The sequence below is a fragment of the Bradyrhizobium niftali genome, assembly GCF_004571025.1.
GTDB classification, from domain to species: Bacteria; Pseudomonadota; Alphaproteobacteria; order Rhizobiales; family Xanthobacteraceae; genus Bradyrhizobium; species Bradyrhizobium niftali.
The window spans coordinates 1-97,484 of sequence record NZ_SPQT01000035.1 but is presented as its reverse complement, the minus strand read 5'-3'; the positions used below and the strand labels follow the sequence as shown (position 1 = coordinate 97,484).

General features: G+C 64.7%; 75 protein-coding genes. 45 read left to right on the top strand and 30 right to left on the bottom strand.

What is annotated here, in order from left to right:
- The 3 genes from E4K65_RS40045 to E4K65_RS40035 all read right to left on the bottom strand — a co-directional run.
- Positions 1–2,680: NAD-glutamate dehydrogenase domain-containing protein (locus tag E4K65_RS40045; protein ID WP_167771537.1), on the bottom strand; the 2,680-nt coding region annotated here is incomplete at its 3' end.
- 280 nt (positions 2,681–2,960) lie between these two features.
- A complete protein-coding gene (locus E4K65_RS40040) occupies positions 2,961–5,255 on the bottom strand; it encodes an MHYT domain-containing protein (RefSeq protein ID WP_135178784.1) in 2,295 nt (764 codons plus the stop codon).
- Positions 5,256–5,446: 191 nt separating this feature from the next.
- Entirely contained in the window at positions 5,447–6,010 is a 564-nt protein-coding gene (locus E4K65_RS40035) for a TetR/AcrR family transcriptional regulator (RefSeq protein ID WP_135178783.1), read from the bottom strand.
- A 116-nt stretch (positions 6,011–6,126) separates the two neighbouring features.
- Here E4K65_RS40035 and E4K65_RS40030 point away from each other — a divergent pair, with 116 nt between their 5' ends.
- The 4 genes from E4K65_RS40030 (at position 6,127) to E4K65_RS47890 (ending at position 8,350) form a co-directional block, all read left to right on the top strand.
- Positions 6,127–6,783, top strand: coding sequence for a glutathione S-transferase (locus E4K65_RS40030; RefSeq protein ID WP_135178782.1), 657 nt, complete (start codon positions 6,127–6,129; stop codon positions 6,781–6,783).
- 279 nt (positions 6,784–7,062) lie between these two features.
- Positions 7,063–7,728: a class I SAM-dependent methyltransferase gene (locus E4K65_RS40025; protein ID WP_167771536.1), complete on the top strand. Its 666-nt coding sequence runs from the start codon at positions 7,063–7,065 to the stop codon at positions 7,726–7,728.
- Positions 7,729–7,845: 117 nt separating this feature from the next.
- Entirely contained in the window at positions 7,846–8,061 is a 216-nt protein-coding gene (locus tag E4K65_RS40020; RefSeq protein ID WP_135178780.1) for a hypothetical protein, read from the top strand.
- Between the two features lie 130 nt (positions 8,062–8,191).
- Complete coding sequence (locus E4K65_RS47890; protein WP_167771535.1) at positions 8,192–8,350, top strand: hypothetical protein; 159 nt, start codon at positions 8,192–8,194, stop codon at positions 8,348–8,350.
- Positions 8,351–8,452: 102 nt separating this feature from the next.
- Here the strand turns inward: E4K65_RS47890 and E4K65_RS40015 are convergent, their stop codons facing one another.
- The 6 genes from E4K65_RS40015 to E4K65_RS39990 form a co-directional block, all read right to left on the bottom strand.
- A complete protein-coding gene (locus E4K65_RS40015; RefSeq protein WP_135178779.1) occupies positions 8,453–9,481 on the bottom strand; it encodes an alpha/beta hydrolase in 1,029 nt (342 codons plus the stop codon).
- 164 nt (positions 9,482–9,645) lie between these two features.
- The gene (locus E4K65_RS40010) at positions 9,646–10,668 is read right to left on the bottom strand and encodes an LLM class flavin-dependent oxidoreductase (RefSeq protein WP_135178778.1); all 1,023 of its coding nucleotides are present in this window, start codon (positions 10,666–10,668) and stop codon (positions 9,646–9,648) included.
- Positions 10,669–10,854: 186 nt separating this feature from the next.
- On the bottom strand, positions 10,855–11,316 hold the full coding sequence (locus tag E4K65_RS40005; RefSeq protein ID WP_135178777.1) for a hypothetical protein: 462 nt from the start codon (positions 11,314–11,316) through the stop codon (positions 10,855–10,857).
- A gap of 329 nt (positions 11,317–11,645) precedes the next feature.
- Complete coding sequence (locus E4K65_RS40000) at positions 11,646–11,993, bottom strand: hypothetical protein (protein ID WP_135178776.1); 348 nt, start codon at positions 11,991–11,993, stop codon at positions 11,646–11,648.
- A 26-nt stretch (positions 11,994–12,019) separates the two neighbouring features.
- The gene (locus tag E4K65_RS39995; RefSeq protein ID WP_430649051.1) at positions 12,020–14,473 is read right to left on the bottom strand and encodes an arylsulfatase; all 2,454 of its coding nucleotides are present in this window, start codon (positions 14,471–14,473) and stop codon (positions 12,020–12,022) included.
- A gap of 309 nt (positions 14,474–14,782) precedes the next feature.
- Positions 14,783–15,712 carry a LysR family transcriptional regulator gene (locus E4K65_RS39990; RefSeq protein WP_135178775.1) on the bottom strand — a complete coding sequence of 310 codons (930 nt, stop codon included), beginning with the start codon at positions 15,710–15,712 and terminating at the stop codon, positions 14,783–14,785.
- Positions 15,713–15,831: 119 nt separating this feature from the next.
- On the opposite strand from E4K65_RS39990, the gene styA reads away from it, so the two are divergent.
- Both styA and styB read left to right on the top strand, forming a co-directional pair.
- On the top strand, positions 15,832–17,082 hold the full coding sequence (styA, locus tag E4K65_RS39985) for a styrene monooxygenase subunit StyA (protein ID WP_135178774.1): 1,251 nt from the start codon (positions 15,832–15,834) through the stop codon (positions 17,080–17,082).
- Positions 17,083–17,106: 24 nt separating this feature from the next.
- Complete coding sequence (gene styB / locus E4K65_RS39980) at positions 17,107–17,592, top strand: styrene monooxygenase NADH-dependent flavin reductase subunit StyB (RefSeq protein ID WP_135178773.1); 486 nt, start codon at positions 17,107–17,109, stop codon at positions 17,590–17,592.
- A 64-nt stretch (positions 17,593–17,656) separates the two neighbouring features.
- Here the strand turns inward: styB and E4K65_RS39975 are convergent, their stop codons facing one another.
- Both E4K65_RS39975 and E4K65_RS39970 read right to left on the bottom strand, forming a co-directional pair.
- A complete protein-coding gene (locus tag E4K65_RS39975; RefSeq protein ID WP_235885932.1) occupies positions 17,657–18,703 on the bottom strand; it encodes an AraC family transcriptional regulator in 1,047 nt (348 codons plus the stop codon).
- 146 nt (positions 18,704–18,849) lie between these two features.
- Entirely contained in the window at positions 18,850–19,923 is a 1,074-nt protein-coding gene (locus E4K65_RS39970) for an AraC family transcriptional regulator (RefSeq protein ID WP_235885931.1), read from the bottom strand.
- A gap of 416 nt (positions 19,924–20,339) precedes the next feature.
- Between E4K65_RS39970 and E4K65_RS39965 the strand changes: the two genes are divergently transcribed.
- Both E4K65_RS39965 and E4K65_RS39960 read left to right on the top strand, forming a co-directional pair.
- On the top strand, positions 20,340–23,906 hold the full coding sequence (locus tag E4K65_RS39965) for an autotransporter domain-containing protein (RefSeq protein ID WP_167771533.1): 3,567 nt from the start codon (positions 20,340–20,342) through the stop codon (positions 23,904–23,906).
- 43 nt (positions 23,907–23,949) lie between these two features.
- The gene (locus E4K65_RS39960; RefSeq protein WP_135178771.1) at positions 23,950–24,765 is read left to right on the top strand and encodes an outer membrane protein; all 816 of its coding nucleotides are present in this window, start codon (positions 23,950–23,952) and stop codon (positions 24,763–24,765) included.
- Between the two features lie 149 nt (positions 24,766–24,914).
- On the opposite strand, the gene E4K65_RS39955 is transcribed toward E4K65_RS39960, so the two are convergent.
- The 3 genes from E4K65_RS39955 to E4K65_RS39940 all read right to left on the bottom strand — a co-directional run bounded on the left by E4K65_RS39955 (position 24,915) and on the right by E4K65_RS39940 (position 29,517).
- On the bottom strand, positions 24,915–26,936 hold the full coding sequence (locus tag E4K65_RS39955; protein WP_135178770.1) for a YgiQ family radical SAM protein: 2,022 nt from the start codon (positions 26,934–26,936) through the stop codon (positions 24,915–24,917).
- A 480-nt stretch (positions 26,937–27,416) separates the two neighbouring features.
- Positions 27,417–28,097: a GntR family transcriptional regulator gene (locus E4K65_RS39945; RefSeq protein WP_135178769.1), complete on the bottom strand. Its 681-nt coding sequence runs from the start codon at positions 28,095–28,097 to the stop codon at positions 27,417–27,419.
- Positions 28,098–28,104: 7 nt separating this feature from the next.
- Entirely contained in the window at positions 28,105–29,517 is a 1,413-nt protein-coding gene (locus E4K65_RS39940; protein ID WP_135178768.1) for an FAD-binding oxidoreductase, read from the bottom strand.
- Positions 29,518–29,692: 175 nt separating this feature from the next.
- On the opposite strand from E4K65_RS39940, the gene E4K65_RS39935 reads away from it, so the two are divergent.
- The 3 genes from E4K65_RS39935 to E4K65_RS39925 all read left to right on the top strand — a co-directional run bounded on the left by E4K65_RS39935 (position 29,693) and on the right by E4K65_RS39925 (position 34,378).
- Complete coding sequence (locus tag E4K65_RS39935) at positions 29,693–30,577, top strand: dihydrodipicolinate synthase family protein (protein ID WP_167771532.1); 885 nt, start codon at positions 29,693–29,695, stop codon at positions 30,575–30,577.
- Between the two features lie 285 nt (positions 30,578–30,862).
- Positions 30,863–33,121 (top strand): TonB-dependent siderophore receptor, encoded by a 2,259-nt coding sequence (locus tag E4K65_RS39930; RefSeq protein WP_235885930.1) that lies wholly within the window; start codon positions 30,863–30,865, stop codon positions 33,119–33,121.
- 63 nt (positions 33,122–33,184) lie between these two features.
- Positions 33,185–34,378, top strand: a complete 1,194-nt coding sequence (locus E4K65_RS39925) for a PepSY-associated TM helix domain-containing protein (RefSeq protein ID WP_135178765.1) — start codon at positions 33,185–33,187, stop codon at positions 34,376–34,378.
- A 52-nt stretch (positions 34,379–34,430) separates the two neighbouring features.
- Here the strand turns inward: E4K65_RS39925 and E4K65_RS39920 are convergent, their stop codons facing one another.
- Positions 34,431–35,048 (bottom strand): hypothetical protein, encoded by a 618-nt coding sequence (locus E4K65_RS39920; RefSeq protein WP_135178764.1) that lies wholly within the window; start codon positions 35,046–35,048, stop codon positions 34,431–34,433.
- Positions 35,049–35,285: 237 nt separating this feature from the next.
- Here E4K65_RS39920 and E4K65_RS39915 point away from each other — a divergent pair, with 237 nt between their 5' ends.
- From E4K65_RS39915 to E4K65_RS39895, 5 genes are all read left to right on the top strand, one after another.
- Positions 35,286–36,518, top strand: coding sequence for a rhodanese-like domain-containing protein (locus E4K65_RS39915; protein WP_135178763.1), 1,233 nt, complete (start codon positions 35,286–35,288; stop codon positions 36,516–36,518).
- Positions 36,519–36,828: 310 nt separating this feature from the next.
- Complete coding sequence (serA, locus tag E4K65_RS39910; RefSeq protein ID WP_135178762.1) at positions 36,829–38,073, top strand: phosphoglycerate dehydrogenase; 1,245 nt, start codon at positions 36,829–36,831, stop codon at positions 38,071–38,073.
- 109 nt (positions 38,074–38,182) lie between these two features.
- Complete coding sequence (locus E4K65_RS39905; protein WP_135178761.1) at positions 38,183–39,202, top strand: patatin-like phospholipase family protein; 1,020 nt, start codon at positions 38,183–38,185, stop codon at positions 39,200–39,202.
- A 3-nt stretch (positions 39,203–39,205) separates the two neighbouring features.
- Positions 39,206–40,660, top strand: a complete 1,455-nt coding sequence (locus E4K65_RS39900; protein ID WP_135178760.1) for a GntP family permease — start codon at positions 39,206–39,208, stop codon at positions 40,658–40,660.
- Between the two features lie 99 nt (positions 40,661–40,759).
- Positions 40,760–42,421 carry a tannase/feruloyl esterase family alpha/beta hydrolase gene (locus tag E4K65_RS39895; protein WP_167771531.1) on the top strand — a complete coding sequence of 554 codons (1,662 nt, stop codon included), beginning with the start codon at positions 40,760–40,762 and terminating at the stop codon, positions 42,419–42,421.
- A 45-nt stretch (positions 42,422–42,466) separates the two neighbouring features.
- Here the strand turns inward: E4K65_RS39895 and E4K65_RS39890 are convergent, their stop codons facing one another.
- Both E4K65_RS39890 and E4K65_RS39885 read right to left on the bottom strand, forming a co-directional pair.
- On the bottom strand, positions 42,467–44,080 hold the full coding sequence (locus E4K65_RS39890) for a DHA2 family efflux MFS transporter permease subunit (protein ID WP_167771530.1): 1,614 nt from the start codon (positions 44,078–44,080) through the stop codon (positions 42,467–42,469).
- A complete protein-coding gene (locus tag E4K65_RS39885; RefSeq protein WP_167771529.1) occupies positions 44,028–45,275 on the bottom strand; it encodes an HlyD family secretion protein in 1,248 nt (415 codons plus the stop codon). The genes E4K65_RS39890 and E4K65_RS39885 overlap by 53 nt, the downstream gene beginning before the upstream one ends.
- A gap of 91 nt (positions 45,276–45,366) precedes the next feature.
- On the opposite strand from E4K65_RS39885, the gene E4K65_RS39880 reads away from it, so the two are divergent.
- The 7 genes from E4K65_RS39880 (at position 45,367) to E4K65_RS39850 (ending at position 53,067) form a co-directional block, all read left to right on the top strand.
- Positions 45,367–46,035 (top strand): TetR/AcrR family transcriptional regulator, encoded by a 669-nt coding sequence (locus E4K65_RS39880; protein ID WP_135178757.1) that lies wholly within the window; start codon positions 45,367–45,369, stop codon positions 46,033–46,035.
- Positions 46,036–46,086: 51 nt separating this feature from the next.
- A complete protein-coding gene (locus E4K65_RS39875; protein ID WP_135178756.1) occupies positions 46,087–46,548 on the top strand; it encodes a MarR family winged helix-turn-helix transcriptional regulator in 462 nt (153 codons plus the stop codon).
- Between the two features lie 12 nt (positions 46,549–46,560).
- Positions 46,561–47,331, top strand: a complete 771-nt coding sequence (locus E4K65_RS39870; RefSeq protein ID WP_135178755.1) for an enoyl-CoA hydratase — start codon at positions 46,561–46,563, stop codon at positions 47,329–47,331.
- Between the two features lie 119 nt (positions 47,332–47,450).
- Positions 47,451–49,532 carry a methyl-accepting chemotaxis protein gene (locus tag E4K65_RS39865; protein ID WP_135178754.1) on the top strand — a complete coding sequence of 694 codons (2,082 nt, stop codon included), beginning with the start codon at positions 47,451–47,453 and terminating at the stop codon, positions 49,530–49,532.
- A gap of 124 nt (positions 49,533–49,656) precedes the next feature.
- Entirely contained in the window at positions 49,657–50,598 is a 942-nt protein-coding gene (locus tag E4K65_RS39860; RefSeq protein WP_025576528.1) for a dihydrodipicolinate synthase family protein, read from the top strand.
- 391 nt (positions 50,599–50,989) lie between these two features.
- The gene (locus tag E4K65_RS39855) at positions 50,990–52,390 is read left to right on the top strand and encodes a selenium-binding protein SBP56-related protein (protein ID WP_135178753.1); all 1,401 of its coding nucleotides are present in this window, start codon (positions 50,990–50,992) and stop codon (positions 52,388–52,390) included.
- A gap of 83 nt (positions 52,391–52,473) precedes the next feature.
- Positions 52,474–53,067, top strand: coding sequence for a hypothetical protein (locus tag E4K65_RS39850; RefSeq protein ID WP_135178789.1), 594 nt, complete (start codon positions 52,474–52,476; stop codon positions 53,065–53,067).
- 3 nt (positions 53,068–53,070) lie between these two features.
- Here E4K65_RS39850 and E4K65_RS39845 read toward each other — a convergent pair whose 3' ends face one another.
- The 3 genes from E4K65_RS39845 to E4K65_RS39835 are packed head-to-tail and all read right to left on the bottom strand — an operon-like array spanning position 53,071 to position 55,631.
- Entirely contained in the window at positions 53,071–53,763 is a 693-nt protein-coding gene (locus tag E4K65_RS39845; protein ID WP_135178752.1) for a DUF1045 domain-containing protein, read from the bottom strand.
- Positions 53,764–53,781: 18 nt separating this feature from the next.
- The gene (locus E4K65_RS39840) at positions 53,782–54,975 is read right to left on the bottom strand and encodes an alpha-D-ribose 1-methylphosphonate 5-triphosphate diphosphatase (protein WP_135178751.1); all 1,194 of its coding nucleotides are present in this window, start codon (positions 54,973–54,975) and stop codon (positions 53,782–53,784) included.
- Complete coding sequence (locus tag E4K65_RS39835; RefSeq protein ID WP_167771528.1) at positions 54,972–55,631, bottom strand: LbetaH domain-containing protein; 660 nt, start codon at positions 55,629–55,631, stop codon at positions 54,972–54,974. The genes E4K65_RS39840 and E4K65_RS39835 overlap by 4 nt, the downstream gene beginning before the upstream one ends.
- 173 nt (positions 55,632–55,804) lie before the next feature.
- Between E4K65_RS39835 and phnC the strand changes: the two genes are divergently transcribed.
- The 4 genes from phnC (at position 55,805) to phnE (E4K65_RS39815) (ending at position 59,418) form a co-directional block, all read left to right on the top strand.
- A complete protein-coding gene (gene phnC / locus E4K65_RS39830) occupies positions 55,805–56,614 on the top strand; it encodes a phosphonate ABC transporter ATP-binding protein (RefSeq protein ID WP_135178749.1) in 810 nt (269 codons plus the stop codon).
- Between the two features lie 63 nt (positions 56,615–56,677).
- Complete coding sequence (gene phnD, locus E4K65_RS39825) at positions 56,678–57,613, top strand: phosphonate ABC transporter substrate-binding protein (RefSeq protein WP_025575172.1); 936 nt, start codon at positions 56,678–56,680, stop codon at positions 57,611–57,613.
- A gap of 75 nt (positions 57,614–57,688) precedes the next feature.
- Positions 57,689–58,573: a phosphonate ABC transporter, permease protein PhnE gene (gene phnE, locus E4K65_RS39820; RefSeq protein WP_025575170.1), complete on the top strand. Its 885-nt coding sequence runs from the start codon at positions 57,689–57,691 to the stop codon at positions 58,571–58,573.
- On the top strand, positions 58,570–59,418 hold the full coding sequence (gene phnE, locus E4K65_RS39815) for a phosphonate ABC transporter, permease protein PhnE (protein WP_025575168.1): 849 nt from the start codon (positions 58,570–58,572) through the stop codon (positions 59,416–59,418). Before phnE (E4K65_RS39820) ends, phnE (E4K65_RS39815) begins: the two co-directional genes overlap by 4 nt.
- 58 nt (positions 59,419–59,476) lie before the next feature.
- Here the strand turns inward: phnE (E4K65_RS39815) and E4K65_RS39810 are convergent, their stop codons facing one another.
- A complete protein-coding gene (locus E4K65_RS39810) occupies positions 59,477–61,036 on the bottom strand; it encodes a winged helix-turn-helix domain-containing tetratricopeptide repeat protein (RefSeq protein WP_135178748.1) in 1,560 nt (519 codons plus the stop codon).
- Positions 61,037–61,385: 349 nt separating this feature from the next.
- Between E4K65_RS39810 and pcaB the strand changes: the two genes are divergently transcribed.
- Together pcaB and E4K65_RS39800 are read left to right on the top strand one after the other, a co-directional pair.
- Positions 61,386–62,747 (top strand): 3-carboxy-cis,cis-muconate cycloisomerase, encoded by a 1,362-nt coding sequence (gene pcaB, locus E4K65_RS39805; RefSeq protein WP_135178747.1) that lies wholly within the window; start codon positions 61,386–61,388, stop codon positions 62,745–62,747.
- Between the two features lie 113 nt (positions 62,748–62,860).
- Positions 62,861–64,117: an aminopeptidase gene (locus E4K65_RS39800; RefSeq protein ID WP_135178746.1), complete on the top strand. Its 1,257-nt coding sequence runs from the start codon at positions 62,861–62,863 to the stop codon at positions 64,115–64,117.
- Positions 64,118–64,273: 156 nt separating this feature from the next.
- Here the strand turns inward: E4K65_RS39800 and E4K65_RS39795 are convergent, their stop codons facing one another.
- Positions 64,274–64,828 (bottom strand): hypothetical protein, encoded by a 555-nt coding sequence (locus tag E4K65_RS39795; protein WP_135178745.1) that lies wholly within the window; start codon positions 64,826–64,828, stop codon positions 64,274–64,276.
- A 237-nt stretch (positions 64,829–65,065) separates the two neighbouring features.
- On the opposite strand from E4K65_RS39795, the gene E4K65_RS39790 reads away from it, so the two are divergent.
- On the top strand, positions 65,066–65,521 hold the full coding sequence (locus E4K65_RS39790) for a cupin domain-containing protein (protein ID WP_025575160.1): 456 nt from the start codon (positions 65,066–65,068) through the stop codon (positions 65,519–65,521).
- Between the two features lie 106 nt (positions 65,522–65,627).
- Here E4K65_RS39790 and E4K65_RS39785 read toward each other — a convergent pair whose 3' ends face one another.
- The 5 genes from E4K65_RS39785 to E4K65_RS39765 all read right to left on the bottom strand — a co-directional run bounded on the left by E4K65_RS39785 (position 65,628) and on the right by E4K65_RS39765 (position 70,559).
- Positions 65,628–66,680 carry an amidohydrolase family protein gene (locus tag E4K65_RS39785; RefSeq protein ID WP_135178744.1) on the bottom strand — a complete coding sequence of 351 codons (1,053 nt, stop codon included), beginning with the start codon at positions 66,678–66,680 and terminating at the stop codon, positions 65,628–65,630.
- A gap of 112 nt (positions 66,681–66,792) precedes the next feature.
- Entirely contained in the window at positions 66,793–67,314 is a 522-nt protein-coding gene (locus E4K65_RS39780) for a hypothetical protein (protein ID WP_167771527.1), read from the bottom strand.
- A gap of 65 nt (positions 67,315–67,379) precedes the next feature.
- The gene (locus tag E4K65_RS39775) at positions 67,380–68,195 is read right to left on the bottom strand and encodes an MBL fold metallo-hydrolase (RefSeq protein WP_135178743.1); all 816 of its coding nucleotides are present in this window, start codon (positions 68,193–68,195) and stop codon (positions 67,380–67,382) included.
- A gap of 91 nt (positions 68,196–68,286) precedes the next feature.
- The gene (locus E4K65_RS39770; RefSeq protein ID WP_135178742.1) at positions 68,287–69,813 is read right to left on the bottom strand and encodes a permease; all 1,527 of its coding nucleotides are present in this window, start codon (positions 69,811–69,813) and stop codon (positions 68,287–68,289) included.
- Positions 69,810–70,559: an ABC transporter ATP-binding protein gene (locus tag E4K65_RS39765; RefSeq protein ID WP_167771538.1), complete on the bottom strand. Its 750-nt coding sequence runs from the start codon at positions 70,557–70,559 to the stop codon at positions 69,810–69,812. Before E4K65_RS39765 ends, E4K65_RS39770 begins: the two co-directional genes overlap by 4 nt.
- Positions 70,560–70,820: 261 nt before the next feature.
- Here E4K65_RS39765 and E4K65_RS39760 point away from each other — a divergent pair, with 261 nt between their 5' ends.
- The 6 genes from E4K65_RS39760 to E4K65_RS39735 all read left to right on the top strand — a co-directional run bounded on the left by E4K65_RS39760 (position 70,821) and on the right by E4K65_RS39735 (position 77,692).
- Positions 70,821–71,696: a branched-chain amino acid ABC transporter permease gene (locus E4K65_RS39760; protein ID WP_025575149.1), complete on the top strand. Its 876-nt coding sequence runs from the start codon at positions 70,821–70,823 to the stop codon at positions 71,694–71,696.
- 5 nt (positions 71,697–71,701) lie between these two features.
- Entirely contained in the window at positions 71,702–72,853 is a 1,152-nt protein-coding gene (locus tag E4K65_RS39755) for a branched-chain amino acid ABC transporter permease (protein WP_135178740.1), read from the top strand.
- A complete protein-coding gene (locus E4K65_RS39750; RefSeq protein ID WP_135178739.1) occupies positions 72,850–73,608 on the top strand; it encodes an ABC transporter ATP-binding protein in 759 nt (252 codons plus the stop codon). Before E4K65_RS39755 ends, E4K65_RS39750 begins: the two co-directional genes overlap by 4 nt.
- A 4-nt stretch (positions 73,609–73,612) precedes the next feature.
- Positions 73,613–74,401, top strand: coding sequence for an ABC transporter ATP-binding protein (locus E4K65_RS39745; protein WP_135178787.1), 789 nt, complete (start codon positions 73,613–73,615; stop codon positions 74,399–74,401).
- 158 nt (positions 74,402–74,559) lie between these two features.
- Positions 74,560–76,398: an AMP-dependent synthetase/ligase gene (locus E4K65_RS39740; protein WP_135178738.1), complete on the top strand. Its 1,839-nt coding sequence runs from the start codon at positions 74,560–74,562 to the stop codon at positions 76,396–76,398.
- 94 nt (positions 76,399–76,492) lie between these two features.
- The gene (locus E4K65_RS39735) at positions 76,493–77,692 is read left to right on the top strand and encodes an ABC transporter substrate-binding protein (protein WP_025575142.1); all 1,200 of its coding nucleotides are present in this window, start codon (positions 76,493–76,495) and stop codon (positions 77,690–77,692) included.
- A 170-nt stretch (positions 77,693–77,862) separates the two neighbouring features.
- Here E4K65_RS39735 and E4K65_RS39730 read toward each other — a convergent pair whose 3' ends face one another.
- Both E4K65_RS39730 and E4K65_RS39725 read right to left on the bottom strand, forming a co-directional pair.
- Entirely contained in the window at positions 77,863–78,987 is a 1,125-nt protein-coding gene (locus E4K65_RS39730) for a lysozyme inhibitor LprI family protein (RefSeq protein WP_135178737.1), read from the bottom strand.
- A gap of 94 nt (positions 78,988–79,081) precedes the next feature.
- Complete coding sequence (locus E4K65_RS39725) at positions 79,082–79,813, bottom strand: transglutaminase-like cysteine peptidase (RefSeq protein WP_135178736.1); 732 nt, start codon at positions 79,811–79,813, stop codon at positions 79,082–79,084.
- Between the two features lie 654 nt (positions 79,814–80,467).
- Here E4K65_RS39725 and E4K65_RS39720 point away from each other — a divergent pair.
- Both E4K65_RS39720 and E4K65_RS39715 read left to right on the top strand, forming a co-directional pair.
- A complete protein-coding gene (locus E4K65_RS39720) occupies positions 80,468–85,387 on the top strand; it encodes a VCBS domain-containing protein (RefSeq protein WP_235885929.1) in 4,920 nt (1,639 codons plus the stop codon).
- A 144-nt stretch (positions 85,388–85,531) separates the two neighbouring features.
- Positions 85,532–87,763, top strand: a complete 2,232-nt coding sequence (locus E4K65_RS39715) for a CHASE2 domain-containing protein (RefSeq protein WP_135178735.1) — start codon at positions 85,532–85,534, stop codon at positions 87,761–87,763.
- 256 nt (positions 87,764–88,019) lie between these two features.
- On the opposite strand, the gene E4K65_RS39710 is transcribed toward E4K65_RS39715, so the two are convergent.
- Positions 88,020–89,615, bottom strand: coding sequence for an ABC transporter substrate-binding protein (locus E4K65_RS39710; protein ID WP_167771525.1), 1,596 nt, complete (start codon positions 89,613–89,615; stop codon positions 88,020–88,022).
- A gap of 200 nt (positions 89,616–89,815) precedes the next feature.
- Here E4K65_RS39710 and E4K65_RS39705 point away from each other — a divergent pair, with 200 nt between their 5' ends.
- From E4K65_RS39705 to E4K65_RS39675, 7 genes are all read left to right on the top strand, one after another.
- Positions 89,816–91,474 (top strand): ABC transporter substrate-binding protein, encoded by a 1,659-nt coding sequence (locus E4K65_RS39705; protein ID WP_135178733.1) that lies wholly within the window; start codon positions 89,816–89,818, stop codon positions 91,472–91,474.
- 232 nt (positions 91,475–91,706) lie between these two features.
- A complete protein-coding gene (locus E4K65_RS39700) occupies positions 91,707–92,660 on the top strand; it encodes an ABC transporter permease (protein ID WP_014498430.1) in 954 nt (317 codons plus the stop codon).
- 162 nt (positions 92,661–92,822) lie between these two features.
- Positions 92,823–93,725 (top strand): ABC transporter permease, encoded by a 903-nt coding sequence (locus E4K65_RS39695; RefSeq protein ID WP_135178732.1) that lies wholly within the window; start codon positions 92,823–92,825, stop codon positions 93,723–93,725.
- A 3-nt stretch (positions 93,726–93,728) separates the two neighbouring features.
- Positions 93,729–94,790 carry an ABC transporter ATP-binding protein gene (locus tag E4K65_RS39690; protein WP_167771524.1) on the top strand — a complete coding sequence of 354 codons (1,062 nt, stop codon included), beginning with the start codon at positions 93,729–93,731 and terminating at the stop codon, positions 94,788–94,790.
- Positions 94,787–94,984, top strand: a complete 198-nt coding sequence (locus E4K65_RS39685) for a hypothetical protein (protein WP_135178731.1) — start codon at positions 94,787–94,789, stop codon at positions 94,982–94,984. The genes E4K65_RS39690 and E4K65_RS39685 overlap by 4 nt, the downstream gene beginning before the upstream one ends.
- Entirely contained in the window at positions 94,981–96,396 is a 1,416-nt protein-coding gene (locus E4K65_RS39680) for an amidase (protein ID WP_135178730.1), read from the top strand. The genes E4K65_RS39685 and E4K65_RS39680 overlap by 4 nt, the downstream gene beginning before the upstream one ends.
- Entirely contained in the window at positions 96,393–97,367 is a 975-nt protein-coding gene (locus E4K65_RS39675; RefSeq protein ID WP_135178729.1) for an ABC transporter ATP-binding protein, read from the top strand. Before E4K65_RS39680 ends, E4K65_RS39675 begins: the two co-directional genes overlap by 4 nt.
- Positions 97,368–97,484: the final 117 nt, after the last annotated feature.

The window sequence follows — 97,484 nt, the reverse complement described above, 5'->3', positions numbered from 1 at the left end:
CGTCGCCGTCGAGATTGTCGGTGAGTTCGAGCAGCGAGCGAACGAAGATGCGATAGGCTTCGGTACCTTCCGCGAGCCACGCCTCGCGATCGGAGGGCGGCGGCAGGCGCTTGGGCACGAAGCCGCCCTTGGCGCCGACCGGCACGATCACGGCGTTCTTGACCTGCTGCGCTTTCACTAGGCCGAGGATCTCGGTGCGGAAATCCTGCGGCCGATCGGACCAGCGCAAGCCACCGCGCGCAACCTTGCCGAAGCGCAGGTGAATGCCTTCGACGCGGGGTGAATAGACGAAAATCTCATAGAGTGGTCGGGGAGGGGGCAGGTCATCGATCTTGCGCGCGTCGAACTTGAAGGAGATCACCGGACGCGGATGTCCGTCCTCGCCGACCTGCCACAAATTGGTGCGGATGGTCGACTGCACCAGATTGGTGAAACGGCGCAGGATGCGGTCTTCGTCGAGCGAGGCGACGGATTTGAGCTGCTCCTCGATCTCGGCAAGCAGAGTTGTCTCGCGCGCCGAACGCTCGCGATCGGTAAGGACGAGGCGCGGATCGCGGGGGGCCTGGAACAGCGCGACGAGGTTGGCTGTGATCGCGGCGTTCTTGCGCAAGGTCTCCCACATATAGTCCTGGGTGAACGGCGCGCGGATCTGGTGCAAATAGCGGGATAGCGCCCGGATGGTCGAGACTTCCCGCCAGCCCAGGGCCGTGCGCAGGATCAGGGCGTTGTATCCGTCGGATTCGGCGCGATCGGTGACCACCGCCATGATTGAGACTTCCAGCCGATGGCTGAATTCCCGGCTGATCTCGATCGGCTGGCCGTCGCTGGTCTCGATCGTCATGTCGTGCAGCCATACCGGCTCGGGCCTGTTGCCGGGCACGATCTGATAGGTGCGTTCGTCGACCACGCGCAGGCCGTGATTTTCGATCACCGGCACGCGATAGGACAGCGATAGCGGCGCGGCGTCCGAAAACACCTTGAGGCCGAAGCGCCTGGGATCGTCCTCCTCGAAGCGGTGAACCGAAATCGTCACCGGGCGGGCCGGCGTGAGCTTCTCGATGGTGGCGATATCGGCGATCGCCTGTTCCGCCGTGGACACCTCGGTATAGCCGCCGGTAAAGGCCTGGGCATAGCGATTGGCGAGCATGCGCGCCCGCATGCCATCGGTCGACGCAGCCAGCGCGGCCTTCAGCTTGTCGGCCCAGGTCGCGGCAATGGCGCTGATCCCTGCTTCCAGCGTGGCGCGCTCGACGGCGGGAGTCTTACCTTCATAGCGGCCGATGATGTAGTGGACGCGCGCCAATGCTCCTTCGGGGAAGGACACGTAGGAGGCCGACAGCGTCCCCTTGTAGATCTGCGCCAGGAAGGCGCCGACGCGCGTGCGCACGTCGGTGTCGTATTTGTCGCGCGGAATGAAGACGAGGATGGAGACGAAGCGATCGAACTTGTCGACCCGGGCCAGCGCCCGGACGCGGGGGCGCTCATAGAGGATCAAGATCTCCATGACGAAATTGAAGAGAGTGTCGACGTCGACCTGGAAGAGCTCGTCGCGCGGATAATCCTCGAGCATATGCATCAACGCCTTGCCCGAATGGCTGTTCGGGTCGAAGCCGGCGCGCTGGAGCACCCGTGTCACCTTGTGGCGGATATAGGGGATCTGTCGTGCCGAGCGCGTATACGCGCCCGAGGTGAACAGGCCGACGACGCGCAATTCGCCCTCGAGCCGGCCGTCGGGCGCGTAGAGCTTGATGCCGACATAGTCCATCCGGATGCGGCGATGAACGCGGCTGCTCACATTGGCCTTGATGACGATCAGCAGGGTCGGCTCGCGCATGAACTCGCGAATTTCCGGCGTCATCACCACCATTTCGTTGCCGCGGCGCAGGACCTTCGCATCGGGATCGCGGAGGATGCCGAGGCCCTCGGCGGTCGTGATGTCATCCGACACGTCGCTCTCGGGCGAGAAGCGATATTCGCGCACGCCGAGAAAGGTGAAATTGTCTGCGCACAGCCATTGCAGGAACTGGTTGGCCTCGGCGACCTCGTCGATCGGCAGCGGCGGCGGATTGGACGAGAAAGTCTTGATCGCGTCCTCGACCCGGTCGCGCATGGCGCGCCAGTCGACGACGCAGGCGCGCACGTCGCCGAGCGTCCTGGTGAGGCCGTCAATCAGCCTGTCGCGGTCAGCGTCGGCGTCCAGGCGGGTCATGTGGAGGTGAATCAGGCTCTCGCGCGCGCCCTTTGATCCCTCGGGGAGGGCTTCACCGTAGAAGTGCAGCAGCTTGCCCTGGTCATCGCGCTCCACTGCGATGATGGGGTGAGCGACGAGGGTGACTTCGATGCCCTGCTCGGCGATTTCCGCCATGGTGGAATCGAACAGGAAGGGCATGTTGTCGTTGAGGATTTCGAGCACGGAGATCTCGCGCCCATCCGGCATCATCGGATTGACGATGCGGATATCGGCACGACCGGCCGTGCGCCGCTGCACGTGCTCCCAGGCCTGCTCCGCCAGGAGGGCGAGCGAGGAGGCATCGTAGTTGGCGAGATCCTCGCTATTGGTGTAGCCGAACAGAAGCTCGGCAAAGGTCCGGGGGGCCTTGCCCGGCTGCACGCTTTCCGCCGCGTCGTGGATCAGAGTTGCCCGGGCCTTGTCGTCGCGCCATGCCACAGCGTCCTCCATATCCCGGCCGACGAACCGCAAATGCGGTCAGGCGTTGTTTTTGGAGTGCGTCTCTGCGCGCGCCATCGTCTCGACCGTATTTCAATCGCGTCGGTCTTGCGGCCTTCACGATACTAGCACCCCGAAGCTGCCATGGCGCGCAGAGTTATGAGGCGTGCTTAAGGCCGAAGTCGGCGGCGAGGGTCGCTGCGCCGTGAGCACTTGCAACATCACAAGGAGTTTCAACAGTGTAGGAGTTCGTGGTTTTGTTCCGGATGGCGCGCCATTCATCATCAGGCCTTCATGCGCTCTTCGGCCGGAACGCGACGACGGATCCGGCCGGCTCGTCCTCGCCCATCGCCGCCTCGATCGCCTTCGCAAGTGCGGCCTGGTCGAACGGTTTTGCCAGGCGCGGCAGGCTGGACCGCGCGTCGCTCGGGAGGTCCGCGTATCCCGTGCTGAGGAGGATGACCGTCTCCGGGCGCTCCGCAGCGATGGCGCCGGCAAGCTGCAGGCCGGTCATGCCGGGCATGGCATAGTCGGTCACGACCAGGTCGACGGTGCGCGTGCGGCGGAGCAAAGCCAGTGCCTCGTCGCCCGAGCGCGCCTCGACCACGATGTGCCCGAGATCCTCCAGCATCGCTGCCGTGTTCTCGAGCACCAGGAGGTCGTCGTCGACGACGAGCACGGAAAGCTGCCGGCTGGCCCGGGCTACGGGTGCCGGAGCCGCCGTACGCGGGTCCGGCTCCACGGTCGCCTCGGCGATCGGCAGCCAGATGTCGGCCGTCGTGCCCTCGCCGGGACGGCTCTTCAGGACGAGCCTGCCGCCGGACTGCTCGGCCAGTCCGTGGACCATCGACAGGCCGAGCCCGGTGCCTTTGCCGACGCCCTTGGTCGTGAAGAACGGCTCCTGGGCGTGCTTGAGAATCTCGTCGCTCATGCCGCAGCCCGTGTCGCTGACCGAGAGCACGACATAACCGCTGCTCGAAGGGCCGCCTTCGCCCTGCTCCTCGTGCGCGGCGATGGTGATCAGGCCGCCGTCCGGCATCGCATCACGCGCGTTGACCGCGAGGTTGAGGATCGCCAATTCGAGCTGGTTGGCGTCGACCTTCACCTTCGGCAGATGCATCGGGAACCGGGTCTCGACAGCAATTCCGGCTTCGAATTTCAGCAATGACGCCATGCCGTGCACCAGCTCGCCGACATCGACGACCGCCGGCTTGAGGTGCTGTTTGCGCGCGAAAGCGAGCATGCGCTGGGTCAGGGAGGCGCCGCGCGCCGCGCCTTGCATCGCGTTCTCCACCAGGCGCTGGATCTTCGGATCGCCCGTCGGCAGGCGCTTCTTCAAGAGCTCGAGGCTGCCGAGAACGGCCGCCAGCAGGTTGTTGAAGTCGTGGGCCACGCCGCCGGTGAGCTGGCCGATGGTCTCCATCTTCTGCGACATCATCAGTGCTTCGCGCGCGCGATCGAGCGCTTCCTGCGCCCGTCTCCGTTCGCTGACGTCGCGTACGATCTTGGCAAAGCCGGCGATTGCGCCGCTTTCGTTCCGGATCGCGACGATCGTTGCCTCCGCCCAGAAGCGGCTGCCGTCCTTGCGCACCCGCCAGCCTTCGATGGCGGACTTGCCCTCCCGCTCGGCTTCAACGAGCGCGCGCGCGGGCGCCTCGGCCGCGCAATCTTCCTCGGTGTGAAAAATGGCGTAGCTCGTCCCGACGATGTCGTCGCCATAGCCCATCAGCCGGCGCGCGCCGAGGTTCCAGTTGCCCACGCGCCCGTCCGGATCGAGCATGAAGATCGCGTGGTCGACGATACCTTCGACCAGCAGCCGAAAGCGTTCCTCGCTGCGCCTCAGTGCGTCGGCCTCGCGTTGGGCGCGCTCCGCCGATGCCCTGTCATAGACGGCAGCCGCGATTCCGATGCTCAGGATCATGATGGTGATGCCGGCGAGCAGGAACGCGAGCGGCGCCTGACCGACGCCGAGATGTCCTGCCTGCCGGGCCATGGTGCTCGTCGGCACGAACATGGCGCCTTGCATCGCGGCGTAGTGCATGCCGGAGATCGCAAGGCCCATCACCAGGCCCGCGAACAGCCGCTGGACCGCGTTGGTGTTGCGAAAGGCGAGCCAGAGCGCCACGATCGAGGCGCTGATCGCGATCAGGATCGAGGCCACGACCCAGCGGGGATCATATTGGATGAGGGCCGCCATCCGCATCGCGGCCATGCCGGTATAGTGCATGCCGGAGATGCCAAGTCCCATCGCGAAGCCGGATGCGAGCAGCGCCTGCGGGCGTCGTCCGACAACGGTAAAGGCGGCAGCGGCGACGACGATCGGAATGACCAGCGAGAGCAGAGTCAGGAATGAATCGTAGGAGATCTCGATCCCAGGCAGGCTGAAGGCCAGCATGCCGACGAAATGCATCGACCAGATGCCGCCGCCCATGGCGATCGCAGCGGCTGCCAGCCAGGATCGGCGGGCCCTTCCCGAAGCAGCTCGCATTCGGGTCGCCAAGTCCAGCGCCGTATAGGAGGCGAGGGCCGCGATCAGAATCGATAACGCGACCAGGACGGGATCGTGAGAAGCTGCATGATGATGCATTTCGGCCAACGCTAGCCGAGCTTGCGTTCGGGCTTACGCATGAGGTCCTCCCCCGACACCGAAATCGTCCGCGGCACCACGATGGGCGCCGCAGGCGTCCACGAAGTTCGAATCGGCCGCCATGGTGCACGCAATCGTGCATTGCCGCCACTCTCATGGCGTGATCGGGGGCGGCCCGCGGGAACCATCCGTTATGCCGGCAGCAGACCGGCCGCGCGGTAGCTGTCGATCAAGGCGTCGTAGAGCGAGAGATCCGACCGGCTCCGCGCCAGGAGCTGGGCGCCGGCGATAGCGGCGAAGATCGCGCGTGCGCGCCGATCGCTCTCCTCGGAACCGGCCAGCGCCGCAGCGGACAGAACCTTGCTCAGCCAGGCGACATTCACATCCGCAAACGCCTGCACCTCCCGCTTCACCGCGTCCGGCAGGTCGTCATGCTCGGCAGCCATGAAGCTGCACAGGCACATGCGGTTGCCGTTCTCGAGCGCCTTGCGAAAGACGTCGGGATAGCGGTGCAGGCAGCGCAGGGGATCCTGGGTTTCGGCCAGCATGGCTTCGAGCGCCGCCGCGGTGTCCTCCCAGTAGCGTCTGGCGACTGCCGCGCCGAGATCGGCCTTGCTCGGGAAATGATAGTGGATGCTGGCGGCCTTGATGCCGACTTCAGCGGCGAGGTCGCGGAAGTTCAGGCCGCCATAGCCGTGCGCCTGTGCGGTGCGTTTGGCGGCCGCCAGGATGGCTTCCCGCGCGCTGGAACTCATGTCGGCGCCTCACCGCTTCGTTATCTACCAAGTGACAGATAGGCTTTGACCGCCAGGTTTTGAAGGCTATAGTTGCCTACCAAGTGGCAGGTAGATAAAAGCGAAGAGGTTCAACGATGAAGATTCATGATTGGGCCACCGGCCCTTATCCGGCCCGCGTCCGCATCGCCATCGCCGAGAAGAACCTGCGGCCGCGCGTCACATTCGTGTCGGTCAACCTGCGCAAGGGCGAGCACAAGAAACCCGAATTCCTCGCCAAGAACTACTCGGGCACGCTGCCGGTGCTCGAGCTCGAGGACGGCACCTTCATCGGCGAATGCACCGCCATCACCGAATATCTCGACGCGCTCGACGGCGCGCCCGTGCTCACCGGCAGGACGCCGCGCGAGAAGGGCGTGATCCACATGATGAACAAGCGCGCCGAGCTGGAGCTGCTCGACGCGATCAGCGTGTACTTTCATCACGCGACGCCGGGGCTTGGGCCCGAGGTCGAGATCTATCAGAACGCCGAGTGGGGCTTGCGTCAGCGCGACAAGGCCGTCAGAGGCATGCACTACTTCGACGGCATTCTGAAACAGCAGCCATTCGTCGCCGGCGAAGCCTTCTCGATGGCCGACATCGCGGTCATCGGCGGCTTGATCTTTGCGGACCTCCTGAAGCTGCCGGTGCCCGCGGAGTGCGAGGCTCTTCGCGCCTGGTACGCCCGGATGCAGGAGCGCCCGAGCGTCAAGAACCGGGTGACGATGTCAGAGCCGGCCGACGCGTCCGCCTGACATCGGGCAGCGCCACCGCGAAGTCGCGTCGAAGCAGGTGGGTTCGAACTCGTTCCATCGATGACGCTCTCCATCGGTGCGGCGGAGCAAACCTTCGATGCTCGACCGGCTGACGCCGGTCGTGCGCGTCGGCACGTTGTCGTTGACGTCGCCGCACGATCATTAATTTGAAACAATGACGATCGTCAGCACAAATGCTAGGTCGAGTCGCAGGTCACGACGCTGGGCTCCCCAGGCCGGTCAAGACAATCTCAGCGCGTGTTGAAATCCGAGGGCTCAATGGGACGACTACTGAATATTGTGACGCCACTGCATAGCGCGACCAAGCGCGACTACATGGGGCGCATGAACGACGACAAGATCGGCTGCTCGCTGAAGGCGCGGGAATACGAGTTCGATTACTGGGATGGCGATCGTCGCTTCGGCTATGGCGGCTACCGCTTCATCGAAGGGCGCTGGGCGCCGGTCGCCAGGGCGCTGATCGAGACCTATGGCCTGAAGGATGGCTCCAGCGTGCTCGACGTCGGCTGCGGCAAGGGCTTCCTGCTGTACGAGATGCAAAAGATCCTGCCGGGCTTGAAGGTGGCCGGCTTCGATATCTCCAAACACGGTCTTGCGAGTTCGCACGAGCAGGTGCGGCCGTATTTGTTCAATCATCGCGCCCAGGACGCCTATCCCTATGGCGACGACAGTTTCGACCTCGTCATCTCGCTCGGCACCCTGCACAATCTCAGGCTCTACGAGCTCGATGCCGCGCTCAAGGAGATCGAGCGGGTCGGCAAGAACAAATTCGTCATGGTCGAGGGCTACCGGAACGTTGCCGAGCTGCACAATCTCGAATGCTGGGCGCTGACGGCGGAGTCCATCCTGCACACCTCCGAATGGATCTGGCTCTACGGAAAGCTCGGCTACACCGGCGATTACGAATTCATCTATTTCGAGTGACCGGGCGCGGCGGGCGAATGCGGCATTGAAGTCCCGGAACGTTACGACGACGTTTACCAATCATCGAAAGCAAATCGTAGCGGTGTCTTGGTATAGGCGAGCGACCGGGTGGGAACCATGCCGCTGCTCGACATACTGACCATCTACGTGCTGATGCTGGCAGTCATGGTGCTGCTCGGCGCGCTCAAGGCGCTCTACACGGCGAAGGCGCTTGGCCGCAATCGGGTCGAGGTCGCCGTGAACGAACGCGTTCCGCTCGCGCCCGACGCGCCCGACCGTCTGGCCCCGGCCTTTGAACACGCGCGAGGCGCAACGAAACGGGCGGCAGCCTGATTTCGGTTGAAGATCGATTGCGGCGGCGCAGCCGGCCAGATCACCTGTAATCTGCTTCACACGCAAATGCGGCCAATGGCGCTAGATCAACTTAGGCCTCGCCTACGAGCGGCCTGGTTCGGAGCTGGCGATGATGGCTGCACTGGCAAGGGCGATATCCCGTGCGACGAGAATCAACGTCGCTGTCGAAACTCTGAAAATCATCATGATCTTCTCGGGTGCGGGCCTGCTGCTCTCCCTCGTGGCCGCGATGATCTACGGAAAGGCCCTGAAGGCCGCCTTGTTCTGACATCGTGGAGGTTGGCCGCCTCACCGCCACCCAAGCGCAGGCGCGGCATCGCTGCGCCCCGCGTCCATCGAGAAGTCTACAATGCGCCGCAAGTGCACGTTCTTACGCGGCCGTACTGTCGATCGAACGGCGGATCTCCCGCTGCACTTCCGCGCTCGATAGAAACAGATCGTGATTGATGATGCTCCAGCCTTCCTGGGAAGCATCGACCACGCGCACGCCGAGCCGCTGGATGACAGCCTTCTCGGCGGCGCCGACCCTGGTCATTCCACCCGCGATTTGTCCCGACAGCGCCAGAGCGCGATCGTTCGTCGCGGCGATCACGGTGATCTTGCCGGCAAGCGGACCGATGCGGTGGATCGCCGACGTGAACACGTCCATGTCGATGTCGGGTGCGGCAAACACGACCGTCCCGATCCTGCTCGTGACAGTGTCGCCGTATCGCGCATAGAGCTGACGCAGGCTCTCGAGCGTCAGCATGGTCCCCATGCTGTGCGCAACGATGTGCACGCGGCCGCCGCCTGACGTCGACACCAGGGAAGAGAGCACGCGTTCGAAATCGTCGCGGGACCACATCGCACTGTCCCGGTCATAGGCATAGTCGAACAATCCTGCCTTGGAGGGCCAGGAGAACACCATGGTCCGGCCGCGGAACTTGATCCCATCGGAGAGATGGGCGGCGTCGAGCGCGGCCGTCTCGAATGTCTGCTTGAAGCCGTGCACATAGATCAGCACGTCTCCTCCCGTGCCGCCCTGCGCAAGGAGATCGCCAATTTCGGTTTGCACCGGTTCGACCTGATCAAGGCGCCAATCGCCCAGTCCGACCGAGGCGAGGGAAAGTCGGCTCTCGTCCGGCGCCACCAGCCTTGCTCGCGCGACCGTCATTGCGGTCGCGCGCTCAGGCCCGAACCAGGGTTTCGTGCGGCCGCCCTTCACGGGCTTTCGTGTGGTGGCGACGAGCAGTGTGGGATCAGCGGAAAGGGACGACGCGTCGTAGCGCGCGCCGGTCGCGCCCAAGCCTGCGCATCCGCCCAGCGCGAGAGCACTGCCTGCCGAGACAAGCCCGCGCAGGAGCGCGCGGCGCGAAGGAGAATGATGAGAGTCGCGTTGTGAAAGATGTCGGACGATCACGCGGAACCTTTGGGAACTATGCCCACCATAGCGCCGCCCCGCCTACTCCCTGAATGACAATGGGGGCGAGAAGACGGCGGAGCAGCGTCCTGGCAGGTCGCGTGTCATGGCGTCCGTTCGTCGGTCTGCGAGCGATGCGACGAAGTTCCAACGCCTGGCATCTCTCAGCGCCACCCAAGCGCTGGAGCGACGTGCGTCAAGATCGCCTCGATCGCATGCGCGCAGTAGGCCACACCGAGCTGATTAGGAATGGTCAGCAGCAACGTATCGGCCTCGGCGATCGCCTCGTCTTGCCGCAGCTGCTCGATCAGCACATCAGGTTCGGCAGCATAGGAGCGGCCGAAGATCGCCCGTGTCTGCGGGTCGATGAAGCCGATCTGGTCTTCGCCGCCGCGCTCGCCGCCGAAATAGGCGCGGTCGCGATCGTTCATCAGCGCGAAGATGCTGCGGCTGACGGACACGCGCGGTTCGCGAGTGTGGCCGGCTTCTTTCCATGCGGCGCGATAGGCGCGGATCTGGGCGGCTTGTTGCACGTGAAAAGCTTCGCCGGTCTCGTCGTTCTTCAGCGTCGAGCTCTGCAGGTTCATGCCGAGCTTCGCGGCCCACACCGCGGTGGCGTTGGAGCCGGCGCCCCACCAGATCCGCTCACGCAAGCCCTGCGCATGCGGCTCGAGGCGCAGCAGCCCCGGCGGGTTCGGAAACATCGGCTGCGGATTGGGCTCCGCGAAGCCTTCGCCGCGCAGGAGATCGAGAAAGACTTCCGCGTGGCGGCGGCCCATGTCGGCGTCGCTCTGGCCCTCGGCCGGCCGATAACCGAAATAGCGCCAGCCGTCGATCACCTGCTCGGGCGAGCCGCGGCTGATGCCGAGCTGGAGCCGGCCGCCGGCGATGAGATCGGCGGAGCCGGCGTCCTCCACCATGTAGAGTGGGTTCTCATAGCGCATGTCGATCACGGCGGTGCCGATCTCGATCTTGCTGGTCCTAGCGCCGACCGCGGCCAGCAGGGGAAAGGGCGAAGCCAACTGGCGCGCGAAGTGATGCACGCGGAAATAGGCGCCGTCCGCGCCGAGCTGTTCGGCCGCGACGGCCAGCTCGATCGATTGCAGCAGCGTGTCCGCCGCCGAGCGGGTCTGCGATTGCGGCGAGGGCGTCCAGTGTCCGAAGGACAGAAATCCGATCTTTTTCATGCGGGCAACATATGGATGATTGGAAGGGTTTGCGAGACGTCGATCGGAGGAAAGATGGCAATACGGGGTGTGCACCCGTAAGCCCTCTTTGGGGGAAAGCAGATTAGGCGCGGTTTGGACTGCTGCCCGATAGCGGGCCACGAACTCAGATCGCTCAACTTCAATCGGCCACGCCGAGAAGCGTCCTCAGATGTCGCAACCGGTCAAATTCAATGCCTTGCGCAAGCCACCAAACGCCTTGAGCCGACAGGGCTCCGCATTGCTTGCGGCCTTTGAGCGCTGGAAGTTGGCAGTTCGCTTGACAACGGGTGCCTTCGGCCTGGGACGTTCAGCGGTCGCGATCTTTTTCGGATTGTGCCGATGACGGACGATCGGCTCCGGCTCGGACGAGCCAATATGGGCGTCTTCTGGCGGAGCAACGCGGTCTTCCACCGAAGCAGTCTGTGTCGGCATCGCGCTGCTCACGGCGGCCACGTCAAGGCGGTCAGCCTTCGCCAGGGCGTCGTGTGAAGCAGAAGTGCCCGCGTCTTGCTCGGCAAGCGGCTGCACGATCGCGGCCGCGCGACGCGGTGGCGCTCTCAGCTCCATTGCCGACAGCATTCCTACACTCAACAGGATGAGCAGGCCCAACAACGCCATTCTCAGCATAATGCGCCTCTGACCCAGATTCGTGCCGCTGAAAATTCTCCGCGCCAATGAGGCAACTTGTCGACGGCTGCCGACTTGCGACGAATCATTTGCCGACAGGGTTAACGTCGGTGATGCTCCCGCACGTGCCGATAATGCCGACGCTTAAGTCAATCATCGGCCGGGCAAGGAGATTGTTCCGTGTCACCTAGCGTCCCGCGCTGTAGCGGTTAGGCTGTGTACCTATAAACCCGCCGGCGTCATGTGACTGGTGACCACGTCCGCTTTGCTCCTATAGCGACCAAGTTCGTGCGGCAGGGCAGTATGTCGCGAAGGGCGAAACGCGGACATTAGTCACGTCGGATTCGCGTGAATTCGCGAGTGAGAAGCACAGTCAGGATAAAGTGAAGAACAACCACCGGCCACAGCAGGACACCGGTCAAACCGCCTGCGAAACCGAGGTAGGCAAGAAACAGCGTGACCAGTGCGTTGTAGGTCAGCATTCCGACGAGCGGAGGACCTGGCCAGCACGCGATTCCTAAACCGACCAGGGCGATGCCTGCAACGCGAGCAACTGGTATTGCGACGCCCGTAAGCTGTTCACGCAGCAACAATTGCACAACCAGCGACGGAACGATCAGCAACGCCAATCCAGTAGCGGCTTCGGCGATAGCGGCGAAAGTCAGCGCATTCTTCATCGTTCCGCCATACCGTTGCGAGGCTGTTAAGGCTTGGCTTTAGCCTCCTGCTCCGGCGTAAAGGGTTCGAGTTTAAAGGTCAGCTTGTCGATCTTGCCGGTGAACTTGAACGGCGGGTCATAGCGGTACTCGACCATCGCGACACCAGAGCGGGTATCCAGACCGACATCGAAGGTTTCGTCCTCCGGGAAGGTGACGGGAATGGTGTTCTCCATGGATTTCTTGGCGACTTCCTTTCCGTCCACGGAGAGCACGCCGGTCCCGCCCTTGCCCAAACCTGGACCGTCGCATTTGAAGTCGAAGACGATGGTGTGCTTGCCGGCGCCCAATTCCGGCCCTTCCCACATAGTGCGCTTGAGATCGAGCAGGTTATAGAGAAACACCACCTTGCCACGGCCGATGCCCAAGTCGCCCTTGCTCAGGAACAGGCCGTAACCGCCGAAGCGTCCACCCTCGGTGACGATCATGCCTTCCGCACGACCCTCCTCGGGGATCGTGACCTCGGCAGTGATGGTATAGGACTTGCCCAGAATGCTCGGGGCCGCGCTTGCGGGCACACCACTTAGTTCGCCCGAATAGGTGAAGACCGTTCGTCCCGCCGTGAGGTTCGGGCGCGGTGCATTCCACCTCGATAGCGTGGAATTATCGAGCGGCAGCACGTTGTACTTCTTTGCCTCGCAGTAGAACAGGTCCTGGAGCTGCTTGAGCTTGTCCGGCATCTTGGCGGCCAGATCATTGAACTGGGTCGGATCCTCCTGGACGTTGTAGAGCTCCCAAGTGTAGCCGGTGATCACATCCGGAGGCGCGGCGCTGCTCAGCTCCCACGGAAGCGTCGCCGGCGTCGTGGCCGCCACCCACCCGTCGCTATAGATGGCGCGATTGCCGAGCATCTCGAAATATTGGGTAGTGTGCTTGGTCGTTGCGCTAGCGTTCGCCTTGTCCCATGTGTACGCCATGCTGACCCCTTCGATGGGGATCTGCTTGATGCCGTTGACCGTATCGGGTTGTGGAATGCCGGTTGCCTCGAAGATGGTCGGCACGATGTCGATGACATGATGGAATTGGCGGCGGATGCCACCCACATCGTTGATATGGCCGGGCCACGACATGGCGACGCCTTGGGCCGTGCCACCGAAGTGCGATGCGACCTGCTTCGTCCACTTGAACGGAGTGTCCATCGCCCACGACCAGCCGGCCGCGAAATGTGGGAATGTCCGATCTGATCCCCAGAACGGATACCAGAGAAACTGGTCTTTCACCGGCACAGGAACACCATTGAATGTGGTGAACTCGTTTGGTGTGCCGTTGACCATGCCTTCAGCGCTCGCGCCATTGTCGCCGCCGATATAGATGATCAGGGTGTTGTCGAGCTGGCCGAGGTCTTCGACAGCCTGGATGACGCGACCGATCTCATTGTCAGCGTAAGCGAGGTAGGCCCCGTAGACGTCTGCTTGCTTGATGAAGAGCTTCTTTTCGTCCCAACTGAGCGAATCCCACTCCGGCAAGCCCTTCCGCCAGGGCGTCAGCTTGGCGTTTTCGGGCATGATGCCCAATCGCTTCTGGTTGGCGAAGATAGTCTCACGCACTTTGTTCCAGCCGTCGTCGAACAGGTGCATGTCGCTGATCTTCTTGATCCATTCCGGCGTCGGATGATGCGGCGCATGGGTGGCGCCTGGTACGTAATAGACAAAGAACGGTTGGTCGGGCGCAAGCTCCTTGAGCTGCTTCATGTACTGGATGGCATCGTCCGCCATCGCCGTTTCCATATTCCACTTGGGATTACCCTCGAATGGATAGATGGCCGTCGTGTTGCGGAACAGGTTCGGTTGCCATTGGCTGGCGTCGCCGCCGACAAAACCGTAGAAATAATCGAAGCCCATGCCGTTCGGCCACTGATTGAACGGCCCGGCTTGGCTCGACTGGTACGAGGGCGTGTTGTGGTCCTTGCCGAACCACGAAGTTGCGTACCCGTTCGCTTTTAGGGTGGTGCCGATCGTACCTTTCTCGATCGGGATGATCGAGTCGTAGCCCGGGAAACCCGTCGAAACTTCGCCGACCACCCCGTAGCCGACCGAGTGATGGTTGCGTCCCGTGATAAGTGCCGCCCGCGTCGGCGAGCAGAGCGCGGTCGAGTGAAAATTCGTGTAGCGCAGGCCGGCGTTTGCGATGCGATCCATGGCAGGCGTGGGTATGACGCCGCCAAAGGTGCTTGGTGCACCGAAGCCCTGGTCATCCGTCATGATGAGCAGCACGTTGGGCGCGCCCTTTGGTGGCACGACGCGCGGGGCCCACCAGGACGTCGACTCCGAGGCTTTCTCCTTGATCACCCCGCCAAATTTCGGATCGGGCGGCGGAAGTTGTTTCCCGTCGAGCGTGGTGGTGGCGCTGGGCGCGCCTGGGACACCAGTGATCTGTTGGGCCAATGCCGAGGTACAACTAAGGGCGAGAAGACCAACGCTCGCAAACAGGCTGTGACTGATTTTCACGACGAAACCCCCGGTCGGAGTTCTTTGCAGAAAATCGGGTCGCGCATTTCGATAGAAACAAGAACAATGGTCGCATGAGCAGACCGCACTTTGATCCAGATCAACTCCGTTGCTTGGACAGAGGTGGGACCTTTAACGGCCTTCTGGGCCGAATTCTTGTACTCGCGCTATGCAAATTAGGTCGTTGATCGAACCGCTTATGCTGTGTCGCCCAAAACGGGCACGACCCTTGTCGCCGATGTCCGTTGCGGGTCAAAGGCTGCCCTTGTTAGCTGGCATGACGTTGGGCGGGCAGGGGCGGCCTCAACCGCCTGCGCCGGCGGTGCGGGTATGCGACGGGGCTGGCGCAAAATGCTCGGCGCGTTCGACCAGGAGATCCAGGAAGCTTCGCGCGCGGAGCGACATCCACTGCGTCTCCGGATAGACCGCATGCAGGGGCAGTGCGGCAATCGTGTAGTCCGGCAGCACATGCTCGAGCTCGCCGCTGCGAAGACCCTCCGCTGCATTCCACTCGGGCAGGATGGCGATGCCGAGATGATGCATCGTCGCCTCCTGCATCGCATCGGCATCGTCGACGTGAATGGGTCCGTTGATGGATGCGACGTGACGGCCATGCTCGGAGTCGAAGGCCCATTGCTGCGCCGGCGACATCCGCGAATAGACGATGCACTGATGCGAGCCGAGATCGTCCGGCGTCCGCGGCAGCGGGCGGCCGTGCAGATAGGTCGGTGTCGCCACCAGGTAGCGCTGCACGGTGCCGAGCCGGCGGGCGACGAGCGTGCTCGCCTCCAGATTTCCAATCCTCAGCGCAAGCTCGATACCTTCTTCCACCAGATTGACGAACCGCTCGCTGAAGCGAATGTCGACCCGAACTTCCGGATAATTCCGCACATATTCGGCGATCACAGGCATCATGTAGCGCCGCCCGAACGACGACGGCAGGCCGATCCGGAGCGTGCCGGTCGGGCGGGGCGCCGCCTGTTCGACACTCGACCGCGCCATGTCGAAGCTGTCGAGGATCTGCCGCGCGAGATCGTAGATCCGGTGCGCCTCGGCCGTCGGCTTCAGCGTGCGCGTCGTACGCGAAAACAGCTGCGTGCCGAATTCGCTCTCCAGCATCGCGATGCGCTTGCTGATCGCGGGCTGGCCGATGCCGAGTTCCTTGGCCGCAGCCGAGAAGCTGCCACCCTCGAGGGTGCGCACGAAAGCGCGCAGGCAATCGATCCGGTCCATAATTCATTCCGATCTGGAATAAATTATATCCCATTTATTCCGTAGTGGGCAAGGCGGCGGGCCGCTAGGCTTCCTCAAAACAAGCAATCGCAGGGCAAGGAAACAGGGGAGGGGACGACATGGCACGCAACATTGGAATTGTCGGCGCCGGAATCGCCGGCCTGCATCTCGCGCTTTACCTGCAGAAGCATGGCGTGGACGCCACCGTGATCACCGACCGGCCGCCGGAGGATTATCGCAACATCCGGCTGCTCAACACCGTCGCGCACCACCACGTGACGATCGCGCGCGAGGACTATCTCGGCGTCAATCACTGGGCCGATCCGAAGGACCATTATTACTACCACGATCATGTCTTCAATTTTCCGCAGCCGCTGAGCTTTCGCGGTGATTTCTCGAAGCCGAGCCGCGCCGTCGACTACCGGATATATCTCCCCGAGCTGATGCAGGACTTCATGAAGCGCGGCGGCAGGATCGAATACCGCCGCATCGAGGAGCGCGACATCCGTCCGCTGGTCGCGCGCTTCGATCTCCTGGTCGTCTCGACCGGCAAGGGGCCGTTGGGCCAGCTCTTTGCTTACAGGCCGGAGCACACGCCCTATTCGCAGCCGCAACGCCGGCTGTGCGTCGGGCTCTACACCGGTGTGCGGCAGCCCGATCCCATGAACGTCACGCTCTCGGTGTCACCAGGACATGGCGAGATGATCGTGATCCCGACCATCACCTTCGGCGGCATCGCCAACGCGCTGCTGATGGAGAACGTGCCCGGCGGCGACATGGAGGAGCTGGCGACGCTCAGCTACGACGACAACCCGAAGCACTTCTTGAAGGTGCTCCTGGGCAAGCTGGAGAAGCATCACCCGACCACCTACGATCGCATCGACACCGCGCGCTTCGATCTCGCGCAGCCGCAGGACCTGCTGCAAGGCGGCGTGGTCCCGACGGTGCGCAACACGGTGGTCGAATTCGACGACGGCAAATGCGCGATCGCGCTCGGCGACGTTCATGCGATCGTCGATCCCATGATGGGGCAGGGCGCCAATGTCGCCTCCTATGCGGCGTTCGTGCTCGGCGAGGAGATCGTCAACGCCGATGCGCTCGACGCGCGCCTGTGCGAGAAGATCGACCTGAAGCGGCAGGACCGCGTGCTGGCGGCCTCGCGCTGGACCAACGTGATGCTGCAGCCGCCGACGGAAGCGCTGGGCATGCTGATCGGCGCGATGAGCCAGAATCCGGCGCTGGCGAACGAGTTCACCGAGAACTTCAATTATCCCGACAGGCAGTGGGACCGCATCGCCACGCCGCAGCGCATCCAGTCCTGGATCGAACGCATGTCGGCACCATCAGAGCCCGTCAGGGCGATTGCGTGAGGATCGATGCGGGCGAGGAGTGAGATGCCGCGCGTCAATCCCGCATCATTCCGCGAAGCCGCGTCGCGCTTCGCGACCGGCGTCGCGGTGCTGACCGCGCTGGACGAGCACGGCCGCGTCTGCGGCATGACCGCGAACAGCTTTGTCACCGTCAGCCTGTCGCCGCCGACCGTGCTGGTCTCGGTCATGCCCGGCCGGATGCACCGCGCGATCACGGCGACCGGACGCTACTGCGTCAACGTCCTCCCCGAGCACGGCCGGGACCTGTCGCGGCATTTCGCGAGCCAGCCGAACACCGGCGCGGTGCCGGATTACGACATCATCGACGGCCTGCCGCGCTTGTCCGGATGCATGGCCTATTTCGCCTGCGAGGTCACACGCCACGTCGACGTCAGCGACCACACGCTGATCATCGCCGAAGTCTCGAGTTGCGATTACAGCGACACCACGCCGCTGGTGTTCTTTTCCAGCAGGTATCATCTCGGACCGGGCGTGCCGGTGGATCGGTGACGCTCGTGCTTTGTCTCATGGGCCGCATCAGGCGTAGGCAACCCAGCCGCGCGCGTCGTCGCCCTCAAGCAGAGCGCATGTCGGACGGCGTGACGCCGAACCGCCGTCGAAACACGCGGTTGAAATAGGACACGTCGGGAAAACCCGCCGAATGGGCGAGGTCGGAGACCTTGCGCCATCGGTTGAGTGGATCGAGCAGCAGCTTGCGCACGAGCAGCAGGCGTTGTTCGAGCAGGAATTCGGTGAACGTGGTTCCCGTCTGTTCGAACATTCGCTGGGCGTGGCGCGGACTTAGGCCGGCCTTCTGGGCGACCGAATAGATGGTCAGATCATTTCGGCTCAGATTGGCGATGACGTCGGCGCGCAGGAGGTCGAGCCGTGCGGCGGAATGCCCTCTGCTGTTTGCCAATTCCGTGCGGTCGGCGTCCGTCCCCAGCAACAGGGCGATGAGATCGACCATGTGCTGCGCCATCAGGTGCTGGCCGACCACGTCCGTGTGTGGGCCAACATTGGCGGCAAGTGCGTGGTAGCGTAGAATCGCTTCTCTTATGGGAGCTTGACCGCCAAGAACCATCCCCAGCCGGTCCTCGGCCTTGGGGCAGATCGTCAGGAGCAGGGATCGCGGAATGCGTATGGCCTTGGCCTCGCAATTGTTGCTCATGCGCGTGCCGCAGAGCACGCTCATGTCGCCGAGACCCATTTGCGATTCCGACAGCTCGATCGAATGTTCCTCATGCCGCAGGAGTATGCGGCCGGACGTGGCGATGACGAGGGACAGGCCGTCGTAACCGTCCTTCAGGGTTTCGCGCGTGCGCGAGATTTCAGCCGATGATCCGCTGGCGACAGCCATCATGACGCCGCCCAGCAGGCTGACCTGCAATTTGCAGTCGATGGTGTCGCCGGCGCCCGGCTGGATGTCGACCCGGAAAGTACGCCGGCACAACTCTTCGCGCCATCGTTCGTAGTCGCGCCCGTGCGCCGGGCCCGTGTAACGGTTGACAAAGAAATTCGGCGCGTCCGCTTGTTGCATCAAGACTCCGTTCGATTGCGACAGCTCACCATACCCGGAGATTTCCTGGGCGAAAGGCCGGGCCTGCAGATATCGCGCCAACCTAGACGATTGGCGTGGGAGCCCAATCGTGGCGAAACCGGTATTCCCTGTGTTTCGATGCTCCGCGATGCTCCCAAGGCGCTGCAGGTGAAGCGAATGGCGCCCCGTTCCAAGACAGCGAATTCTGTGAGACATGAGTCTCGCCCTCAGGCGGCGCGCATGTCGGACGGTGTGACGCCGAACCGCCGTCGAAACACGCGGTTGAAATAGGACACGTCGGGGAAACCCGCCGAATGGGCGAGGTCGGAGACCTTGCGCCATCGGTTGAGTGGATCGAGCAGCAGCTTGCGCACCAGCAGCAGGCGCTGCTCGAGCAGGAATTCGGTGAATGTGGTTCCGGTCTGTTCGAAAATCCGTTGGGCGTTGCGTGGGCTGACGCCGGCCTTCTGGGCGACCGAATAGATCGTCAGATCACCGCGGCTCAGATTGGCGATGACGTCGGCGCGCATGAGGTCGAGCCGTGCGGCAGAATGCCCTCTGTAGCTCGCCAGTTCCGTGCGGTCGGCGTCCGTGCCCAGCAACAGGGCGATGAGATCGACCATGTGTTGCGCCATCAGGTGCTGGCCGACCACGTCCGTGTGCGGACCGAGATTGGCAGCGAGAGCGTGGTAGCGTGCGACCGCTTCTCTGACGGGAGGTTGTCCGCGAAGAGCCAGCGCCAGCTGGTCCTCGGCTTTCGGGCAGATCGTCAGCAGCAGGGTTCGCGGAATGCGAATGGTCTTGATCTTGCTATGGTTGCTCATGCGCGTGCCACAGAGCACGCTCATGTCGCCGAGACACATTTGCGATTCCGACAGTTCGATCGAATGTTCCTCGTGAGATATGAGCACGCGGCCGGACGTGGCGATGACGAGGCACATGCCGTCGTAGCCATCCTTCAGTGTGTCCCGGGTGCGCGAGAATTCAGCCGACGTTCCGCTAAAGGTACCTAACAGGACGCCCCCCAACAGACTGGCCTGCAATTCGCAGTCGATGCTGTCACCGGCGCCGGGCTGGACGTCGACCCGGAGCGTGCACCGGTACAGTTCCTCGCGCCATCTCTCGTAATCGCGTCCACGCGGCGGGCCCGTGTAACGGTTGACGAAGAAATTCGGCGCGCCCGCCCGTTCCATCATGACTCCCTTCGCTTGCGACAGCGCACCATACCCAGGGATTGCCGAAGCGAAAGGCCAGCGCCAGCGGATATCGCGCCAATCTAAACGATTGGCGCTGGAGTCCAATCGTGGCGAAGCCGATGTCTCTACGCTTCGACCGCGTCGCTATCGGGCGGCGAGCCACGCGGGCAGATTCGGTCAGCGGTTGAGCTGGAAGCCCATTTTGACGGCGTTTCCGCCCGTGGCCGTTGTGCATCAAGGCGCCGCGGACACGTTCGCAGAGCGCTGCGAGTGAAGCGATTGGCGCTGCGTTCCAAGACAGAAAACGCCGCATACCTCACTGATGTCAGACGCAGTTTCAGTGCGATTCAGTCCCGCAATGTAGCCGGGACTGATCGCCTGACCGGTGTTCGCATCGGGATCGATAATGGTTTCGCACGAGGTCATGCATGCCGAAGGGTTCACGTCTTTCATTCAATCCCGAGGCAGGTACGGACCGGGCTGTTGTTCGCGGAGGCTTTGCTCCCCGCGCGACCACGCTGATGGCGTTGCTGATTGGTTCGACCGCGCTGACGGGTATGGCGCTGGCGCCGGCCCGTGCGGCCTCGCCGGTGTGGCTCGGCACAGTCTCGGGCGATTGGTTCACTGCCGGCAATTGGAATACATCCGCAGTGCCGAACGCGGCAGACACGGTCACGATCGACACGACCTCGCCCAATAGTACCGTCATCAACGGCGCAACGGCCGCCGCGCAGCAGACATTCGTGGGTACCGCAAGCCAAGGCAACCTTACCATCGGCAGCGGCGGCATCCTGAACGACGCCTACGGCTACATCGGCTATCTTCAAGGCAGCAACGGCAGCGTGTCCGTCAGCGGCGCCGGCTCAGCCTGGAACAATACGGCCAATCTCAGCATCGGCCGTCTTGGCGCCGGCGGCCTCGGGATCTCGGGCGGCGGTGCGGTGACCGACGTCAACGTGTCGATCGGCGGTGGCGCCAGTGCCTCTGGCATCGTCACAGTGACTGGCGCGGGATCAACCTGGACCAATTCCGGCGATGTGTATGTGGGTGACCTCGGGTCCGGCACCCTGGCGATTTCGAATGGTGCCAGCGTCACCACGGTTGGAAACAGCCTCGTCGGCAATCTCAACACGGGTGCAGCGACGGTCACGGGGATCGGATCGAGCTGGGCTGCCGGCGCAAGCCTCGTGGTCGGATTGGGCTCCACCGGCACCCTGCAGGTGTTGCAGGGCGGCTCAGTGAGCGCGACGACCATCGAGATGGGCTCCGCAATCGGCGCGCAAGGCACCGCCACCATCGACGGCGTGGGCTCAGCGCTGGCTACGGGAACGTTGACTGTCGGGGTCGACGGTACCGGCCAACTGACCGTTTCCAATGGCGGCTCCGTCAGCAGCACGAGCGCTTTCCTCGGATACTACGGCGGTTCGAGCGGCTCGGTCCTTGTGAACGGCGCTGGATCGACCTGGGCCACCGGCACGCTGAGCTTGGGTGAGGGCGGCACCGGCGTCCTGACGATTTCGAATGGCGGCATCGTGACGAGCACCGGGGCCATCAATGTCGGCGCCAGTGCCGGCGCGACAGGCACTATTCTGGTCGATGGAGCAGGCTCGGGCCTGGGCCTGAACTCGAACGCGACCTTCGCCATCGGTGCGGCCGGAACCGGTACGCTCAACATCACCAATGGCGGTGCCGTCGCCGTCGGCAACGCGGCTGTGGGTTTCGGGCCCGGCTCGACCGGTTCAGTTCTCGTTGACGGCGCCGGGTCGAACTGGATCACAGCCAACACGCTCGCGCTCGGGTTCGCCGGCACGGGAACGCTGGTGATCTCCAACGGCGGTGCGGTCTCGACCGGCACTGGTGGGATTGGCGTGAGTTCGGGCGGGAGCGGATCCGCCGTGATCGACGGCGCCGGGTCGTCATGGGGAGTCAGTGCCCTCTATGTCGGCCTCAATACCACCGGCTCGGTCGCGGTCACGCATGGTGGCAGCTTGATCAACCTCCAAGCGATGATCGGAGCGAGCGGCGGCTCAACCGGCAGCGTCACCATCGACGGCGCGGGATCGTCCTGGACCAATCAGCTGTTTCTTTCGATCGGTGACCAAGGCACTGGCAAGTTGACGATCGCCAATGGCGGCGCGGTTTCCGCCAATGGCATGTTCTTGATCGCCAATCACGCCGGCTCGAACGGCGCGCTCAACATCGGCGCGGCGCCGGGCTCCGCGGCGGCGGCGCCTGGCACATTGACAACAGCCGCGGTCCAGTTCGGCGCCGGCACCGGTGCGATCAATTTCAATCATACGTCGGCGAGCTATCTGTTCTCGGCGAACATTGTTGACAGTGGGCCCGGCAACAGCGGCACCGTCAACCAATTGTCGGGCACCACGATCCTCACCGGGAACAACACCTATACCGGGCCGACCACCGTCGATGGCGGCACGCTGTCGGTGAACGGCTCGATCGCGAACTCCACCACCACCGTAAATGCCGGCGGTACGCTGGGCGGCATCGGCATGGTCGGCGACACCACGATCAGCGGTGGCGTGCTGGCGCCGGGCAACACAAACTCGATCGGCACGCTCACCATCGCAGGCAATCTGGTGCTGACCACGGCCGCGACCTACATGGTCCAGGTTTCCGGCACATCCACCAGCAAGACCGTGGTCGTGGGCGCGGCGAACCTCGCCGGCACCGTCGCGGTGAATCTGACCGGCCGCGTCTCGGCAACCACGACCTACACCATCCTCACGTCGGCGAACACGACCGGGACGTTCGATTCGGTCTCGATGAGCAATTCTGCCTACGCTCGCAACGCGCGGGTCACCTACTCGGGCAACAACGTGCTGCTGACGCTCGACCCGGGATTGCTGTCGCCGTCGCTGCCCGGCTTCGCCAACATCAACCAGAAGAATGTCGCCGCAGGGATCGACAACGCGCTGCTCGCGGGCGGCTCGATGACGACCGGCTTCAACACGCTGTTCAACGCGACGGGCCAGAACCTTCTCAACGGGTTGACGCAGGCCTCCGGCGAAGTCGCCACCGGCGCCCAGCAAGGCACCTTCAACGCCATGGGCCAGTTCCTCAACACGCTGCTCGATCCGTTCTTCGGCAACCGCAACGATCCGGCCGCGCCCGCGGGCGGCGCATCGCGATATGCCGACGATGGCGCCGCCGCACGCGCGAACGCGGGTCGCGACGCCTACGCGGCGATCGGCCGGCAGGCGCATGGTGCCGGCGACTCGTTCACGCAGCGCTGGAGCGTGTGGGCCGCCGGCTATGGCGGCTCGCAGACCACCGACGGCAATGCGGTGGTCGGCTCGAACACCGCGACCAGCCGCATCGCCGGCGTGGCCGCGGGCGCCGATTACCAGATATCGCCGAACACGCTGGTCGGCTTTGCGCTCGGCGGCGGCGGCACCAGTTTTGGTGTCGCCAATGGGCTCGGCAGCGGAAGCTCCGACCTGTTCCAGGCCGGCGTGTACGCGCGCCACACCACGGGCAATGCCTACGTTGCCGGTGCGCTCGCCTATGGCTGGCAGGACGTGACGACGGATCGCACGGTGACCATCGCGGGTGCCGACCATCTGCGTGCCCGGTTCAAGGCCAACGCGCTGTCGGGACGCCTCGAAGGCGGTTATCGCTATGCCACGCCCTGGATGGGGATCACGCCGTATGCGGCGGCGCAATTCACCAGTTTGTACCTGCCGGGCTATGGCGAGCAGGCGATCTCCGGCGCCAACACCTTCGCGCTGAATTATGCCGGCAGGGACGTCACCGCTGCGCGCGGCGAGCTCGGCCTGCGCACCGATCGATCCTATGCGCTGGAGACCGCGATCCTCACGCTGCGCGGCCGTGCGGCCTGGGCGCACGACGTCAATCCGGATCGCGGGATCTCCGCCACCTTCCAGACCCTGCCGGGCGCGAGCTTCGTGGTGAACGGCGCGGCATCCGCGCACGATGCCGCGCTGCTTACGGGCGCAGCGGAGCTGAAATGGCTGAACGGCGTCTCGCTGTCCGGCACTTTCGAGGGTGAGTTCTCCAACGTCACCCGCAGCTACGCCGGCAAAGGCATCGCCAGATATCAGTGGTGAAGTGCACCAACAGCTTTCAGGCGTTCGTGTTGAGGAGTTTTTGGTGAATCGGATCATGATTGGAATGGCGGCGGCGGTGTCGCTGCTTGCAACGGGCGCGATGGCTGCCGACCTGGCGCCGAGGCCCACCGTCAAGGCGCCGCCGATGGTCGATCCCGGCTACAATTGGACGGGGTTTTATGCGGGGTTGAACGGCGGCTATAGTTGGGGCCGCTCCAACGCCACGGTCCTGCCGACCACCCCGCTTGCTGTAAGCATCGGACAGAACGTTGATGGGGGGCTTGGCGGCGGTCAGATCGGCTACAACTGGCAGGTCGATCCGAAATGGGTCCTGGGTGTCGAGGCCGATATTCAAGGCACCGGCGAGCGCGGCCGTTCGATTGACACGCTGGCGGCGGTCAGGATCGGTTCGGTTGGCCTTACCGGCACTGCCAACAGCAGCACTGATTTTCCGTGGTTTGCAACCTTCCGCGGTCGCGCCGGACTTTTGGCCGATCCCAGCCTGCTGCTCTATGCGACCGGTGGTCTTGCGGTCGGAGAGGTCAAGTTCGGAACTCAGGCGACGCTGACCGGGCAACTTTTCGACGGTAACAACGCTCCCGCCGGAGCGCCGGTTACGGTTGTCGGTGCGACCGTCTCAGAGAGCCAGATTCGCTGGGGCTGGACCGCAGGGGCCGGCATCGAAAAGAAATTCAACCGCAACTGGTCAGCAAAACTCGAATACCTCTATCTCGATCTGGGGTCGGCCACCTCCTTCGGCGGGACTGCCAACGAGACTACGGTCAAGTTCCACGATCATGTCCTGCGTGCCGGCTTCAATTACCAGTTCACGCCCGGACCAGTGGTCGCCAAGTACTGAGCGCCGGAAGCCAAAAGGCGGCGGATTCACAACCCGCCTAAGCCATTGATCCCGCTAGCGCCGGCTACTGTGCATGGGGTTGTTTTCGAGATTTTTGTTTTGGGGGCACGCAAGCGTCAGGCCGAAACCTGATCGCATTCCGACTGCCGCTACTTCATCACCCGCAGACCCTTGGTCGTGAACCGCTGCGTCTTGCCGCCGGGGCGCACCGGGCGCCGCGTGCCGGCGGCCTTGCCGGTGCCGGGTGGCTGGTGCGCAGGCACGAGCTGGTCGGGACGCGAGCCGATCAGGTCGGCGCGGCCCATCGCCTTCAGCGCTTCGCGCAGCACCGGCCAGTTGTCGGGGTCGTGATAGCGCAGGAACGCCTTGTGCAGGCGGCGCTGGCGCAGGCCCTTGATCGCCTCGACCTTGTCGCTGCCGCCGTGGCGCACGCCGCGCAGCGGATTGACGCCGGTGTGGTACATCGCCGTTGCAGTCGCCATCGGCGAGGGCAGGAAGGTCTGCACCTGGTCGGCGCGGTAGCGGTTCTTCTTGAGCCAGAGCGCGAGGTTCATCATGTCCTCGTCGGTCGTGCCCGGATGCGCCGCGATGAAGTATGGGATCAGGTAATATTTCTTGCCGGCCTGCTCGGCGGCGGCATCGAACATCCGCTTGAACTGGTTGTAGGCGCCGATGCCCGGCTTCATCATCTTGTCGAGCGGGCCGCGCTCGGTATGTTCAGGCGCGATCTTCAGGTAACCGCCGACGTGATGGGTGACGAGCTCCTTGATGTATTCCGGGCTCTCCACCGCGAGGTCGTAGCGCACGCCGGAGGCGACCATCACCTTCTTGATGCCCTTGGTCTCGCGCACCTTGCGATAGAGCCGGATCAGATCGTCATGCGAGGTGTTGAGGTTCGGGCAAATCTCCGGGAAGACGCAGGACGGCCGCCGGCACGCGGCCTCGACCTTGGGGTCCTTGCACGCCATCCGGTACATGTTGGCGGTCGGGCCGCCGATGTCGGAGATCACGCCGGTGAAGCCCGGCGTCTTGTCGCGGATCTTCTCGATCTCGCGCAGGATCGAGCCTTCCGAGCGGTTCTGGATGATGCGGCCCTCATGCTCGGTGATCGAGCAGAAGGTGCAGCCGCCGAAGCAGCCGCGCATGATCGTCACCGAGAACTTGATCATGTCCCACGCCGGGATCTTGGCATCGCCGTAGGACGGATGCGGGGCGCGCGCATAGGGCAGGTCGTAGACCGCGTCCATCTCGTCGCTGGTCAGCGGGATCGGCGGCGGGTTGAGCCAGAGATCGCGATCACCGTGACGCTGCACCAGCGGCCGCGCATTGCCGGGATTGCTCTCCCGGTGCAGCACGCGTGACGCGCGCGCATAGGCCTCGCGGTCCTGCTCGACCTGCTCGAGCGCCGGCAGACGGATGACGGTGGCGCCCTTCTGGCGTGTTGCGCCCTCATCGGCGGAATCGAGATCGTCGGCGTGCAGTTCGCTGTAATCTTCGGGCACGCGACGGAACAGCGCGACGCCCCTGATATCGCTAAGCTCGCGCGGCGCTTCGCCAGCGGCAAGACGGTTGGCCACCTCGACGACGGCGCGCTCGGCATTGCCGTAGAGCAGCAGGTCTGCCTTGGCGTCGGCCAGCACCGAGCGGCGCACCTTGTCGGACCAGTAGTCGTAATGCGCGATCCGGCGCAGCGAGGCCTCGATGCCGCCGAGTACGACCGGCACGTCCTTGAACGCCTCGCGGCAGCGCTGGGCGTAGACGATGGTGCAGCGGTCCGGCCGCTTGCCGCCTTCGCCGCCCGCCGTATAGGCGTCGTCATGGCGCAGGCGGCGGTCCGCGGTGTAACGGTTCACCATGGAGTCCATGTTGCCGCCGGTGACGCCGAAAAAAACCTTTGGCTTGCCTAACGCCTTGAACGGCTCGGCCGAGTGCCAGTCCGGCTGCGCGATGATGCCGACCCGAAAACCCTGCGCCTCCAGCAGCCGGCCGATGATCGCCATGCCGAAGCTGGGATGGTCGACATAGGCGTCCCCGGTCACCAGCACGATGTCGCAGGCATCCCAGCCGAGCGCGTCCATCTCGGTGCGGCTCATCGGCAGGAACGGCGCCGGCTTGCGCGGGCGGGCCCGGGCCATCAGGGGCTTTTCGGCAGTGATGATCTGGATGTCCATGGGGCCTACGCATAGGACTCCGGAGGCGCGAATACAACCGATCGATGGGCCGTCTTCGCCGATTCCGGTTCCCGCGTGGCGCGCAATTCGGCAGCGCCAATCGCGCGCGGGGCTACAGACTGTGGCACGGTCCACATACGGGCCGACGGCTCAGCGTTGTGGTTCATTTGCGGGAACCAACCGCCCTTCGCGAGCATTCTGACCCAGGCACCGGCGCGAGCTCTGCTCGCGCGCGCCTCGGACCATCCCGGCGCCAGTGCCCGCAACCGGATTTTGCCTTGCTGCTCGCTTCGGGGTGATGGGGGACTTGTGAGTACGGTCATAGAGAACTTGCTGGCGCGGAAGCAGAAGCTCGTAGAGGAACTCGAGATGGCGCAAACCGTGGAGGACCGCGACAGGATCGAGCATCAGCTCGAGCAGATCAACACCGCGCTGGATTTCCTGGACAGGCCGGGTCCGGAGGATGGGCGATAGAATCGCTCAATCCACTTTCAGCGCCTCGACTTTCAAGGCCTTGGCGTAGACCACGCCCGAATTGGTGATGTGCGTGGTCATCAGCGCTTCGAACGCCGCAAACTCGCCGCGCGCGAACAGATCCAGCAGCTTGCGGTGCTCGTCGAAGGACGAGCGGGTCCGCACGTCGATCGGCGAGGTCAGGTTGGTGCGGAGCGCCGCGACGCGGCCGGAGACGAGCTGGTAGGATTCGACGAGGTAGCGGTTGCCGCAATGGGCGAACAGCGCCTCGTGTAAAGCGGCATCGGCGCGGCCATAGGCGATGTTGTCGCGTGCCGCAATCGCCGGCTCCATCGCCGCGATCGCGGCGCTCATCGTCGCGACGGCGCCGTCGCGATCGTGACGGAAGGCGAGTTCGGCGGCCTTGGGCTCGAGCGCGATCCTGAAGGTGCAGAGCGCAGCGATGTCCTCGTCGCTCGGGGTGAAGACAAAACTGCCGACCTGCGGGCGGATCACCACGAGCCCCTGCGCCTGCAACTGGCCCATTGCCTCGCGCACCGGCGTCCGGCTGACGCCGAAGGAATTCGCCACCATCTCCTCGGAGATCGCGGCGCCGAGCGCGAACTCGCCGTCGATGATCGCCTGCCGCAGCCGCTGCATCACCCGCTGCGACAGCGATTTGGGCGTATCGAGCTTGAGTGATCGCATTGCTCTCTCAGATCACCTTGCCGGGATTGAGCAGATGATCGGGATCGAGCGCGGCCTTTAGCGTCCGCATCAGCGCGATCTCGGCCTCGCTCCTGGCATGGCCCAGCCACTGCTTCTTCAGCGTGCCGATGCCGTGCTCGGCGGAGACGCTGCCGCCCATCTCGCGCACGAGACCGTAGATGATCGTGTCCATCTCTTCCTTTGGCTGCTGCGCCACCGTGAGGCCCGTGACCCAGGACACGAGGTGCAGATTGCCGTCGCCGATATGGCCGTAATAGACGCTCTCGCAGCTCTTGATGCCGTCGGCGAGCGCGGCCTTGCAGCGCGTGACGAACTCGTCCATCCGCGCCACGGCGAGGCCGATATCGTAGGAGATGTGCGGGCCCAGCACCTGGCCGAACTCGGCGCAGATGTCGCGCACCCGCCAGAAGGCTTGCGTCTGCGCCAGCGATTGCGCCACCGCGGCATCGGCCAGCAGCCCGCGCTCCATCAGCTCTTCGAGCCAGGCCTGGAAGCGCGGCGCATCCAGGCTCTCGTCGGTGCCCTGCGCCTCCACCAGCACGTAGAGGCCGTGGCCTGCGGCGACCGGCGGTTTCACGCCGGCGCGCGTCGTGATCACGTCCCAGTAATCCGGCCACATCACCTCGAACGCCGACAGCAGCGGGCCGAGCCCGCTGCGCGCGGCATCGAGCAATGCGATCACCGCGGCATAGTCCTTCAAGGCGCACAGCGCGGCCATGGTCGAGCGCGGCTTCGGGAACAGTTTTAGCACCACGCGGGTGATGATGCCGAGCGTGCCTTCCGAGCCGATGAAGAGATGCTTCAGGTCGTAGCCCGCATTGTTCTTCATCAGCTTGTTGAGATTGGTGATGATGGTGCCATCCGGCAGCACCACTTCGAGACCGAGCACCAGCTCGCGCGTCATGCCGTAGCGGATCACGCGATTGCCGCCGGCATTGGTGGAGAGATTGCCGCCGATCGCGCAGGAGCCGCGCGAGCCGAGGTCGAGCGGAAAGAAGAAGCCGGCCTCGTCCGCGGCCTTCTGGATCGTCTCCAGCGGCGTGCCCGCCTTCACCGTCATCGTCGCGGACGCGCGATCGATCTCCTCGATGCCGGTCATGCGCTCCAGCGAGATCGCGACCCAGCCTGCTTCAGGCGAGGCGCCGCGGCACAGCCCGGTCAGTCCGCCCTGCGGCACGAACGGCAGATCCGCCTGCCGGCAGGTGGCAATCGTTTCCGCAACGCCCTGCGCATCGAGCGGACGGATCACCGCACGCGGCGTTTGCGGCAGGCTCGCGCTCCAGTCGTTGAAATTCCGCGCCGGCACATCAGTGCCGATCAGCACGGCGGCGCCGCCGAGCTTGTCGCGCAAGGCGGCGAGCAATTGGTCGGGACGCTCCACGGGAGTCACCATGTCCATGCAAGACCTCCTCAAAATCCGGCCGCGTCTGTCGCGCGTCTGCTGCGATGGGATTTGCGTCCGTCTTGTATGTAAGGTACAAGGTGAAAAGTAAAGCAAAAACGAGGCTCCGCTAGGCGCAGAAGATCGTTAGGGATCAGTGGCTTAGTCCGGGACCGCAGCAAAGGGTGGTGTGATGACGGAGGCGATTCGCGGGTTCTGGGTGGCGTCGGCGACGCCGCTGGCGACCGATGGCGGTGTGGATCACGGCCGGCTCGCCGCCCACGCCAAGCAGCTCTTCAGCAAAGGCGTCGACGGCGTCGTGCTGTTCGGCACCACCGGCGAAGGCACCTCCTTCAACGTCGCCGAACGCGTCGCGACCATCGAGGCCATGCTCAAGGCCGGTGTCGCGCCGGAACGCATCGGAATCGGCGGCGGCTTCCCCGCCATCAGCGACAGCATCGCGTTGACGCGCGCCGTGCTCGGCCTCGGCCTGCGCCATGTGCTGCTGTTGCCGCCTTACTTCGACCGCAGCGTCACGCCCGAGGGTATCGAGGACGCCTTCGCCGCGATCATCGACGGCGTTGCCGACGATCGCCTGCGTGCCTATCTCTATCACATCCCGCAGATCTCAGGCGTTGCGATCCCGACCACGGTCGCCGCGAGCCTGCGCAAGCGTTACGGCAAGGTGGTTGCGGGCCTGAAAGACTCCAGCGGCGACTTCAAGCAGTTCGAGGCGTTCCGCGCGGCCAGCCCCGAGCTCGCGATCACCGTTGGCAACGAAGCCGACATCGCCCGCGCCATCGCCGTCGGCGGTGCCGGCACCATCTGCGGTATGGCCAACATCGCGCCGGAGCTGGTCAAGGCGATGATCGGCGGCAAGGATGTCGAGGCACGCATGCAAGCGGCGATCGACATCGTGGTGAAGACGCCATCCTTCCTCGCAACGCTGAAGGCCATTCTCGCCGCGCAGACCGGCGATGCAGCGTGGCTGCGGGTGCGCCCGCCGCTGCGGGCCTTGTCCGACGGCACCGCGCTCAAGCGGAAGCTCGACGAGCTGACGAGCCCTGCCATCGCATGAAATCCCGCAATGTCGCGACAAGCCGCCGCGAATTTCGCGCGCAGCGTGTCGCGATCGGCGCGAGAACAATCCATGATTGCTGGTTCGCGTTGATCTGCGCTTAGAACCATTCAACACTAGAGCGATTCAATTCCGCCTACGGTTCTCTTCACCCGCAACGGCTGTTAGACGCGCCAGCTGCAATGCCGTGTCTGACTTGGAAGTGAATCGAAAGTGCGTGCTCATCTGGATGACCGCGTCAGCGGTCATCGAATTCGTGCCGGCGGGAGTCGTGCAGGTCTTCTCATGGGAGCAGCGGTGCTGCTCGCCGAATGCCCCTCCAACACGACGTCTGCGCAGGCGCAATCGGCGCTGCCAGCGGTGACGGTGGAAGCGCCGGCGCAGCGGCCGAAACCGGCGCGCGCATCGGAGCGGTCCTCACGCCGCACCCAGGCCGCCGCGCGCCAGCGCAATCGCAATGCCGCGCCGGCAGCGTCGACGCCATCGGAGCGCGCGGCCGCGGAGGCCGCCGCGCAGCAAGCCGCCAAGCTCGGCTACCGTGCGATGCCGAGCGCGACCACGCTGCGTTCGGGCGCATCGCCGCTCGACACCTCGCAGACCGTCAACGTCGTGCCTGCCCAGGTCCTGAAGGACCAGTTGCCGCGCAACATCGACGATGCGCTGGTCAACATCAGCGGGATCACCCAGACCAACACGCTCGCCGGCACCCAGGACGCCGTGATCTGCCGCGGCTTCGGCGACAACCGCGACGGCTCGATCATGCGCAACGGCATGCCGCTGGTGCAGGGCCGCAGCCTGAACGCCGCGGTCGAGAGCGTCGAGGTGCTGAAGGGACCGGCCTCGCTGCTCTATGGCATCATGGATCCCGGCGGCATCGTCAACACCATCAGCAAACGTCCGGAGCTCTACCAGCACGGCTCGGTCACGCTGCTCGGCTCGACCTATGCGAACAATCGCAGCGGTGCTGACGGCACGCTCGACATCACCGGTCCGATCGGCGACGGCGGTCTCGCCTATCGCTTCATCGGCTACGGCGTCAGCGAGGACTATTGGCGCAATTTCGGTCGCCACCGGGAAATGCTGGTGAACCCGTCGCTGGCCTGGTACGGCGACACCACGACGGTCCAGCTCACCTATGAGCACCGTGAGTTCATCTCCCCGTTCGACCGCGGCACCGCTTTCGTCAGCGGCGCTCCGCTGGCGATCCCGAAGACGCGCCGGCTCGACGAGCCCTTCAACAACATGTGGGGCACCTCCGACCTCGTGCAGGGCTCGGTCGAGCAGAAGCTCGACGACAATTGGAAGGTCACGGCGGCCTACAGCTACAACACCGAGACCTACAGCGCCAATCAGCTTCGCATCACCAACGTCAACGCCAAGACCGGCGTCGAGACCCGTAGCAACGACGGCACCCAGAACTCGCTGAGCAACGCCAGTTACGGCACCTCCTATCTGCAGGGTGACGTCTGGGTCGGCGGTTTTCGCAACGAGATCCTGTTCGGCGGCGAGGCGCTGTATCGCACGATCGACCGCCGCGACCTGATTCGCCAGGCGACCCCAAGCTTCAATTTCTACAATCCGGTCTACGGGCTGGTCGCGCCGGGCACGACCCTTTCTGCCGTCGATAGCGAGCAGACCGACAAGCTAGGCACCCGCGGCTTCTTTGCCCAGGACACGTTCCATCTGACCAACTCGCTGTCCGTGGTCGGCGGCGTGCGCTGGATGGAATACGAGCAGCTCGCCGGAAAAGGCCGGCCCTTGTTCGTCACGAATACCAACCTGGCTGGCGACAAGGTGCTGCCGCTCGGCGGCGTCATCTTCAAGCTGAACGATCAGCTCTCGTATTACGTGAGCTATACGCAGTCGCTGAAGCCGACCTCGACGATCGCGCTTTTCTCCGGTGCTCCCACTGGCTTCGTCGTCGACTCCACCATTGCGCCCGAAGAGGGAACCCAGTGGGAGACCGGCGTCAAATTCGACGTCAACAAGCGGCTGTCCGGCACCTTGGCGATCTACGACATCGAGAAGAAGAACGTGCTGGTCCGCGACGATCTTGGCAACAACGTCATCGCGATACGGACGTCCGCGAAGGCGCGGTCGCGCGGCGTGGAATTGGACGTGACGGGCAAGCTGACCGACGATTGGAGCATGATCGGGAGCTATGGCTATACCGACGCTCGCCTGGAGGGCGATCCCGTCAACGGCGACGCCAAGCTGTTGAACGCCGCGATGAACACGGCTTCGCTCTATCTTGTCTATGACTTCGGCGACCGGTTGCCCGGACGTCTCCGGCTCGGCGGCGGTGCGCACTATGTCGGCGACCGGCCGGGCGACTCCGCCAATACGTTCTTCCTGCCAGCTTATACGGTTGCAGACGTCTTCGCGACCTACGACACGAAGGTCGACAACCTGCCCGTGACCTATCAGTTCAACATCAAGAACCTGTTCGACAAGCTCTACTATACGTCCAGCACCGGGAACGCCTTGAACGTCGCGATCGGCGATGCCCGGCGCTTCTCGCTGTCGGCGACGGTGAAGTTCTAGCGATGGGCACGCCGCGCACAGACACGGGTTTGCTGGTCGTGTCGGCCAGGAAGGCCAGTATCGATGCGTGAGCGGGGGCGCGCGATCAAGGCCGTTCTGCACGAGGTCCATTCCATCGCGGGCCTCGGGCTCGCGCTGCTGCTGACCCTGATCGCGCTGACCGGCGCGATCATGAGCTTTGAGGATGAGATCGTCGATCATCTCAACGCCGGCATCATGCAGGTTGCGCCACGCTCCGCGCCGGCGCTGATGCCGGACGAACTGATCGCGCGGCTGAGAGCGGGGCAGGATTTCGGCAAGGTCTCGGCCGTCACACTATCGAGCGATCCGGCCGGGGCCGTGCGTGTCCGCTTCGGCCGCGACGAGCAGGGTGGGCGGCCGGCTTCACTCTATGTCGACCCCTATGACGCGCGCGTGCTGGGCTCGCCGCGCGGCGAAGAGTTTTTCGCGACCGTTCGCAGGTTGCATCGCTGGCTGCTCATCCCCGGCGACGCCAAGGGCTGGGGGCGCCAGATCACCGGTGTCGCCGCGCTCGGCCTGATCGTCATGCTGGTCTCGGGCCTCGTGCTGCGCTGGCCACGCCGTGCCGGCAGCGTGAAGATGTGGCTGAAGCCGAATCTCGGGCTCAGCGGCCGCGGGCTGCACCGGTCGCTGCATGCCGTCATCGGCACTTGGGTCCTGCCCGTCTATCTGGTGATGACGCTCACCGGGCTCTGGTACTCGTTTGATTGGTACAAGGACGGCGTCGTCTGGCTGCTGTCGCGCCCGGAAGTCGTCGCCGCGAAAATGCAGCCCAAGATGTCCGCAAAGGCGCCGCGCGTGGCGGCCGCTTCCGAGCCGGCCGTGCCGATCGGATTCGACCGTGCCTGGGCGACGTTCCGGCGCGAGGAGGGTGACCGCTTCGCCAGGGCCTTGCTGACGCTGCCGGCCGGCCCCGGCACGGCGATCCGGATCCGGTCGTGGGGGAAGGACTCCACGCTCGATACTACGCGCGACGAATTCCGCGTCGATGCCGTCACCGGTCAACTGGTCTCGGCGGAGCGTTACGCCGACAAGACGTTCGGCGAGAAGATCATCGCCAACGTGCTCGACATCCATCGCGGCGCGGTCCTCGGCTGGCCCGGCAAGCTCGCGTTCATGATTGCCGCAGCCCTGATGCCGCTGTTCTCGGTCACCGGCATCCTGCTCTACCTGTCGCGCCGCAAGCTGCGGCGCCCCGCGCAACCGCCGCTCGGGCGCCTCGTTCCGGGCGAGTGATCCGACAAGCCGCTGGTCGAATCCGCCTGGATCGAGTCACGAGATCGACACGTCACTTCGGCTGCATGTGCCGTTCATCAATGATGACGTCGTTGTTGACGGCGTAGACAAAGCAGCCGCCATCCCTGCCATTTCGCGTGGGATCGCTGTTGCATTTTGCCAGTGCGGAGGCCTGGGCATCGTTCAAGCTCGCATCGCCCGCCGAGATGAACAGCTTCCCCCAGGGGTGGATGGCCATCGCTTTCGGCTCCATGGCCTTATCGTAGTTCTGCACGTCGGGGCGCTGTCGCGTCACCCGCCGGATGATCGGAATCTGGGACAGGTCATACTTGCCCGCATAATGCAGACGCGGCATGTCCCGCGCTGTCAGTTCGCCTTCCGCGACGATCTCCTCGTTCACCGCCAGCAGGGCGCACGGCTTGCCATAGCGCAACTGGCACGCTTCCAGTGAGCGCTCACCGGTGGCCGATGCGTCCTCGTGCTCACAGGACCGAAAATAGCTCGCGCTGATGAGCTCCACGGCCTGCCCCTTGTTGGGCTTGCAGGCGACGTAGTCCTTGATCAGCGTGTCGCGGACAAAGCCGAACACGGTCGGCGTCGTCGCAGCTACGATCGACGCCATCGCCCGCTCGAATTGGGACTTGCGCTCCGCATTGGTCAGCGCGGCCATGGCCGCACCCGGAAGCACCAGAAACACCACCAGGAATTTTATGGTTCGCATGCTGCCCCTCCCCCCACGCACGAATCGGAACTTTACCCGCCCCGCGCGGGCGGACAACATGCTTCTTTTCAGCGGCTCCACGGGATTGCACGCCGCAGAGCGGGAGGGCATGCCCCCGTCGGGCTGGTCAAGCGGTCCGCAATCGGCCAAAAGCGCCCTGTTCAAACTTCGAAGGCTGCATGTCCGATGACGATCCCGACCGTCACCCCCGCCGATATCCGCCGCGCGCTGCTGCTGCGCGAGGAGATCGCGCTGCTCGATCTCAGATACGAGGCCGCGTTCGCCACCGGCCATCCCTTGTTCGCTGCCAACATGGCCGCGAACCGGATTGCGGTCGAAGCCGAGGTGAGGCTGCCGCGCAAAGACGTGCCGGTCGTGCTCTATGATGACGGTGAGGGGCTGGTCGCGGCCGGAGCAGAATGCCTGGCTGCGCTCGGCTACAGCAATGTCCGCGCGCTCGATGGCGGGCTGAAGGCCTGGCGCGACGCGGGCTATCAGGTGTTCGAGGACGTCAACTCCTATTCGAAAGCGTTCGGCGAGCTGGTCGAGGCGCGCCGGCACACGCCGTCGTTCAGCGCTGACGAAGTGGCAAAACTGATTGCGGACAAGGCCAACATCGCCATCCTCGACGTCCGCCGCTTCGACGAATATGCGACCATGAACATTCCGGGCTCGGTCAGCGTGCCCGGCGCGGAGCTGGTGCTGCGGGCAGGCCAAGCCGCGCCCGATCCCGACACCACCATCATCGTCAATTGCGCCGGGCGGACGCGCTCGATCATCGGCACCCAGTCGCTGATCAATGCCGGCGTGCCCAACAAGGTCCGCGCGCTGCGCAACGGCACCATCGGCTGGACGCTGGCACGGCATGCGCTCAACCACGGCGCCGATCGGCGCGGGGCGATCGGACCGTTCGAAGGCGGTCCAGTCAATGCCCGCGACGTCGCCTATCGCGCCGGCGTCCGCCACATCGGCGCGAGCGAGATGGCTGCGCTGCTCGCGCAGACCGATCGCACGCTCTACCGCTTCGACGTGCGCGATGCGGAGGACTATGCGGCTGGCCACCTTCCGGGCTTTCGCCACTATCCCGGCGGTCAGCTCGTCCAGGAGACCGACATGGCCGCACCGGTGCGCGGCGCGCGCATTCTGTTGACCGACGACAGGGGCGTGCGCGCCGACATGACGGCGTCCTGGCTCGCGCAGATGGGCTGGGAGGTGTACGTGCTCGAGGGCGGTTATGACGGCGCGCTGGAGGTCGGTCCGCCGCTCGTGCTGCCGAAGCCGGATCCGGCGCACCGCTACCGCCGTCCCTATGAGGGGACCGATGTCGCCGAAGGTGCGATGCAGGCCTACCTCGATTGGGAATACGGCCTCGTCGAGCAGCTGCGCCGCGATGGCACGCATGGGTTTTATGTGATTTGAGACCGTCGCGATGCTGGGAAAATCTTTCCGTCGTCCTGGACAAGCGAGCGCTTGGCAACGCGTAGCGTTGTCCAGCAGCGAGCGCTGATCCAGGACCCATTACCCCAGGATTGGGTTTGGCGAAGGCTCGCGGTTAAGCTCTCGCGCCACAACTGCTGGCGAAAGCCAGGACCGGTTACGCGGAGGCGGGAGGGCCCTGACAGCCCCTTCAATGTCGTGCTGCCATCTTGTTCCCGTATCCAAACCCTATTGTGCTGCGCCTCGTCCGCGGTTTATGAGCTGCGGCAAAGCCGCCATTCATGGAGATCCTATGCCAGCCCCAGGCCAAAGCCCTGAGCGGAGCGCGAAGGCGCTGCTGCTCGAAGGCGTCAATGACAGTGCCGTGGACCTGTTCCGGAGCGCGGGCTTCACCAATGTCGAGCGTCTGACCAAGGCGCTGGACGGCGAGGCGCTGCGCCAGGCGCTCAAGGGCGTGTCGTTGCTCGGCATCCGCTCGCGCACCCAGATTACCGACGACGTGCTGGCGGCCGCCGATCAGCTCCTTGCGGTCGGCTGCTTCAGCGTCGGCACCAACCAGGTCGATCTGCTGGCGGCGCGCAAGCGCGGTATTCCCGTCTTCAACGCGCCATTCTCCAACACGCGCAGCGTCGCCGAGCTCGTGATCGGCGAGATCGTGATGCTGCTGCGGCAGATTTTTCCACGCTCGGTCTCGGCCCATGACGGCGGATGGGACAAGTCCGCGACCGGCAGCCGCGAGGTGCGCGGCCGCACCCTCGGCATCATCGGCTACGGCAATATCGGCTCGCAGCTCTCGACCTTGGCCGAGGCAATGGGCATGCGCGTGATCTATTACGACCGCACCGACAAGCTCCGCCACGGCAACACAGAGCCGGTCGAGAAACTCGAAGAGCTGCTGGCGCAGAGCGACATCGTCAGTCTGCACGTGCCGGAGACCCCGGAGACCGCCGGCATGATCGGCGAGAAGGAACTGCGGGCGATGAAGCCGGGCTCGTTCCTGATCAACAACAGCCGCGGCACCGTGGTCGATCTCGATGCGCTGGCTCGCGCCTTACGCGACGGTCACATCGCCGGGGCCGCCATCGACGTGTTTCCGGTCGAGCCGTCCTCGAACTCCGATCGTTTCAAGAGCCCGGTGCAGGGCCTCGACAACGTCATCCTCACCCCGCATATCGGCGGCTCGACCGAAGAGGCGCAGGAGCGCATCGGCGGCGAGGTCGCCCGCAAGCTGGTCGACTATTTCATCACCGGCTCGACCATGGGCGCGGTGAATTTCCCGGAGGTGCAGCTGCATCTGCGTCCCTCCGGCGCGCGCTTCAGCCATGTCCATCGCAACGTACCGGGCATGCTGCGGCGGCTGAACGAGGTCTTCCTCCAGCGCGACATCAACATCGCCGCGCAATATCTGGAGACCGCCGGCGACCTCGGCTACGTCGTGCTCGACGCCGATCTCGCCGGTCAGGATTCGGCCACGCTGCTCCAGCAGATCCGCGCCCTCGACGGCACGGTCGGCGCAAGGCTGGTATTCGAGCACTAAATCGCCCACGTTCTGGTTGCATTCTACGGCCATGGCTCTCTAAACTGCCGCCATCTTCGGCGCGTTACAAATCGCGTCGAATTTGAGCTTCAGTTGCGTCGGTGCCGCCATGGAACGGGACGTCGTACTGATTGACCTCGCGCTGCAGGGTGGCGGTTCGCACGGCGCCTTCTCCTGGGGCGTGCTCGACCGTCTTCTGGAAGAGAGATGGCTCACGATCGCCGCGATCTCCGGAACCTCCGCAGGCGCGATGAATGCGGCGGTCCTGGCGGACGGCTGGACGGCCGGCGGCGCCGAGGGCGCACGTGATGCGCTCGAACAATACTGGCGCCGCGTCTCCAGGGCCGCAGCCTTCAGTCCGCTCCAACGCTCGCCGCTCGACCGGCTGATGGGGCGCTGGACCCTCGATACGTCGCCCTTCTACATCCTCACCGATCTGATGTCGCGCGTGTTGTCGCCCTACGACCTCAATCCAACCGGCTACAACCCGCTGCGCGCAGTGCTGGCCGAGAGCATCGATTTCGAACGCCTCGTGCGCTCGCCGATCCAGCTGTTCATCACCGCGACGCGGGTGCGCACCGGACGCGGCCGTATCTTCCGCAACGCGGAGATCACGGCGGATGTGCTGCTGGCATCCGCCTGTCTGCCGACCATGTTCCGTGCCATCGAGATCGACGGCGAGCCCTATTGGGACGGCGGCTTCGCCGGCAACCCGACAATCACGCCGCTGGTTCGCGAGAGCGATGCGCACGACACCATCCTCGTCCAGATCAATCCGACCGAGCGGCCGGAGGAACCGCGGACAGCGGCTGAAATCCTCAACCGGCTGAACGAAATCTCGTTCAACTCGCCGCTGATGAAGGAACTGCGCATGATCGCTCTGCTGCGTCAGGCGGCCGACCCAGGCAGCGGCGAGGGCGCGCGCTGGGCGAAGATGCGGACGCACCGGATCAAGAGCGACATGCTGACGAAGTTCGGCGCGTCCTCGAAACTCAACGCGGAATGGGAATTCGTCTCGATGCTGCGCGCCGAGGGCCGCATGGCCGCGGACGCGTTTCTCGCCGAGCATGGTGCCGACATCGGCCGGCAATCGACCGCTGATCTCGACGTCCTCCTGACGGAGTGCTGAGACATGGGGCTTCTCGGCCTTCTCGTCGGGCTCGGCCTGCTTGTCCTGTTTGCCTTTCGCGGCTGGAGCGTGCTTCTGCTCGCGCCGTTCGCGGCACTCGTTGCTGCCCTGTTCGGCGGCGAACCGTTGCTTGCGAACCTGACCCAGGTGTTCATGGTGAATGCGGCGGGATTCCTGGCGCAGTTCTTCCCGATCTTTCTGCTTGGCGCCGTCTTCGGCAAGTTGATGGATGACAGCGGCGCGGTGACGTCGGTCGCCGGCTTCATGGCGGAGCGCCTTGGCGAGCGGCGCGTGATCCTGGCGGTCGTTCTCGCCGGCGCGCTGGTCACCTATGGCGGCGTCAGCCTGTTCGTCGCGTTCTTCGTCATCGTTCCCATGGCCCGCTCGCTGTTTCGCGCGGCTTCGATTCCGCGTCGTTTGATCCCGGCCGCGATCGTGCTGGGAACGTCGACCTTCACGATGTCGGCCCTGCCAGGCACGCCGTCGATCCAGAATGCGATCCCGATGCCGTTCTTCGGGACGACGCCGTTCGCCGCACCAGGCCACGGCATCATTGCCTCCCTCATCATGCTCGTGACAGGATTGTGGTGGCTGCATCGCGCCGAGGCAGCAGCCCGCCGCGCCGGAGAAGGCTATGGCGACGATGCCGACGGCTTGATCGAGCAGGCCGCCGCCGACGAACTCGTGCGCGAGCGCGCAACGACCGCGCGCGAGTTCGATCCGGCTGAACTGCAACACGGTCATCGCAGCGACCGGCCTTCGCCCGTGCTGAACGCCATCGCGCCGCTGGTCGTCGTCGTCACCGTGAATCTGGTGATGTCGCTCGTGGTGCTGCCGCGGCTCGATGTCAGCTATCTCGCCGAGCAGCGTTTTGGCGAAACGTCGCTCGCGGCCGTCGCGGGCGTGTGGTCGGTCGCGGTGGCGCTGGCGGCGGCCATCGTCACGACCATCGCGCTGAACCGGGCCCGCCTGCCGGCGCTTCGCCGGACCATGGACGCGGGGGCCAATGCGTCGGTGCTGCCTGCGTTCAGCGTCGCCAGCCTCGTCGGATTCGGCGCAGTCGTCGCCTCGCTGCCGGCGTTCACGATCGTGCGCGACTGGGTGCTGGCGATCGAGGGCGGACCGCTCGTCTCGCTTGCGGTCGCGACCAACGTCCTGGCGGCGCTGACCGGTTCGGCCTCCGGCGGCCTGACCATCGCCCTCGATGCGCTCGGCCCGACTTATGTCGAACTCGCCGCACGCACCGGAATCAACCTCTCGCTGATGCATCGAGTCGCGGTGATCGGCTCGGGGACGCTTGACATCCTGCCGCACAACGGCGCGGTGGTCAGCCTGCTCGCGATCTGCGGCCTGACGCACCGTGACAGCTATTTCGACATCGTGATGGTCGGCATCGTGACGTCGCTGCTGGCGCTGGTCGCCGTGATCGCGCTGGGCAGCGCGTTAGGATCGTTTTGATCACAATGCGAACGTGAGCGATTGACGGGACGTTGAAGGTTGCATTCAATGCGGCCAACGGACCAAAATCCAACAAACAGCGAACGCCGGGTGGGAACGATGACGCAAAAGAGAGCGAAGCTCTGTGCATGGCTCGTGGGCGCGGTGGCCGCAATGAGCGCCAGCAGCGCGTCGGCGGTGACGCTGGCGGAGGATGCCGACACGATCTGCAAGGGTCTCGTCGGCGGCGCTGACGCCGTGAAGATCGATTCCGCGACGTTGCAGGCGCCATCGCAACTCGCCGTTGCCGAGCGCGGCCCGACGCCGTCGGGGCGGATCACGCCCGCCAACCCCGGTTTCTGCAAGGTGCTCGGCCACATCGATCCCGTCGATCCCAAGGCGCCGCCGATCAAATTCCAGGTCAACCTTCCCGTCGAATGGAACGGGCGGTCGGTGCAATATGGCGGCGGCGGCTTCAACGGCGTGCTGATCACCGGTCTTGCGCTGCCGCCGGCTTATCCGTTCGACAAGCCGTCGCCGCTCGCGCGCGGCTTCGTCACCTACGGCACCGACTCCGGCCACGAATCCAAGCCAGGCGAGCCGCCGCAATTGTTCGCGCTCAATGACGAAGCGTTCGAGAACTTCGCCCATCGCGCCTACAAGAAGGTTCGCGACGTTGCCGTCGCGCTGATGCAGCGCGCCTACGGCAAGAAGCCGGAGAAGATGTACTTCATGGGCTCGTCCGAGGGCGGTCGCGAGGGCCTCACCATGGCGCAGCGTTATCCCGACGATTTCGACGGCATTTTCGCCCGCGTGCCCGTCATCAACTGGGTCGGCCTGCAGCATGCCGGCACGCGTTCGGGCCTCGTGACCATGGGTGACGGCTGGATCAACCCGGCGCAGGTGAAGCTGGTCGGCGAGGCCGTGCGGGCGGCTTGCGACAAGGCCGATGGCTCCGACGATGCGCTGGTGCAGGATCCCGTCACCTGCAAGGCGGCGTTCAAGGTCGAGGCGCTGCGCTGCGCCAGCGGGAAGACGGGCGATCAGTGTCTCACCGAGGCGCAGATCAAGGCGGTCAACACGCTGCATGCGACCTACAAATTCCCGTTCGTGCTCGCCAACGGTCTCGACGACTATCCGGGCTGGGGCGTCTCGGGCGAAGACACGCCCGCGATCGGTCCGACCGGCGGCTGGACCGCGTGGTGGCTCGGCACCGCGCCGCCCGCGCAGCCGCCCGCGCCCAACAACGGCATCGCCTGGATCTACGGCGCTGGCGGCACTCAATATGTGTTCGCGCGCGATCCCAAGCTCGACGTCACCACCTACAAGGTGGAGGAGCACAAGGCGCGGATACTCGAGGTCTCGAACCTCATGGACTCGACCAATCCCGACCTCAGTCGCTTTCGCGAGCGCAAGGGCAAGCTGATCATCCTTGAGCACTTGGCCGACTATGCCCAAAGCCCCTATGCCGGCATCCGCTATTTCGAGAATGTCGAGCGCTTGATGGGTACGGCGACGACGGCGCTGTTCGCGCGGCTCTACACCGCGCCCGGCGTCGATCATGTCGGCTCGGGGGCGCCCGCCAATGTCGACATGCTTAGCGTGCTGGTCGACTGGGTCGAAAAGGACCAGGCGCCGGGCGACCTCGAAGTGACCGAGCAGAAGGCCGAAGCGCCCGCGTTCCCAGTCGTCCGCGCGCTGCCGCTGTGCCGCTGGCCGGCCTGGCCGCACTACGAGGCGGGGTCGGTGACGGAGGCGTCGAGCTATTTCTGTGCGCAGTGAGATCTGGCCTTCGCCTCTCCCCGCAAGCGGGGAGAGGGAGATCACTCAATGCGCCGGTCCTCCCGCGGCCTTCACGCGCCGCGTCAGCAGCACCGCGATCGCGGCGAGCACCAGCACGACGCCGATCACCGCAAAGGTGTCGGAATAGCCCATCACCAGCGCCTGGCGCTTCACGGTCTTGCCGAGCGCGATGATGGCTTGCTCGCGCGCGGCGTGGGGGTCGGGCACGCCGTGCGCGATGAAGTAGTCCGTCATCTGCGCGATGCGGGTGCGGACCTCCTCGCGGCCGAGCGTGACCGACTGGCCGATGATGTTGGAGTGGAACTGCTCGCGCTTGGTGATGATGGTCGCCAGCGTCGCCGTGCCGATCGCGCCGCCGAGATTGCGGAACATGTTGCTGATGCCGGAGGCCGCGGCTGCGTCCTGCGGCGCGATGCCGCCCGTCAGCACCGAGGTCAGCGGCGTCAGCACCATGGCCTGTCCGACCGCGCGCACGATGTTCGGAATCCAGAGCTGGTCGCCGGCATAGTCCGGCGACATCGCCGTGTTCATGAAGCAGCTATAGGCGAAGATCAGAAGGCCGGTGATGGCGATATAGCGCGTATCAAAACGCTGCATCAGCTTCGGGATCAGCGGGATCAGCACGAGCTGCGGCAGGCCGGTCCAGGCCAGCACGTTGCCGATCTGCTCGGCATTGTAGCCCTGCGCCTGGCCGAGATAGGCCGGCAGGATGTAGACCGAGCCGAACAGCGCAAAGCCGACCATGGTCATCGCGAGCGTGCCGAAACCGAAATTGCGCTGAGCGAGGAGGCGCAGCCGGATCAGCGGCTTCTCGATCGTGAGCTCGATCGTGACGAACAACGTGAGGCTGACAGCCGCGATCACCGCGAGCTTGACGATGAAGGGCGAGGAGAACCAGTCGTCCTTGTTGCCTTCCTCCAGCACCGCCTGCAGCGCCGACAGCCCGATCGCCATGGTGACGATGCCGGCCCAGTCGCCTTCCTTCAGGAGGCCGAGCTGCATCTTCTGCTTCTCCAGCGTCAGATAGAGCGCCGCCACCATCACCGCGGTCGGGATCACGTTGACGAAGAAGATGGTGCGCCAGCCATAGGTCTCGGTGAGATAGCCGCCGATGGTCGGACCGATCGCCGGGGCAAAGGTGACGGATAGCGCAAAGATCGCGAGTCCCACCGGCTGCTGCGGCTTCGGCAGCTTGGTCAGAACCAGCGTGAACGCCATCGGGATCAGCACGCCGCCGGCAAAGCCTTGCAGGCCGCGCATCGCGATCATCGACGGCAGGTCATTGGTGAAGGCGCAGGCGATCGAGAACGCGGCGAACAGCGACGCGCTCGCGAGCATGTAGCGGCGGAACGAGAACACACGGCTCAAATAGTCGGTCAGCGGGATCACGATGATCTCGCCGATCAGATACGACGTCGAGATCCAGGAGCCGTTGTCCGCGCCGGTGCCGATCCCGCCCTCGATGTTGAGCAGCGAGGCGTTGGTGATCTGGATGTTCAGGATCGCCATGAACGAGCCGATCATGGCGGCGAGCACGGCGATCCAGGTCGCGGCGCTCGCGCGGTTGGGATCGGCGGCGGCGCGATCAGGCGTCGCGGCCGGTGCTGCTTGCGTCGTAATTGAAAGGCTGTTTGACATGGCACGACCCTCCGGAGACGAGCTTCGCTTTGGGCGCGGCGGCCGCATTCGCGGTCGGCGCGGTCGAACGTGTTGCAATGGTCGGGATCACGGACATGCCGGGCCGCAGCGCAATCGCGGGGCCATGCGCGGTGTCCAGCGCGATCTTGACCGGGATGCGCTGCACCACCTTGGTGAAATTGCCGGTGGCGTTGTCGGGCGGCAGCAGCGCGAATTCCTGGCCGCTGGCGGGTGCGATGGAATCGACGCGGCCGTGCACGATCTGGCCCGGGAACATGTCGACCTCGATGTCGACCGCCTGTCCCGCCTGCACGTGCGTGAGCTGCGTCTCCTTGAAATTGGCGACGACATAGGCGCCATCAGTCGGCACGATCGACATCAGCTGCGTGCCGGCCTGCACGAACTGGCCGACGCGCAAGGAGCGGTTGCCGACGACGCCGTCGATCGGCGAGACGATCGTGGTGTAGCCGAGATTGAGCTCGGCCTGCTGCTGGATCGCGGCTGCGCGCGCGGCGGCGGCCCTGGCTTGCACGATCTCGGCCTTGAGCAGATCGACCTGCTTCCGTGCGGAGATGAGGTTGGCGTTGTCGCGAGCGATCGCGGCGTCCGCGCCGGCGTCGCGCGCCTGCGCCTGCTGCGCATTCTGCACGCTGCCATAACCGGTTGCGGCAAGGTTGGTGTAGCGCGTGTTCTCCTGGCTTGCGAATGTCTTCGCGGCGGTGTCGACATCGATGGTCGCCTTGGCCGCTGCGATCACCGCCTGCTGAACCTCGAGCTGCGCTTCCTTGCTCGTCACCGTGGCACTTGCGGCGGCGACATCGGCCCTGGCCTGCTCGAGCGCGACGCGGAAATCGCGGTCGTCGATCCGGGCCAGCACCTGGCCGGCCTTCACATGCTCGTTATCGGCGACCAGAACGCGGTTGAGATAGCCGCTGACCTTCGGCGCGATGGTGGTGTTGTCGGCCTTCACATAGGCGTCATCGGTGGAGACGAGGTACTGGCCGACGGTCCAGTAGTCGTAGCCGTACCAGCTCGCCCCGGCCAGCGCGACGATCGCAGCGCCCATCAGCAACGCTTTGCGAAGATTGAGCTTTTGCCGGTGGACGCGGGTTGGCGCGGCGGGCAGGACGCCCTCCAGCGCGGTTGCCGGAAGGGCGGTCTGGACGGCAGCAGTCGGGGTGGTGTGGACGGTCATGGCCGGCTCCCCTGAATTAGGAAACTTGATAATTTCCAAAATGAGACTAGCTTCCGAATTGTCAATGGAATGACAGGCATCATGTAAAGACATGGCTCGAGCAAAATCGTCAGACGCAAAATCTTCGGGGGAGTGCCGCCCGCGTGGACGGCCGCAACTACGCAGCGACGAGGAGACGAAGGGAATCGTCCTCGACGTTGCGCGGCAGGCCTTTGCCGGTGACGGCTATGCGGCGACCAGCACCGAGGAACTGGCGCGCCGCGCCGGCATCTCGACCAAGACGCTCTATCGTCTGTTCCCGGGCAAGGCCGCGCTGTTCGAGGCGATGTGCGCCGACAGGCTCGAGCGGCTGCTTTCCGCGGTCGATCTCCAGGCCAGCGACGAGGTCGACATCGAAAACAGCCTGCGCTCCGCGCTGCTGGCCTGCGCGGATCTTGCGCTCGATCCGGAAGTCGTGGCGTTGCAGCGCATGGTGCTGCAGGAGTCGGCTGCATTCCCGGAACTCGCCGCCAACTTCTACAAGAACGGCATCTCCCGCACCGTCACGGCGCTCGCGGGCTGGCTGCGCGCCCAGGTGAGGAAGAAGCGCATCGCGCTCGACGACGTCGAGGAGGCCGCCGGCATGCTGATCGGCATGGTCGCGTCGGCGCCTCAGCGTGCGGCGATCTATGGCGGGGTGGCGTTGCCGTCACGCAAGGACATCGAGCGTCGCGTCAAGACCTGCGCGGCGCTGTTTCTGGACGGCTGTCGCGCTGCCTAGGCCTGGCAGCCGCCCTTTGACAATCCGGTCGGCTTCGGCTATCTATTTCGCATGCGAAATAATGACGCCGCAGCGAGGCATCATCGGCTGATCTACCTGCTCAGCGTCGCACAACGTCGGCTGCAGCGCTGGATGGCCGCGCAGCCCGAGAACGAGGTGACGCCGGCGCAGGCGGGGCTGTTGTTCATCCTCGGCAGACAGGACGGCGTTCTGATGGGAGAGGCGGGCGCGGCGCTCGATATGGGGCCGGCCGGCATTTCCGGCCTCGTCGATCGCACCGCAGCCGCAAGGCTGATCGAGCGGCGGGCCGATCGCGAGGACGGACGCGCCTGGCGCGTGTGGCTGACGCCGAAGGGACGTGCCGCGCTGGCCCAGGCGAAAACCTCGGCCGCGGAGATCAACGCGGCGCTGACAGAGGGATTTTCCAGCGCGGAGATCGACATCGTCGCGCGCTGGCTGACGAGCATTCAGGACAAGTTTCCAAGAGACCCTGCAAGAGATCCAGAGGAATAAGAGGAGAGCCCAATGACCGAGCACGTCCGGATCGAGAACAACGGTGGAATTCTCACGCTCACGCTGGCGCGTCCCGACAAGAAGAACGCGCTGACCGATGCGATGTACGGCAAGCTCGCCGATGCCATCGAATCCGCCGAGCTCGATCCGGCCGCCCGGGTGATCCTGATCCGCGGCGAGGGCGACATGTTCACCGCCGGCAACGATGTCGGCGAGTTCGCAGCCGTCGCGAGCGGAAAGTCGGAAGGAAGCCGTAACGTCATACGCTTCATCCATTCGCTGGCGCGCTGCACCCGGCCGCTGGTTGCGGCCGTGCAGGGCCGCGCAGTCGGCGTCGGCACCACGATGCTGCTGCATTGCGACCTCGTCGTGCTCGCCGACAATGCGCAGCTCTCGACGCCCTTCGTCAGCCTCGCGCTGGTGCCGGAAGCCGCCTCCAGCCTGCTGATGCCGGCGCGCATCGGCTATGCGCGGGCCTACGAGATGTTCGCGCTCGGCGAGACGGTGCCGGCGAAGGCCGCGCTGGAATGGGGGCTCGCCAACCGCGTTGTGCCGCTCGACAAGCTCGACGCGGAGGCCCTCGCGCTGGCGCAGCGGCTCGCCCGCCAGCCGGCCGGCGCGCTCACCGCCACCAAGAAGCTGATGCGTAACGGCGAGGCGCTGGTCGCGCAGATGCAGGCGGAGGGCGAGCAGTTCGCGCAGCGCCTGCGCACCGCCGAGGCGCGCGAAGCGTTCACGGCCTTTGCCGAGCGCCGAGCGCCCGATTTCACGAAAGTCGGGTAAAGAGCGGGCCGCCCAAATGGGTGCAGGCGGAGCCGCCTCAAATCGACTAAAACCTTAACGAAACATTGGCAGGTTGCGATGCAGGGTGGCCACTCGTGAAGAGTAGGCCCCTTGACCCCATGGCAATGTTTAAGAAATCGGTAAGCTCGCTTCTTCTGACCTTGATGGCCCTGCTTGCGGCCGGCGCGCTGGCCAGCACGGCGATCCAGATGGTCGGAGCCTTCGGCCGCTACAGCGACAGTCTCGAAACCGCGCGCCTTGCCGCCGCCGACAAGGCGATCTTCCATGGTGTGCTGTCCTTGCGAAACAATCGCGGCGATGCCCAGAGTGCCATTCTTGGCGAGGACGATCCCAAGGCAAAACTCGCCGAAGCCGAGAAGGCCGAGCAGGGCGGCTATGAAGGGATCAGCGCCGCGCTCGCGACCGTCGATTTCGCCCGCCGCGATGAACTCGCGAACACGCTGAAGCAGCGTTGGAACGAGGCGGCGCCGCAATTTCAGCTGTTCTATGACGAAGCCAAGCGTCCGCGGGCCGAGCGCAAGATGGAGCGTACCAATGCCTGGTACGATGCCGTCACCAAGGTCATCGACACCGCGAACCTCGCCTCCACCGCGGTGTCAAACCGCGCCTGGATGAACGATCCCTACATCGCCCGCATGATCCAGGTCCGCCGCTTCGCCTGGCAGGTGCGCGACCGCTACGGGGTCCATTGTTCGTCGCTTCGCCCGAACGTCAACAGCAGCAAGCCGCTCGACGACGTTCAGAAGCGGTCGGTGGCGCAATGGGATGGCACGATCGCCTCTGGCTGGGCGGGGATGGCCGAGTTGCTGGCTGCGCCCGAGGTGACGGCGGAGCTGGTTACGGCAGCGTCGGACGCGAAGGCCAAGACCGACGGCGTCCTGAAGCAGATCGGAGAGCTCACCAGGAATTTTGACGGCAGCGGCAAGCCCGCGATGCCCGCCTCGGAGTGGAATGCGCTGTGCCAGTCGCCGTTCGCGCCCATTGTCGCGGTCGCGAACAAGGCGCTGGACCAGTCGATCGCGCGCGCCGAGGCCGTTCAGGCCAAGGCCCTCACCAATCTCGTCGTGCAGTCGCTCGCCTTCCTCGTGGCACTCGCGGTGACCTTGGCCGGCGTCTATGTGGTGCGCACTCGCCTCATGCGTCCGGTGCGCGCCATTCTGGATGCCATCGCCCGCATCGGCGCGCGTGACTACGCGACACCGGTTCCGCAATCCCGGTATCCCGACGAGTTCGGCACCATGGCGGCCGCACTCGAAAGCCTGCGCGAGAGCGCCGCGACCGCGGAGCGTCTCGGTCAGGAACGTGAATCGCAGCAGGCGCTCCAGCTTGCCCGCTCCGGCACCGTCGATGCCGCCTGCCGCAGCTTTGACGACACCGTGCAGGCCGTCATCCACAGCGTTGCCGCGTCGGCGCGGGAGCTCGACGCGACGGCGACCGATGTGCGTACGCTGGTCTCGGAATCCAGCAGCCAGACCGCGGCGGTCGCCTCCTCCGCCGAGCAGGCCACCAACAATCTCGAGACCATCGCGGCCGCGACCGAGGAGCTCTCGGCGTCCGTCGGCGAGATTTCGGCGCAGGTGCAGTCGAGTGCGCGCGAGGCTCGCGAGGCCGTCTCGCAGGCCGAGCGGACCAACGCCACGGTCGAGATCCTCGACCAGACCGCAAGCCGCATCGGCGAGGTCGTGAAGATGATCAACGCCATCGCCGGCCAGACCAATTTGCTGGCGCTGAATGCCACCATCGAGGCTGCGCGCGCGGGCGAGGCCGGCCGCGGCTTTGCCGTGGTCGCCGGCGAGGTCAAGAGTCTCGCCGCCCAGACCGCGACGGCCACCGAGGAGATTTCCCGCCAGGTCGAGGAGATCCAGGGCGCGACGGGGCAGGCCGTGACAGCCATCCGCTCAATCGGCGGCGCCATCAGCGGCATCGACGAGAAGATGACCGCAATCGCGGCCGCCGTCGAACAGCAGCGGGCGGCCACCACCGAGATCTCGCGCAACTTCCAGCAGGCGGCGCAAGGCACCCGCGAGGTCACCGACACCATCGGCAGCGTCGCCAAGCTCAATCAGGAAACCGGCAACGCCGGCACGGTGCTGTCGGACTCCGTGAAGAAGATGTCGGCAGACGCCGACCGTCTCCGCGTCGCGGTCGAAGGTTTCCTCGGCGCGGTGAAGACCGCATAACTTTCACATCTCTGTTCCAGGGGAACGCGGATCGGCATTGCCGCCGATCCGCGCCCCGGGTACATCTGTCGTGCCGCGCGAGTGCGGCGGTAGATGTGCGAGAATATCAGGGATGGAGAGTTCGATGCCGGTTACGCCACACCACAAGGCCCAGCGCCCCTATCGCGGGGTGTTCCCGGTCGCGCCCACCATCTTCGACGAGCGCGGCGAGCTCGACCTCGAGGGCCAGCGCCGCTGCATCGATTTCATGATCGACGCCGGCTCGCACGGCATCTGCATCCTCGCCAATTTCTCCGAGCAGTTCGTGCTCACCGATGCCGAACGGGAAACCGTGATGCACGCGGTCCTGGAGCAGGTCGCCGGGCGGGTTCCGGTGATTGTCACCACCACCCATTTCAGCTCGGCCGTCTGTGCCGCGCGCAGCAAGCAGGCCGAAGCGGCGGGGGCCGCCATGGTGATGGTCATGCCGCCCTATCACGGCGCGACCTTCCGGGTTCCTGAGAAAGGCATCGTCGAATTCTTCAGGGTGCTCTCGGGCGCAATCAACATTCCCATCATGATCCAGGACGCACCGGTGGCCGGCACGCCGCTGTCGGTCGAGCTGCTCGCCCGGCTGGCGCGCGACTTCTCCAACATCCGCTATTTCAAGATCGAGGTGCCGGGCGCCGCTGCAAAGCTCCGCAGCCTGATCGAGGCGGGCGGCAAGGATATCGAAGGCCCGTGGGACGGCGAGGAGGCGATCACGCTGTTGGCCGATCTCGACGCCGGCGCCACCGGCGCCATGACCGGCGGCGGCTATCCCGACGGCATCCGCCAGATCATCGATCCCTATTTCGCCGGCAAGCGCGAGGAAGCGAAAGCCGCCTATGAGCGCTGGCTGCCGCTGATCAACTACGAGAACCGCCAATGCGGCCTGATCGCCTGCAAGGCAATGATGCAGGCCGGCGGCGTGATCAAATCGGACGCCGTGCGCCATCCGCTCCAGCCGCTGCATCCCGCGACGCGCGCGGGGCTCTTGGAGCTGGCAAAGGAGCGCGATGCGCTGGCGCTGCGGTGGGGGAAGTAGCCTCCGCCGTCGTCCCGATGATCTCCGCTGTCGTCCCGGACAAGCGCGCCCCAAGCGCGCGCAGATCCGGGATCCATAACCACAGGATGCGGTTTGACGAAGACTCGGAGTTATCAGCCTGCTCCATAACCCCTCCCTGGGGTTATGGGTCCCGGCCTTCGCCGGGACGACACCGAGTGCGAGGGCGCGCTGGCCTGATCCCGCCGGCTTCCATCTGCCCGAAGGCGTCGAATTAGCGCGGCTCTGGCCGTTTCCCGCGGCCCGGCGATGACATATTGTATGCTCGCCAACCAAGCCCGCGGAGCATCTCAGGACATCGCATAACAGCTCTTCATTATGCCGCTATCCCGAGCCAGGTTGGCGCGAACCGACAGAACAGGGAGGCAGTGCCATGACGATGAGGCCGGATCCCACCTTTCACGCATCGCCAAAGCTTGCGATGGAAGCACCTGCGGAGAACTTTGCCTATACGTTGCTGCTCAGTCCGGATTTCTCAAAGCCGGATGCTCTCGCGGTCATCGACGTCAAGCCGGGATCGCCGACCTATAGCCAAATCGTCCACACCGTGACGATGCCCAACAAGGGCGACGAGTTTCATCACTTCGGCTGGAACGCCTGCTCCTCCGCCTTGTCGCCACTCGCCGGACACGCCTTCATCGAGCGGCGCTATCTCATCATCCCCGGGCTGCGCTCGTCGCGGATCTACATCATCGATACCAAGCCCGATCCGACCAAAGCCAAGATCCATAAGATCATCGAACCGGAGGAAGTCTTCAAGAAGACCGGCTACTCGCGGCCGCACACCATCCATTGCGGGCCTGACGGCATTTACGTGAGCACGCTGGGCGGCGGCGGCAAGGACGGTACCAACGGACCTCCAGGCGTTTTCATCATGGATTGCGAGACGTTCGAGGTGCTTGGACGATGGGAGATCGACCGCGGCCCGCAGACATTGCATTATGACTTCTGGTGGAATCTGCCGCGCGATTACATGGTGACGAGCGAATGGGCGTTGCCGCCGCAGTTCGAGAACGGGATCGTCCCGGAGGATCTGCTGTCGAACAAATATGGCCATCGTCTCCACTTCTGGGATCTCCGCGCCCGGCGCAACGTGCAGACAATCGACCTCGGCGCCAATCATCAGATGGCGCTGGAGGTGCGGCCCGCGCACGATCCGGTTCGCGAATACGGCTTCGTTGGCGTTGTGGTTGACACCACCAACCTCGAAGCATCGATCTGGACCTGGTGGCGCGAAGGCGGAAAATTCCATGCCGAGAAGACGGCGACGATCCCTCCCGAACCCGCGCCAAAGGAGCAGCTCCCGCCGCTGCTGCAGGGATTTGGCGCCGTGCCGCCGCTGGTGACCGACATCGACCTGTCGATGGATGACCGGTTTCTCTATGTCTCGTGCTGGGGCACGGGTGAAATGCGCCAGTACGATGTGAGTGATCCGCGAAAGCCGAAGCTTGCGGGCTCCGTTCACATCGGCGGCATCGCGCGCCGTACCCCCCATCCGAACGGCAAGACATTTGCGGCAGGTCCGCAGATGGTCGAGATCAGCCGCGACGGCAGGCGCGTATACTGGACCAATTCGCTCTATTCCACCTGGGACGACCAGTTCTATCCCGATGGGGTTCCGGGCGTGGAGGTCATGGCCAATGTCGGTCGCAACGGCGGCCTCGAGCTCGACAAGGACTATTTCGTGAGCTTCCCCGACGGATATCGCGCGCACCAGATCAGGCTCGAGGGCGGCGATTGTTCGACGGACTCCTTTTGCTACCCGTCGGTCTAGATGGGGGGCACGCGAGCCCGGCGCTTGGCTGGCTCTGGCTCGCTCTTGTCGCGAGCGGTCTCTACCACGGGGTCAATCCGGGAATGGGATGGCCGCTCGCCGTTTCGGCCGGGCTCATGGACAGGAACCCACGCGCGCTCTTCCGCGCGTTGTGGGCCCTGTCGGCCGGGCATCTCCTGGCAACACTTCTCGTGCTGCTGCCATTCGCGTTCCTGCTCATGCTGGCCGAGTGGCAACGTCCCATCCAGATCGGCGCGAGCCTTCTCGTCATCGGCTTCGGTGTCTATCGGTTGATCGTGCGGCGCCATCCCCGCGCGCTGGCGCGAATTGCGCCAACGCGATTGGCGCTCTGGTCATTTGCCGTGGCCATTGCTCACGGCGCCGCCTTGATGCTCGTGCCGATCTATCTCGGGCTCTGCCGGGCCTTCGAGCTCGATGCCGGCCATGAGGCGGCGGGCGCGCTGATGAAGGCGAGTCTCCTGATGGCGGTGCTGGTGACCCTGGTGCACGTTGCCGCCATGGTCGGCGCCGGCGGATGCCTGGCGTGGCTGGTCTACCGCTATCTGGGATTGAGGTTCGTCTCGCGTAGCTGGTTCAATCTGGATGCAGTCTGGGCGACCAGTCTCGTTCTGGTTGGCGCGGTCGCGCTCGGCTTCAATCTTGCGAGCTGGCGCTGAGGTCTACCGCGGCAAAGCCCACTCGCCGATGATGCGGAATCGCGCCTTGGTCTCGTCCTGCCTGAACAGGGCGAGGCGGTCGACCGCCAGCGTGTCGAGACGAAGCGACGCGAACCGCGTCCGCAACATCTCCAGGATCGGGCCGCGGCGCTCTGCATCCAGCCGGCCGGTCAGGGTCATGTGGAAGCGGAATTCTTCCATCACGTAGGGGTAACCCCAGCGGTCGAGATAGTCGCGCTGCCGCTCGCTCAGCTTCTCCGGCTTGCGCCGCGCGCGGTCCTCTGCAGTGAGAGCGGCGCGGAAGGAATCGAACTCGCGCGCGCAATCGGCGGCGAGCTGCTGGAGCGCATCGACCGGCTCGGCCGGGATGACGGCGATGAAGCCGCTGATGGTGTCGACGATCGGGCGAATCGCCGGGATCGGCCGTGCCTTTTCGGCGAATGTCGCGCAGGCTGCCATAAGCTCCGCCTCGGTGCGGCCGGGCGCGAGCGACATCGGCGCCTTCAGCGTGGCATGGAAGCCGTATTTGCGGGGATCGGCAGAGACGTCACTCCAGTCCGGTGCGACGTGCAGCGCCTCGCGCGGGAACGGCTCCTCGTTGCCGGTGTAGGCGTCATAGCCGAGCAGCGCGGCACCGAAGCGGGTCAGCGCGCTGTCGGCGCCGGCGGCAAAATAGATCGCGTAGCGGGGAATCATTGCTCGAGCATAACCGGTTTATGCAGCGACGACAGCCTCGCGCGGCGCCGCCGCCGCGCTGAGCAGTCGCGTCGCGTCGGTGAGATGCACGAGCTTCCCGCCCGATATCACCGCGACCAGCCGCGGCCGCAGCGGCACGGTGTCGTCGACCAGCAGGATGTCGGCGCGACGTCCTACGGCGAGAATGCCACGGTCGGCAAGGCCGGTCGCGCGCGCAGGCCCCGCCGAGACGAGGCTCCAGGCCTCCGTCAGCGGCAACACGCCATCGGCGGCGAGGCGGAAGGCGGCGAGCAGTTGCGCGGGATAGTAATAGTCCGACGCCAGCACCGAGCAGAGCCCCTTTGCGATCATGTCGGATGCCCTGGTCCAGCCGGTGTGGCTGCCGCCGCGCACGACGTTCGGCGCGCCGTAGACGATGGCATCGCCGTGGCTCGCCGCCGCCCGCGCCGTCTCTTCGTTGATCGGAAACTCGGCGATCATCGCGCCGAGCTCGCGAAACTCCTGGCGCATCGCGGGTGTCGCGTCGTCATGCGAGAGCATCCGCACGTCCGCCGCGCGCGCAGCCGCCGCGAGCCGCGACACGGAGGCCGGAACTTCGGCGGCGCGCGAGATCACGCGGTCGACCAGCCTGTCAAAATCCTCGCTGGACAAGCCTGTGCGCTCCACCATGCGGTTGCGCTTGCGCGGATTGGAGATGTCGGCAACGACCCCGTCCATGTGGTCGTTGAAGGCAAACAGGTCGACGCGGCCATCGGCGAGCCACTGGGCGATCTCAGCCTCGGCATCGATATTGTAGGTCTCGTGCCGCAGATGGAAGCGAGTGTCGGCAGCAAATTGCGGACGCTGCCGCTCGATCGCCTCCATCAGGCCGCGCGCATTGTCGGCGCTGCGCAGGCCCGGCTCCCAAGAGCAGGTTGTGGCGTGAAACACGGTGGTGATGCCGTTGCCGATCGCCTGGCGGTCACTGTCGGCGAGCGCGACGTCGATCGGGAAGTCCACGCCGGCGCGCGGCATCATCTGCCGCTCGAAGGCATCGCCATGCAGATCGACGATTCCAGGCAGCACCAGCAGATTGCGCGCATCGATCGCGAGCCGAGCCCGGCCGCGGGAGGCATCGACCTGTGCGATGTCCGTTCCGGACACGCTGAGTGAAGCCTCGACCAACTCGGTGCCGATCAGGGCCCGGCCGCCCTCGAGGAAAATGTCTGTCACGCGACCGCGCTTCGTTTGTTGGCAGGGGAGTGTGCCCGTGCTTCATACGTGGAGAGAAAATCTTCAATCCCGAGCTTACGGAAATCGGGCAGCGCTTCACGCAATTTGTCGTGATCCCAGTCCCACCAGGCCAGCCTGGCGAGCCGTCCGGCGATCTCTTCCGAGAAGCGGCGCCGCACGATCCGCGCGGGATTGCCGGCGACGATGGTGTAGGCGGGCACGTCCTTGGTGACGATGGCGCCGGCCGCGATCACCGCGCCGGTGCCGATGTTGCGGCCCGGCAGCACGATCGCGCCATGGCCGATCCAGACGTCATGGCCGATATGGACGTGATGCTGGCGCCGCCAGTCGAAGAAATCCGTGTCGTCGCTCTCGCCTTCGAAATAGGCGCTGGAACGATAGGTGAAGTGCGCCTGTGTCGCGCGATGCATCGGATGATTGCCGGGGTTGATGCGCGTCATTGCCGCGATCGAGCAGAATTTTCCGATCGTCGCGTAGGTGATCTGCGAATCGTTCACGACATAGGAGTAATCGCCCATCGTGACTTCATGCAGGATCGTGCGCGCGCCGACCTCGGTATAGGCGCCGAGCCTGGTCTCATGCAGCTTGGCCGAGGGTTCGATGGTCGGGTGGACTGAAAGGGCTTTGCCGGCCATGTCGTATCCGAAGCGTGTGGGCGGGCGTTCCTCTTCGAGCGGCTCGATGACAATGTCATGACGCGGCGATGACAGGGGATGACGTGTGTTGGATCGCCGCACCGCAACGTGCATGTCACACAAGTGTCAAGCGTCGGCGTTAGCGGTGGGTCCCAGCTACTCTGGAGCCCTGCATGCTGGTGGTTGAAGGTCTGACGTGCCGCTTTGGCGCAAAAGCCGCGGTGGACGACGCTTCGTTTCAAATTTCCCCCGGTGGATTCGTCGGGGTGATCGGACGATCCGGCGCCGGCAAGTCGACCTTGCTCCGGACCATCAACCGCCTGGTGACGCCGACGCAGGGACGCATCCTGTATGACGGCATCGACGTCACCGCGCTGCGCGGCAAGGAATTGCGGCAGTGGCGGGCGCGCTCGGCGATGATCTTCCAGCAACTCAACCTCGTCGGCCGACTCGATGTTCTCACCAACGTCCTGATGGGGCGTCTCGCGACGATGCCCGCCTGGCGCTCGTTGGCGCAGGTCTGGCCCGAGCAGGACAAGGCGCTTGCCATGTCCGCGCTCGAGCAGTTCGACATCGCCGCGCTCGCCGCCCAGCGCGCCGATCAGCTCTCCGGCGGCCAGCAGCAGCGCGTCGCGATCGCCCGCGCGCTGGTGCAGCAGCCCGACATCATCCTCGCCGACGAGCCGATCGCTTCGCTCGACCCGCGCAACACCAAGATCGTGATGGATGCGCTGCTGCGCATCAACAAGCATTTCGGCATCACCGTGCTCTGCAACCTGCATTCGCTCGACCTGGCGCGCAGCTATTGCGACCGCCTGATCGGCATGGCGCAGGGCCGTGTGGTGTTCGACGGCGCGCCGTCTGCGCTGACCGATCACGTCGCGCGCGAACTTTACGACCTCGAAGCCACCGACGTTATGGGCGGCACGCCGGTGCCGGCGCCCGAAGGCATTCCGGCGCTCGGAACGGCGGCCGCCGCCTGAGCCGCATCGCTCCTGTAGTTGCCAGTTTTTGCGTCAACCGACCCAACCGATGAAGAGGGTATCATGATCACTCGCAGATTAGTTCTTGCCGGCGCCGCCGCGCTCGCGTTCACGACTTCAGCCTCCGCCGACGACTGGAAAGCCAAATATCCCGAGCTGACCTTCGCGGTCATTCCGGCGGAAAACGCCTCGGGCGTGACCGAGCGCTGGGCGCCGTTCATGAGCTATCTCTCCAAGGAATTGGGCGTGAAGGTCACGCTGCGCATCGCCAACGACTATGCTGCCGTGATCGAAGGCCAGCGCGCCGGCAATATCCATATCGCCAGCTACGGCTCGGCCTCGTTTGCCCGCGCCCGCCTGACCGGCGTCAAGACCGACGCCTTTGCCAACGACATCAACTCGGACGGCTCGACCGGCTACTATTCGGTGTTCTTCGTCAAGGCGAACAGCCCCTACAAGAGCATCGATCAGCTCAAGGGCAAGAACCTCGGCCTCGTCGACCCCAATTCGACGTCCGGCAACAACGTGCCGCGCTTCGAGCTCGACAAGATGGGCATCGCGGACGCCGACACCTATTTCAGCAAGGTCGTCTTCACCGGCAGCCACGAGAACGCGATCCTGGCGCTGGCGCAGGGCACGGTCGACGTTGCGGCCAACCAGTGGACCAGCGACGACGATTCGACGCTGGCGCAGATGCTGACCAAGGGTATGCTGAAGAATGCCGACGGCTCGCCGATGAAGAAGGACGATTTCCGCATCATCCACAAGTCGGCGCCGATCATCAACGGCCCCTATGCCTACAACTCCGACCTGCCGGAAGAGGCGAAGGCGGCGATCGCAAAGGCGTTCTTCGATGCGCCGGCCAAGGACAAGGCGGCCTTCGACCGCCTCCAGGACGGCCAGAAGAAGGGTTTTCATCCCGCCACCACCAAGGATTGGGATGGCACGATCGAGCTGATCAAGTTCGTCGATGCACTGCGTAAGAAGAAGGCGTCCTGAGTTTCGGGACGAGCTACTTGAGCCGGGTCGATGGACCCGGCTCTTTCTCTTTGATCGGCCACTTTTCCTGGACAGATGACCGTCGCGGTTTCGATCCTGCCTGAGCAGCAACTGGCTGCGCTGAACGCCGCTTATGATCAGGCGGTCGCGCGCCGGCGGCTCCGTCTCTTGCTCGGCGTTGTGGTATTCGCCGCCGCGCTGCTTCTCGCCGCGATCGGCGCCGAAGTTAACCTGCGCACCCTCTTCACCTATTTCGGCAATTTCGTCAGCTATTTCGATCGCATCCTCACGCTCGACAACGGCCAGCGGGTCTGGACCGATGTCGGCGAGTGGCTGTGGGGCTGGCGCAAATGGCTGAAGATGCTGGGTGAGACGCTGCTGATCAGCTATGTCGGCACGCTGATCGGCGCGACCTTCGCCTTCGTCCTGAACTTCTTCGCGGCGGAAAACACCTCGCCCGCGCCCTGGCTGCGCTTCACGGTGCGGCGCCTGCTCGAGTTCGCGCGCACCGTCCCGGGCATCGTCTTCGCGCTGATCTTCGTGATCGCCTTCGGGCTCGGGCCGATGGCCGGGGTGCTTGCGATCGCGATCCATTCCACCGGCGCGCTTGGAAAGCTGTTCTCCGAGATCGTCGAGAACGCCGACATGAAGCCGGTCGAGGGCATCCGCTCCACCGGCGCGAGCTGGCTGTCGTGCATGCGCTTTGCCGTCGTGCCGCAGGTGACCGCGGGCTACGCCAGCTACGCGCTGCTGCGCTTCGAGATCAATGTCCGCGAAGCCTCCGTGATGGGCTTTGTCGGCGCCGGCGGCATCGGCCAGGAGCTCGTCGTCGCCATCCGCAAATTCTACTATTCGGACGTCAGCGCCATCCTGCTCACCATCATCGTCACCGTCTTCGTCATCGACATCACCACCGGCTGGCTGCGCGGCCGCCTGTTCGGCAAGGAGGCGCGGACGTGACGCGGCGGCACGAGGTCGACACGGCGCAGCTTCGCGCGCGCTATCCCGACGTGTTCGACCGGCCTGCTTCGGCGCGGCTCGCAATGCCGGCGATGATCGTCGCGGCGTTCGCGATCCTGATCTACGGCCTCGTCGATCTCGACTTCTCGCCGTCGCGCTTCCTCGCCGGCCTCAGCCAGCTCGGCTGGATCAGCCTGATGATGATCCCGCCCGATCCCGGCACCTCGCTGCCGATCTATCTGAAGGCGCTCGGCGAGACGCTGTCGATCGCCCTGCTCGGCACGACGCTCGCGGCGGTGTTTGCGCTGCCGGTAAGCCTGCTCGCCGCCCGCAACGTCGTGCCGTCGAACATCCTGCGCTTTCCGATCCGCCGTTTCCTGGATTCGATCCGCGGCGTCGACACGCTGATCTGGGCGCTGGTGTGGATCAACGTGGTCGGGCTTGGCCCCTTCGCCGGCGTGCTCGCCATCGCGGTGTCCGATTTCGGCGCCTTCGGAAAACTGTTCTCGGAGGCGATCGAGGGCGCCGACCAGAAGCAGGTCGAAGGCATCCGCGCCTCCGGCGGCAGTGCGTTGCACGAGATCCGCTTCGGCCTGTTGCCGCAGGTCCTGCCCGTGATTGCCGGCCAGGTGCTCTATTTCATCGAGTCCAACACCCGCTCGGCCACCATCATCGGCATCGTCGGCGCCGGCGGCATCGGCCTGCAGCTCGCCGAGCAGATCCGCGTGCTGGAATGGCAGAGGGTATCGTTCCTGGTCCTGATGATCCTGGTCGCGGTCGCCGCGATCGATTTCATCTCGGGCAAGCTCCGCTTCGCCATCATCGGAAGGCGCGCGGTGGCTTAGGTCGTTCTCTTCCCTTCGCCCCCGGTCAGGGGCGCACCGTCAATGCTGCGCGAGATGTCTACTGCATCCCCGCGCGCCGCAACCCTTCGAGATAATGCTCGCGGTCCTGCTCCAGCAGCATCGGCAGCTCGCTTGTGATCCAGGCGAGCGAGATGCCGGGCTGGGCGCGACGCAAGCCTTCCAGCGCGGACGCGGCAAGGGCCGGATCACCCAACATGCCGGCGGCCGCCGTCAGCACGCGATGTGCGCCGACGAAATCGGCGCGCTGCCGCATCGATTCGCGCGCCATCTGCAAGCTTGCCTCGTAATTGCGGCCGATGAACTGGGCATAGGCGGCGACCCCGCAATAGATTGCCGCAAGCGGATCGCGCGGGCTCAGCCGCAGCGCGCGGCGCGCGGCGGCATCGCCGTCCTGCCATCGTCCCGCGTAGCACAGCGTGACGCCATAGAAGGCGTGCGCCATCGCGAAATTCGGATTGAGCCTCAAGGCCAGCTCGAACTCCGCCAGCGCGTCGTCGAAGCGGCGGCGGAACAGGTAGGTATAGGCGAGGCCGTGATGAGCCCAGGCGTCCTCGCGATCGGCCTCCACCGCCGCAAGCGCTGCGCGTTCGGCGACCGGTACGGTCGCGGCCATGTCGGCCCAGCCCATATGCGCGCCGAAGATATGGCTTGTCGCGAGCAGGCCCAGCGCCTTGCCATAAGCGGGATCGATCGCGACGGCCTTCTCGAGCAGCCCTTGCGCTGCCGCATTGTCCTCGCGGGTGATGCGCCAGTGGTGCGATAATGCGCGCATCACGAGGTCCCAGGCATCCAGGCTGCCCGGCGGCTTCTGCCCGGCGCGAAAGCTCTCGGCCGTATAGAGCTGCGGCTCGATCGCGGCGACGATCGCCTCGGTGATGTCGTCCTGGACGGCGAAGATGTCGGCAAGCTCGCGATCGTAGCGTTCGGCCCAGAGATGGCTGCCGGTCGAGACGTCGTTGAGCTGGGCCGAGATGCGCACGCGCTCGCCGCTCCGCCGCACGCTGCCTTCGACCACGTAGCGCACGCCGAGCTCGCGCGCGACCTCGTGGATGTGCACGGCGCGGCCCTTGTAGACGAAGGAGGAATTGCGCGCGACGACGAAGAACCAGCGCAGTTTCGACAGCGCGGTGATGATGTCCTCGCTGATGCCGTCGGAGAAATAGTCCTGCTCGCGGTCACCGCTCATGTTGGTGAAGGGCAGCACGGCGATGGCGGGCCGCTCGGGCAGCGCGAGTGCGGTCTGCGGCGCCTGTATCCACCGGCCGGGCTCCGGCGTGGCCGCTGCGAGCTTGGTCTCGACATCGCCGACGAAGCGAAATCCCTTGCGCGCGATGGTGCGGATCAGCGCCTGGCTCGCGCCGCTGTCGCCGACCGCCTTGCGTGCCGCATTGATCCGGCTGGTCAGGGTGGATTCGGAGACGCTGCGCCCGTGCCAGATCTTGTCGATCAGCTCGTCCTTGCTGACCACCCGGTCGCGGTTTTCCATGAGATGGACGACGAGGTCGAAAACCTGCGGTTCCACGGAAATGGGAACCTGCTCGCGGCTCAGCTCGCGCCGGTCGGTGTCGAGAAGATGGTCCCGGAACAAAAACTGCACGTCGAAAACTCAGACCTCACGACGACATCGGGCAATGATGAAATCAAATCCATTTCGACTCGAAGTCTGTGAGTCCGTCGAAGGGCCCGCCCGGTTCACCACAATCGCGTGATGGCAGCCATGCGGATTTCGAGGAGGAATACAACCTGAAAGAGAATGTGCGCCTCCGGTCAGATTGTCGCGGGCCGAATCCCTGTTTCTCCTTCGGCGCAATTTACCTCCGTCACGCGCGGCGGCGCGATCATCGTAACGGCATTTGAAGATGTGACGAACTGCGAATGTCCATTGCCGAACACGGCGGCGTGCTTAAGCTACCCGCATACAGAACGACAGCCACGAAGAAACGCCCATGCCCGCTTTTCACGCCTCGACCACCGTGCTCGACTCCATGCTGTTCCGTGACGCCTTCGGCACGCCTGAGATGCGCGAGGTGTTTTCCGATGTCGCACTGGTTGCGCGCTATGCCGAGGTCGAGGTGGCGCTGGCGAAGGCGGAGGCCAAATGCGGCGTGATCCCGCAGGATGCCGCCGACCAGATCGCGGCGCGGACCGACGTCGCCGCGTTCGATTTCGACCTGTTGCGGCAGGAGACCGACATCGTCGGCTATCCGATCCTGCCCTTGGTGCACCAGATGGTGAAGCAATGCGGTGATGCCGGCCGCTACGTGCATTGGGGCGCGACCACGCAGGACATCATGGACACCGCCGTGGTGCTGCAATTGCGTGCTGCCCTCGAGATCGTCGAGCGCGATATTGCGGAGCTCCGAAAGATCCTCGCCGATCTCTCGAAGCGCCATCGCGACACGCCAATGGCGGGGCGCACCCACCTCCAGCAGGCACTGCCGGTGACCTTCGGCTACAAGACCGCGATCTGGCTCGCGATGTTCGACCGTCACGCCGAGCGTCTGGCGCAATTGAAGCCGCGCGTGCTGGTCGGCCAGTTCGCCGGCGCCGCCGGCACGCTGGCCTCGCTCGGCGACAAAGGCTTTGAGGTGCAGGAGGCGCTCTGCACCGAGCTGAAGCTCGGCGTCCCCGCTTCGACCTGGCATGTCGCGCGCGACGGCTTTGCCGAGGCCGTGAACTTCCTTGCGCTCGTCACCGGCTCGCTCGGCAAGATCGCGCTCGACATCATGATCATGGCCTCGACCGAGTTCGCCGAGGTCTACGAGCCCTTCGTCAAGGGCCGCGGCGCCTCCTCGACCATGCCGCAGAAGCGCAACCCGATCTCCTCGGAACTGATGCTGGCGGCGTCCAAGGCGGTGCGCCAGCATGCGGGCCTGATGCTGGATGCGATGGTGCAGGATTTCGAGCGCGCCACCGGCCCCTGGCACGCCGAATGGATGGCGATCCCCGAAAGCTTCGTGCTGACCGCCGGGGCGCTGCACCAGGCGAAGTTCGCGCTCGCGGGCCTCATCGTGGACGAGGCGAAGATGAACGACAATCTCGCCATCAGCCGGGGCCTGATTGTGGCCGAAGCAGTCATGATGGGGCTCGCGCCGCAGATCGGGCGGCAGGAGGCGCATGACGTGGTCTATGACGCCTGCCGGCTCGCCAACGAGAAAGGTTTGACGCTGGCGGACGCGCTCTCGTCCGACTCGCGCGTCTCTGCCAGGATCGACCGCGCCACGATCGATGCGCTCACTTCACCGAAAAATTACCTCGGCCTTGCTCCCGCCATGGTCGACCGGGTGCTGAAATCGGCAACGCGTTGAAAACCAAGATGCGTGAAACTGCGTATCTTTCGTCGCCCCCAATACGCTCGTATACTTGTGTCTAGCGATGCTAGACTTAGATTGAGCGAGAGACTTTCGGCAGAGGACCCGGCATGACCGATCAACGCATCACCTCCACTCCCATCGATCCTGCGAAACTCGACCGGCTGGCCGAGGTGGCGGTGAAGGTGGGCCTGGGCTTGCGGCCGGGACAGGATCTGCTCCTGACGGCGCCCGCGATTGCGCTGCCGCTGGTGCGGCGGATCGCCGTGCATGCCTACAAGGCCGGCGCCGGTATCGTGACGCCCATCCTGTCGGACGAGGAGATTACGCTGGCGCGTTACCGCCATGGTCACGACAACAGTTTCGATCGCGCCGCCGGCTGGCTCTATGAAGGCATGGCCAAGGCATTCTCCGACAACACCGCGCGGCTCGCCATCGTCGGCGACAATCCGATGCTGCTGTCGGGCGAAGATCCGTCCAAGGTGGCGCGCGCCAGCAAGGCCAACTCGATGGCCTATCAGCCGGCTCTGGAAAAGATCGTCAATTTCGACACCAACTGGAACATCATCGCCTATCCGAGCCCGTCCTGGGCCAAGCAGGTGTTCCCTGGCGATCCCGAGGACGTCGCGATCGGCAAGCTCGCGGATGCGATCTTTGCGGCTTCCCGCGTCGATCGCGAGGACGCGATGGCCAATTGGGCGAGCCACAATGCGGTGCTGCGTGAGCGCACGAACTGGCTCAACGGCCAGCGTTTCCGCGCGTTGCAGTACTCAGGCCCGGGCACCGACCTCACCATCGGGCTTGCCGACGGCCATGAATGGGAGGGCGGCGCCTCCCTGTCCAAGAACGGTATCAGCTGCAACGCCAACATCCCGACCGAAGAGGTCTTCACCACGCCGCATTGCCGTCGCGTCTATGGTCATGTCGTGAGCTCGAAGCCGCTGTCCTACCAGGGCACGCTGATCGACAACATCGCGGTGCGCTTCGAGGACGGCAGGATCGTCGACGCGAAGGCGTCGCGCGGTGCCGAAGTGCTGAACAAGGTGCTCGACACCGACGAGGGCGCGCGTCGTCTCGGCGAGGTGGCGCTGGTGCCGCATTCCTCGCCGATCTCGCAGAGCGGGCTGTTGTTCTACAACACGCTGTTCGACGAGAACGCGGCCTCGCACATCGCGCTCGGCCAGTGCTACTCGAAATGCTTCGTCAACGGCGCCCAGCTCACGCCGCAGCAGATCGCCGCGCAAGGCGGCAACCAAAGCCTGATCCATATCGACTGGATGATCGGCTCGGCCGAGACCGACATCGACGGCATCCTCACCGACGGCAGCAAGGTGCCGGTGTTCCGCAAGGGCGAGTGGGTGAAGTAAGGCGTCTTGCGGTCCATCCTTCGAGACGCCCGCCGCCGGCGGGCTCCTCAGAGCCTGACCGAAATCGCGGCGAGGTTCTAGACCCTCATGATGAGGAGCGCCGCCTTACGGCGCGTCTCGAACCATGAAGGCCGGGCACGTACCCTCAAAGCCTTTTCACGCCGCCGCGTTGCGCAGCATCGGGTTGTTGTCGATGCTGAATCGGTTGAACAGCGTCGTGAACGGGCTGCCGTCGGTGGCTCGCACGATGGCATCGGAAGCAGCCACCGCCTCGTAGAGCGCATCGACCGGATCGTCCGACTCGGGCAGAACGAGGGCCTTGCGGATTTGCTCGCGGGCCTCGTTGACCTCGTCCTCGTCGTCGAGGGTCGCCTCCAGCGCGTCCGCCGCGCGCCGCATCTCCGCGAGGTCGCCGCCCGCAGAGAATTTGAGGACGTCGAGCCAGTAGGGGCGGGCGACGACGAGCTGGATGAAGGCCTCGAACGTAGCAGCGATAATTCCTGCGCGGCCCTCCGATGACGCGTAGAGCACATTCTGCGACGGCAGCAGCACGAACGTGCCGCCGGAGCCGTCACTGCCGATCTGCCGGGGGCTTTCGATGCCGTCGACGGTAAACCAGGGCTCCTCGTCCGGCGTGAAGGAGATATCAAGGCCCCCGAGCCGGGCCACGACTTGGCTGTTGGCTGTCAGAACCTCGGGCGTGAGGGGCATCGGCACGGCTCCTTTCAGTCATTTCGCGCATTTTGTCGCACCCTGGAAAAGATGGGTTCATGTGCGCGAATTTGCAGGGGAATCCCGGCGTTAGCTGCGTCGCACATGCAACTTGCGGCTGATTGTCGAGGCCTGCGTAAGAAAGAATTAAAAGCCGATCACTAGCGTTGCCAACATCATTGGAAACAATCCTGGCCCTGAACGGGGCCAAACCTATTTTATTCCCTGAGGAAACAGATGTCGCGCGCAATGATTGAAATCGGCAGTTGCAATGTGGATCTCGAGCTGCGGCCGATCGAGCCGTCCTGGATCATCGAGGGCAATCCGGTGTCGCGCTCGCACATCCTGTCCACCAGCGCGGACGGTACCGCCTCGACCATCATCTGGTCCTGCACCGAAGGGCGCTTCAACTGGTACTACGACATCGACGAGACGATCATGATCATGGAAGGATCGATCGTGCTCGAAAGCGACGGCATGCCGCCGAAGCGCTACGGCCCCGGCGACGTCATCTTCTTCCGCGACGGCGCGCATGCCAAATGGCATGTCGAAGGCCACGTCAAGAAGATCGCCTTCTGCCGCAAGACCAATCCCGTCATGATCGGCTTCCTGATCCGCGTCGTCAACAAGCTCAAGCGGATGTTCGTCTCCACCGGCGAGCGCCGTCCCGCCTCGCTGATGGGTGCCGGCTAGCGCCTGCCCGGACAACAACGTTTCAAGGACGCTTCCCAGCGGCCACGACGAAGAGGGGTCGGGATCAACATCCCGGCCCCTCTTCTCGTCATGACGGCAAATCTTGTCATGACGGCAAGTCGAGCCGGTAGACATCGATCGCGGTCTGCGAGAATAGCGCCGTCTTCTCGTCCTCGCTCAGAGGCGCCGCGATGCGCTTGAAGGCGTTGAAGATCACCTGGTAGCTGCACTGGCCCTTGTCCGGCGGGAAATTGCTCTCGAACATCGCGCGTCTTGCGCCGAACGCCTCGATGCAGGTCTCGATATAAGGCCGCCAGGCCGCGGCAATCTCCAGGGATGACGGCGGCCTCTCGCGCAGATGGAAATCGTAGCCGAGCAGGCACATCGCGAGGCCGCCGAGCTTCACCACCATGTTCTCGCATTTGGCGATCTCGCGGATCGAGGCGCGCCATTGCGCAAACACCTCCTCGCGCCGCCCGGCAAAGCGGCCGACTCCGGCCGGGCCGCCGCAATGGTCGAGCACGATCCTGGTGTCGGGGAAGGCGCGCGCGAGCTCGGTCAGCTCGTCGATCTGCGGATGGAACAGCCAGGCGTCGAAGCTGAGGTTCAGCGGTGCCAGGCAGGCAAAGCCCTTGCGGAAGGTCGGATCCTGCAACAGTCCCTTCGGCCGGTGCGCATACATGCCGGCGACGACGGGATCCTGGTCCCAGGCGGAGGAATGCCGGATGCCGCGGAAACGGCCGTTGCCCGCCGCGATCTCGGCTTCCAGCACCGGCCTGGCGGCCTCGCCCAGCAGCAGGTTCGCATGGCTGACGATGCCGGCGCAGATCGCGGCCGTGCCGTAGGCGCCGCTTGCGCTCATCGCGGCGACGCCGTTGGCGAACTCGACTTCGCCGACGGGCCGGAACGCCTCGGGCCCGTGCGCGCGATACATCGAGCGGCAGTCGACATAGACGGTGGCGATGATGTTGTGGCCGGAGGCGATGTCGGCCGCCATCTCCTCGATCAGGTAGCGGTGCCCGCGATTCCAGAGATGGTGATGGGGATCGACGATCGGCCGCGAGGGATCGATGATCTCCTCCTGATGCAGCGCGAGCCAGTCCTCGCGCGGCTCCACGAATAGCCCGCTCGTGTTGGCAGGTAGACCATTTGCAGCCATCGGCGTTCGCTCCCGTTTTGTTTTTATGCCGGGAGCCTAGCATCTCGTCCTTGCGTCCAGCAGCGCGCGCCGCGCAACCTCGCCCTTCACCGCGAGCACAACGGCGCGGTCGTCAGCCCTTGCGCCGCTTCGCCCTCACATCGACCACCAGCCGCCAGTCAGACGCTGCAGTCGGCTTGACCTCGCCGAGCCAATGGAAGGCGTCGTCGGCGATCTCCGTAAAACTCCAGCGCGTCAGGTCGCCGGACTCGGTCGTGCCTTCCTGCACGATGTCTTCGCCACGTAGGCGGCCGACCTGCTGGCGGAACACGCTGCGGCCGGGATCGAACCAGGAGATCCGCCACGCGGATATCGAGGGGTCATAGACCCGCAGCGTCGTGCCGTACCAGTTGCCGGCGATCGGAAAGGCCGGGCTGCCGGTGCGACGGGGAATGATCCAGACGTCCTGGACGGCGCGTCCTTCGAGCACCCAGCCGAAATGGATTTCGCCGGGGGCGACGTGTTTCGTTCCATCGGGGCCGCGGGCGGTGATCTCGGCATCCCAGTCCCCGACAAAGCGGCCGTAAAGCTGGAGTGCTGCGGCGTGCTCGGGGTTTGGTCCATCCGCGTGCAACAATCGCGCAAAGTCGGTCATGTCGATCTCCTGTTGCGGGAAGATCAGCACCAAAGCGCGACAGCCGGCTTGGAGAAAATTGCGCCTCAGACGCCGTCGAGGATGATCACCGTCGGCTTCGACGGCAGCGCGTCGCGCGACATCCGGAACGAGCGCTCGAGGCGCCGGTCGATCTCGAACTGCTGGCCGATCCGGCGCATGAAATCGTCGAGCGGGGTCGCGAAACGGTGCATCGGCAGCACCACAGAGGAGCGCAGCCGTTTGGTGATCTCGGAGATGCCGTCCAGCGACATGGTGTAGGTGCCATCGATCGGCACCATCACGATGTCGAGCCGCCCGATCTGGGCGAAATGGCTGTCGTCGAGCTTGTGGTGAAGGTGGCCGAGATGGCCGATGCAGAGGCCGGCGACCTCGAAGATGAAGATCGAATTGCCGTCGCGGATCATGTCGGTGCCGGCATCGTCGCCGAAATAGCGGCGGATGTCGGTGGTGACGTTGCGGATGAAGGTGTCGCCGATGCGCTCAGAGACGATGGCCGGCTTGCCGTCCTCGCTCCAGCCATGCAGCACGTGGGGAATGCGCTTGTCGGGGAAGAGCGTGTAGTGGGTGCTGTGGGCCCGGTTCATGGTGGCCACATCGGGCAGCCGGCCGACCTGATAGGCGCCGCTATAGTCGGTCGCGATGCGCAAGCCGCCGGGCGTGTCGATGGTGTAGGTGGAATGACCGGCATAGGTGATCTCGACCTCCGCGGCTGCGGTCGCCTGCCTGAAGGCGACCGACATGACCCGCGGCGCGGCATTGGCCATCGCCAGGCATTCGCTGCGCTGTGGCTGCTGCTGGGCGAGGGCAGGCGAGAGGAACGCGCCGAACAGTGCCAGAGCCGCCGAAACAAGTCGCCACATATCCGTCCCCGATGACTTCAGGGAAAAGTCTAGCGTGCAATGCAGCGCGAGGCCAATGGGCTGCGATCAACAGCGCGTCAGTGTCGCACCCTCACTCCCGCCGCGGGCTGAATTTCCAGGTGATGGCGACGAGGCTCGCGGTGATCAGGCCGCTGACGAGGCCGGCGAGGGGCATCGCGAGCAGCAGCGCGGCGGTCGCGGCCCACCCGATCGAGGAGAAGGCTTCGGCGAAGGTCGCAAGCCGCGAGGAGGTCTGGCGGCGGCGGAATTGGCTGCGCCGGGCCTGTACCCGGAACCAGAGCTGGATCGCGGTCGCGGAGGCCGCGCCGATGATAATCGCACCGGCACTGACCGCAGCCTGGATCGGCGAGGCAAATGCCAGCGCCGCGACCAGCGGGCAGAAGATGACCGCGATCGCGATCAGCACCACCTCGATCTTGGCGCGGATGACGCTGGACGGCGTCAGCGGCGCGCTCGCGACCAGGTCGGGGGCGTCCTCGCCCGAGATCGTCAGCCAGGCCAGCCCGCCGGCGAGCTGTCCCGCCGCCATCACGATCACGGGCGTGATCAGCGTCAGTGCGGCAGAGCTGTCGGCGAAGCTGCGCCAGAGCAGCAGCGCCGGCGGCACCAGATAGAGCAGCTGCATCAGGGTCTGCGAGATCAGCCAGGGATCGCGCCAGAGCAGCGAAAATTCCTTGCGGCGCAGCGCCTGCTGCCGCGATCCGCCGCGGAACGGCCGCTGCTTCGCGCGTCGGCGGCCGGATGTGCCGTAAGCCGCTGCGTCGATCGCGGTGTCGGCAAAGCGGCCCGAGAAGATCGCCATGACGCTGCCCAGCAGCACCAGCCCGAGCGCGAGAAGCAGCAGCAGTGCCTCGCTGTCACCCATCACTGCCCGCGCCGGCCACCACCAGATACTGTCGAGGTCGGGGGCGTGCTCGGCAAAGCTGCCTGAGGTCAGGATGGTGATGCGCGACAGCGTGCCATAGGACATGATCGCGGCGACCTGGAGCGCGATCACGAAGCCGGCGCCGATGATGGCGGCGAGGATCTGCGCCACGAAGCGCGTCCGCGCCGGGCCGATCAGGCGGAACAGCAGGATGGTGACGGCGATCGCGATCGCCGCGGCCGACAGGCCCATCGCGACGACGACGCCGAACGCCGCAAGCCAGCGCGGTCCGCCGCCGATCACCAGCACGTCGATGAAGGGTGTCGAGAACAACAGCGCCAGCACCGTGACGGCGAGCGCGATTGCGGCGATGCGCACCGAGAACAGGTTCGCCAGCGTCGCCGGCGAGGACATGATCAGATCGAGATCGGCGCGGGCATAAAACACCCGCGTCACCGATTCGATCGCCTGCGACAGCATCAAGGTCCAGGCCAGAAAGATCGTCGCCGTGATCACGATCAGCGAGGATTTGTCGAGCGGCAGTTGCAGGTCGGCGAGGTGGCCGATCACGGCCCAGGCCGGCACGTGCAGGAGCGCTGCGAAGAGAAGCAGGCCGATAACGGCGGCGCGCGTCCGCTTGCGCCGGCCGCCGGTCATCACGGCGAGCCATTCGCGCCAGGCGAGCCGGAGCTCGTGGCGGGCAAACCAGGACAGCGCAGTCGCCGAGCTCATGCGGCTTCCTGGAGCGTCACCAGTGCGATGAAGAGATCTTCGAGGCTGGTGTCGGCATGGCCGTTCTGCTGGCGCAGCTCGGTGAGCGTGCCTTCGGCGACCAGGCGGCCCGAGGCGATTACGCCGATGCGGTCGGCCATGCGCTCGGCAACCTCGAGAATATGCGTGGTCATGATCACTGTGCAGCCGGCGCGGACACGCTCGCTCAGGAGGCCCTTCACGTGGCGGGCGGAGACGGCATCCAGCCCCGTCAGCGGCTCGTCGAGGATGATGAGGCGGGGATCGTGAACCAGCGCGCCGGCCAGCGCCACCTTCTGGCGCATGCCCTTGGAAAAGCCCTCGCAGCGTTCGTGCCGGTGTGCCTCGAGCCCGAGCGAGCTGAGCAGCCCCTCGGCGACCGGTTCCGAGACGGATGGCGCGATGCCCCAGAGCCCGGCGACGAATTCGAGGTACTCCAGCGGCGTCAGCTTGTCGTAGATCATGGGCTCGTCGGAGACCCACGCCATCACCTGCTTAGCGGCGACCGGATTTTGGAGCGCATCGATGCCGAAGATCGAGACCGCGCCGGCGTCGGGCCGCAAGAGGCCCGCAACCATGCGCAACGTGGTGGTCTTGCCGGCGCCGTTGGGGCCGACCAGGGCGTAGAATTCACCGGCGTGAATTGTGAGGTCGAGGCCATCGACCGCCAGACGGTCAAAACGCTTCGTTAACCCTCGGACTTGGAGCGCCGAGCTGTCCGGCTTCATGACGGCCATACCATCCGGTTTTGCATCGCCCGCGACCATGACCTGAAGATGTTTCGGCACGGTGAATCGCATTACCGCAAATCCCGTCATCCGTCTTGGACTAAAGGCAAGTCACCGTTTGTTGACAGCGCTTGGCGGTTCAGGCTGAATTGGCACCGGGACAAATGGCGCTAACGCAGCGAAACGACTGCGTAGCGACTGGACACAAGATGCGACGAGGCGATCGAAGAACCGCCGGTTGCGTCAGGAGGAAGCGCGGCGATGCTGGATTTCGTTCAGCAGCTGGTCAGCGGTGTTGCGCTCGGCTGCGTCTACGGCCTGATCGCGCTCGGCTTCGTGCTGGTCTACAAGGCGACCGAGGTCGTCAATTTCGCCCAGGGCGATCTGATGATGCTGGGCGGCTTCTTCGCCTTCACCTTCATCGGCATGATGGGACTCAACTACTGGATCGGCTTCGCCGGTGCGGTGGCCGCGATGGCACTGTTCGGCATGCTGGCCGAACGCGTGGTGGTGCGACCGATCCTCGGCTATCCGCAATTCTCCATCATCATGGCGACCATCGGGCTCGGCTACTTCCTGCGCTCGATCGCCGGCATGATCTGGGGCACCGACGATCTGAAGATCGAGACGCCGTTCAGCCAGGGCGTGCTCCGGATCGGCTCGCTGGTGCTTGCCTATGACAAGCTCTCGGTGATCGCGGCGACGATGATCCTGTGCACGCTGCTCTGGCTGTTCTTCAACAAGACCACGCTCGGCACCGCGATGCGCGCCAGTTCCGAGAACATGCTGGCGGCCTATTACATGGGCATTCCGGTCAAGCGCGTGGTGTCGATCGTCTGGGCGATCAGCGCGGCGGTCGCGACCTGCGCCGGCGTGCTGCTGGCGCCGATCACCTTCATCCACTCCAATGTCGGCCTCGTGCTCGGCCTCAAGGCGTTTCCCGCCGCTGTCCTCGGCGGCTTCGGCTCGATCCCGGGCGCGGTGGTCGGCGGCGTCCTGATCGGCGTGATCGAGAGCATGGCCGGCTTCTATCTGGCCGAGGGCTGGAAGGACGCCGCGCCCTACATCGTGTTGCTCGCCGTGCTCTTGCTCAAGCCCGAGGGCCTGTTCGGCCTTCACGTCCGCAAGAAGGTCTGAACGCCATGCGCTTCCTGTTCAAGACCGACTACGAAGACGACATCAAGCTGTTCCCGCATTCGGGCTATTTGGTCTCCTACGGCATCCTGCTCGCGCTGCTGCTGATCGCGCCTTACGTGCTCTCCAGCTATCTGATGAGCCAGCTCGTCTTCGTCTGCATCTATGCAACCGTCGGCGTGGCGCTGCTGATCCTGACCGGGTTCACCGGCCAGGCCTCGCTCGGGCACGCGGCGTTCCTCGCGATCGGCGCCTACACGGCGGCCTATCTGCAGAAATACAACGTTCCGTTCCCGGTCTACTTCCTCGCCGCAGGTCTTCTGACCGGCTGCATCGGCGCGATGGTCGGCTTTCCCGCGCTGCGGCTCCAGGGCATCTATCTCGTCATCGCCACCATCTCCTTTGCCCTGATCGTCGAGGAGGTCCTGGCGCGCTGGGAGAGCGTCACCAACGGCAACGAGGGCATGCGGGTCAAGACGCTGTCGCTGCTCGGCGTCGCGGTGCCGCGTGACAGCCCGACCTTCTATTTCCTGTGTCTCGCCGTGCTGGTGCTGACCATCGTCGGCACGCTCAATCTGTTGCGCTCGCCGACGGGCCGGGCCTTCGTCGCGATCCGCGACAGCGAGACTGCGGCGCGCAGCATGGGCGTCAACGTCGCGCTCTACAAGGTGAAGTCCTTTGCGATCTCGGCGGCGATCACCGGCTTTGCCGGCGTCTTGTTCGCGCACAAGCTCTCCTTCATCTCGCCGGAGATGTTCACGCTCCAGCTCTCGATCGAGTTCATCATCGTGATCCTGATCGGCGGCAGCTTCAGCCTGCACGGCGCCGTGCTGGGAGCGATCTTTATCGTGATGATCGATCCGTTCCTGACCTATTTGAAGGACGACATGCCCGGCATCATCGCCGGCATTGCCGCCGCTTTCGGCGCCGGCGCGCAAGAAGCGGCCGACGTCCAGTCCAGGGTCGCAGCCTTCGCCTCGCTCAACGGGCTGAAGGGCGCGATCTACGGCATCATCATCGTGCTGTTCGTGCTGTTCGAGCCGCTCGGGCTCTACGGCCGCTGGCTCAAGATCAAGCTCTTCTTCCAGCTGTTCCCGCTCTACAAGCGCGCCACCTTCAAGCGGCAGAAGATCTACGTGAAGTCGGAGCGCAACCGATGAGCTATTTCCGCGCCGAGAATCTGTCGCTGCATTTCGGCGGCCTAAAGGCTGTCGATGCGGTGTCGTTCGCGGTGGAGAGGGGCGAAATCCTCTCGATCATCGGTCCCAATGGCGCCGGCAAGAGCTCGATCTTCAACCTGATCTCGCGCATCTACCGGCCGACCTCGGGCCGCATCTTCTTCGAGGACCAGGACATCACCGAGCAGCCGCCTTACGATATCGCAAGACTCGGTATCGCCCGCACCTTCCAGAACATCGAGCTGTTCGAGAATGCGACGGTTCTGTCCAATCTCCTGGTCGGACGACACCGCCATTCCACTACGCAGCTCTGGCAGGAGCTGCTGTTCCTGCCCAGCGTGCGCGCCAACGAGAAGGTGCATCGCCGCCGGGTCGAGCAGGTGATCGAGTTCCTCGACCTCGAGCCCTACCGCGACAAGCTGATCTCGGGCCTGCCTTACGGCGTGCGCAAGGTGATCGAGCTGGCGCGGGCGCTGTGCTCGGAGCCGAAGCTGATCCTGCTCGACGAGCCGTCCTCGGGCCTCAATGTCGAGGAGACCGACGACATGTCGTTCTGGATCCGCGACATGAAGAACGAGCTCGGCGTCACCGTGCTGATGGTCGAGCACGACATGTCGCTGGTCAACCGCGTCTCTGATCGCGTCATCGCGCTGAACTATGGCCGGGTGCTGGCGATGGGCTCGCCGGCCGAGGTGCAGCAGCACCCTGATGTCGTCGCCGCGTATCTGGGAGCCTGATGCGATGGACGCCGCGGTGACTCCAGACATCATCCTGAAGCTCTCCAACATCGAGAGCTATTACGGACCGATCATGGCGATCCGCGGCATCTCGCTGGAGGTGCCCCGCGGCCGCATCGTGACGCTGCTCGGTGCCAACGGCGCCGGCAAGACCACGGTGCTGAAGACGATCTCCGGCATTCTCGACCCGCAGAAGGGCGCGATCGAGTTCATGGGCAAGCCGATCCAGCGCATGGAAGCCGACCGGATCGTGCGGCTGGGCCTCAGCCACGTGCCGGAGGGGCGGGAGGTGTTCCCGTTCCTCTCCGTGCGCGAGAACCTGATGATGGGCGCCTATCCGCGCAAGGACCGTGACGGCGTCGCGGAGGATCTGGAGCGCGTCTACGGCTATTTCCCGCGGCTGAAGGAGCGTATCGACCAGCCGGCCGGCCAGCTCTCCGGCGGCGAGCAGCAGATGCTCGCGATCGGTCGCGCGCTGATGAACCGGCCGACCTTGCTGCTGCTCGACGAGCCCTCGCTCGGCCTGTCGCCGATTCTGGTGAAGGAGATTTTCACGATCATCCGCCGGGTCAATGAGGAGCAGGGCATGTCGATCCTGCTGGTCGAGCAGAATGCCAAGGTGGCGCTGGAGACGGCGCATTACGGCTATGTGCTGGAGATCGGCCGGATCGTCATGAACGACAGCTGCGACCGCTTGATGCATTCCCAGGACATCCAGGAATTCTACCTTGGCGCCAAGGAAGCGGGCGCGCGAGGCGAGCGGCGCTGGAAGAAGAAGAAGACGTGGCGTTAGAAGACTCGGCGTTAGGGGACTCGGCGCTGGAAGACTCGGCGTCAAAGGAAGTTTTGGCGTTAAAGCAGGAATTGGCGTTAAATGGGATTGCCCATCCGCAAGACATAGACCGCCGGCAAGGCAGGCAGCGGAGCGAAAGCGACAAGGAGGAGACGCGCATGGCCCGGCCGGCGGTGCTGACGGTCGCTGATACGATCGCGAAAAGCTTCTTGCGTGCCGCGGAGACGCGGGGCGACAGGCCGGCGATCCGCGAGAAGAAGTTCGGCATCTGGCAGCCGACGAGCTGGCGCGAATGGCTGGAGATCTCGAAGGAGATCGCCTACGCGCTTCGCGCGATCGGTTTCATGCCCGGCGACGTCGCCTCCATCATCGCCAATGCCGTGCCGGAATGGGTCCATGCCGACATGGGCATCCTGTGCGCCGGCGGCGTCTCCTCCGGAATCTATCCGACCGATGCATCGTCCCAGGTCCAGTATCTCGTCAACGATTCCGGCACGAAGGTGATCTTCGCCGAGGACGAGGAGCAGCTCGACAAGATCCTCACCTGCCGCACACGCTGCCCGACCCTGCAAAGGATCGTCGTGTTCGACATGGAGGGCCTCAGCGGCTTCTCCGACGACATGGTGATGTCGCTCGACGAGTTTCGCGCGCTCGGGCGCAACCATATGGTCGGTCGCGAAGCACTGTGGCAGGAGATGATCGACAGCCGCAGCCCGAGCGATCTCGCGGTCCTTGTCTATACGTCCGGCACGACCGGTCCCCCCAAGGGCGCGATGCACGCCAACCGCAGCGTCACGCACCAGATGCGGCATGCCAACGACTTCATCCCGGCGCGGGAGAACGAAGACCGGCTGATCTTCCTGCCGCTCTGCCATGTCGCCGAGCGCATCGGCGGCTACTACATCTCTGTCGCCCTCGGCTCGGTGATGAACTTTGCCGAAAGCCCGGAGACGGTGCCGGACAATCTGCGCGAGGTGCAGCCGACCATCTTCCTTGCGGTGCCGCGCATCTGGGAAAAATTCTATTCCGCCATCACCATCGCGCTGAAGGATGCGACACCGCTCCAGCAATGGGTCTACCGCCGTGCGATCGGGGTCGGCTACCGCATGGTCGATTGCCGGATCGAGGGCAGGACGCCGCCGCTGTCGTTGCGCATTGCAAATCATCTCGCCTATCGCATCGCATTCCGCAACATCCGCCGCATGATCGGGCTCGACCGCTGCCGCATCGCCTTCACCGGCGCGGCGCCGATCGCGCCGGAACTGATCCGCTGGTATCTCGCGCTCGGCATCGACATGCACGAGCTCTACGGTCAGACCGAGAATTGCGGGGTCGCCACCATGATGCCGGCGGAACGGATCAAGCTCGGCTCGGTCGGCACGGCCGTGCCCTGGGGTGAGGTCGCGTTGTCACCCGACGGCGAGATCCTGATCAGGGGCGACTTCCTGTTCATGGGCTACCTGAACCAGCCCGAGAAGACCGCCGAGACCATCGATCAACGCGGCTGGTTGCACACCGGCGACGTCGGCACCATCGACAATGAAGGCTTCGTCCGCATCACCGACCGGATGAAGGACATCATCATCACGTCCGGCGGCAAGAACATCACGCCGTCCGAGATCGAGAACCAGCTCAAATTCTCGCCCTACATCTCGGATGCCGTGGTGATCGGCGACAAGCGACCGTATCTGACCTGCCTCGTGATGATCGACCAGGAGAATGTCGAGAAGTTCGCCCAGGACCACGACATCCCCTTCACCAATTATGCGAGCCTGTGCCGGGCGACGGAGATCCAGGACCTGATCTGGCGCGAGATCGAGCAGGTCAACGGCAGTTTCGCCCGCGTCGAGAGCATCAAGAGGTTCTATCTGATCGAGCGCCAGCTGACGCCCGAGGACGAGGAGCTGACGCCGACCATGAAGCTGAAGCGCGGCTTCGTGAACAAGCGCTACGCCGCCGAGATCGAGGCGATGTATCGCGAGCGTGCGGTGGCGTGAGGGGCCGGAAGGCCGTGCGCCGCAGACGTTGAGATCAGCGAAGGAGCGATGGCCGCGCCCTTCGCGCAACACGGGCCAGGGAGAGGAGACGTCAATGTCGAAATCGTTCAGGGCGTTCGGCCTTGCGGTGAGCGCAGTCGTGCTCACGCATCTGCCGGCCGCAGCGCAAACCAAGGTCACCAACGAGGGCATCTCGGCATCCGAGATCGTCATCGGCACTCACCAGGATCTGTCGGGTCCGATCAAGGGCTGGGGCGTCCCGGTCGCAAACGGCATGAAGATGGCGACCGAGGAGATCAATGTGTCCGGCGGGATCAACGGCCGCAAGATCAAGCTGGTCGTCGAGGATAGCGGCTACGATCCGAAAAAGGCGGTGCTGGCGTCGCAAAAGCTGATCGAGCGCGACAAGATCTTCGCGATGGTGGGACCAATGGGATCGCCGACCGTGCTCGCCGCGCAGGACATCCTGCTCGACGCCGGCGTGCTTCAGCTCTTCCCACTGACGGCGGCCGAGTTCACCTTCAAGTTCGATGCGGCCAAGCCGCAGGAGCGGCTGAAGTTCAACAACCTCCTGCCCTATGTCGAGAGCACGCGCGCAGCGCTCAAATACATGATCGAGACAAAGAATTTCAAGAAGCCGTGCATCATGCATCAGGACGACGAGTACGGAAAAAACGTGCTCGATGGTTTTAACCAGCAGCTCGCCGTCATGAAGGTGCAGCCGGCCTCGATCACGAGCTACAAGCGCGGCGCCTCCGACTTCTCGGCGCAGGTCGCCAAGATGAAGTCCGACGGCTGCGACCTCGTCGTGCTCGGTGCGGTCCTCCGTGAGCCGATCGGCACGATGAGTGAAGCGAAGAAGCTCGGCTGGGAGGTCACCTTCCTCGGTGCCACGCCTGTTAACGTGCTCGAAGTGCCGGCGCTCGGCAAGGAAGTGGTGGAAGGCTTGTATGCCGCTTCGAACTTCGAAATTCCCTACGAAGACACCGCGAAGGGAAAGGTGAAGGACTGGCTCGTCAATTACAAGAAGATGTTCAACGCCGACGCCAACACCCAGGCGATCATCGGCTACAATGCGGTGATGACGTTCGCGCATTATGCCAACAAGGCTGGCAAGGATCTCACTGGCCAGAAGATGCTCGACGCGCTGGAGTCCGGTGACAAGTTCCAGGATATCTTCAATTCGCCGCCGACCGTGTTCTCGAAGACCAACCATCTCGCCACCACCGTCACCCAGGTGCAGCAGGTGAAGAACGGCCGCTGGGTGCTGGTGAAGGACAATCTGATGTTTTGATATCTCGCGGCGATGACGGTGCACCCTCTCCCCTTGCGGGAGAGGGTGGCTTCGCGTGAGCGAAGCCGGGTGAGGGGTCTCTATCCTCACGAACAGGCTGACGCGTGGTGAGAACCCCTCATCCGGCGCTTCCTGCCACCTTCTCCCGCAAGGGGAGAAGGGAAGAATAGCTACGATCCCCCGCCCGCGGTCCCCGAATTCACCGGTGCCAGTTCGTCTTCTCGGCAGCGCCAGCCGTCGGCGGCTTTCACGAAGGCGAAGGTGCGCTGGATCCTGAGGCGGCGCGTGACGTTGAAGGCGTCCGCGGAGCGCTCCTTGTTGCCGGCGGCTCCCGGCTGCGGACGACCCGTCCTGGCGTCCCAGCAGGTGCCGGTGCAGGCGGAGGCGACCTTGCTGCATGTGGTGAAGGGCGCCAGCACGACCATTTCGATCTCGCCCGTGACCTGCGCCTCCTGGTCGGTCACCTGGCTGTCGACGGCGTAGACGCGGTTGATGCGCAGGAAATTGCCGCAGGAATTGGCCGCGTGAATCCGCGCGGCGCAGAAGTCGACGGCGTCGGTGTCGGGCGACCGGGCCGCGACCTGCCGGCCGAACACCTTCTTCGGATCACCCTTGGCGGCTCGGATGTCGTCGGCCTTGTGCGTCAGGTAGTCGGCAAGACAGCTTTCCGCGGATTCGAGCTCTTGCAGCGGCACGTTCTCCTTGCCGACGAGATTGCATCTGCGGTCGCGCTCTCGCGTCCACCGGCCGTATTCGGCGAAGGCAAAGCGGGCCGCGGTCGGGTCCAGTTTGCCGATCAGGCCCAGCACCTGGCTGTTGAGCTCGGTTTCGGTGAGCGCCAGCGACGGGTCCGCGCAGATCAGCGCGCCCGCCGCCGTGTTGGCCGCGAGACAGTCGAAATCCGGATCACGCACGATTGCGGCACGCTCTTCGGTGACCTTGAGAAGGCACGCCTTCACGCGGTCGAGATCGTCGGCGCGGACCGCGGTCTGGCCGATGATGCCGCAGCCGAGATTGCGCTGTCGGATCCAGATGGCGTTTTCCTCGATCGCCGGCAGGCGATCGGGCAGGCGGGCGAGCCGTGCCTCGATTGCCGTGCTCAGCTTCTCGGCGGCGGCGGCAAGCTCGGCGTCACCGCAGAACAATTGATTGCCGGGGTCGCGAATCTGCTGGCAGTTGTTCTTGGCGAACAGCGGCAGTCTGTCGGCGATGGAGCGGTCGGATGGGCTGGATTGCGCGAACGCGGGTGCCGCGAGCGTCAGCAGCGCAAGCACAATCAGTCCGATGAACCGCATTCCGGTCGTCCCCCGCATTGCCGGAGGCATGCTAGCGTCACGGATCGCGCGGTGGAATGGGTTTGTGGGAGAGGTCTATCGGGCTACAAGAAAATCAATGCGCCTCGGCGGGAGCCATCGACAGCCGTACCGGCTCGTCGACATATTTCATCACGGCCGACTGGTAGAGCACGAACAGCGGCTGGTAGGTGCGCGCGTCGTCGTCCTCGACCATCGCCATGCGGCGGTTGTCGAGCATCAGCCAGTGGCCGTCGAGCTTTGCCGCGGCAACCGCATGCTCCTCGCCGGCGCGGGTGTCGCGCACCACGACGATGCGGAGGTCCTCGGTGGCAACGCCGGCGAGCCGCAGCGCGGCCAGCTTGGCGATGGCGTAGTCTTCGCAGTCGCCGGCGCCGCGCTCGAAGGTCGCAAGCGGCGAGCTCCAGACGTCGTCGACGCCGTCATTGGCGGCCCGGATCGAGAGGTTGATGGCGCGATTGGTCTCGCCCAGCCGCGCGCGGCCGTCGCGGGCGCGGGCCTGGTCGACGATGGCGAGCAGCTTGAGTGCCGCAGGCGATACGCAATTGTCCCGGTCGCCGTCGCACAGCGCGAGCTGCACCATGTCGTCGTCGAGCCTGGACTTCAGCGCGGACCATTTCTGCTGGAGGCTGCCGGACGAGATGGCAAAGGCGAATACGCCGAACGGTTCGGCGGATTTGCGCACGAGGACGCCGGCACCCGGCGACAGCAGCGTGCCGGCGCGAAGCTCTGCGGCCGATCCGAACAGGACCAATCCACACAGGACAAGGATTGCGCGCCAGGCGCGCGAGCGAGCAGCGGTCTCCATCTGACATCCCCTTCCGGCTTCGCCAGATCCCCCTCGACCTGATCGTGCCGGGCTTTGTTGCTTTCACGGAGATAGTGCGAGACGGGCGGTTCTGTTCTGCTTAACGCGGCCGGCAGGGGTCCCAAAACCGTGGGACAGGCTGAAACGGGTCTGCCCAAATTGCGTAAAATTTTACGAATCGGGGGATAGGTGGAGTCCGTTCGCCGCGAAATGGCACCATTTGCAGGCAGAAGTTGTGGGCACGCTGATTCTGTCACCTATGGCTAACGGCCCGCTATTTCACGGGTTCTGTTAGTTGGGTCACAGATTTAGTTCCGTATTTCCCGCAGGATGCCACGGGGCCCCACGAAGAGAAGATAACATGAGTATCTGCCGTTTGATCTATACGGCGGTTTACTTTGGATGACTGGAAATGTACGAAATTCTGCCGAATTCTACTCCAAAATACTGCGATGAATACTTCGTCATCTCTCTGGGGGCACTGCTCGTCGGTGGCTCCGATCGGCAAGTGACGCGAAATCACACAAGCAATAGACGGTTTCGCTAATGATTTAGTAATGCTATGCAAGCTTAGGCGGCTGATACTTACTTAAATTTTAACTCTTTTACGGTGCCCGGTTGAATTACGCTGGCAAATTTGACGCCGCGATCATCTTGGACGGCCAGGGTTCCCACCTGCCCGGCGAGGTCCATGGCGATTCCTTTACCGCCAAGCCCTTCATCGCGAAGGCGCACGGTCACGTGCCCGACGGCGCGTTCGTGGTTCCCGACCCCAACCTGATCTTCAACGGCGAGTTCAAGCGCGCCGGCCTCGACCTCGTGCTGTCCCATGAGGGACACGAGTTCGTCGTTCACGATTATTTCAGGGGCGACAAGCGCGCCGCGATTGCCTCGCCCGATGGTGCCCACCTCACCGGCGACATCGTCAGCGCGCTCACGGGCCATCTGCAATATGCGCAGGCCGCACCCGGCGCCGCCGCAGCCCAGGTCATCGGCCACGTCACCAAACTCTCCGGCAGCGCGACCGCAGTCCGCAACGGCGTCTCGGTCATCCTGAACAACGGCGACAATGTCGAGAAGGGCGACGTCGTCTCGACCGGCGCCGATTCGACGCTCGGTATCACCTTCATCGACGGCACCGTGTTCGGCCTGTCCTCAAATGCGAGGATGGTGCTGAACGAGATGGTCTACGACCCCAACGGATCGAACAACTCCTCGCTGCTCAGCCTGGTCGCGGGCACCATCACCTTCGTCGCCGGCGAGACCGCCAAGCACGGCGACATGAAGATCGACACGCCGGTCGCCACCATGGGCATCCGCGGCACGGCGGTGCTGACCCAGATCAACTTCGTCGTTCCCGCCGGTGGCGGCGATCCGCAGCCGCAGGCCAGCTTCCAGGTGCTGGTGGAGCCGAACGGCACGACGGGTTCCTACATCCTGTTCGACAAGGTCACGCTGCTGCCGATCGCGACGGTCAACCAGGCCGGGCAGATGATTCAGATCAGCGGCGGCAACGTCTCGATCACCAATGCGCTGATGTCGCCGGACGTGCAGAAGCTGATCACCGACGTGTTCACGCTGAAGTTCACCGACACCAACACCAACACCAAGCTGACCTCCAACTTCACCGACACGATCACGCAAACCGGCCAGGATCTGGTGTTCAAGTCGGGGTCGGGTGCCGTCGTGATCGCGACCTTCACGAACCTCAATCCGCAGGGACCTGAGGCACCCGGCACTTCCACGCCGCCCGCCACCCGTATTCCCGGCCAGCCGCTGGCGCGAAGCCTCGATTCCGGCGGCAACGTGAAGACGGCGTTCGCGCTGACCGAGCGCGCGGACACCACCGGCGGCACGACGCCCGATACGATCTCCGGCCGGATCACTTTCGTCGACCAGAACCTCGGCGACCGGCCGACGGTGAAGGTGATCCTCGCCGATGCGCCGAACTACGTCTACAAGAGCGCCGGCCAGCAGGACGTCACCGGTTCGCTCACCGCGCTTCAGAAGCAGGACATCGCCGCGACGCTGATCCAGATCAACGTCGCCGCCGACGGTGGCAACAACAACAACGGCTCGGCGGTCTGGACCTACACGATCCCCGACCACGTCTTCGACTTCCTCGCGGCCGGAGAAACGCTGACGCTGACCTACATGGTCCGCGTCGACACCAATTTCGCGGTGAACCCCGAGGCCGCGTTCATCCCGATCACCATCACGATCACGGGCACCAACGACAAGCCGGTGCTTGCCACGTCGGGCGGAAACGTCATCGAGAAGGTCGGGACCGGCAACACGGCCCTGGACACCATCACCGGCACCGTCACCTTCAGCGACGTCGACCTGACGGACCGGCCGATCGTGAGCGCGGCGCTCTCGTCGACCCAGCCGTTCAAATATCTCGATGCGCAGGGCCACGATATCACGGCATCGCTGACCCCGGAGCAGCTCGCCGCGATCGCGGCCGTCGAGGTGCCGCTGACCGTGGTGCAGGGCGCGGGAAACAGCAACAACGGTTCGGCCACCTGGACATATAGCGTTCCCGACCACCTCTTCGACTTCCTCGCCGAAGGCGAGAGGCTGGTCCTCAACTACGTGGTGCAGGTCGATGACGGGCACGGCGGCGTCGTCAGCACGCCGGTCACCGTGTCCATCAATGGTGCCGACGTCGATGTCGAAGGCACCAACGACGTTCCGACGATCGTCGCGGGCTCGACCACGGCGACCGGCGCGGTGGCCGAGGATACGGCGGCAACCCTGGCGGCCAACGGCACCATCACCTTCAGCGACCCCGACCTCACGGACACGCACACCGCCAGTTTCGTTCTGAAGTCGTCGGATGCAAGCGCCAACCTGCCCGGCTACTCGGAGACCGCGCCGCTCGGCAAGATCGGCACGTTCGCACTCACCGCGGTGAGCGAGAGCCCCGGCGTCAGCTCCATCGGGTCGGTGGGCTGGAGCTTCACGCTCGACGACAACAACCCGGTGCTGCAGTCGCTGGCCGAAGGCCAGACCATCACCCAAGTCTACACCGTTACCATCGACGACCATCACGGTGGAACGGTCACCCAGGACGTTACGGTCGTCATCACCGGCAAGAACGACGCGCCGACCGTCACCAGCAGCGCTCTGACGGCAATTGGCAAGGTCACCGAGGACTCGGGGCTGACGCTGTCGATCGACGGCACGCTGGCAATCCAGGACCTCGACCTGATCGACACCCATACGGCGCAGGCGGTGTTCAAGTCGTCAGCGTCGAGTGCGCATCTGCCGGGCTTTGTGGAAGGCACCACGAACCTAGGTGCCTTCACGATCGACCCGTCGGTGATGGAGCTGACCACGGACACCGACAACGGCGCGACGCTGGGCTGGCATTTCACGCTCGCCGACGGCGATGCGATGCTGCAATCGCTGGCGGAAGGCCAGACCATCACCCAGGTCTATACCGTCACCTTCACCGACAATCACAATGCGACGGTGACGCAGGACGTCAGCGTCACGATCACCGGCGTCAACGACGCCCCGACCATCACCAGCAGTGCGCCGGCGGCAACGGGCAAGGTCACCGAGGATTCGGGCCTGACGCTGTCGATCGACGGCACGCTAGCGATCCAGGACCTCGACCTTATCGACACCCATACGGCGCAGGCGGTGTTCAAGTCGTCAGCGTCGAGTGCGCATCTGCCGGGTTTTGTGGAAGGCACCACGAACCTCGGCACCTTCACGATCGACCCGTCGGTGACGGAGCTGACCACGGACACCAACAACGGCGCGACGCTGGGTTGGCATTTCACGCTCGCCGACAGCAATGCGATGCTGCAGTCGCTGGCGGAAGGCCAGACCATCACCCAGGTCTACACCGTCACTTTCACCGACAATCACAACGCGTATGTCACGCAGGACGTCACCGTCACGATCACCGGCGTCAACGACGCGCCGACCATCACCAGCGATGCGGCGGCGGCGACCGGCGCGGTCACCGAGGACGAGAGCTCGTCGCTGTCGACCTGCGGTACGCTGGCGATCCAGGATCTCGACCTGATCGACACCCATACCGCGCAGGCGGTATTCAAATCGTCATCCGTCAGCTCGGCTCTGCCGGGCTTCGACGACAACAGCACGAATATCGGCACCTTCACGATCGATAATTCGGTGTCCGAATCCAGCACCGACACCAGCAATGGCGCGACGCTGGGCTGGCATTTCACGCTCGACAATTGCGATCCGGTGCTGCAGTCGCTGGCCGCAGGCCAGACCATTACCCAAGTCTACACCGTCACCTTCACCGACGACCATGGTGCCTCGGTTCACCAGGACGTCACGGTCACCATCACCGGCACCAACGACGCGCCGACGCTCGCCAATGCGACGCTGGCGTCCGTCGCCGGCAATGACGGTGATCCGGACGGCGCGACGATCAGCAGCCTCTTCGCGGGCAAGTTTACCGATGTCGACGCTGGCTCGAGCCTGAAGGCGATTGTCGTGACGTCGGATACGGCTGCGGCCACCCAAGGCGTCTGGCAGTACGAGCTCGCTGGCACGCATCAATGGGTCGATATCGGTTCGGTTGGCGACACGCATGGGCTGGTGCTGAACCCGGATACGCTGATCCGGTTCGTGCCGGCCGACGGCTTCACGGGGACGCCGGATGCACTGGGCGTCCATGCGCTCGACGATACCTACGCCGGCGCCATCACGACCGACGCGTCGACGCCGGCGACGATCGATCTCACGGCCACGGGCACCGGCGGCACGACGCCGGTGTCGCACGACCTCACCAACATCCGGACGAGCGTGACGGCGGCGCCCGCCGTTGGCCCGGTCATCGACACCGAGAGCTTTCGGGTCGAGCATGTCCGCGAGAACAGCACCGACATTATCTACGATCTCGTGGTCACCGACACCGATGCCGGTGCCGCGACCGACGACTTCACCGTCACAGTGTCGACCGCGCATCCGAATCTCAGCCGCGTTGATTTCTATCCGGCGTCCGGCTCGCTCGACGACATCAACACGGGCTTCGAGACCGGTATCACCTACAATCCGACCGGAGCCAGCACCGATCAGTACCCCGAGCCTCCGGAGGCCGACCAGATCACGCTGACGGTGAAGGACAAGACCACGGGTCTGTTCGATACCGTCCACTTCATCTTCAACGAGGCCGGCGATACCAGCCAGGGCATCAGGCTGCAGGGTACCAGCGGCAAGGACGTCATCTTCGCGACCGATACCAACGACACGCTGACCGGCGGTGGCGGCAAGGATCAGTTCGTGTTTGCACCGGGCGCAATTGAGCATGACGATGACGGGCACCCCGTGACCGATTTCTCGCACACCATCACCGACTTCACGGTGGGCCTGGACAAGATCGACCTGCGCCAGTTCTCGGATGTCAGCTCCATCGACAGTCTCCACATCGCCCAGCAGCAGGACTCGGTCGACACGCTGGTCACGTGGCACCAGCAGGTCATGCAGCCGGAGGGCGCCCCGGTTATCGAGACCGAGGCGCTGTTGCTGAAGAACGTGATCGCGGCGAATCTCAAGGCCAGCGATTTCATCTTCCACATCACCTGATCTCCGCCCGGGGCCTCCCGCCGGCTCGCGGTTGGACCGCGGCAAAAAATCCATGCTCCTCCACCGCCAGGGAATAGCCAAGCGCCCGCGGACGTTCCATGATCGGTGCGCACGGCGTGATACAGGTCAGGAAGCCCGACCCGAATGAAGCGTCTCAAAATCCTCCGGCGGTGGTTTGCGCGGAAGTTCGGCTTTGCGCGGCTGATGTGTCTGGCGCTGCTGGTCGTCTTCGCCGGTGCTCGGCTCTGGGACCCGCCGCCGATCCAGGAATTGCGGCTGCGCACCTTCGACATGTTCCAGCTGATCGATCCGCGCCAAAAGACGGCGCGGCCGGTCACCATCGTCGACATCGACGACAAGAGCCTCGCCAGGCTCGGCCAGTGGCCGTGGCCGCGCACGCGGATCGCCGATTTGATTCAGAACCTCACCAGCAACGGCGCGGTTGCGATCGGTTTTGACGTGGTGTTCTCGGAGGCCGACCGGCTCAACCCGGATCTGGTCGCGAGCCAGATGCGCTATCTGGACGAAGCCACCCGTGCCAAGCTGCGCGAGCTGCCGAGCAACGACCAGATCCTCTCGGAAGCGATCAAGCGCTCGCGCGTGGTGCTGGGCGAGACCGGGCAGTCGGAGATCACCTCGGAGATCGACAAGACGCTTCCCTTCACAGGGGTGGCGACGGTCGGCGAGGAGAATGCCGAGAAGTTTCTGTTCGAATTCCCCGGCCTGTTGCGCAACGTGCCCGTGATCGAGAAGGTTGCCGCCGGTCGCGGCCTGTTCACGATCAGGACCGAGCGCGACGGCCTGATCCGCCGCGTGCCGATGGTGATGCGCGCCCAGGGCAACATCATGCCCTCGCTCAGCCTGGAGATCCTGCGGGTCATCACCAGCACGCCGACGCTGCTGGTCCGGACCGACAAGTCCGGCGTGCGGTCCATCCGCCTCAAGGGCGTGGAGATCCCGACCGACAGGAACGGCCAGCTCTGGGTGCACTACGCCCGCTATGATCCCTCGATCTACGTCTCCGCTGCCGACGTGCTCGACAACACGGTGCCGCCGAGCAGGATCGCCGGCAAGCTGGTGCTGGTCGGCACCTCCGCGGTCGGGCTGAACGACATCAAGACCACTCCGGTATCCCGGGCGATGCCGGGTGTCGAGATCCACGCTCAGGTGCTGGAGAGCGTGCTCAGCGGCGCGGTGATCTCCCAGCCGAACTACGCGCTCGGCGTCGAGCTGCTCGCCGCGCTCGTCATCGGCCTGCTCGTCATCACCTTCACGCCGAATCTCGGCCCCGTGCGCCTGGTGCTCGCGGGCGCGATGTTCGCTGCCATCCTCGTCGGTGTGTCCTGGTTCTTCTACGCGCAGTACCGCTACCTCATCGACTTCACCTATCCGCTGCTGTCGACCACCGCGATCTATCTGACGCTGATCTTCGCCAGCTTCGTGCACGAGCAGCGCCAGCGCGTGCAGATCCGCGGCATGTTCGCGCAGTACATGTCGCCGGTTCTGGTCGAGCAGCTGGCGCAGTCGCCGGAAAAGCTCGTGCTCGGCGGCGAGGAGCGCGAGATGACGATCATGTTCTCCGACGTGCGCGGCTTCACCACGATTTCGGAGAGCTACAAGCAAGATCCGCAAGGCCTGATCACGCTGATGAACCGCTTCCTGACGCCGCTGACCGACGTGATCATCGATCAGAAGGGCTACATCGACAAGTACATGGGCGACGCCATCATGGCGTTCTGGAACGCGCCGCTCGACGATGCCGAGCACGAGGTCAACGCCTGCGAAGCGGCGATCCAGATGCTCGAGCGGATCGACGCGGTCAACAAGGACCGCGAGCAGGAGGCCGCTGACGGCGGCCACGTCTATATCCCGCTCAATGTCGGCATCGGCATCAACACCGGCATCGGCGTGGTCGGCAACATGGGCTCCGACCTGAAGAAGAACTATTCGGTGCTCGGCGACAGCGTGAACCTGGCCTCGCGGCTCGAGGGACAGTCGAAGGAGTACGGCTTTCCCATCATCGTCGGCTCCAGGACCGCGCTCGCCGCCAAGGACAAGTTCGCGATCCTCGAGCTCGACTTCATCATGGTCAAGGGCAAGACCGAGCCGGAGGTGATCTACGCCATCGCCGGCCGCGAGGACGTTATGCATTCGGGCCCCTTCCAGCGCCTGCGCAACGTCACGATCGAGATGCTCGGCTGCTACCGCAACCGCGACTGGCAGGGCGCGCTGGACGCCATCGAGCGCGGCCGTCGCAGCGAGGACGCCGACACGCTGGAAAAATTGTTCAAGCTCTACGAAGCCCGGATCAAGGATTTCCAGATCAATCCGCCGGCGGAAGGCTGGAACGGGGCATATGCGCTGCTGACGAAGTAGCGGGGGCAGGCGTGTGGTTTGAAAGCAGCCACACACTCGCTGTCGTCAGGCTTTCGCCAGGACGACGGCGGAGGGTTTTGCGCGAGTGTGGCGCCTCACCAAAGGTGTCGTCCCGGCGCAGGCCGGGACCCATACTCCGAGGCGGAAGTGATTGCGCGAGATCGGAGTTGGCAATCTTCGCCAAATTCAATCCTGTGGCTATGGGTCCCGGCCTGCGCCGGGACGACAGTGTTAGCTGGAGCGGCCTACGTAGCCCTCACTCCACCCCAATTGTCGTCAGGTCCTGGAACCAGTGCTGCGCCTGGACAAACTGCTTCACCTTCGGCGACAGCGCATGCGGGTTGGTGTCGTGGACCACCCACACCAGCGTGGCATCGTCGACGATCAGCGCATGTGCCTGGGCCAAGAGTTCGTCCTGCCTGGCGCTGTCGAAGGTCTGCTTGGCCTCGTCGATCAAGGCGTCGACCTTCGGGTTCTTGTAGCCGCCCCAGTTGACGCCGACCGGCGCGATCTGGCCCGAATGGAAGAAGCGGACGATGGCGTAGAGCGGGTCTGACGTGACATAGGCGATGTTGTTGGCGGTGATGCCGGCGTTCATCTCGTCGGCCGCGCCCTTGCGCCAATGCGTATATAGTGTCTCCAGCTCGACCACCTTGAAGTCGATGTCGATGCCGATTTCCTTGAAACTCTGCTGCAGGAACTCGTTCATCGGCAGCGACAGCATCTGGCCGGTGCCGCCCTGCGCGATGATGAAGGTGGTCTTGAGCGGCTTGGCCTTGGAGTAACCGGCTTCCTCGACCAGCTTCTTCGCCGCCGCAAGGTCGTATTTCAGCTCGAAGCTCGGCTTGCCGAACCACGGGCTCGACGGATCGACCTGGCCCTTGGCGGGTTTGGCCAGGCCGTTCATCAGGCCGACCACCGCCTCGCGATCGATCGCAAGGTTCAGCGCCTTGCGCAGGCGGATGTCGGTCCAGGGCGAGCCCGGCAGCACGCTCAGATGATAATTCCAGACATGCGGCGTGACGTTGTCGACGAGCTTCATGCCGGCCGCCTTGAGCTGCGGCACGGCGTCCGGCGCGGGCGTCTCGATCAGGTCAACTTGCCCGGCGAGCAGCGCGTTGGTGCGCGTCAGCGCTTCCGGCATCGGCACCAGCACGAGCTTGTCGACCTTGGGAATGCGCTTCGTGTTCCAGTAGTCCGGATTCTTGGTCAGCTCCGCAAGCTCGCGCGGCACCAGCTTGGTCAGCTTGAACGGGCCGGTGCCGGAGGGCTGGCTGGCGAACTTGTCCCAGTCCTTGCCCAGCTTTTCATATTGCGCCGGGCTCGAGACCAGGAACCACAGCATCTGATAGGGAAAGAACGAGTCGATCGTCTTGGTCGTAATCTCCACCGTGGAGTCGTCGATCTTGGCGTAGCTCGCGACGGACGGCAGGCGGGTCTTCACCTGCGCGCTCTGCCGCTTGTCGAATTGCGGCGCCTTGTCGTTGAGCACCTTGTCCAGATTCCAGATCACGGCATCGGCGTTGAACTCGCTGCCGTCGTGAAACTTCACCCCCTTGCGCAAGGTGAAGCGCCATTTGGTCTTGTCGGCATCATCCACCTTCCACTCGGTGGCGAGCCCGGGCACCAGCTTGCCGGGGCGGTCGGCGACGTCCATCTCCCACGCGACCAGCGGATCGTAGATGGTGTACGCCGTGAACTGATAGGCGCCGGCGCCGCGATCGGGCTGGCCCGTCGTCAGCGGGATGTCCGCCATCGAGATGCCGTAGCGCACCACCGTTTCACCACGTGCCGTGATCGCGGATAACGCCAGCGCAAGCACGGCGAGACAGGTCGATAGTCGGATACGCATGGCCCAAAGCTCCCAGGGGATTTCAAGGCCAAACTTGCAATCTTGATGCCAGAATAGGCAGGACGGTGCCTTTGCCGACACGTGATCACAAAGACTTGTCGTCGCAGGGGCAATTTGCAGAAAAAGTTTCCCCATTGGCATAGCCATTGCATACGTTTGCATCAAAATTAGTCATTGAAAGCCGGAAGAGGACTGAGACGATGCTGATCAAGAAAAACAAGACCCGCGCGGCGCTGATCGCGTTGCTGGCGCTCGGCAGCGCGGCCGCATGGCCGCGCGTGGCCAGTGCCGACACCGTGCTGCGCATCGGCATGACCGCTGCCGATATTCCGCGCACATTGGGCCAGCCCGATCAGGGTTTTGAAGGCAACCGCTTCACCGGCCTCACCATGTATGACGCGCTGACCGGCTGGGACCTGTCCTCGGCCGACAAGGCGAGCGTGGTAATCCCGGGCCTTGCGACCGAGTGGAAGGTCGACGATGCCGACAAGACCAAATGGACCTTCAAGCTGCGCCCCGGCGTGACCTTCCATGACGGCTCGCCGTTCAATGCCGATGCCGTGGTGTGGAACGTCGAGAAGGTGCTGAAGCAGGATGCGCCGCAGTTCGACGCCAGCCAGGTCGGCGTCACCGCCTCGCGCATGCCGACGCTGGCCTCCGCCAAGAAGATCGACGACATGACGGTCGAGCTCACCACCAAGGAGCCCGACAGCTTCCTGCCGATCAACCTCACCAACCTGTTCATGGCGAGCCCGGCGAAGTGGCAGCATTTCTATGACAACGCCGAAGGTGCCGACGCCAAGGCGAAGTCGCAGGCCGCCTGGACCGCGTTCGCCAAGGACGCCGCGGGCACCGGCCCGTGGAAGATGGCGAGCTTCACTCCGCGCGAGCGGCTCGAGCTGGTGAAGAACGCGAGCTACTGGAACAAGGATCGCGTGCCCAAGGTCGACAAGATGGTGCTTTTGCCGATGCCGGAGGCGAATGCGCGCACCGCGGCGCTACTCTCGGGGCAGGTCGATTGGGTCGAGGCGCCGGCGCCGGACGCGTTGCCCGAGCTCAAGCAGCGCGGCTTCAAGCTCTACGCCAACGAGCAGCCGCATGTCTGGCCGTGGCAGTTCTCGCGCGTCGAGGGCTCGCCCTGGAACGACATCCGCGTGCGCAAGGCGGCAAACCTCTGCGTCGACCGTGAAGGCCTCAAGGACGGCCTGCTCGCAGGGCTCATGGTGCCGGCGAGCGGCACGTTCGAGCCCGGCCATCCCTGGCGCGGCAGTCCGACCTTCCAGATCAAGTATGACAAGCCGGCAGCGCAAAAGCTGATGCAGGAGGCCGGGTTCGGCCCGAACAAGAAGCTCGAGGTGAAGATCCAGACCTCGGCGTCGGGCTCGGGCCAGATGCAGCCGCTGCCGATGAACGAGTATCTCCAGCAGGCGCTCGCCGAATGCTATTTCGACGTGAAGCTCGACGTCATCGAGTGGAACACGCTGTTCACCAACTGGCGCCGTGGCGCCAAGGATCCCAGCGCCAACGGCTCGAACGCGACCAACGTCACTTATGCGGCGATGGACCCGTTCTTCGCGCTGGTGCGCTTCCTGCAATCGGGCATGGCGCCGCCGGTCTCGAACAATTGGGGCTTCATCAACAATCCCAAGTTCGACGAGCTGGTGAAGAAAGCGCGCCAGACTTTCGACCCCTCCGCGCGTGATGCCGCGCTCGCCGAGCTGCACGCAGCCTCCGTCGACGACGCCGCCTTCCTCTACGTCGCCCACGACGTCGGCCCGCGCGCCATCAGCCCGAAGGTGACCGGCGTCGTGCAGCCGAAGAGCTGGTTCATCGACTTCTCGCTGGTGTCGATGAATTAGTCAGGTGGCCCTCGCTCTATCCACGCGTCATGCCCGGGCTTGACCCGGGCATCCACGTCTATCCACTTGCTCGGTCATTCCGGGGCGCCCGAAGGGCGAACCCGGAATCTCGAGATTCCGGGTTCGATGCTACGCATCGCCCCGGAATGACGGAGTAAGAAGAACGTGGATGGCCGGGACAAGCCCGGCCATGACGATCGAGATATTTACGCACTAACCTGAGTAACCAAACGTGCTCGCCTATATCGCCAGACGCATCGTCTATGTCATCCCGATCGTCATCAGCGTGGCGCTGGTGTGCTTTCTGCTCGTGCACATCACGCCGGGTGATCCGCTCGTTGCCGTGCTGCCGGCCGACGCCTCGCAGGAGCTCGCGGCGCAGCTCCGCGCCGCCTACGGCTTCGACCGGCCGCTGCCGGTGCAGTTCGGTCTTTGGCTGCTGCGCGCGCTCCACGGCGATCTCGGCAACTCCATTGCCACGGGCCGTCCGGTGCTCGCCGAGGTCATGCGCGCGGTCAGCAACACCGTCACGCTCGCGATTGCGGCCGCCATCATCGGCTTTACGATGGGCATCCTGCTCGGCCTGATCGCCGGATATTTCCGCGAGACCTGGATCGACAAGGTGGCGACCTCCTTCGCCATCGCCGGCGTCTCGGTGCCGCATTACTGGCTCGGCATGGTGCTGGTCATCATCTTCTCGGTGCAGCTGAACTGGCTGCCGGCGGTCGGCGCCGGGCCGAACGGCTCCAACTCCTGGGCCTGGGACTGGGCGCATCTGAAATACCTGGTGCTGCCGGCGATCACGACCTCGGTGATCCCGATGGGCATCGTCACCCGCACCGTGCGCGCGCTCACCGGCGACATCCTCTCGCAGGATTTCGTCGAGGCGTTGCGCGCAAAAGGCCTGCACGAAACCGGCGTGTTCCGTCACGTCATCAAGAACGCCGCGCCCACCGCGCTCGCCGTGATGGGGCTTCAGCTCGGCTACATGCTCGGCGGCTCGATCCTGATCGAGACCGTGTTCTCCTGGCCGGGCTCGGGCTTCCTGCTCAATTCGGCGATCTTCCAGCGCGACCTGCCGCTGCTCCAGGGCACGATCCTGATCCTGGCGCTGTTCTTCGTCTTCCTCAACCTGCTGGTCGACATCGCGCAAGCCGCGATCGACCCGCGCATCAAGCGGGGCTAGCGGGATGAGGTGCCACACATTCAGTGTCGTCCCGGCGAAGGCCGGGACCGATAACCCCAGTAAGCGGTTGTGGGACGAGACGGCAACCACGAGCCCTCGCCAAACTACCTTTCGTGGATATGGGTCCCGGCCTTCGCCGGGACGACATTGGAAATTGCGGCAATGAGCGAGCTTCCGTTGTCCGCGACCAGCGATGCCGCGCTCCAGGCCGCGCCGGCGACCAAGGCGCGCGGCTATTGGGCCACCGTCGGCCGCCGCATCATGCGCGACAAGGTCAGCATGGCCTGCGCGCTGGTGCTGCTGCTGATCTTCCTGTCAGCGATCCTGGCGCCGTGGCTGGGTCTGGAAGACCCATACAAGGGCTCGATGATCCGCCGCCTCCGGCACATCGGCACAGTCGGATACCCGCTGGGCACCGACGAGCTCGGCCGCGACATGCTGGCGCGGCTGATCTATGGCGGGCGGCTGTCGCTCCTCATCGGCATCCTGCCCGTCATCCTTGCCTTCTGCATCGGCACTTCGCTCGGCCTCGTCGCAGGTTATGTCGGCGGCAAGCTCAACACCGCGATCATGCGCACGATCGACGTCTTCTACGCCTTTCCGTCCGTGCTGCTGGCGATCGCGATCTCCGGCGCGTTGGGAGCGGGCATCCTCAATTCCATCGTGTCTTTGACCGTCGTGTTCGTGCCGCAGATCACTCGCGTCGCCGAAAGCGTCACCACCGGCGTGCGCAACATGGATTTCGTCGAGGCCGCGCGCGCCTCGGGTGCCGGAGCCTTCACCATCATGCGCGTGCATATCCTCGGCAACGTGCTGGGCGCCATCTTCGTCTATGCCACCAGCCTGATCTCGGTCTCGATGATTTTGGCCGCCGGTCTCTCCTTCCTCGGCCTCGGCACCAAGCCGCCGGAGCCGGAATGGGGCCTGATGCTGAACACCTTGCGTACCGCGATCTACGTCAATCCCTGGGTCGCCGCGCTTCCCGGCGCGATGATCTTCGCGGTCTCGATCTGCTTCAACCTGCTCTCGGACGGCCTGCGTAGCGCCATGGACATCAGGAACTAGGCCATGAGTGAGAGCGATACATCTGTTGAAATGCTTGAGCCGGTCGAGGACCGCGGCGGCGTCGCGCAGCCGCTGCTCCAGGTCAACGGCCTGACCAAGCACTTCCCCGTCCGCGGCGGATTGTTCGCCGCGAAACGCACCGTGCGTGCGGTCGACAACGTCTCCTTCTCCGTCGCCAAGGGCGAGACCGTCGGCATCGTCGGCGAGTCCGGCTGCGGCAAGTCGACCACCGCGCGCCTCCTGATGCATCTGATGCCGCGCGATGACGGCGACATCGTCTATGACGGCATGACCGTCGGCCAGGCGCTGTCGCTGCGCGAGCTGCGCCGCGGCATGCAGATGGTGTTCCAGGATTCCTATGCCTCGCTCAATCCGCGCCTGACGATCGAGGAATCCATCGCCTTCGGCCCGAAGGTCCACGGCATGGCCGATGGCACGGCGAGGGCGCTGGCGCGCGAGCTGCTCGGCAAGGTCGGCCTGCGCCCGGAAAACTTCGCCAACCGCTACCCGCACGAGATTTCCGGCGGCCAGCGCCAGCGCGTCAACATCGCGCGGGCGCTGGCGCTGTCGCCGCGGCTGGTGATCCTCGACGAAGCCGTCTCCGCGCTCGACAAATCCGTCGAGGCGCAGGTGCTCAACCTCCTTGCCGATCTCAAGCGCGAGTTCGGCTTGACCTATCTCTTCATCAGCCACGATCTCAACGTCGTGCGTTACATCAGTGATCGCGTGCTGGTGATGTATCTCGGCGAGGTCGTCGAGCTCGGCCCGGTCGACCAGGTCTGGGATAGCCCTGCGCATCCCTATACGCGCGCGCTTCTTGCGGCGATGCCGTCCTCGGATCCTGACAGGCGTACGGAAAAACCGCCGATCACCGGCGATCCGCCCAATCCGATCGATCCGCCCTCGGGCTGCCGCTTCCACACGCGCTGCGCGTTTGCGGAGCCGCTCTGCGCAAATGCCGCACCAAAGCTCACGGCGGTCGATACAATGGGCCACGAGGCCGCGTGCTACATGGCTATTCCGGGTTCAGGCCATAGCCGCGCGCCCGCAGGGGAAATCGCATGACAAGACCGACACCAAAAGAGATCAGGCCCATGGCGCAGATCGCCGGCGTTGCCGTGGATGACGAGATCGCAACGCGCATCTCCAACTCCATCGGACCCGCCTTCGAAGGCTTCGCCGTCATCGCCGGCACGCTGCCGTTCGACCTCGAGCCGTCTTCGTATGTGCTCGCGCAGACGCAGAAGGTGTCGAAATGAGCACCGAACCTGCATTGATGACGCTCACCGAGGTCGCGCGTGCGATCGCGATGAAGCAGGTGTCCTCCCATGAGGTGACGCGCGCGCTGCTGCACCGCATCGCGCAGTGGCAGCCGCATCTCAACGCCTTCATGTCGATCGAATCGGAGGCGGCGCTGAAAGCGGCCGAGGCGGCCGATGCCGAGCTGGCCAAGGGCGAGGTGCGCGGACCGCTGCATGGCGTGCCGCTCGCGCACAAGGACATGTATTACGACGCCGGCAAGGTCTCGACCTGCGGCTCGCTGATCCGCCGCGATTTCGTCGCGACAACGACCTCCACCGCCCTGCAGCGGCTGAAGGATGCCGGCCAGGTCCGCCTCGGCACGCTGCACCTCGCCGAATTCGCCTATGGACCGACCGGGCATAACGCCCATTACGGTCCGGTGCGCAATCCCTGGAACGTCGCGCATATCACCGGCGGCTCGTCCTCGGGCTCCGGCTCGGCGGTTGCCGCGCGCCTGACCTATGCGGCGCTGGGCTCTGACACCGGCGGCTCGATCCGCATGCCCGCGCATTTCTGCGGCGTCACGGGATTGAAGACCACCTGGAGCCGCGTCAGCCGCGCCGGCGCGATGCCGCTGTCGCAATCGCTCGACACGGTCGGCCCGCTTGCCCGCACCGCCGAGGACTGTGCGTTGCTGCTGGCGCTGATGGCCGGTCCCGATCCCGAGGATTCGACCGCGAGCCACGAGCCGCTGTCTGACTATGTTGCAGCGACCAAAGGCTCGCTGAAAGGCCTCAAGATCGGCGTCCCCGCGTCCTTCTACGTCGACGATCTCGACGGCGAGGTCGCGCGAGTGCTGGATGAGACCATCGCGGTGCTCAAGCGCGAGGGCGCCGACATCGTCAAGGTCGAGCTGCCCGATCAGCGGCAATTGCAAGCGGCAAGCCAGCTCGTGCTCGCGGCGGAAGCCGCCGCCTTCCACAAGCGCTGGATGATCGAGCGCCCGCAGGATTATGGCCCTCAGGTGCTGATGCGGCTTCAGAACGGGCTTGCCGTGCCCGCCATCACCTATCTCGAGGCGATGCGCTGGCGTGGCCCTGCGCTCGCCGCGCACAATGCCGCAACCGCCGGCGTCGATGCGGTGATCGCGCCGGCGTCGCCCGTGCCGGCGCCGACGATCGAGGAGAGCGACGTCGGCGGCGGGCCGAACGCGCCGGCGTTGTTGCAGCGGCTGACGCTGTTCACCCGTCCGGTGAATTTCCTCGGCCTGCCGTCGCTGACCGTGCCGTCCGGCTTCACCAAGAGTGGCCTGCCTGTTGGCATGCAGCTGATCGGCCGCTCCTTCGATGAAGCGACCCTGCTCACCATCGGCGCGGCGTTCCAGCGCGTCACCGACTACCACGATCGATTGCCGAAACTGCCGTCATGACAAAGCTCGTCGAGATCTCAGACCTCAACATCCGCTTCACCGGCGAGCGTACGGTCTATGCCGTGAACGATCTCAGCCTCTCGCTGGGAGACGGCGAGGTGCTGGGCCTGCTCGGCGAGTCCGGCTCGGGCAAGAGCGTGACCTTGCGCGCGCTGATGCGGCTGTTGCCGAAGAAGCGCACGCAGATCTCCGGCCGCGTCAACGTTCTGGGGCGCGACGTTCTCGCCATGAACGACGAGGAGCTCTCGTCGTTCCGCGGCCAGACCGTGTCGATGATCTTTCAGGAGCCCGCGCTCGCGCTCGATCCGGTCTACACCATCGGCGCGCAGATCGCCGAAAGCGTCGTGCGTCACGAAGGCAAATCTCATGCGGAGGGCAGGGCACGCGCGCTCGAAATGCTCGAGGTCGTGCGCATCCCCTCGGCCAGGCGCCGGCTGGACGCCTATCCGCACGAGATGTCCGGCGGCATGCGACAGCGCGCGATGATCGCGCTGGCCCTCGCCTGTCGTCCCAAGATATTGCTCGCGGACGAGCCGACCACCGCGCTCGATGCCACCGTGCAGATCCAGATCCTGCTGCTGCTGCGCGAGCTGCGGCGCGAGTTCGGGATGTCCGTCATTTTCGTCACCCACGACATCGGTGTCGCCATCGAGATCTGCGACCGCGTCGCGGTGATGTATGCCGGCCAGATCGTGGAGCAGGGGACCTTGCGCGACATCGTCCGCACGCCGGTGCACCCCTATGCCAAGGGCCTGCTTGCCTCCACCATTCACGGCGCCAAGCGGGGCGCGCGGCTGGAGACGATCCCCGGCACCCCGCCCTCGCTGGCCGAAAAGCCCCACAATTGCTCCTTCGCCCCCCGCTGCGCCGCCGCCCAGCCGCGCTGCCTGGAGCAACTGCCTGCGAATGTGGAGGTGGGACCGGGCCGGGCGGCAAGGTGCGTGCTGGCGGAGCCGGTGGTCGCCACATAGCGCCAACCAGGCCGCTTCATCGCGAGTGTGCTGTCGATTTGACCGTGTGGGTATGAGCTGAGGTGTAGCCCCGCGCGCAACTGCGCTCCCTCCCCCTTGCGGGGGAGGGAGCGCAGT

Excerpts from the sequence above, each read along its gene's own strand:
- E4K65_RS40000 (WP_135178776.1), bottom strand. The coding sequence starts at position 11,993 with ATGAAGAATGCGCTGACTTTCGCCGCTATCGCCGAAGCCGCTACTGGA.
- E4K65_RS39775 (WP_135178743.1), bottom strand. The coding sequence starts at position 68,195 with ATGTGGCGACTTGTTTCGGCGGCTCTGGCACTGTTCGGCGCGTTCCTC.
- E4K65_RS39865 (WP_135178754.1), top strand. The coding sequence starts at position 47,451 with ATGGCAATGTTTAAGAAATCGGTAAGCTCGCTTCTTCTGACCTTGATG.
- E4K65_RS39885 (WP_167771529.1), bottom strand. The coding sequence starts at position 45,275 with ATGACCGTCCACACCACCCCGACTGCTGCCGTCCAGACCGCCCTTCCG.
- E4K65_RS39905 (WP_135178761.1), top strand. The coding sequence starts at position 38,183 with ATGGAACGGGACGTCGTACTGATTGACCTCGCGCTGCAGGGTGGCGGT.
- E4K65_RS39880 (WP_135178757.1), top strand. The coding sequence starts at position 45,367 with ATGGCTCGAGCAAAATCGTCAGACGCAAAATCTTCGGGGGAGTGCCGC.
- E4K65_RS39750 (WP_135178739.1), top strand. The coding sequence starts at position 72,850 with ATGAGCTATTTCCGCGCCGAGAATCTGTCGCTGCATTTCGGCGGCCTA.
- E4K65_RS39785 (WP_135178744.1), bottom strand. The coding sequence starts at position 66,680 with ATGGCTGCAAATGGTCTACCTGCCAACACGAGCGGGCTATTCGTGGAG.
- E4K65_RS39710 (WP_167771525.1), bottom strand. The coding sequence starts at position 89,615 with ATGCGTATCCGACTATCGACCTGTCTCGCCGTGCTTGCGCTGGCGTTA.
- E4K65_RS39990 (WP_135178775.1), bottom strand. The coding sequence starts at position 15,712 with ATGGACCGGATCGATTGCCTGCGCGCTTTCGTGCGCACCCTCGAGGGT.
- E4K65_RS39940 (WP_135178768.1), bottom strand. The coding sequence starts at position 29,517 with ATGGACATGGTGACTCCCGTGGAGCGTCCCGACCAATTGCTCGCCGCC.
- E4K65_RS39730 (WP_135178737.1), bottom strand. The coding sequence starts at position 78,987 with ATGCGGTTCATCGGACTGATTGTGCTTGCGCTGCTGACGCTCGCGGCA.
- E4K65_RS39935 (WP_167771532.1), top strand. The coding sequence starts at position 29,693 with ATGACGGAGGCGATTCGCGGGTTCTGGGTGGCGTCGGCGACGCCGCTG.
- E4K65_RS39945 (WP_135178769.1), bottom strand. The coding sequence starts at position 28,097 with ATGCGATCACTCAAGCTCGATACGCCCAAATCGCTGTCGCAGCGGGTG.
- E4K65_RS39965 (WP_167771533.1), top strand. The coding sequence starts at position 20,340 with ATGGCGTTGCTGATTGGTTCGACCGCGCTGACGGGTATGGCGCTGGCG.
- E4K65_RS40040 (WP_135178784.1), bottom strand. The coding sequence starts at position 5,255 with ATGCATCATCATGCAGCTTCTCACGATCCCGTCCTGGTCGCGTTATCG.
- E4K65_RS39955 (WP_135178770.1), bottom strand. The coding sequence starts at position 26,936 with ATGGACATCCAGATCATCACTGCCGAAAAGCCCCTGATGGCCCGGGCC.
- E4K65_RS39690 (WP_167771524.1), top strand. The coding sequence starts at position 93,729 with ATGAGTGAGAGCGATACATCTGTTGAAATGCTTGAGCCGGTCGAGGAC.
- phnD (WP_025575172.1), top strand. The coding sequence starts at position 56,678 with ATGATCACTCGCAGATTAGTTCTTGCCGGCGCCGCCGCGCTCGCGTTC.
- E4K65_RS47890 (WP_167771535.1), top strand. The coding sequence starts at position 8,192 with ATGATGGCTGCACTGGCAAGGGCGATATCCCGTGCGACGAGAATCAAC.
- phnC (WP_135178749.1), top strand. The coding sequence starts at position 55,805 with ATGCTGGTGGTTGAAGGTCTGACGTGCCGCTTTGGCGCAAAAGCCGCG.
- E4K65_RS39715 (WP_135178735.1), top strand. The coding sequence starts at position 85,532 with ATGAAGCGTCTCAAAATCCTCCGGCGGTGGTTTGCGCGGAAGTTCGGC.
- E4K65_RS39890 (WP_167771530.1), bottom strand. The coding sequence starts at position 44,080 with ATGTCAAACAGCCTTTCAATTACGACGCAAGCAGCACCGGCCGCGACG.
- E4K65_RS39860 (WP_025576528.1), top strand. The coding sequence starts at position 49,657 with ATGCCGGTTACGCCACACCACAAGGCCCAGCGCCCCTATCGCGGGGTG.
- E4K65_RS39845 (WP_135178752.1), bottom strand. The coding sequence starts at position 53,763 with ATGATTCCCCGCTACGCGATCTATTTTGCCGCCGGCGCCGACAGCGCG.
- E4K65_RS39920 (WP_135178764.1), bottom strand. The coding sequence starts at position 35,048 with ATGGCCGCGCTGACCAATGCGGAGCGCAAGTCCCAATTCGAGCGGGCG.
- E4K65_RS39870 (WP_135178755.1), top strand. The coding sequence starts at position 46,561 with ATGACCGAGCACGTCCGGATCGAGAACAACGGTGGAATTCTCACGCTC.
- E4K65_RS39875 (WP_135178756.1), top strand. The coding sequence starts at position 46,087 with ATGCGAAATAATGACGCCGCAGCGAGGCATCATCGGCTGATCTACCTG.
- styB (WP_135178773.1), top strand. The coding sequence starts at position 17,107 with ATGCCGCGCGTCAATCCCGCATCATTCCGCGAAGCCGCGTCGCGCTTC.
- E4K65_RS39755 (WP_135178740.1), top strand. The coding sequence starts at position 71,702 with ATGCGCTTCCTGTTCAAGACCGACTACGAAGACGACATCAAGCTGTTC.
- E4K65_RS39745 (WP_135178787.1), top strand. The coding sequence starts at position 73,613 with ATGGACGCCGCGGTGACTCCAGACATCATCCTGAAGCTCTCCAACATC.
- E4K65_RS39760 (WP_025575149.1), top strand. The coding sequence starts at position 70,821 with ATGCTGGATTTCGTTCAGCAGCTGGTCAGCGGTGTTGCGCTCGGCTGC.
- E4K65_RS39790 (WP_025575160.1), top strand. The coding sequence starts at position 65,066 with ATGTCGCGCGCAATGATTGAAATCGGCAGTTGCAATGTGGATCTCGAG.
- E4K65_RS39770 (WP_135178742.1), bottom strand. The coding sequence starts at position 69,813 with ATGAGCTCGGCGACTGCGCTGTCCTGGTTTGCCCGCCACGAGCTCCGG.
- E4K65_RS40010 (WP_135178778.1), bottom strand. The coding sequence starts at position 10,668 with ATGAAAAAGATCGGATTTCTGTCCTTCGGACACTGGACGCCCTCGCCG.
- E4K65_RS39800 (WP_135178746.1), top strand. The coding sequence starts at position 62,861 with ATGACCGATCAACGCATCACCTCCACTCCCATCGATCCTGCGAAACTC.
- E4K65_RS40005 (WP_135178777.1), bottom strand. The coding sequence starts at position 11,316 with ATGCTGAGAATGGCGTTGTTGGGCCTGCTCATCCTGTTGAGTGTAGGA.
- E4K65_RS39855 (WP_135178753.1), top strand. The coding sequence starts at position 50,990 with ATGACGATGAGGCCGGATCCCACCTTTCACGCATCGCCAAAGCTTGCG.
- E4K65_RS39850 (WP_135178789.1), top strand. The coding sequence starts at position 52,474 with ATGGGATGGCCGCTCGCCGTTTCGGCCGGGCTCATGGACAGGAACCCA.
- E4K65_RS39680 (WP_135178730.1), top strand. The coding sequence starts at position 94,981 with ATGAGCACCGAACCTGCATTGATGACGCTCACCGAGGTCGCGCGTGCG.
- E4K65_RS39925 (WP_135178765.1), top strand. The coding sequence starts at position 33,185 with ATGCGTGAGCGGGGGCGCGCGATCAAGGCCGTTCTGCACGAGGTCCAT.
- E4K65_RS39780 (WP_167771527.1), bottom strand. The coding sequence starts at position 67,314 with ATGACCGACTTTGCGCGATTGTTGCACGCGGATGGACCAAACCCCGAG.
- E4K65_RS39705 (WP_135178733.1), top strand. The coding sequence starts at position 89,816 with ATGCTGATCAAGAAAAACAAGACCCGCGCGGCGCTGATCGCGTTGCTG.
- E4K65_RS39675 (WP_135178729.1), top strand. The coding sequence starts at position 96,393 with ATGACAAAGCTCGTCGAGATCTCAGACCTCAACATCCGCTTCACCGGC.
- serA (WP_135178762.1), top strand. The coding sequence starts at position 36,829 with ATGCCAGCCCCAGGCCAAAGCCCTGAGCGGAGCGCGAAGGCGCTGCTG.
- E4K65_RS40035 (WP_135178783.1), bottom strand. The coding sequence starts at position 6,010 with ATGAGTTCCAGCGCGCGGGAAGCCATCCTGGCGGCCGCCAAACGCACC.
- E4K65_RS39835 (WP_167771528.1), bottom strand. The coding sequence starts at position 55,631 with ATGGCCGGCAAAGCCCTTTCAGTCCACCCGACCATCGAACCCTCGGCC.
- styA (WP_135178774.1), top strand. The coding sequence starts at position 15,832 with ATGGCACGCAACATTGGAATTGTCGGCGCCGGAATCGCCGGCCTGCAT.
- pcaB (WP_135178747.1), top strand. The coding sequence starts at position 61,386 with ATGCCCGCTTTTCACGCCTCGACCACCGTGCTCGACTCCATGCTGTTC.
- E4K65_RS39895 (WP_167771531.1), top strand. The coding sequence starts at position 40,760 with ATGACGCAAAAGAGAGCGAAGCTCTGTGCATGGCTCGTGGGCGCGGTG.
- E4K65_RS39915 (WP_135178763.1), top strand. The coding sequence starts at position 35,286 with ATGACGATCCCGACCGTCACCCCCGCCGATATCCGCCGCGCGCTGCTG.
- E4K65_RS40020 (WP_135178780.1), top strand. The coding sequence starts at position 7,846 with ATGCCGCTGCTCGACATACTGACCATCTACGTGCTGATGCTGGCAGTC.
- E4K65_RS39725 (WP_135178736.1), bottom strand. The coding sequence starts at position 79,813 with ATGGAGACCGCTGCTCGCTCGCGCGCCTGGCGCGCAATCCTTGTCCTG.
- E4K65_RS39685 (WP_135178731.1), top strand. The coding sequence starts at position 94,787 with ATGACAAGACCGACACCAAAAGAGATCAGGCCCATGGCGCAGATCGCC.
- E4K65_RS39795 (WP_135178745.1), bottom strand. The coding sequence starts at position 64,828 with ATGCCCCTCACGCCCGAGGTTCTGACAGCCAACAGCCAAGTCGTGGCC.
- E4K65_RS39930 (WP_235885930.1), top strand. The coding sequence starts at position 30,863 with ATGGGAGCAGCGGTGCTGCTCGCCGAATGCCCCTCCAACACGACGTCT.
- E4K65_RS40025 (WP_167771536.1), top strand. The coding sequence starts at position 7,063 with ATGGGACGACTACTGAATATTGTGACGCCACTGCATAGCGCGACCAAG.
- E4K65_RS40030 (WP_135178782.1), top strand. The coding sequence starts at position 6,127 with ATGAAGATTCATGATTGGGCCACCGGCCCTTATCCGGCCCGCGTCCGC.
- E4K65_RS39735 (WP_025575142.1), top strand. The coding sequence starts at position 76,493 with ATGTCGAAATCGTTCAGGGCGTTCGGCCTTGCGGTGAGCGCAGTCGTG.
- E4K65_RS39740 (WP_135178738.1), top strand. The coding sequence starts at position 74,560 with ATGGCCCGGCCGGCGGTGCTGACGGTCGCTGATACGATCGCGAAAAGC.
- E4K65_RS39765 (WP_167771538.1), bottom strand. The coding sequence starts at position 70,559 with ATGAAGCCGGACAGCTCGGCGCTCCAAGTCCGAGGGTTAACGAAGCGT.
- E4K65_RS39695 (WP_135178732.1), top strand. The coding sequence starts at position 92,823 with ATGAGCGAGCTTCCGTTGTCCGCGACCAGCGATGCCGCGCTCCAGGCC.
- phnE (WP_025575170.1), top strand. The coding sequence starts at position 57,689 with ATGACCGTCGCGGTTTCGATCCTGCCTGAGCAGCAACTGGCTGCGCTG.
- E4K65_RS39900 (WP_135178760.1), top strand. The coding sequence starts at position 39,206 with ATGGGGCTTCTCGGCCTTCTCGTCGGGCTCGGCCTGCTTGTCCTGTTT.